The sequence below is a fragment of the Streptomyces sp. NPDC056373 genome, assembly GCF_042262425.1.
Taxonomy (GTDB): Bacteria; Actinomycetota; Actinomycetes; order Streptomycetales; family Streptomycetaceae; genus Streptomyces.
This window is the reverse complement of the sequence record NZ_JBHJPX010000011.1, coordinates 46,386-159,996: the sequence shown is the minus strand read 5'-3', so window position 1 is coordinate 159,996 and position 113,611 is coordinate 46,386. Positions and strand designations below refer to the sequence as shown.

Here is a 113,611-nt window from a genome sequence, read left to right as displayed (position 1 = left end):
GGGCTACACCCGCACGCCGCAGCGCACCGCGGCGCACGATGACGTGACCGTGATCGGCTGCCCGGCGCTGGAGAAGCTCGGCAGCGACGCAGCGGTCGGCGGCAGCCTTGACTTCCCGCACAAGGCGAAGGCGTCCTTCACCTATGCCGGCGGCAGCGACTCCGTCGTGACCGAGGAGCTGTACAGCGACAACGAGGACAAGCTCTCCCGGAGCGTGGACCGGATCTTCGAGGCCATGACCTCCTGCCCGACCTACCAGGTCCTCACCGGCAGTACACCCGTCACGGTCACGACTCAGAAGGCGCTCGTCGCCCGGCTGGGCGACGAGCAGTGGAGCCAGCTGCTGACCTTCGCCGCTGGCGGCCGCAGCAGCAGCGTCAAGCAGACGGCCGTCCGCACCGGGACGGTGGTCGTCGTGGTCTCCGGCAGCCCCGGCCTTGTCGATGCCCATGTGCACAAGGCGGTGGCCAAGGCCATGGTGGTTAGGTCTGCGGGGTGAATCGGCAGCCGCTTTAGACGTCGTCTCATTTGGGGTGCTGGGTATTCTGCACTGTGTGGTGATGGTCGAGCGCATGGTGCCGGACGAGTTGTGGGAGCTGTTCCAACGGGTGGTCCCACCTGCTCCATCGCGGCCGCAGGGCGGGGGCCGGCGTCGGTACGGTGATCGCGAGGTGCTGGCCGCGATCATCTTCGTGGCCACGACGGGCTGCACCTGGCGGCAGTTGCCGCCGGTCTTCGGCCCCTCGGGGCCGACCGCGGCACCGGCGCTTCACCGAGTGGAGTGCTGCCCGGGTCTGGGCGAAGCTGCATCGCCTCATCCTCGACGAACTGGGATCGCGCGGAAAGTTGGACTGGTCGCGCTGCGCGATCGACTCGGTGAACATGCGGGCCCTGAAAGGGGGGATCTGACAGGTCCGAATCCTGTGGATCGGGGCAAGAAGGGCTCGAAGATCCACTTGATCACCGAGCGGACTGGTTTACCCCTCTCCGTCGGGATCTCCGGCGCGAACCTGCACGACAGCCAGGCACTCGAGCCGCTCGTGCGCGGCATCCCGCCGATCCGCTCCCGCCGTGGCCCGCGCAGACGACGGCCCGCCAAGCTGCACGCCGACAAGGGCTACGACTACGATCACCTGCGCCGATGGCTACGTAAGCGTGGCATCCGGCACCGCATCGCCCGCAAGGGCATCGAGTCCTCCACCCGGCTGGGCCGGCATCGCTGGACGATCGAGCGCACGATGTCCTGGCTGGGCGGCTGCCGCCGTTTGCACCGACGCTACGAACGCAAGGCCGAGCACTTCCTGGCCTTCACCGCCATCGCCTGCAGCCTCATCTGCTACCGCAGACTCTCCAAATGAGACGACGTCTTAGTCCTGTCGCAACGGCGGCCCACTGGGTGGGCCGCCGTTTGCGTGCGTCCGGTCAGCTGTCTTCGTGCTCGGTGCGGTATTCGAGGCCGGTTCGTGCGGCGACGATCTTGACCAGGCGCTCGTATTCCGCGTAGTCCTCGTCGGTCATGGTGGCGTAGATGTTGCTGCATGAGCCGTCGGGGAGTTGGTCGACGTACTTCATGAAGAGGTCGACGAGGGCCTTCTGCATCGCGTGGGTTTCCTGCGCCCACTCGTTCTCAAGCCGTCGCTGCGCGTTCGCGGCGGTTATCTCTGCCGGGGTGGCGGTGCAGATCAGGTTGTGTTCGGCGGTGGTGAATGGGGTCCCATTGCGGCGATACAGGAGCGATTGGTCATCGGGGCGGGTGCTGTCCACTTCGGTGAGGAGGACGATGACATGGGGGCGGAGAGAGGGCTGGGGCATGAGCGGTTCCTTGTGTGGTGTCGTGTGATCGGTGTCAGTGAGGGGGGCGGCCGGGCGTAGGGTGATCAGCGCCGCCGCGTCTGGGGTTCCTGCAGGCGCGGAGCGGTGGCGTGCACGGCGGTGCGGTGCGCGTTGGCTGCCTGGGCGCGTGGGCCGGGTGCGCGTCGTTCGCCCAGGCGGCGGATGCGCCAGGTCAGTGCTCGTGCGGGGCTGTGGGCGTCGTCGAGCGTGCGCTGGTTGAGGGCCTGGTCGAGGACCGTGGTCGCGTTGTGGCCGGCTGCTTCCGCCTCGGCGAGCACGGCGGCCAGAGCGTCCCAGGCGGAGTCGGTCAGGATGCGTTCGGCGTGCTCGGGGACCGCCTGCTGCAGGTGGTGGGCGTAGCGGCGCTGGGTCTGCGGGCTGGGTGCCCGGCTGGCGAGACCGGTCAGGACCGGTTCGGTGATCTGCGCGTACGCGGCCTGCAGGTGGATGAGGGCCTGCTCGGCTGCCGCCTGCTGCTGGGCGTGCTGGCGGGTGCGGTGCCAGTGCATCGCGTAGGCGACCGCGGTGAGCGCGACGTCTTGCAGCATCGCCAGCCCGGCACCGTCCCCTTGCCGTGCTGGGTCCTTCCAGATCGCCTGGATACTGCGACGCAGGACCACGGCACTGGCATGGTCGGCGGCGATGCGGGAGCGGGTGGCGCGCTCGAAGGCGACGGCGGCTCGTTCGAGTTCGGCCCGCACTGCGGCCGGGGCGGTGAGCGGGAGCAGGTCGAGGGCTCCGCCGAGCGCGGCCAGTTGGCCCTGGGCCACTGCGTCGTTGCTGCGGGCCAGATGGTGGGGGATGCGTTCGGTGGCGGCGGTGGCCTGGTGCCAAGGGTTGCCCGGCCGGACGGCCACGGGCTCCGGGCTGGTGGTGGCGAGGCGTTGGCGGATCTTGGGCAGAGAGAGGTCGGGTGCGAGGGTGGAACCGGCGTAGAACACGGGCTCGCCCTTTTCGTTGGTGTCGCCGGGCAGGGCGAAGTTGCAGCCGAGTGCGTCGCCGGAGGGACCGAGCTTGAGGCGCACGGTCACACCCGTTGCCTCCAGCAGGGCGAAGAACTCGGCCTCGGTGGAGGCGGCGGCCATTGCGCGGCGGACGCGCAGGCGCAGGATCTCGCGGGAGGTGGCGTCCTGGCCCAGGCGCTTGGCCTTGAAGTGCTCCTTGCTGGTGGGGCGCTTGGCCGCGGTGCCGTCGCCCGGCTTCAACCGCCTCAGCCCGTAGTCGACTTCGATCCGGCGGGCTTCCCTCTGCACGGCGCGGATGTCGTAGTCGCGTCGGGGGCGCCGGCCGTCCTGGCGGACCAGAGTGGCGGCGATGTGGATGTGGTCGGCGGCATGGCGCACGGCCACCCATCGGCATGCTTCGGTGTCCCCGGCGAGGGCGATGCCGGCGGCGGCCACGATCCGGCGGGCGATCTCGGCCCACTGGGCGTCGGACAGGATGGGGTCCTCGGGCGCGGCGCGGACCGGGCAGTGCCAGACGGTCGTCCTGGGTGCCCGGCGGCCGAGCATGGCCACCGGCTGGTCGAGCTGGGTGTACAGCTGCTTCTCCACCTCCTTCGGATCGCGGTGCGGGCTGCGGCCCGGGTCGGGCGCGAAGTCGTTCCAGGACGCCACCAGATGAGGGTCGACGTGCTCATTGGCAGTGCCCTTGCCGAAGAGGTAGGCGATCAGGCGGCGGGTGCTGCCTTTACCGAGGATGATCTTCGGTATCACCGGTTCACCGCCCCTCGACGACCTGCGCGACGGCAGTGTCGACTGCGGCCACCGCGTCCTCGATGCGGGCCAAGAGGCGGCGGACGGTGTCGGGCTGGGGCCAGACGCCATCCTTGTTGAGGTGCCAGGTGAGCTGGTTGAGGTTGTTGCCAACGCCGCCGAGCTGCCCGTTGGCGGCCATCAGAGCCTTGACCATGGCACGGTAGTCGGCGACCGCCGCCGTGGGGTCCTCAGCGCGGGCAGCGGCCAGGGACGCCTCAGCGACGTAACCACCGATCGGCATACAGCTGATGTCGGCGGCTCGTTCGATCTCGGCGAACTCGCTGTCGCTGTAGCGGGGATGGACACGGCGATTACGCAGGCGAGGCTGACGCAGTCGGCGACGCGGAGCGGACGGCTGCACAGTGTGCGACGGCGACTGGGTCTCGCCCCCTGCCTCGGTTGGTCCCCCCGGGCCGGCCGCCTCCGGCGCCCCCGTGCCGGATGCCTCCGCTCCCATCGGGGCGAGGGCCGGGTAAGGACTCCTTACCCGACAACTTGCTGCGCGTGTAACGGGAGTGGTGACCATCTCCTCCTGGGAAGTGGGGAGTTCGTGGTGCGGGTCGTGCATTGAGCGGTTCTCCTCCGGTGCTGGGTGGAGCGGGTCAGTATTCCGGTCGCCTGACGGCGACACCCTGTGTGCGTGAAAATCGGTGTGTGGTCGTCCGGCCGACGTCGTTGCCTCTTGGCGCGTTCCGAGCCCGTGGGTCAGTAGGACGCTGGGGGTCCACCGACAGGCACCCGGATGTGTTGCTTCGAGCACGTGAATCAGAGTCTTCCGCCTGCCGGACCCCCGCCGGACGGTCGAGTGCTCGCGGCCGACGACCGGAGGGGGTGCCGACGGGATGGAAGTGATCCACGAACGGTGTGCGGGGATCGACATCAGCAAGGTCGACGTGAAGGTCTGCATCCGCGTGCCCAGCGAGACCGGCAAGCGGCGGCGCAGTGAGGTGCGGACGTTCTCCTCGGTGACCTCCGGGCTGCTGGCGATGCGGGACTGGCTGCTGTCCGAAGGCGTCACCGTGGTCGGTATGGAGGCCACCGGCGTGTACTGGAAGCCGGTGTTCTACCTGCTGGAGCACGACATGGAGTGCTGGCTGCTCAATGCCCGTCACATGAAGTCGGTGCCCGGTCGCAAGACCGACGTGAAGGACTCCGAGTGGATCGCCAAGCTGGTCGAGCACGGCCTGGGCCGACCCTCGTTCGTGCCGCCGGAGCCGATCCGGCAGCTGCGGGACGTCACCCGCTACCGCACCGAGGTCATCCGCGAACGCACCCGTGAGGCCCAGCGGCTGGAGAAGCTCCTGGAGGACACCGGGATCAAACTGTCCGCCACCGTCTCCAACATCCTGGGCGTCTCCGGCCGCGCGATGCTCGAAGCCCTGATCGCCGGACAACGGGACCCCGCGCGCTTGCCGATCTTGCCAAAGGCAGCATGCGACGCAAGACCGACGCCCTCGTCGAGGCACTGACCGGCAACTTCACCGCCCACCACGCGTTCTTGGCCAGGGCGATGCTGGACCGGATCGACGCCTGCACCGCCACCGAGACCCGCCTGAGCGAGCACATCGAGGTGATGCTGCGGCCCTTTCGCCGCCGGATCGAGCTCCTCGTGACGATCCCCGGCGTCGAAGCCCGCGCCGCACAGGTGATCCTCGCCGAGATCGGCGCCGATATCACCCGCTTCCCCACGGCGGCCGACCTGGCCTCGTGGGCCGGCGTCTGCCCCGGCAATTACCAGTCCGGCGGCCGGACCGGCAGCGGCACCACCCGGCACGGCGACCCCTGGCTGAAGGCCGCCCTCGGCCAGGCTGCCGTGTCCGCCTCGCGGACCAAGGACACCTACCTCGCCTCCCGCTACCGGCGCCTGGTCGCCCGCCGCGGCAAGAAACGCGCCCTGGTCGCGCTGGAACACTCCATCCTCATCGCCGTCTGGCACATGTTCACCCACGACGCGGAATACGCCGACCTCGGCGGCCAGTACTTCATCGAACGCACCGGCCGGGCCCGGCAGACCCGACGCCTGGTGAGCCAGCTCAACCAACTCGGCTACCAAGTGACCCTCCAAACAGAAGGCGCTGTCTGACCAGCGGCTACGGACACGGGACGGGGGATTTTCGAATCAGTGGGGCTGGCTGGCGCGAGCAGGCTTCAGCTCGGCCTTGACGGTGCGGACGACTTCTCCGGCGGTGTCGCTGGCGACCCTGTAGCCGTCCTCGCGCACGGCTTCCTCCAGCAGGTCGCGGGAGAGGCGTCCGGTTTCACGGAAGATGCGATGGGCGTACTCGGTGAGGAGACCGGGTGTCGCCCGCGGCTTGCGGCCCGGGCGATTCGGCTTCGCCCGCGCGGCCTCGTCCGGGTTGGCGTCCGTCGATTCCTCGCTCGATGTGCGGGCGGGCTGGTACGGGCGGGCTACGGGCTCCGGGCGGGCAGCCCGGTGGGCGGCGTCATCGCCCGTACCGGTCTCGGGCGGGCAGCCCGGATACTCTGCCCGCTTTGTCGCTGTGGCCCGCGGGCGGGTGGTCGTGGAGGTGCCCGTCGTGTCCGTGATGAGGGTGGGCCAACGCCGGGGCAGCGGAACGGAGGCCAGGGCGAGCGCCTGTTGGCGAGTGGCGATCTTGCGCAGCAGCAGCTGGTCCTGGCGCTCGTCGCGGTCGACGTCGGCCTGCTCCAGGGCCTGGTGCAGGCAGCGGGTGAGTCGTCGGCCGCGCCGGTTGGCGCGCTTCTCCGGCGTCATGGCCTCTGCACGGAGGATCAGGGTGACGGCCCGGTCGAGGGCGCGCTCGCGGATGATCCGGGCGGCATCCGCGCCCCGGTCGGCGACTCCCAGGCGGGCCAGCAGCCGCTCGCGCGCCTGCCGGGTGAGGACTGCGGTCAGGCTGCGGGAGTCGGCGTGCGGGCTGCGGTTGCGTAGTTCGATGCCCATGGCCAGGTGCCACAGCACCGCCGCCAGGACCGGGCCGACGAAGGCCCGCACGGTTCCGCCGACCAGCCCGGACTCAGCGAAGGCGGGCACGCTCTGCACGCCGGTGATCACCCAGGTGAGCGTGCCGGGCACCCCGGGCGCCTGCTTCGGACCGTTGAGGTTCATCCGGGCCATCAGAGCGGCGGCGAACAGAGCGAGCTCGGCGACGGCGAACATCGCTGCGCGCTCGATGGTGCCGCCCATGTCGAGGTAGTCGGCGGCGAACCTCCAGCTGGTGTCCGCGCTGTAGGCGGTACAGCCGATCGCCGCGACAGCCGCGACTGGGATGGCGGCGCTGCCACGTCGCTGCGCGGCACCGGGCTTCTGGGCGCGTCGACGCAGGAGCCATCCAATGAGCAGGACGCCGACGAGAACCAGGACGGAGCCGACCGCCGACGGAGTGGCCCAGTGAGGCAGGAGCGGCGTGAAGCCACCGCCGGCGCTTATCTGTGCGGTGTTGCCGAGGGTCATGCAGACGGTCTCCAGGGGGAGGAAGGCGAGGGAGTGAGAGGCGTACGCGGAGGTGCGTACGCGCGGGCCGAGAGCGGGTTCAGCCGACGGGGTGAGGTGGCGTGCGGAGGCGTAGTGGCGGGTGTGCTGCCTGCCCTCGGCTCCTCCGACGACGCCGTCGGCTCTGGTGGCCAGGCCGTTGGCGACGAGACGACCCAGACAGTTGTCGGAGTCCGTGCAGGTCCTGGCGTGCGATCAGCGCGTCCACGGCAGGGAGCCAGTGCGGGTCACGCCGCTTCTTGCCGAGCGCGCTCCGCCACGGCGAAGTCCACGCGGGTCGGGTGGGGCGTCGCCCGGGGCGCGTTACCCCGGGCGCGGCCGTCGAGACCGACGCGCCGGTTGCGGCAGGGCTCGCCTTGGGTGGCGTGGCACCACTGGCACGGAACGCTGAGGGCGTCGGGCTGTCCCGCGGCGACGGCCGCCTCACGTGCGGCGCGGGCCGGTCGGTAGGGGGCCAGCTCGGCACGGACTGCCGGCGGGATGCACGTTCCGATGGCGGCGAGGCGGGACTCGATGTCCGGGTGCGGGGCACCGCTGGTGATCTGCCGGTGTGTCGAGGGCTCGGCCCTTCCGGCGGCGACAGCGTGCCGCGTGCGGAGCAACTCGGCACGCCAGGACGCGGAGTCGTCCGGATCGGCGGACGGGGTGGGGTCGGTGTGTCGGTCGAGGCGGTCGCGCCGGTACGCGCGCCACTTGCGGGCGACGTCCACGGGCAGGATCGGGTACGGGGAGTCCAGGACGTGTGCTCGTACCGCCTCGCGGACGTCCCAGCCGTGTTCCGTCGCGAGCGGCACGTCGCCGAGCAGTTCGTGCCATTGGACGAGTTGGTCACGAACCTCGTTCGTGCCGGTGCGGATGGCTCGGGGGTCGAGGCGGCCGATGTAGGCGAGGACGGCGGCGACTTCGCGTCGTTGCAGGGTGGTCACTCCGTTTCGTTCGGTTCGTCGAGGGCGGCGAGCAGGGCGGCCATGTGCGCTTCGGCGCGGCTCATGCCGGTGGCTGGGGCAGGGGCGTTGCCACCGGGCAGGGCGCGCAGATGCGGGCGTTCGGGGGTCGGGGTGTGCTCGCGGGTAATCCATGCACGCCAGTCGGCAGCCCATGCGGAGGCGGTGCGGGGCGCCGATGCAGCCCGGTAGGTGCGCCACTTCTCGTCGGCGGCGTGGAAGGCGTGCTCGCCGAGTCGGTCGATGTGGCCGTGGTGTTGCAGCCAGGCCCCGGCGTCGTCGTCGATCTGCCAGTCGGCGGCGGAGATGAGCGGGGCAGAGCTGCTGCTGTTACTACCGTTCACCTTCGGTTCTCTTCTGTTCTGGGGGTCGGAATCCGCACCCGCAGAGGGTCTGAATCCGAACCCCCCAGGTGTCGGAATCCGAACCGGGGGATCAGATTCCGAACCCCCTTCGAAGGCGTCGACAGGGTCGAATTCCGGTCCCCCCGGGGTCGGAACCCGATCCCCCAGGAGGGTCAGATCCTGATCCCCCTCGGCGGCCTGTTCGGCGAGGAACCGGGCCGCGTCCGGCAGGTGGTAGTACGTCTCTCCGCGCGGCCCTTTGCGGCCAGCGAGCGGGACCAGCTCCCCGGCGGCGATCAGCTTGGCCAGGGCGTCACGCACTGCCGTACGGGAGGCGTTGGCGCGTTTCATGAGGGTGGGCACGGACGCGTACGCGATGCAGCGCCGGTCGGGGCACCGGTCGGCGATCAAGGCGAGGACCATGCGAGCGGTGCCCTTGCTGCGGCTGTGGTCCCACACCCATTCGCGGGCGTCAAGGCTCATCTGGAGGCGGCTCCTACGTCGAGGCTGAAGGCTGCGCGCGGGTCCGCTTCAGGCGGCGTGCAGGAAGGGGCGCGGCTCGGAGTGCCCGGCGCGGCTGCGGCTGTCAGCACCGCTGCGCGCAGGCGTATGCAAGGGGCACCTTGGCCCCCGCGATGGCGTGTCGGGGATTCGCGGCTCCGGAACCAGCGTCCCGGGCGCACGACCAACACAGCCACACCCACCAGGCACAAGTCCAGCACTACGCCGAGAAATCGAACAGCTCAGGGCGAACGCGTCCTGTACCGCATTCCCGGAACGGGAGAGCCGAATTCCAGGTTGCCGAAGCGGGCGTGATCAGGCCGCCTGGACATAGCTCGTGGCAGAGAGCAGGTCCGCGAGCCGAGCCGCGCTCCTCGGGCTGATCGTCGCGGTGAACCCATCGCACACGCGCCGGAGAGCGGCCTCCCTGGCCTCATCCGGCTTCTGGCGGTGGTCGGAGTCGTACTCGGGGGCGATGTCGCGGTCAGGCTGGATCTCGGTGAGCTGTGGCTGTCGTTGGGGCATAGACGTCCTTGGGGCATATCGGTCGGCGATCCACCTGCCGCGACGCGGAGCGAGCGGGCAGGCGGTGAGCGACGTCAATGATCCGGAGAATCCCCGGTTTTGCTAACCGGCGATCATCGGCTATGTTGCCTGGCCGCGCGCACGCTCGACACCCTTAGCCGGCCTCGATCCCTGGCACCAACTACGGCTCGCCCACTCGCACTTGGGCAGGACAGAGAAGCGGGCGGACACGGAACCAAGGCGGCGACGCTGCGCCTGAGGACGTCGTACGACCCACGCCCCTGCCTCCCCGCACCCCCGGCGGGACTTCGCGAGGACCGGACTGCCGACCCGCTACAGCGGGTTCTGCTCGATGCCGATCCGGTCCCAGTCCATGTACCGGCCGAACTTCTTCGGCTCGTCGATGACCACCCCGGAGAACAGGAACCGCAGCACCGCGTTGCGCCGCTCGTCCGTCATGTCCTCGGCATCCCAGGCGGCCCGCGCCCCCGCGCCCGTGAGGCCGTCGAGGAGCACCATCGGCCGGACGACAACCTTGCGCTGCGCCTTGGCGATCCGGTCGGTGATCTCCTTGCGCATCTTGCGGTACTCCGCCGTGGAGATCTCCTTCGCGGTCCACATCTGGTTCAGCTCGCCGAGTAGCCTCTGGTCGTCCTCCAGCTCCTCGGTCACGCTCTCGGAGAGGTTGCTGCTGGCGAGCCGACCATCCACCCGCAGCTTGCCGAGCAGTTCGACCGCGGCATCGACGACGAAGTCCTCCAGCGTCAGAGCCGTAATCGACCGGGTGCACTTCTTCTCGTCGTTCCGGCCCCGACGGTTGCACTGATAGACCGGGCCCGTGCCCTTGGCGGTGCCGGACATCAACGTCCCGCACCGCCCGCACATAACCAGGCCGCGCAGCAGGTAATACCGCTGCGCCGGCTTACTGAGCGCCTCCCGGTACACCGCCGACCGGTACTCGCGCCGCGTCCGCGCCTCCGCCCACACGCCAGCGTCGATGATCGCTGGCCAAGATCCAGGGCCGACCTCCTCGCCCTGATGCATCCGAATTCCGGCGACGTGTCGAGAGTCGAGCAGGGCACGGACAGTGCCGCTGGTCCACGCCTTGCCGCCGGCCGTACGGATGCCCCGACTGTGCAGGTCCTTCGCGATAGGCGCCGCCCCCTCCCCCTTCAGGTAGCGGTCGAACACCTCCCGGACGATCTCGGCCTCCTCCTCGACGATCATCATTCCGTCCTTGGTGTAGCCGAACCGCCGCACCCCACCCTGCGGCTTCCCCTCCCGCGCCCGGTCCTGCATCGCCGACTTCAGCCGCCGCGAGGTGTCATCCGACGACCGGCAGGCGTGCGCGACCTCGATGCGGAGGATGAAACGGTCGTCGGGGTCGGAGAGGTCCCGCCGGTTCGCCTCGCCGTGGAGCGTGATCGCGTGGTCGTCGGAGACCTGGAGCAGTTCCTCCAGGTCCCGGGGCTGCCTCATGAGCCGGTCGGGGTGATAGGCGATGATGTGCCGGAACCCACGATTCCGGGCGTCCTCCAGCAGACGGTCCCAGCCGGGCCGCTTCCGCTTACGGCTCCAGGCCGAGCGGCTGTTGTCCACGAAGACGTGGGCGGGATCGATGACGAACCCCCGACGCTCGGCGATCTCGCGGCAGATGCGCTCCTGGCGGTCGACGCCGGTCTGGTCGTCGTCGTCCGCCTGGGATATGCGGCAGTAGATCGCCGCCGGCTCACCGGGGACGGTGGTGCTGGTGTTGCCCCTGGTGGGCCTGTTGCGCGTCATGTGAATGAGTGTACGAACGAGGTGTCGGCTGGGTGACGGCGGCCCCGGAGCTGGTCACGGCGGTGCGCTCGGCGAAGCAGTACCTGACGTACGTCTCGGCCGGGCCCTTCCAGTACGCGATCGCCGAGGCGCTCTCGCTGCCCGAGTCGTACTTCGCGGGCTTCCGCAGCGACATGCTGGCCAAGCGGAACCTGCTGGCGGCGGGCCTGGAGGAGGCGGGGTTCCGGGTCTTCCGGCCCTCGGGCACCTACTTCGTCACCACCGACATCCGCCCCCTGGGCGAGACCGACGGCTTCTCCTTCTGCCGCGCCCTGCCGGAACGCGCGGGCGTGGTCGCCATCCCGAACGCCGTCTTCTACGACCACCGGGAGGCAGGCGCCCCCTTCGTGCGGTTCGCGTTCTGCAAACGCACCGAAGTACTGGCGGACGTGGCGGAACGACTCCGCAAGACATTCGCACACTGACCGCCACCTCGCGGGGCCGGTCGTCGCATTCCTCGTTGCCTGCCGTACCTCACCCGCCAGGGACTTGCGCCGGAGGCGCTCCGGTCTCGGCCGTCATCATGACGCTTGCCGCACCGCCCGCCTCCACGTCCCGGCAACGCATGACTGCGGCGCCCACAGCGGCAGCCATCCCAGCCACCGCCGATGCCAGGAGTGCTCAGGTGTCGTAGACGGTGGAGCGATGCCCGACGTGTACGACCCACACCACCAGCTCGCCGTTGTCGATCGTGTAGATCACGCGGTAGTCACCTACCCGTAGGCGGCGCCGGTCGGGCTGAGAGACGAGGGCCGTGGTGTTGAATCCAGTCGGGTCGCTCTCCAGCTCGGTCAGCTTGGCCAGAATGCGGAGGGCCATGTCGCGCGGGACCTTGCGGAGCTCGGCCTGAGCCTCGGGCCGGAAGACGGTGCGGTACTCACTCACTGCGCGCCAGCGTCTCCCTCATGATGTCCTCGATCGGGATGCCAGGTGCCGGGTTGCTCATGCGCTCGTCGATGATCCGGTTGATCTCGCGCTCTTCCCACTCCTGGTACTTGCGCAGCACCTCGATGGACACCACGGCGGCGACTTGCTTGCCGCGCCGGGTGATCACGGTAGGCACGTCGTCCCGGTCGGCTCGCTCCACGACCTCGGCCAGGTGTGCCCGGACATCGCGGATGGACTCTATGGGCATTGGCTGCGTCATGCGCCCAAGAGTACCGAGTGTTCCATGTGTACACAACGGCTCACTGTCGCTCGCGATCGCCGAGGCGCTCTCGCTGCCCGAGTCGTACTTCGCGGGCTTCCGCAGCGACATGCTGGACAAGCGGAACCTGCTCGCGGCGGGCCTGGAGGAGGCCGGGTTCCGGGTCTTCCGGCCCTCGGGCACGTACTTCGTCACCACCGACATCCGCCCCCTGGGCGAGACCGACGGCTTCGCCTTCTGCCGCGGCAGGCGCACCCGTCCGATGCGCGCCGCATGAGCGGATGACAGGTTCTTCAAAGGTTCTTCATCACCTCCGGCCTACGGTCACAACGCCCGCCGCGCCCGCGGTCGGGCGCGACAGGAGGCGGGAGAACCGATGAGGACGAACCGGGTGCTGATGGCCGTGGTGACGGCGTCGGTCATGGCGATCACCCTGGCCGGCTGCGGGGGCGAGGGCGACACCCCGAAGGTCCCGACCGCGGGCGGCGACAGGGCATCCGGCAACGCGTCCGGCAAGACGACGCCGAGTGGCGGCGACGACGTGGCCGCGTACGTGAACGCCCAGCGCGAGTGGGTGAAGTGTCTGCGGAAGAACGGGGTCGACGCCCCCGACCCGGACGCCAAGGGGCAGGTCGACTTCGGCGACAACGCGGCGCTGAAGAAGAACACGAAGTTCCTGGACGCCTCCGAGAAGTGCGCCTCGCTCAAGGCGGCCGTGCCCGAGGGCCTCGAGAACGCCAACCAGCCCGAGCTCACGCCCGAGCAGATCAAGGTCAAGCGCGACTACGCCGACTGCATGCAGAAGAACGGCGCCCCCGACTTTCCCGACCCCGGCCCCGACGGGACCGCGCAGGGCTCCGAGTGGAACCAGACGTCGGCGGGAGCCAAGCGCGCCACCCGTGTCTGCGCTCCGATCATCGGCGACCCGGCGGACCAGCCCGCGGGCAAGGGCTGACGATGGCGGAGACGGTTGTGCAGACCGATCACGAGCACGGGGCGGCTGCCGCGCCGCCGCCGCGCGGTCGGCGCGGTCGGCGAACGGTCCTGGTGGCCTCGGCGCTGGTCGTCGTGGCGGCGGTCGCCGTGGTCGGTGCGCTCGGCCTCGGCGGAGATGGTGCGCAGGAGGGCTCCTCCGCACCGCCCCGCTCGGGCTCCACCGTCCCGGTCACCCGGACCACACTGACCGAACGCACCACGGTGGACGGCCAGTTGGGCTACGGCACCGAGATACCGCTGCCCGTCAAGGCGACGGGCACCGTGACCTGGCTGCCCGCGGAGGGCGCGACCGTGAAGCGCGGCGGCACTCTGCTGCGCGTTGACGACCGGCCGGTGGTGCTGATGTACGGGACGCTGCCGATGTACCGGGAGCTGGGCCTGACCGCGGGCACCCGGCAGGACACCCCGCAGGGCACCCGGCAGGAGACCGGGGCCGAGGGGGACACCCGGGGCTCCGCTGGCCAGGGCCGCACGGACGAGACGTCCGCGGCTCCGGACCCCTCCGGATCGCCGACGCCGAGCGGCGCCGGAGCCAAAGCCGGAGCCGGGGCCGAAGCCGGAGCCGGGGCCGAAGCCGGAGCCGGGGCCGAAGCCGGGGCCGGGGCCGGGGCCCGGACCGGAGGGACGGCGGCGGGCACGCTGCGCGGGATGGACGTCCTGCAGTTCGAGAGCAATCTCGCCGCTCTCGGCTACACCGGATTCACCGTCGACGAGGAGTTCACCGACCTCACCGCCCGCGCGGTCAAGCGCTGGCAGCAATCCCTCGGACTTCCCCGGACCGGCACGGTCGGCATCGGGGACGTCGTCTACTCCACCGGCAAGGTACGGATCGGCCACGCGGGTGTCCGGCTCGGCTCACCGGCCACCGATGACGCCCTCAGGTACACCGGTACGTCCCGGAAGGTCGTAGTCAACGCCTCGGCGGCGGAGGACTCCTGGGCCGTACGGGGCGCCGCCGTCACCATCGGGCTGCCCGACGGGAAATCGGTGAAGGGCGAGGTCGCCTCGGTGGGGAAGAGCGCGACCACGCCCGAGGAGGGAGGCGGGGAAGGCGGCTCCGCGACACCGACGGTTCCGGTGACCATCACCGTCAAGGACCAGAAATCCGTCGGGCGGCTGGAGAGCGCGCCGGTCACCGTCGAGTACGTGGGGCGGGAACGGGCGGACGTCCTCACCGTCCCCGTCGCCGCGCTGGTCGCCCTGGCCGAGGGCGGCCACGGCCTGGAGACGGCGGACGGCCGGTTCGTCGCGGTGAAGACCGGGCTCTTCGCTGACGGCCGGGTGGAAGTGAGCGGAAGCGCGGTGCGCGAGGGCATGAACGTGAGGATCCCGGAGTGAGCGGAGCATCGGCGGTCGTGGAGTTCGACGCGGTCTCCAAGACGTACCCCGGTGGTGTGGCCGCAGTACGGGACGTGACCTTGCGCATCGGGCGCGGCGAACTCGTCGCGGTCGTCGGCCCGTCGGGCTCGGGCAAGTCCAGCATGCTGAACCTCATGGGCAGCCTGGACCGGCCCTCCGCCGGGCGGGTGCTGGTCGACGGCCACGACGTGGCGAAGCTGACGGACCGTGAGGTGTCGGCGCTGCGGGCCACCCGGATCGGCTTCGTCTTCCAGCAGTTCCATCTGGCCGTGGGGGTTGCGGTCCTGGACTCCGTGGCCGACGGGCTGCTGTACGCCGGAGTGCCGCTGCGCCGCCGCCGGGCCCGCGCGGCGGCGGCGCTGGAGCGGGTCGGCCTCAGCCACCGCGTCCACCACCTCCCGCACCAGTTGTCCGGCGGAGAGCGCCAGCGGGTGGCGGTGGCCCGGGCGGTGATCGGCGAACCGGCGGTCCTGCTGGCGGACGAGCCGACCGGCAACCTGGACTCCGCTTCCGGAGAGGCCGTCCTCGGCCTGCTGCGCGAGCTGAACGCCACCGGGACCACGGTCGTGATCATCACCCACGACCGGGAGATCGCGGCCGGACTGCCCCGCCGTATCGAGATGCGCGACGGCCGCGTGGTGGCGGACACCGCGACCGGTGCCGCGCCGAGCGAGGCGGTCCGATGACCGACGCCACGACGAACGGCCCGCCCATGGACGACGCCCCGCCGGCCCTGCCGTCCGGCTCCCGCGGGGGCGGCGGACGTGGCCGCGGACGAGCGGGCGACGACGCCGGTGGCACGGGTGACCGGCTGCGGGCCGCCCGCCTCGGCCCTCAGGACATCGTGCGGCTCGGCGGGACCGGGCTGCGGACCCGTCCCCTGCGGATCTTCCTCTCCGCGCTCGGGATCGCGATCGGCGTCGCCGCCATGATCGCGGTGGTCGGGATCTCCGGCTCCGGCCGGGCGGAGGTGGACCGCCGGCTCGACGCGCTCGGCACCAACCTGCTGCGGGTCGCCCCCGGCGACTCGCTCGACGGCACCGAGGCCGAACTGCCCCACGAGGCCGTCCCGATGATCGGCCGCATCCCTCCCGTGCAGCAGGTCGCCGCCACCGGCGCGACCGACGCGCACATCTACCGCAACGAGCGCATCGCCATCGGACGCACCGGCTCCCTGGAGGTCCTCGCGGCGGACCGGCACCTGCTGCCGGCCGTCGGCGGCCACGTCCGCCGGGGCCGCTGGCTGGATTCCGCGACCGAGCAGTACCCGGCGGTCGTGCTCGGTTCCACGGCCGCGCGCCGGCTCGACGTGTACACACCGGGGACCCGGGTCTGGCTCGGCAACCGCTGGTTCTCCCTCGTCGGCGTCCTCGATCCCGTACCGCTCGCGCCGGAGCTCGACAGCGCGGCGCTGGTCGGCTGGCCGGCGGCCCGGACGTACCTGCGCTTCGACGGCCATCCGTCGACGGTCTACGTCCGTGCCGAGGACAGCCAGGTCGCGGCGGTGCGGGCCGTGCTGCCGGCCACGGCGTACCCCGAGAAGCCGGGACAGGTGCAGATCTCCCGGCCTTCCGACGCGCTCGCCGCCCGCGAGGCCACCGAGTCGGCGCTCACCGGGCTGCTGCTCGGCCTCGGTGGCGTGGCGCTGCTCGTCGGTGGCGTCGGGGTCGGCAACACGATGGTCATCTCGGTTCTGGAGCGGCGCCCCGAGATCGGCCTGCGCCGGGCGCTGGGGGCGACCCGCGGCCAGATCCGGACCCAGTTCGTGACGGAGTCACTGCTGCTGTCGCTCATCGGCGGGCTCGGCGGGACGGTCCTGGGGACGGCGATCACGGCGGTCTACGCCCTCAGCCGCGACTGGCCGACGGTCGTCCCGGTGTGGGCGAGTGCGGCGGGGATCGGCTGCACCCTGGTCATCGGCATGATCGCCGGACTCTATCCGGCGGTACGGGCGAGCCGGCTGTCACCGACGGAGGCCCTGTCCGGATCCTGAGAGGCCCGTCCGTCGAACGAGTCGGGGACGGCCGTACGGGTCAGGGGCGGCCTCGGTGAGACCGCCCCTGACGCACCATCGGTCCTGCCTGCCCGGCACTCCCGCGGGAGGGCCGGTGAGGGTGCTAGAAGCCGCAGTAGACGAGGCTGCCGCCGTCGCTCAGCAGGTCGTCGCGGACCCAGCCGGACGTACCGGTGGTGTCGTTCCGGAGGTACGTCCAGGTCTCACTGGTGTTGCCGATGCGCGTGTAGCAGTGGTAGTCGAGGCGGTGGGTGTTGTAGGCGATGCCGTTGCTGACACAGTTGGTGCTGGATCCGCTTCTCTCGTTGGCGCCGTTGGCCGTCTTGTTCCAGGCGCTGCTGTCCATGTCGGAGGCGGTCCTGCCGCAGGACGCGGCCGCGGTGGCCGGGGTGGAGAGGGCGAGCGGGACGGCCATGGCCACCGCCGCAAGGGCCGGTACGACAGCTGCAATTCGACGCTTCACTTTGAACCCCCATGAATGCGTTCTCTGTCGGCACTGCTTCCCCGGGCCGTCGGACGAGGCCTGAGCGAAACAGCGACCACTGCACCAATCGGCGTGCAAGCGGCGTCAGTACGATCACAGTCAAAGAGACACTGAAGAAATTATTCCGCCCTCAACCGTCCAATTACTGCCCATGAGAGGCCGAAAATGCCGGAAGCGGAAATGCGCCATTCCACAGTTCTTTCGGCCGGAAGCGCCCCCTTGACGAGCATTCGAGTCCCGCCCGGCACATACGTCCCGGCAGCGGGGCGGGGTGGTACGCGATGAGCTTTCGGCTCCGGGTGCTCGGCCTGCTGATGCTGGTCGCGATGGCCGCCACCGCCGCCACCGGCTGGCTGACCCTGCGTCAGGCGAACCGCCAGGTCCAGGAGAGTGTCACCGCGGGCCGGCAGGAGGTCTCCCGGATCACCGGCGACCTCCGCGCGTACGGGTTCGCGCACAGCACCTGGGAAGGCCTCTCGCCGACGGTGCGGCGCCTGGCCCAGGACACCGGCCAGCGCATCCGGGTCGCCACCGAGAACGACGTCCTGCTCGCCGATTCCGACGCGCTCGAGGGCCGTGCCCCCCGCCCCGTGAGCAATCAGCCGCCCGTACTGGTCGACCCGCGTCCCGTCCTGCGGATCCCCGCGCGACAGCTGCCGCGGACCTCGATGAAGCTGACGGCGACCGCGATCACCCAGTACCGCGCCGAAGCGGTGTACGCGGCCTGTCTGACCCGGGCGGGGGCCGAGGTGACGGCTCGGCCGGACGACACCGGCATGCCCCGGGTCGGCACGGAGCGCCGGCCGGAACAGTGCGAGGAGCCGAAAGGCCGGCCGGACCCGCAGACTCCGCGGGACCTCGAGGTGATCCGGACCTGCGAGTCGGAGCAGCAGTTCACCACCTGCCTGCAGCGGGTGTTCAACGAGCGTGTGGGCTCCGCCGCCCCGCCACGCCTGGTGATCCGTCTCGGCGTCCGGGACGAGTCCCCGCCCACCCTGGCCGCGGCACCCACGGTGGCCGTCGCGGGCGGCGTCGCCCTCGCCGCCGTGCTCGGCGCCCTGCTCCTGAGCCGGGCGGTGCTGCGCCCGGTCCGTGCCATGACCCTGGCCGCCGGGGGGCTGGGCGAGGGAGACCTGGGGCGGCGGGTGCCCGTCTCCGGCCGGGACGAGATCGCCCAACTCGGCCGTGCCTTCAACCGGATGGCGGAGTCCATCCAGGCCGGCGAGGAACGCCAGCGCCGCCTCACCGGCGACATCGCCCACGAACTGCGCACCCCGCTGGCCAATCTGCGCGGCTATCTGGAGGCCCTGCGGGACGGGGTCGTCGAACCGACCCCGGAGCTGCTCGACTCCCTCCACGAGGAGGCACTGCTGCAGCAGCGCATCGTCGACGACCTGCAGGACCTCGCGCTGGCCGAGGCCGGTGCGCTCACCTACCACCGGGTGCGCATCGACCTGCGTGAGCTCCTCGAAGCCGCCGGCACGGCTCACCGGGCCCAGGCCGACGCGGCCGGTGTCGCGCTGCGGCTGGAGGCGCCGCGACCGGTGGACGTCCTCGCCGACGCCGACCGGCTGCGCCAGGTCGTCGGCAATCTGGTCGGCAACGCGCTCAGAGCCACGGCGCCGGGCGGCACGGTGACACTGGCCCTGGCCCGGCAGGGCGATCTCGCGTTCCTTCAGGTGCGGGACACCGGAAAGGGAATACCCGCCGAGGACCTGCCGCATCTCTTCGACCGCTTCTGGCGGGCGGACGCGGCACGGGGCCGCGCCACCGGAGGAAGTGGCCTGGGGCTGTCCATCGCCCGCCAGATCGTGACCGACCACCAGGGGACGATCGCCGTGGAGAGCACCGTCGGCGTCGGCACGGCCTTCACCGTCACGCTCGCCACGGCCGGGCCGCCGGCCGACGCCGGCTGATCGACCCGGTCAGGGCCCCGCATGCGCCCGGGTGGGCGCCTAGCCTTCCACCAGGCGGTATCCCCGGCCGTACACGGTCTCCAGGTGGCGTGGCCGGGCGGGGTCGTCCCCCAGCTTCCGGCGCAGGTTGCGCACATGGGCGTCCACCGTGCGCTCGAGTACGTCGCTGTCGAAGCCGAAGGCGCGCTCGATGATCAGGGCCCGCGTGAACACCCGCCCCGGCTCGCGGGCCAGAGCCTCCAGTATCGAGAACTCCTTGGAGGTCAGCGCCACCGGACGGCCTGCCACCCGGACCTCGAAGCGGGCGGTGTCCAGTTCGACCGCACCGACCCGCAGCACCTCGCTCCCGGCCGCGCCGCCTTTCCTGGAACGCCGCAGCAACGCCCTTACGCGCGCGGTGAGTTCACGGGGGCTGTACGGCTTGGTGAGGTAGTCGTCGGCCCCCAGGTCGAGGCCGAGGAGCATGTCCTCCTCGGTGCTGCGCGCCGTCAGCAGCAGGATCGGCACCTCGTGACCCTCGGCACGCAGGATGCGGCAGACGTCGAGTCCGTCGACGAGCGGCAGCATCACATCGAGGACGATGAGATCCGGCGCCGTCGAACGCGCCCGTTCCAGCGCTGCCCGGCCGTCGGCCACGACCTGCACGGTGTTGCCTTCCCGTTCCAGATAGATCCGGATGAGACGGGATTGTTTTTCGTCGTCTTCGGCGACCAGGATGCGCGCGCTCAATGATTCTCCTCGGCGAGGCCGTGCACGATTCCGGCACCGTTGATATCAACGCCCCTCCGGAATTCCCACCTCCGGAAAATCCCGGGCCGACCGCACTCGCTGCACAGTACCGCGAGCGGACGAACCTTCGGCGTGGGCGGCATTGGGGGTGTGATCACTTGATCGCCGGCGGCCGGGAGCGGCTCCTCCAGGTCTCTGGGCGGCCTCTTGAGCCGGGCCGGATGGAAGATGCCCCCGGTGGACCTGCCCGATACAGGTGTACGAACAGGGCGTCGGCTGGGTGACGGCGACCCCGGAGCTGGTCATGGCGGTGCAGGCGGCGAAGCAGTATCTGACGTACGTCTCGGCGGGCCCGTTCCAGTACGCGCCCGCCGAGGCGCTGCGACTGCAAACAGTTCCGGCACAGGGCGCCGCGCACGGATTGCCGCCCTCCGGGGCCTTCGCGCATCAGATGGCGCAGGCGCGTGTTCGCAGGGCCTCGGACTCCTCCACGGTGAGCCCTTGCCGTCCACGGCCGCTGCGTGGCGGCCTGCTGCTCCCGGTGCCACAGGGTCCGCGCTCGGGCCGCCTGCATGCGCTGCGCTGCGCGACGGCCATCCGGGTCGGCCGCCTGGCGCCTGTGCGCGGCCTCCTGGTTCTCCCGACGCTCACAGCCCAGGCAGCACGTCGCGCGGCGTTGCTTACAGCCCTCCAACTTGCGCAGGCGGAATGCGCCCAACGGCTTGGTCTCCCTGGCAGGGGGTGGCCGCCGAGCGGCTAGGTGGCGCATCCACCTGTGCGAACGATCAGGTTGAGCGCTTCCGCGTGGCGGCACGCGCCGCGGCAACAGCCGCATACGCAACGTCACTCGCGTGATGAGCCCGGGTCGAGATGGCATTACCGAGCGGGCACCAGCCGAATACCAGCGCGATGACGGAGGCCGCAGCTGCACTCGCTCCGCTGCTCCTCGCCAGTCCGCGTGCGAAAACGGTGTTGGTCCTGGCCGCGAGGAGGTGGCGAGGCGCATTCGACACCGCCGAGTCGGCCGCTGAGTGCGCCCAGTCGGCAAGGAGTTCCGCCAGGCAGGCAAGGGCGTAACCCACGCAGGCAACGAACCCTCCGCCGAGGAGGACGAGCCAGAATGTCTGGACGGCAAGGGAAGGCGTCGGGCCGTCGCCCGCAAGGGGCTCGCCCAGGATGATCCGACGCATGCCGTAAACAGCCACGTACGCGAGGAAGAGTGTGGCCAGAAATCGGACTCGGGGAGTTTCCTCCTCAATGTCGTCGTGTTCTGCGTCAGTCGGCCGCCGTGCGGATCCCGACCCTCCTGTCGGCTGCCCAACGCCGTGCCCGGAGCGGATGAAGACATTGCGCACCTGGTTGACCACATTGCCGATCAGATCCCGGCCGACGAAGGTGCCGGATCCTTCGTTGCGCTGCTCTGTAGTCGACGGCTCGTTCGGAGGCGTCGTACTCACTGAGTCGAACCGCCGTGATTGATCGTCAGGTCGCCTAGATGGTCCCGGCCGACAAAGACGCCACTCCCAGTATTGTGCTGGTGATAGATGACGGCGTTCGAGTCGGCAGCAGCGGCCTCGATGTCGGGCCGCGCATCAGGGTGCGCAACGAGGTGTGCCGCGATAAGGGCGGCCAGAGCCTCAATTCTCTCGGTCTCGGTACGCCCCGAAGCGCTTTCGGCGGCGGCAACTGCGGCGTCCTGTTCCTGAACGGTGCCACGACGAAACAGTGCGACGACCCGCGCACGGAGCGCCTGCGCGCCTCCGGTAACGCCTGCTGCCACGAGGGTGCCTGCAGCGCCACTCGCCACCGTCATGATCTCGGCCTCGTACATACGAACTCCCCCCGACCGTGCACCGGTTCCCATACCCGGAGAGAACCTACCTTTGGCGCTTACATTCCCGGAGCCGTTTGCCGCCGTCGCTGAGCGCGACGTCTGTCACAACGCGGCCCGTTTCAGAAAAGGAGCCCCATCCCGGGCGCTCCAGGGCAGGGGCTCCAGCACGGTGGGGCTTAGGAAGCGGACGCCTACTGCTCTGCGCGCGTGCGCCGCTTCTCCAACGCGGCATCCTTCCACGCCTCCCGGATCAGCTCGGCGTTCGTGAGATACCCGATGTCCGCCGTGGGCTCCGGCACCCGGGGTACCGGCCACACGTACACGGCTGCCCTGAGCCGCCACGCCCCGGACCACCGCACCGGGAGTCCTTCGCTCAGCGGGCGTCCGCCTCGGGCTACGGGCGCGGGAGCTCGTCGAGGTCGAGGGTGAAGGTGCGGCCGTCGGCCAGGGGGATGGGGAGCTTGCCCGTGCCGTACTTGTGCGTGTGTGCCGCGATGTAACCGGTGCCGGTCGGCTGGGTGTGGAGGACGACTTCCTGGGCGTATGGGTCGACCACCAGGTAGATCGGGATGCCGTAGCGGCCGTACTCGGCGGTGCAGTCGTCGTAGTCCTTGCGTGCGGAGGAGGTCGAGACGACCTCGGAGATCAGCAGGACGTCCTCGAAGCTGTAGCGCTTGCCTTCCTTGCGTGCGTCCTCTCGCATGATCGCGAGGTCGGGGGCGGAGTTCTCGTCGGCGGGGAAGTCGATGTAGACACCGGAGATGACCTTCGCGTGACGGCCGAGGGCGAGAGCAGAGTCGATCTGCATCGACCTGATGGTGCTCGAGTGCTCTTCGCTCTGCGGAGTCATGATCACCTTTCCGTCGGCTCCGAACAGGACCGTGTATCCCTTGGGGAACTCGGTGTGCACGATCGCGTCGACGCTCATGAACGGCTCCTTCCCGTGTGTGGTCAGGATACGGCGGACAGCGCCCTGTCCCGGGCCCGGCGGCACGGCTGTGGGCCTGTCCGGACAGGTCGCGGCGCGACCCGCGAATAGGTGCTATTCGGTGTCCTTCGGGTGTCGCGGGGAGGCGTACACAAGGATGACAGTCGAGGTGTCCGGGCTGACCAGGTAGCGGACCCTGCCGCCGCTGGTGATTTCGTACTCCCACTGCTCCAGCTCAGAACCCTTCCATTCCCTGGTGGCGTGTCTGCCTCGGAGCTGGTGCTGGCGGTTCCAGTTGGCCCGCGACAGCGGGTCTGCGCGAAGGGCTTCCAGGCAGCGATGCGCGTTCGGCAACGCCACCCGGCACAGCTCCTCCCAACCGGTCGCGGCCTCCGTCGTTCCGTGGACGACGTTCCAGCCGCTCAGCGGAGGGACGCTGACCCGATCGCCTTTTTTCGGGTTCACTCGTACACCTCGACCGGGCCGAGGTCGACGTCACCAAGCGGACGGAGCGCTTCCTTGAGCTGGTCAGGGTCGGCGTTGATGCGGGCGGTGGCCCGCCACGAGACGATCGCTCGGTGCACAGCCTCCCTGGCACCCAGTTCAGCGGCGTCGGACAGCGCTTCCAGAAGCTCGACGGTGAATTCCCGGACTTCCTCGGCATCCAGGTGGCGCACCCACGGGAACACCTCGGGCAGCGCGAGCAAAAGCGACTTGGCACCGTCGTCCTGTTTCAGGAGTGCAAGGAACAGCCGGGACGCCGTGGTCAGGTTTTCCTCGGCACGCTCTGCGTATATGGCCGTGGTCAACACCATGTCGGGTGCATCCCGGTGCGTGACACGCAGGCATCCCAGGGCGGCGGCCCTGGCGGCGACAGCCTTCGGGTTCCGCGACAGATCAGTGAACGTGACGGACTCCGATTCGAATGACGAGGGCGCAATACTCATACTCAGACCGTACTCTGATTGCGCTCTGATTTCCATCACGCGAGGTGGACAGCAGTACGCGATCGCCGAGGCGCCGGCGCTGTCCGAGTCGTAGTTCACGGCCTTCCGGGATGACATGCCGACCAAACGGAACCTGCTGGCGGCAGGCCTGAAGGAGGCCGACGAGAGCGACGGCTTCGCCTTCTGCACTCCCCCGCCGACGAGAACGCGACCCCCGACCTGGCGATCATGCGCGAGGACGCACGCAGGGAAGGCAAGCGCTACACCAGCGGTGTGACCCGAAGCTGCCTCGGACCTGGTCAAGGCGGTGCGCTGCCAGCCAAGGGCGGACAGCACACCCCCTCACCGGCTCAGCCGGCCGCACGCAGAGGCTCCTCGGTGAGGCGGTCCCGGCAGCGTCGGCAGTGTCCGGGCCCCTCGGCGCGGAAGGCACGCTCGCAGCCGTCGCAGGTCTGGAACGGCAGCACGACCGGGCGCCCTGCGTCCGGCGGAAGTGGCGCAGGGGGCGGCACCGGCAGCGGGGTTTCCCGGAGGCGGAAGGCCAGGACGCCTGCCGGGCGGGCCCGGAAGCGGTCGGGGAGCCGGACGGTCAGCAACTCGGTGATCTCCCGCGGCCCCACACCGGCCGCCAGCCACTCGGCGACGGCCGGTGCCAGTCGGGCCGCCTCGTGTGCGGAGAGGACGAGCCGGGGGTCGACCCGGCGCAGGGCGGTCAGTACGGCGAGGGCCTCGGGGGCCGCGTCGGCGAGTACGGGCGCCGCGCATCCGGGCTCCACAGGACCAGGCCCGAGCACCGCGCTTCCGGGCTCCTCACGATCTGGAACGAGCACCGCGTCCCCTCGGGGCTCCTCCCGGACGGCGGGCCGGGGTCGGCGCGGCTTCAGCAGCTGAGGCGGGTCCTGCGGGTCGTCGCCGGGCACGTCGTAGAAGTACGTCCGGGTGCGGACCTGGCCGGTGGGCATGCGCTCACGGCGGCGTTCCAGGTAGCCGGCCGCTTCGAGATCCCTGAGCGCTCGCGAGATGAGGATCTCGCCCTCGCGGAAGTGCCCGCACAGGGCGGCGATGGTCACGGGGGAGCCGTCGGGCAGGGAGGCGATGTACGCCGCGACGCCGATCGTGACCGCGCTGCCGCGCCGCTGGGCGAGGGCGTTGGAGATCACCGTGAAGTCGGCGGAGAGGCGGGTGCGGATGTGGATCACGCCGGAAGTCGGTGCTCCGGCGTCGGCGCGCATGCGCGCGTTAGACTGCGAGTCATCCATCGGGAAGCTGCTCTTCCTGATCGGTCAGGCCCTCGATCGGGATTGCCGTCCCGGCCGGGGGCCGTATCTGTTTGCGGTTGTCGCGGCGAACGTAACGGTCCGTTACCCGCCGCTGCAAGCCGGTCACTCGGACGGGTGACGCCGCCCTTCCGGCGTGGGGAGGGTGGGTGGGCGGGTAGTTCTTTCCCCCGGTTCTTTCAGGAGGTCAGCGGCCCGCCGGACCCTCGTGGGCAAGGGCCCAGTGAGCCCGGAAGGCGGACGGCGACCGGAACCCGGCTGCCTCAGGAACGGTCGCGCCCGGCCTTCAACTCGCCTATGAAAGCGGCCCAGGAGGCTGCTTCGAAGCACAGCGCCGGACCCTGCGGGGCCTTGCTGTCACGGACCGGGACGACGGCCCGGAACCCGTCGGCCACCTCCACGCAGTCGCCGGCCGACGCTCAGCACCGCACGGGCGTAGCCCTCGGTCTGCAGCAAGCCGGGCACCACATGAGCCGCGTACTCGCGGATGGCAACCGCCCGCTCCGAGTCTCTGGACGTCTCCTGCGCGGTCGCCCTCGTCGTCGGCGAACTCGCGGCGAACGCCGTACAGCACGGTCGGATCCCCGGCCGGGAGTTCGGTCTCCTGCTCGTCCTGCACCGGGCCGCGGGCATGCTGCGTGTGGAGGTCGCGGACGCCGCCTCCGCGAAGCGGCTGCCCACGGCCGCGCCCTCGTCTTCTCCCGATGGCGAGTCCGGCCGGGGGCTGCTCCTCGTGGACGCCCTGGCCGAGCGCTGGGGGTCGACGCCTCGCAGCCCGGTGGGCAAGACGGTATGGGCGGAGCTTCGTCTTGAGATCTGATCCGCCCACTCGGCGAGCGGGGGGCGGCGGCGCCCGAAAAAGGCGTACGGCGCGTGCAGCGCGTACCCGTTCGTACGCGCCGACGCGCCGCGAGGGCCCGGCGGGGCCTACTCGTCGTCCTCGGGCTTCTCCGCCTCGTTGATCTCCTCTTCGAGACCGAGCTGCTCGACGAGCCACTTGTCGAACTCGATCGCGGCGCGCACCCAGCTGACCGTCGAGGAGACGAAGTGCTCCAGGCTCACGCCCATGCCGATCAGCATCTGGGCCTCGCCGATCAGGCGGACCGTGCCGTCGTCGTGGGTGTGGCTGTAGACCTTGGGCCACAGGGTCCGGCGGTTCCAGTCGTCGATCGACTCCAGGATCTGCGGCTTGGCCTCGATCTCGTGGGGCCGGTCGTAGAACGTCCGCACGGAGAAGACCTGCTGGTCTCCCTCTCCCCGGAACATGAAGTAGGTGCGGAACTGCTCCCACGGCGCCGCGAGGTCTCCCTCGTCGTCGACGACGTACTTGAGCTCCATCTGGTCGAGGAGCTGCTTCACGAGGTCCTGATCCGGGACGACGGGGCCGGCCGGGCCGCCGGGCTGCGGCTCGGGCTGGCCCCCGAAGTTCGGAATCGAGGACGGGTCGATGGTCACCGTGAATTTCCCTTCGTACGGATTCCGCCATCCTCCCCCATGCGGGGAGGGGGGTGGCAAGCCCCGACGGACCCTGTCAGCCCTGGGCTGACACGATCCGGTCACTGCAACCTCCGAGTACCCCGAACCGTCCTCCTGAGCAGCCGACGGAGGGAGCGTGGTCGTGGTGGCAGCGGCGGAGCGGGGGCACACCAGGTGGGGGATCGTCCTGCCGTTTCTGGCCCTGCCGGTGGTGGTGCTCGGCGTGCTGATCATCGGCCTGTTCCTGTGGGCCTGGTCGGACGACGACGAGCCGCGCGGCGACGCCCGTACGGGCGCGGCGGCGACGGTCCCGTGCACCGAGGCCCTGGCCTTCGGCGCCGCCGAGCGCCCCGCGCACGCCCGCGCCCACGACTGCACCGTGCAGCGGGGCATCGACACCTCGTACTCGGCGGTGCTGCGGATGCCCCGTGAGGACGTCCGCGACTGGCTGCGCGAGACGTACCCGGACGCCCCGGAGCCCCGCACGGGCGGCGGCGCCTGCGGGGCGCTCTGCCTCGACGTGACCCACGAGAACGGCCTGCCCGGCACGGCGGAGGCGCATGTGGTGCAGGTGAGGGTGGAGCACGTGAACGCCGAGACGGCGCTGGTGCGCTTCTCGGCGTTCACGATGTGACCGGGGACGCTCCTACAGCGTCTTGCCGGTGGCCGGGCCGACCAGCAGCCCGTCCTCGAAGCGGTCCACCCGGACCGTGTCGCCGTCCTTGATCTCCCCGGAGAGGATCTCCTTGGCGAGCCGGTCGCCGATGGCGGACTGCACGAGCCGCCGCAGCGGCCGGGCACCGTACGCCGGGTCCATGCCCTCCTCGGCGAGCCAGGCCAGGGCCTCGGGCGTGATGTCCAGGGTGAGCCGCCGCTCGGCGAGCCGCTTGGCCAGGCGCTCCAGCTGGAGCTTCGCGATGCGCTCCAGCTCGGGCTTGGTCAGTGCGGCGAAGACGACCAGGTCGTCCAGGCGGTTGAGGAACTCCGGCTTGAAGGAGGTGCGGACCACCTCCAGCACCTGCTCCCGCTTCTCCTGCTCGCTGGTCACCGGGTCGACCAGGAACTGGCTGCCCAGGTTCGACGTCAGCACGAGGATGGTGTTGCGGAAGTCGACCGTGCGGCCCTGGCCGTCCGTCAGGCGCCCGTCGTCCAGCACCTGGAGCAGGATGTCGAAGACCTCCGGGTGGGCCTTCTCCACCTCGTCCAGCAGGACGACGGAGTACGGCCGCCTGCGCACGGCCTCGGTGAGCTGGCCGCCCTCCTCGTAGCCGACGTATCCGGGCGGGGCGCCGACCAGCCGGGCCACGCTGTGCTTCTCGCCGTACTCCGACATGTCGATGCGGACCATCGCCCGCTCGTCGTCGAAGAGGAAGTCGGCGAGCGCCTTGGCCAGTTCGGTCTTGCCGACGCCGGTCGGGCCCAGGAAGAGGAAGGAGCCGGTGGGGCGGTCGGGGTCGGCGATACCGGCGCGGGAGCGCCGCACGGCGTCGGACACCGCGCGCACGGCCTCGGTCTGGCCGATGAGCCGCTTGCCCAGCTCGTCCTCCATGCGCAGCAGCTTCTGCGTCTCGCCCTCCAGCAGACGCCCGGCCGGGATGCCGGTCCAGGAGGCGACGACGTCTGCGATGTCGTCGGAGCCGACCTCCTCCTTGACCATGGTGTCCTTCGCGACCTCCTCCTCAGCCTCGGAGGCGGCCTCCAACTCCTTCTCCAGGGCGGGGATCTCGCCGTAGAGCAGCTTGGAGGCGGTGTCGAAGTCGCCGTCGCGCTGGGCGCGTTCGGCCTGGCCGCGGACCTCGTCGAGGCGTTCCTTCAGTTCACCGACGCGGTTGAGGGACTGCTTCTCCTTCTCCCAGCGGGCGGTGAGGCCGCGCAGCTCCTCCTCCTTGTCGGCGAGGTCGCGGCGCAGCTTCTCCAGGCGCTCGCGGGAGGCGGCGTCGGTCTCCTTGCCGATCGCCAGCTCCTCCATCTTGAGCCGGTCCACGGCGCGCTGGAGTTCGTCGATCTCGACGGGCGAGGAGTCGATCTCCATGCGCAGCCGGGAGGCCGCCTCGTCGACGAGGTCGATGGCCTTGTCGGGCAGGAAGCGGGAGGTGATGTACCGGTCGGAGAGCGACGCGGCGGCGACGAGCGCGCTGTCGGCGATCTGCACCTTGTGGTGGGCCTCGTAGCGGCCCTTGAGACCGCGCAGGATCGCGATGGAGTCCTCGACGGTCGGCTCGGCGACCAGCACCTGCTGGAAGCGGCGCTCCAGGGCGGGGTCCTTCTCGATGCGCTCGCGGTACTCGTCGAGGGTCGTGGCGCCGACCATGCGCAGCTCGCCGCGGGCCAGCATGGGCTTCAGCATGTTCCCGGCGTCCATGGCGGAGTCGCCGCCCGCGCCGGCCCCGACGACCGTGTGCAGCTCGTCGATGAAGGTGATGATCTGCCCGTCGGAGTCCTTGATCTCGGCGAGGACGGTCTTCAGCCGCTCCTCGAACTCGCCCCGGTACTTCGCCCCGGCGACCATGGCGCCCAGGTCGAGCGCGACGAGCCGCTTGTCCTTCAGCGACTCGGGCACGTCGCCCTTGACGATCCGCTGGGCGAGGCCCTCGACGACGGCGGTCTTGCCGACGCCGGGCTCGCCGATCAGCACGGGGTTGTTCTTGGTCCGGCGGGACAGCACCTGCACGACGCGCCGGATCTCCTGGTCCCGCCCGATGACGGGGTCGAGCCTGCCCTCCCGCGCGGCGGCGGTGAAGTCGGTCCCGAACTTCTCCAGCGCCTTGTACTGCCCCTCGGGGTCGGCCGTGGTCACGCGTCGCTGCCCTCGTGTCTTCTGGAATGCGGCCTGGAGCTTCCTGGCGTCGGCCCCCTGCTCGGACAGCACCTCGCCGGCCGCGCCGCCCTTCGCGGCGAGGGCGATGAGGAGGTGCTCGGTGGAGAGGTACTCGTCGCCCAGGTCCTTGGCGCGGGCCTGCGCGTCGGCGACGACGGCCAGCATCTCGCGGTTGGGCTGGGGCGGCGCGACGGTCGACCCGGTCACGCTCGGCAGTGAGGCGAGCACGCGCTCGGCTCCGGAGCGCACGGCTGCCTGGTCGGCGTCGACCGCGGCGAGCAGGTCGGTGATGTTCTCGTTGTCCTGTCCCTGGAGCAGCGAAAGCAGCAGGTGGGCAGGGGTGAGGTCGGCGTGTCCCTCGGTCACGGCCCGGTTGCTGGCAGCGTTGATCGCGTCCCGGCTCCGGTTGGTCAGCTCGGCGTCCACGTTCGCGTTCTCCTCCTTGCACTGACCCGAACGGCTTGCACAAAGTTGAGTCTAGTGCACTCAAGGACGTTTCCGGGAGTCACGGGGGTCTAGGTTCCGGGGCATGGCGACCAAGTACTCCGTGGACCCGGGCGCTCCGGACCCGTCGTATCTCGACTTCTGGCGGGAGCGGCACCTGTGCACCCTGACGACTCCCCGGCCGGACGGCACTCCACATCTGGTACCCGTCGGGGTCACATACGATCCCGAGGCCCGTCTGGCTCGGGTGATCACCAACAGGACGAGCGCGAAGGTGCGGTACGTGCGGGCCGCCGGGGAGCAGGGGGCGGCGGTGGCCGTCTGCCAGCTGGAGGGCCGCCGGTGGGCGACGCTGGAGGGCCGGGCCTTCGTCCACGAGGAGCGGGACCGGGTCGCCGAGGCGGAGCGGCGCTACGCCGAGCGCTACGGCAGGACCCCGTCACCGAACCCGTCGCGCGTGGTGATCGAGATTCACCTGACGCGGGCGATGGGGCGAGGTTGACAGAAGTGAACATCCACACCGGTGATCGACTGGATCCGGCCACCGCCTGATCATGCCGATACCCGGATATATCCCCGAAAACTGCAGCGGCGTCACCGTGTTCAGGTCACGGTGACGCCGCTGCGGGGGGAAGCACCTGAGCGATCTGTTACGACGGGGGAATCGCGTCAGGCACTGCGGGGGGTGGCAGAGATGGTCCTCGGGGCGGGAGCGTCGGCCTCCACCTGCCGGTGGTCCCGCTGGTCCAGGTTCACAAAGATCATTCCGTACCGTACGGCACATCGCACTGGCTGCGGCGCCCCCCGAGGCCGCCGCAGACACCGGTACGCCCGTACGTCCTCGTCGTCGTCCCGCGTGACGACCACCGGCTCGCCGAACACGGTCACCATCAACGAGTCACCGCTGTGGGGGATGGCGGTGACCAGGTCGATGAAGTGCCAGCCGGAGCGGTAGGCGGTGGCCATTTCACGACGGAAGGAGCGGTCGTCGGGTGGAGTGGTCACGTCAGCTCCCGGCTCCGTCTGCAGTGGCCACCGCGGACCGGGCCGCCGCCGGCCACACACTGTCGGCCAGAACATGACTCTTGGCAGCCGCCGGCCAGACACTGTCCGCCCGGTCATCGCCGTTCGCGCCCGACAGGCCACTCACGGTTCCGAAGGCCACGACGGCAGAGAAGGCGGCGACAAGCCCCAAGCGAAGCATTCTGTTACGCATAGTCGGCTTCGTCCTCACTTGAAGGTCCCCTCTTCCCCCGTCGAATACGACGATGGCTCATTCGGGCACGTCATGGCCACAGAATCGATGCATCATGTTCCTGCATGTTCAGGACCCTGGGGGGTGGAGATTTGACAACGAATCGGACCAAGGTGACACATCCCCATGTGGTGACCGAGATGTGCGAGGAAGGTGGCCGACTTTACGCGAACGCCCTGCGTGCGGGACGCGTTCCGCGAGCGGACGTGGAAGCGGCTCCCTGCCTGATGGAGTTCGCCCTTCTCCACCCGGACCCCGACGACCCGGACTGGCTGCGCCCCATCCCCCCGTCCGTGGCACTCGCGCAGCGGCTCAATCCCATCGAGAACGAGATCACCGAGCGCAGGCGCGTGTCGATCGAACTGTCCGACACCTTCGCCCCTTTCATGGCGCTCAGCGCACAGACCACGACGTCCGGCGACTCCATCACCGTGCTGGAGGGCAGCGAGCGCATCAACGCGGCGCTCAACCTGGCCACGGCCCAGTGCCAGACCGAGATGCTCACGATCCAGCCGAGCGGTCACCGGCCCGAACGCAGCCTGATCCAGGGGCTGGAACGCGACCGGCCGCTGATCGAACGTGGTGTGCGCATACGGACGCTGTATCCCCACACGGCGCGGCACAACCCCGAAAGGCTGGCCTACGCGGGCCAGTTCTCCGACGGCAAGGTGGAACACCGGACCATCGACGGGCTGATGGAGCGGCTCATCATCTGCGACGAGACGGTCGCGTTCATCCCCACGCGCGATGACCAGAAGGTCGCACTGGAACTCCGTCATCCGGGTCTCGTCTGCTACCTGATCAAGGTGTTCGAATTCATGTGGGACCGAGCCGTCCCGCTGAGCGCGGGCGCCCCCTACGAAACCGCCCCCGACGGCATCACGGAGCTCCAGCACTCCATCGCCAAGCTTCTGGTCGAGGGCCATGTCGACGAGGCCATCGCCCGCCGCCTGGGCATGAACGTCCGCACCTGCCGGGCCCACATCGCCAAACTCGCGCACGCCCTGGGCAGCGGGAGCCGCGCCCAGCTCGGCTACCTCATCGCACAGTCCGGCATCCTGGAACGCGCGGGTGCGCCCCAGTGACCGCACCGCATCCGGAGCACGGCACGGAAGACCTGTGCTCCGCGGGCACGGACCTGTACGAGCGGGCGCTGCGCGAGGGGCGGTCACCGGCCGGGGAGGCCCGCTCGGCCCCTGCCTCGTCCGGCCGGGGATGAACATCCGTACCGCCCGCGTGCACATCGCCAAGCTCGCCGCGACGCAGGGCGGTCAGAGCAGGGCGCGGCTCGGGTTCCTCATCGGACGCTCGGGGATTCTTGACCAGGAACGCTGAGGGACGTGGTGGGGCGCTGCGGTCCGTCCAGACCCGCCTGGGCGATGCGCACGCCCAGTTGCGTACGGCTCGCCGCCCCCAGTGTCTCCGACAGCCGCGCGATGTGCGCCCGGCACGTCCGGACGCTTATGCCCAGCCGCTCCGCGATGACGGCGTCCTGGTGCCCCTCCGCCAGCAGCGCCGCGATCGACTGCTCCCGGTGGGAGATGCCCTCGATGCCGGTGTCGGGGAGCGGGGCCGTGAGGGGGATGGCGAGGCGCCACAGCCGTTCGAAGACCGTGACGAGGTACTCGACGATCGCCGGGTGCCGTAGCTCCAGGGCCATCGTGCGGTCGGAGTTGGCGGGGATGAACGCCACCGTCCGGTCGAAGAGGATCAGCCGGTCGATCACCTCGTCCAGCGTGCGGGCCTGCACCGCGTCGCCCATCAGCTCCAGGTAGTTCAGCAACCCCTGCCCGTGCCGGGCGACATGGGTGTACAGATCCCGCATCCGCACGCCCCGGCCGCGCAGCGCCAGCGCCCGGTGCAGCCCCTCGGAGAGCTCCGCCTCGCGGCGGATGCCGCCGGGCTGCACCGTGAGGACCTCGGCCGTGCACGCGTGGGTCGCCTCGTCCATCGCGGCCTGGATCCGGGCGAGTCCGTCCAGGACCCGGATCGCCGGGCCCTCCGCCGCCGACCCGGCCGGCCGCACCCGGTTGCCCAGCCCCGCGTACCACTCGACGGCCGCGACGGCCGAACCCACCCGCCGCCGGCTCGCGCTGACCTCGTCGTACATCCCGCGCAGCAGCCGGGTCATGACCTCCTGCGGGGAGGTCGGCACCAGCCAGTCCATGTCGTCGGGGTCCGGGTGCAGCAGGGCGAGTTCCAGCAGGCAGGGCACCGGTTCCGCGTCCCGGCGCGGCACCCGGCCGCGCCGTACGGCCCGGGAATACACGCGATCCCCGGCCTCGCACAGCCGGTCGGCACCATGGGGATGCTCATCCGCCCCGTGCCCGGCCATCGCCCATCCCACCCCCGGTTTCGCCGTCCTGCCGCAGCGCAACTATGCGCGGCCCGGACGTGCTCCGCAACACGGCTCCCCGCGCGGCGACCACCGGAAACCACCGCTGTGCGGCGGTATCTCCGGGCTCGGTTCGTCCGGTCGCGCACCCGGCCGCGACGGAGGGCCAGGGGTGGTGAACCCGCCTGGTGGGGCGGCTACTTCAGGCCGATCGCGCGGCACGCCGCCTTGTACTCGGCCGTGCAGATGTCCGACAGCTTGTAGATGTCGTCCGCCACCACCGTGTCCTTGATGTTCTCCTTGGTGAGCGCGACCACCGGCACGAGCTGCGCCGGGATGCCCTTGTCGGTGGGGCTGTCGACCTTGTCGCGGGTGAGGGCGGCGAACTGGATGTCCCGGCCCTGGACCTTGGCGACCGCCATCTCCGCGGCGTTCTCGGCCTCCTGCGGGTAGGACTTGTACACGCTCATGTACTGCTCACCGGTGATGATCCGCTGCACCGCCGGCAGCTCCGCGTCCTGCCCGGTGATCGGCGGCAGCTCGGTCACGCCCGCGGACTCCAGCGCCTTGACGATGCCGCCCGCCATGCCGTCGTTGGCGGAGTACACCGCCGCGATGTCGCCCTTGCCGATCTTCTCGATGGCGTCGGCCATGTTGGCCTGGGCGTTCTCCGGCTTCCAGTCCTTGGTGTCGAAGGACTGCGCGATCGTCACCTTGCCGTTCAGCTCGGACATCGCGCCCGCCTTGAACTGCTTGGCGTTCGGGTCGGTGGACGAGCCGTTCATCATGACGATCTTGTCGGAGAGGCTCGCCTTCTCGCCGATGGCCTCCAGCAGGGAGCGGCCCTGGACCTCGCCGACCAGCTCGTTGTCGAAGGAGATGTAGGCGTCGATCGGGCCCTCGGCCAGCCGGTCGTAGGCGATGACCGGAATGCCGGCCTCCTTGGCCTTCTCCACGCCGCTCGCGATGGCCTTGGCGTCGACGGCGTCCAGCAGGATCACATCGACCTTGTCGTCGATCATCTGCTGCAACTGACCCGCCTGCTTGTCCGCGCTCGCCTCGGCGTTGGCGTAGTCGACGCGGCCCTTGTCGTTCGTGAGCGACTCGACCTTCCGCTTGATGATGGGGTAGTCGAAGTTCTCGTAGCGCGTGTTCGCCTTCTCCGGCAGCAGCAGTCCCACGGTGATGTCGTTGCCCTTGGCCGGGCTCGCGTCGTCACTGCTCCCCGTCGCGTTGAGCACGCCGCAGCCGGCGAGCGTGACGGACATCGTGGCCGCGGCCACGGATATGGAGATACGACGACGCATGCGGGGGCTCACTTCGCGTGTGATTCGGACGTGGGCACAGCTTTGCGGCCCATGTGACTGAAAAGCCAACGCGGACGCGCCCCCCAGCGTCAAGCGGAACCACTTAACGAGATGACAACACCACGCTCCGCAAGCGTTGTGAAGACTCTGCGGAATCACCTTCAAGTGGCGTACACCACGCGGTCACCCACGGGAGGCCCCGCGAAACCAGGGTGAGACCCGCAAAGCACGCGAAAGGGGCCGGGAGTCGACTCCCGGCCCCTTCACCCGCGTACGCGCGTCAGTCGGACTGCTGCTGCCGCTTCGGCCGCCACACCACCAGCGCGCTGGTCTGCTGCACCTCCTGGTACGGCACCAGGTCGCGGCGGTACGACGCGTGCACCGCGGCCTCGCGCTGGCGCATCGCCGCCGCCGCGCCGTCGAGCGCGTCCTGCATCTCGGCCACCCTCGCCTGGAGCGCGGCGACCTGGTTCTCCAGTTCGATGATGCGCTTGATACCGGCCAGGTTGATGCCCTCGTCCTGCGACAACTGCTGGACGGTGCGCAGCAGCTCGATGTCACGGGCCGAGTAGCGCCGGCCCCGGCCGGCGGTGCGGTCCGGGGAGACCAGACCCAGCCGGTCGTACTGGCGCAGGGTCTGCGGGTGCAGGCCGGACAGCTGGGCCGCCACCGAGATGACGTAGACCGGGGTTTCCTCGGTCAGTTCATACGGATTGCGCCGACGACCGTCCATCTGACTCATGCTCCCTTCGCGGCCTGGAACAGATCCGCCCGCGGATCCTCACCCGCGGTCGCCTCTCGGTACGCCTCGAGTGCGTCACGAGCCTTCCCCGACAGGTCCTTCGGAACACTCACCTCCACGGTGACCAGGAGGTCGCCGCGGGTGCCGTCCTTGCGGACCGCGCCCTTGCCCCGGGCGCGCATGGTACGCCCGTTGGGCGTGCCCGGCGGCAGCTTCAGGGTGACGGGCGGGCCGCCCAGGGTGGGCACCCGCACCTCGCCGCCGAGGGCCGCCTCGGCGAAGGTCACCGGGACGGTGACCGTGAGGTTGTCCTCCTTGCGGCCGAACACCGGGTGGGAGTCGACGTGCACGACCACGTAGAGGTCGCCCGCCGGCCCGCCGCGCTCGCCCGGCGCTCCCTTGCCGCGCAGCCGGATCCGCTGGCCGTCGCTGACGCCCGCGGGGATGCGCACCTGCATGGTCCGCGAGGACTTGGCCCGGCCGCTGCCCTTGCAGACCTCGCAGGCGTTCTCCGCGATCAGGCCGCGGCCCTTGCAGTCCGGGCAGGGGTCGGTCAGGGAGAAGCCGCCGCCGCTGCCCCGGGCGACCTGCCCGGTGCCGACGCAGGTCGGGCACACGCGCGGCGTGCCGTTCTTGTCGCCGGTGCCCGAACAGGCCTTGCAGGGAGACTGCGACGACATCCGCAGCGGGACGGTCGCGCCCTCGATCGCCTCGGTGAAGCTGAGCGTGACCTCGGACTCGATGTCCTGGCCGCGCCGGGGGTGCGTACGCGTCCCCGGACCGCCCGCGCCGCCGCGGTTGAACAGGCCCCCGAAAACGTCACCGAGCCCGCCGCCGAAGCCGCCGGCCCCCTGGCCGCCGCCCTGGGCGCCGCCTCCGAAGAGGTCGCCCAGGTCGAAGTTGAAGGAGCCGCCCGCGCCGCCCGGCCCCGGGCGGAAGCCACCGCCCGCGAAGAGGGCGCGCGCGTCGTCGTACTCCTTGCGCTTCTTGGGGTCGCCGAGGATGTCGTTGGCCTCGGAGATCTCCTTGAAGCGCTCCTCCGCCTTGACGTTGCCGGTGTTGGCGTCCGGGTGGTTCTCGCGGGCGAGCTTCCGGTACGCCTTCTTGATCTCGGCCTCGGTGGCGTCCTTGGGGACGCCGAGGACCTTGTAGTAGTCCTTCTCGATGAAGTCCTTGGTGCTCATCCTCGACGCCCCTCCTTCCCTTCGTCTGTGACGTCAGCCCTCGTCCGGGCCACCGCTCTCCTTGTCGTCGGCGTCGGCGGACTCGTCCGCCTTGACCGTCTGCGCCCCCGGCTGGGGTTCGGCCACGGCCACCCGCGCGGGGCGGATGGTGCGCTCGCCGATCCGGTACCCGGGCTGCAGGATCGCCACGCACGTCGTCTCGGTGACGTCCGGTGCGTAACTGTGCATCAGGGCTTCGTGGATCGTCGGGTCGAAGGGCTCGCCCTCCTTGCCGAACTGCTGCAGGCCCATCTTCGCCGCGGTGCTCTCCAGCGACTCGGCGACGGACTTGAAGCCGCCGACCAGTTCGCCGTGTTCGCGCGCGCGGCCGATGTCGTCGAGCACGGGCAGGAGCTCGGTCAGGAGGTTCGCGATGGCGATCTCCTTGACCGCGATCCGGTCGCGCTCGACCCGGCGGCGGTAGTTCTGGAACTCGGCCTGGAGGCGCTGGAGGTCCGCCGTGCGCTCGGTGAGCGCCGTGCGGGCCTGGTCCAGCTGGGCCACCAGAGCCACGTCCTGGCCCGTGTCCCCGGCCGGGGCCGCCCCTTCCTCCGCGGAGGGGGAGGCGGCCTTCGGCTCGGCGTCTTCGGAGGTGGCGCCGGAAGGGACGTCGGGCTGCTGCTCGTCGAAGCCCGGGGTCTCCTCCGTCACGCGGCACCGTCCTTCCGGTCCTCGTCGACGATCTCGGCGTCGACGACGTCGTCGTCAGCGGCCTTGGCGCCACCGGCGGCGGCACCCGCGTCACCGGCGGGACCACCGGCGGCCTGGGCCGCACCCGCGTCCGCGTACATGGCCTGGCCGAGCTTCTGCGAGACGGCCGCGACCTTCTCGGTGGCGGTGCGGATCTCGGCGGAGTCCTCGCCCTTGAGCTTCTCCTTCAGCTCGGCGACGGCCTCCTCGACCTCGGTCTTGATCTCGCCCGGGACCTTGTCCTCGTTGTCCTTGAGGAACTTCTCGGTCTGGTAGACGAGCTGCTCGCCCTGGTTGCGGGACTCGGCGGCCTCGCGGCGCTTGTGGTCCTCCTCCGCGTACTGCTCGGCCTCCTGGCGCATGCGGTCGACCTCGTCCTTCGGCAGCGAGGAGCCGCCGGTGACGGTCATCTTCTGCTCCTTGCCCGTGCCCAGGTCCTTCGCGGTCACGTGCATGATGCCGTTGGCGTCGATGTCGAAGGAGACCTCGATCTGCGGGACGCCGCGGGGCGCCGGCGGCAGACCGGTCAGCTCGAACATCCCGAGCTTCTTGTTGTACGCCGCGATCTCGCGCTCGCCCTGGTAGACCTGGATCTGCACGGACGGCTGGTTGTCCTCGGCCGTGGTGAAGATCTCGGACCGCTTGGTCGGGATCGTGGTGTTGCGCTCGATGAGCTTGGTCATGATGCCGCCCTTGGTCTCGATGCCGAGGGACAGCGGGGTGACGTCGAGGAGCAGGACGTCCTTGACCTCGCCCTTGAGGACACCGGCCTGCAGGGCGGCGCCGATGGCGACGACCTCGTCCGGGTTGACGCCCTTGTTGGCGTCCTTGCCGCCGGTCAGCTCCTTGACGAGCTCGGCGACGGCGGGCATACGGGTGGAGCCGCCGACCAGGACGACGTGGTCGATCTCGCTGATGGAGATGCCGGCGTCCTTGATGACGTTGTGGAACGGCGTCTTGCAGCGCTCCAGGAGGTCCGCGGTCAGCTGCTGGAACTGGGCGCGGGTGAGCTTCTCGTCGAGGTGCAGGGGGCCCTCGGCGGAGGCGGTGATGTAGGGCAGGTTGATCGAGGTCTCGGTGGACGAGGACAGCTCGATCTTCGCCTTCTCGGCGGCCTCGCGCAGACGCTGCAGGGCCATCTTGTCCTTGCCCAGGTCCACGCCGTGGCCGGACTGGAACTGCTGGACCAGGTAGTCGACGATGCGCTGGTCCCAGTCGTCACCACCGAGGTGGTTGTCGCCGTTGGTGGCCTTCACCTCGACGACGCCGTCGCCGATCTCCAGCAGCGAGACGTCGAACGTACCGCCACCGAGGTCGAAGACCAGGATGGTCTGGTCGTCCTTGTCGAGGCCGTACGCCAGGGCGGCCGCGGTGGGCTCGTTGACGATGCGCAGCACGTTCAGACCGGCGATCTCGCCGGCCTCCTTCGTGGCCTGACGCTCGGAGTCGTTGAAGTAGGCCGGGACGGTGATGACCGCGTCGGTCACCTTCTCGCCCAGGTAGGACTCGGCGTCACGCTTGAGCTTCTGGAGCACGAAGGCGCTGATCTGCTGCGGGTTGAAGGGCTTCCCGTCCAGCTCGATCTTCCAGTCCGTGCCCATGTGACGCTTCACGGAGCGGATGGTCCGGTCCACGTTCGTGACCGCCTGGCGCTTGGCCACCTCTCCGACGAGCACTTCACCGTTCTTGGCGAAGGCGACGACGGACGGCGTGGTCCTGGCGCCCTCGGCGTTGGTGATGACGGTGGGCTCGCCGCCCTCCAGAACGCTGACGACGGAGTTAGTCGTGCCCAGGTCGATGCCGACCGCACGTGCCATGGTTGATTCCTCCAGCTGACTTGAGTGGAACGGACTCAAGTGTGCACGACGGCCCCCGACCGGTCAACAGACGTGAGTCGGGCAGACTCAACTCTTATCCGTTCCTTACACGCAACGGCGCTCTGACCTGCGTCGATACACTCCGTCGAGGGCTGTGCACCGGTACACGCGAGAGGGTGAACACCACCACGAGCGCCCCTCCCGCCACCCACCACAGGGCGCTCGCCCCGATCCAGGCGGCATGCGCGAGTACCCCGACGAGCATCCCGGACAACGCCGCGATTCCCAGCAGCAGACTCGCCCCCGGCGCGGTCAGCCCGAGCCGCCGCAGCCGGTGCGCCAGATGGTCGGGCCCGCTGCGCGTGACACCGCGCCCGCCCAGCCGCCGCGACGCCAGCACGAGGACGACGTCGGCGGCCACCACCGCGGTCAGCGCGAACAGGACACCCGCGCTCTGCCCCAGCCCGAACCCGGCCCGGGCGTACACGGTCCCCACGGCGATCACGAACCCCGCGGCCATGGACCCGCAGCCGCCCAGCGCCACCCGCGCGGGGTGCCAGTTGTGGAGGAGGAAGCCGGTCAGCGCGGCGGCCAGCACGCTCATCAGCCCCGCGATCCCGTCCATCACCTCGACGGCCGCGCAGGCCGCCGCCCCGAAGGCGCCGACGACCCCGACCGTACCCGCCAGGCCGTCGGCGTGATCCAGCCCCCGGAACCCGAACACCACCGCCACCACCCAGACGACGGCCAGCAGCCCGGTCCCGATCCCCGTCTCCCCGTACGGCACGACACACGCGGCCGCCACGGTCGTTCCGGCGGCCAGTACCCGCCGCCGCAGCCGCCACACGTCTCCGGCGAGCCCGAGCAGGGCGACGGCCCCCGCGGCGAAGAGCACTCCCCGCGTCCCGTCGGCGGAAGGAGCGACCCCCAGCCACTCCCCGCCTCCCACGACCAGCCCGGTGACGAGCACGACGGCGAGGCCCCCGGACAGCGGTACGTCGCGCTGCCGGCGCCGCTCGACCAGCCGCAGCCGCAGCGCGGGGGCCCGCAGGGCGGCGGCGAGCACGGCGGTGAGGACGAGGGCGGTTGCGGCGGCGGTGATCCCGTAGAGCACGGATATAAGTTAGGCGGGACTATGACATTTCGGTATGAATAACACGACGGGATGCATGACGAGATTCGCGACGGGACCCCCGAGGGGCGGCGGGGGACGGCGAGAGAAGGCGAACGGCACGCACGACGGAACGCGGCCTGATCCGGTCCACTCCTGAGGCAACCCTCAGCGATTCAGATCACTGCCCACCCGGCTACAGTGCGGCGGAGGATGAGGGTAGTCTCAGACGGACTGCATAAGTTACCGCTTAGTAATTTCGGGGAACCCTGCAAAACGACAGGTCACCCGACGAAACCCCTCGCAGGCCCGAGGAGCCCCCATGCAACTCGCCGCGATCATCGTGTCGCTGGTTCTGACCGTGGTCGGCGTCGCGCTGCTCGCACGCGCGATCGGCCAGTTCGTCCGGTACTTCAAGCTGGGCCAGCCGGTCCCGGCCGGCACCCGGACCGACAACCCCTACCAGCGCAGCGTGACCCTGGTGAAGGAGTTCCTCGGGCACACGCGCATGAACCGGTGGGGCATCGTCGGTGTCGCCCACTGGTTCGTCGCCGTCGGCTTCCTGACGCTCCCGCCGACCCTCGCCCAGGCCTTCGGCCAGCTCTTCCAGGCCGACTGGGTGCTGCCGGTCATCGGTGACTTCCTGCCGTTCGAGCTGTACATCGAGTTCATCGGCGTGATGACGATCCTGGGCATCGCCGTGCTCATCGCGATCCGCCTGCTGAACCTGCCGAGCCGCCCGGGCCGCAAGTCCCGCTTCGCCGGTTCCAAGGCCGGCCAGGCGTACTTCGTCGAGTACGTCATCCTCACCATCGGCCTGGCGATCTACGTGCTGCGGGGCCTGGAGGGCGCGCTCCACCACGTCGACCACTACGAGGCGTCGTACTTCGCGTCGTACCCGCTGGTACTCGCGTTCAAGGGACTGAGCGTCACGGCGCTGCAGAACCTCGTCTACTTCGTCGCGATGATCAAGATCGGCACCTCGTTCGTCTGGATGATCGTGGTGTCGCTCAACACCAACATGGGTGTGGCCTGGCACCGCTTCCTCGCCTTCCCGAACATCTGGTTCAAGCGCGAGTCGAGCGGCGGCACGGCCCTCGGCGCGCTCCAGCCGATGACCTCGGGCGGCAAGCCGATCGACTTCACCGACCCGGGCGACGACGACGTCTTCGGCGTCTCCCAGGTCGAGCAGTACTCGTGGAAGGGCCTGCTGGACTTCTCCACCTGCACCGAGTGCGGCCGCTGCCAGTCGCAGTGCCCCGCCTGGAACACGGGCAAGCCCCTCTCCCCCAAGCTGCTGATCATGTCGCTCCGGGACCACGCGCACGCCAAGGCGCCGTACCTGCTGGCCGGTGGCGGCAAGACGATGGAGGGCGAGGAGAAGGCGTCCGAGGAGGCCCTGAAGGACGTCCCCGCCGCGGCTCTCGCGGAGGCCGAGCGCCCGCTGGTCGGCACGGCCGAGGAGAACGGCGTCATCGACCCGGACGTCCTGTGGTCCTGCACCACCTGCGGCGCCTGCGTCGAGCAGTGCCCGGTGGACATCGAGCACGTCGACCACATCGTCGACATGCGCCGCTACCAGGTGATGATCGAGTCGTCGTTCCCGTCGGAGGCGGGCACGATGCTCAAGAACCTGGAGAAGAAGGGCAACCCCTGGGGCCTGGCGAAGAAGCAGCGCCTGGAGTGGCTCAAGGAGGTCGACTTCGAGGTCCCGGTCGTCGGCAAGGACATCGAGGACCTGTCCGAGGTCGAGTACCTGTACTGGGTCGGCTGCGCGGGCGCCCTGGAGGACCGCGCCAAGAAGACCACGAAGGCCTTCGCCGAACTGCTCCACATCGCGGGCGTCAAGTTCGCGATCATGGGCGGCGACGAGAAGTGCACCGGTGACTCCGCCCGGCGTCTCGGCAACGAGCCCCTGTTCCAGGAGCTCGGCATGGAGAACGTCATGGCGCTGAACATGGCGTTCGGCGAGGAGATGGACGACGAGGGCAAGGTCGTCGCCGAGTCGGCGAAGCCCAAGTCCGCCAAGAAGATCGTCGCCACCTGCCCGCACTGCCTCAACACGCTCGGCAACGAGTACCCGCAGCTCGGCGGCGACTACGAGGTCATCCACCACACCCAGCTGCTCCAGCACCTCGTCGACGAGGGCGAGCTGATCCCGGTCACCCCGGTCGAGGGCATCATCACCTACCACGACCCGTGCTACCTGGGCCGTCACAACAAGATCTACACGCCGCCGCGCGAGATCATCGCCGCCGTCCCCGGCATCCGCAACGAGGAGATGCACCGCCACAAGGAGCGCGGCTTCTGCTGCGGCGCGGGTGGTGCGCGGATGTGGATGGAAGAGCGCATCGGCAAGCGCATCAACAACGAGCGCGTCGACGAGGCCCTCTCGGTCAACCCCGACATCGTCTCGACGGCCTGCCCCTTCTGCCTGGTCATGCTCACGGACTCCGTCAACGGCAAGAAGAACGACGGCAAGGCCAAGGAGTCCATCCAGGTGGTGGACGTGGCCCAGCTGCTGCTGGACTCGGTGAAGACGCCGGTCCCGGCGGAGGACGAGGGCGACGACTCGAACGACGACGGCGAGCCGCCGGCCGGCACGTCCGACTCCACGAGCGCGCCGGAGCCGGAGCCTGTGAAGTAGCCGCTCCCAGCTGGTCGTTCCGACCTCTTCGAAGCCCCCTGCCCGATGATCGGGTGGGGGGCTTCGGCGTTCCCTGCGGTCCGGCGGGGAGGACGGCGAGGCGACGAGTCCGGAAGACTGCGGTGCCTCGCCGCGCTCAGCGGGACATCCAGCGGTCCACCTCTCGCGCCCGGGTGTCCAACGCGGTGGGGACGGCCGCTGACGCGGTTCGCGGATCGCCGGGAACCTGCACGTCGGAGTGGACCCCACCGGCCATGTGTCCGAGCCCCGCAGGCGGCATCTCCACGTCGATCCCGGCGCGCCGCGCAAGCGCGAGTGCCGTCGCCACGAACCCCTCGGAGAGCGCGAGGATCACGGAGTGTCCCGTCCGGCAGTGCCAGGCGACCAGGCCGCGTGCGAACTCCGCGTACACGGCCAGATCGACCTCGAGTGTGTCCGGGTCGCCCGGGTGCTTGTGGCCGATTCCCGACGGCAGCCCGAGCTCCGCCTCGAAGACCTCGACCTGCCGTACGAAGAGGCGGCCGGCGCCGTTCGAGGGGTTCCACAGCGTCTCGTCCCCGATGTCGAAGTACATGCTCATCGTCGATCCCCCTGCTCGGCTGCCCTGGCACAGGGTAGGAGATCAGGCGGGGGGCGGGGCGGTCCGCCGCCGCAGCGGTACGGGTGGCACGGGCAGCCGCAGCGGGGCTGGAGCAGGATGCCGAGGGCGAAGGGGAGGGGCAGGTCGCGGGTCTGACGGCAGTGGGTGTGGAGGTCCTGGTAGCCGGGGCGGGTGGCGAGGGTGCATTCGGGGGACACCTGCTCCTGGTCGGCGGGCCTCACGGGGAGGGCAACTCCGATCCTGGTCGGCGGGCCTCACGGGGAGGGCAACTCCGAGGGCCCGTCGCCGTGTGCCTGCCCCCGGCTTTCGGCAACGCGCAGGATGTCCCGCAGCGCCTCGGTGAGACGCTCCGCGAGAAAGCGGAGTTGCGTCTCGGTGGCGTCGGGGAGCAGGTCCTCGGCATGGGCCAGGAGTCGGGCACCCATGTCGAGCTGGGTCGCTTCGGCGAGATCGGCCAGACGGGACAGACGTCCTGCGCCGTCGGTGATCAGAAAGCAGGACTTGGCCTCGGGACCGGTCCAGGGCAGCAGGCGAAGCGTGCGACGCGGGCCGGTGCTCATCAGGCCGCCTCAACACCGGCGGAGAGATGCAGGTCCGCTCCAGGACCGCAGAGTTGACGCCCTCGCTGCTCATGGGCAACGAGGTAGGGCCGCACGGCCACGGTGGAGGGGCCGTCGATCACCGCATTCGTGCAGTAGGGGCTGCGATGGGAGGGGAGGGAGGGGAGCCGCGGAGACGGAACAACCGCTGCGGCGGAGGGATCACATGACGCACGCTGGTGCGCCCGGCGGGGCTGACACGAGAAGCCCGCCCAGGCGAGGAGACGGCGAAGGAGCTCAACCATGGACTCACCTTAATGCTTTTCGCGAAAGCCAGCAAGGTAATAGAGCGTGCGTCAGCAACCCTTGGCCACCTGGTCGCTTACCGTGTAAAGCGGCAAGGTCGTCGCGAGCGTCCGTTCCGGGAGGACACTTTGAGTGCGAGCAGGTGGATCAGCACGTCGATGCCGTACCTGACGCCCCGGGAGCAAGGGCAGGGTGACGCCTGGACCGCGGACGCGGCAGCCCAGGGCAGGCGTGGCTCGCAGCGCATCACCCATGCCGGAGAGGTGCCCGCTCCGGCTGAGGTCGCGCGACCGCTCGGAATCAGGGACGGAGAGCCGGTCGTTGTGCGACGCCGCCTGATCCTCTTGGACGACGAGCCGAACGAACTGACCGACACCTACTACCCCATCGCCATCGCCCGAGGTACCCCTCTTGCCGGAACGGCGAAGATCCGGGGCGGAGCCGTCACTCTGCTCGCCGAGTTGGGACATGTCGGCGCCCTGGTGAGGGAGGACGTCACGGCCGGCCTGCCGGATGAAGACGAGCAAGAGGCCCTGCGGCTCACCGGGACGGATCCCGTCCTGCGCTTGACCAGACTCACCCTGAACCGCGACGACCAGCCGATTCAGGTGGACCGTATGGTGATGCCCGCCCAGCGTCAGCAGTTGCGTTACGAGATCAGAATCGGATGACCGTGCCCAAGGCAGAACCGGAAGCCCACGACCGCCGCTCACTGCACGAACGGATCGCGGCCGACCTGCGCGACGACATCATGACCGGCAACCTGCCGCCGGGCGCGAACCTGCCCTCCACGGCCCAGCTGAGAACCCGCTTCGACGCATCGAACGCTACGGTCCAGAAAGCGCTCCTTCTCCTGAAGGACGAGCGCCTGGTGGTGGGTCGGGCCGGTGCGGCGGTGACGGTACGCGAGCACAGGCAGCGGACGATACGCCCCGCCACGTCCCTCACACCGGCACCCTCCGGCGAGCCCTACCCCTGGCTGTCCGAGGCGGCTCATCACGGCAGGGACGCCCGCATCACACTGCTCGACGTGACGGAGACCAGCGCACCCGCGGACATTCGCGCCGCCCTCGGTCTTCGGGACGATGACACGGCCGTACTCCGCAGCCAGCTGCTGCTGATCGACGACGAACCGGCGGAACTCGTGCAGTCCTACTACCCTTCGGACATCGCCCGGGATACGCCGCTGGCGGACCGGCACCGCATCAAGGGCGGCACCGCAAGCCTGCTTCGAGAACTGGGCCACACGCCCCATCACTGTGTGGACCGGGTCTCGGCCCGAGTCCCCACACAGGAACAGTTCGAGGCACTGCGCCTGCCCGGCAGCCTGCCTGTCCTGTGCACCCTCCGGGTGGTCCATGCCGCCGACGGACGCCCGATCGAAGCGACCTCGATGGTGAAGGCAGGACATCTCTACGAGTTGCAGTACGAGTTCGCGGCTGAGTGACACCCCCGGCTCGCAGATGGGCCTGTCAGTGGCAGGCCTCAGCGTGCCCGCTGCGGTCCGGCACCCGTCGTCCAGGAGCCACGATGCCTGGCGGGATCCGAAGTCATCGCAGGTTCTGGTGCGGGCCCTCCAGAGAGCCACTGCGGCTGCCAGGGCGCAGGCTCCGCCGAGCCACAGGACGCCCTGGAGGGACAGCGTGTCGACGATGAAGCCGCCGGCCAGCGCACCGAGACCCTGACCACCACGAGAACAGAGAGGTCATGCACGTACCCGACGAGGCCCGACCGGCCTGGCGGAGCTGCCGCGTGGTTGGCAAGATCCCGGTATGCAGTTCGACGATCCCGGCAGCCTCGACGACGTGTGCACGCAGCGGCTCGGCGAGAAGGCCGGCCGGCAGTTCGCCGCGCTTGCGCGCCGAGGGTTCCGGCTGATCGCAGCGACGGACGAGGCCGGGGCGACGGGTCAGTGCCGGCTCGGCGGCCCCGCTCTGCTCCAACCCGGGACGGCCTGGCCCGAACTGAGCGGCGTACCGCTGTCCCTGCACGCCGTTCTGGACACGGACGCCTTCGCCCCCTGGCTGGGCGCCCAACTGCCCGTGCGGCCGGGCCTGCTGAACTTCTTCTACCTGGACCCGGACCTGCCGTACGAGGAGTACCGCAAGCTGGACGTGTACCAGCCCGGGGTGTGGCGCGTCATTCCGGCCGACCCGGCACGGGCGGTCTCCGTCACCGCCCCCCGGCCCGCGCTGAGTTACCCGGCGACGCCCGTCCACGCGGTGGAGGTGACCATGCTCCCGGACTGCTGGGACGTCGAGGACGACGACCTGGAGTTCGACCGGGACGAGCACTGGGCGGTGTCCTCGCTGATCCTCACCGAGCTGGCGGATCTCGACGGCAACACCGCCGGCAGCCACTGCGCCTTCGGCTGGCCCGACACCTCGCACACGCTGCCGGTGTCGTCCAGGGACGACGACGGCACGGCGGCCGTCCATCTGCTCCAGCTCGCCGAGGACACCGACCTGGACTGGGGCTGGGGCGACGCCGGGACGCTGTACTTCACCATCCCGGCCGAGGCACTCGCCGCCGGCGACTTCGACCGGGCGGTGGCCCAGCTCATCTGCGGCTGACACGACGCACAGCGGGATCAAGGGCCGTGCCACCTGGGCTGACCGCGGGTAACCGGCAGCCGTCCGCGAGCCGGGTGGGAGCCGGGCGATGCGGGGGTACGGGGGGCGCACTCGGGGGCGCACGATATTCGCGAATGCACTTGCCGAACCCCCTCCGCAGGGCCAGCCTCGCCTCGAAATGTGAAGATCACAAACCTGCGCCAAGGTTGCCTGCAGGCAATTGACTGAGCGTCACACCTCAACAGCAGTTTCTCGTCGCGCACTTCACTCGTATCGAAACAGTAAAGAGGGTTCCGTTCAGCGAATTTTTGTTGAACTATGAAAGTCCACAAATGAGGGGGGTTTGTGAAGATCGCCGGTTGCGCTTTGCGCACGGTCGGGCAAGGGGGCCCGGCAGTCCGGTGACGCGGCGGCGGTGCCGTTCCCACGCCGCTTCTCACGCAACACCACGCCACGGCCGCCTGCTTCAGGAACAGACGGCCGTACTTCAGGGGTGAGGAATCCACCATGCACGTATGTGTGCTGGGGCAGGGCTATGTCGGCCTGCCCCTTGCCGTGAGGGCCGCCGAGGCCGGGCACACCGTCACCGGCTACGAGCCCGACCGGGCGCGTTGCGCGGCACTGGCCGCCGGGTCGTCGTACGTCGAGGACATCGGCGACGACCGGCTCCGGGCGGTGCTCGACTCGGACGCCTACTACGCGACCTCCGACCCGCAGGACCTCAAGGGGTTCGACGTCGCCGTCATCACCGTGCCCACGCCGCTCACCGACCGTGCCCCGGACCTGAGTTGTGTCCGGGCCGCCGGCCGTGCGCTCGCCGGGTGGATCGAGCCGGGCGCCACCGTCGTACTCGAGTCGACGACCCATCCCGGCACCACGCGTGACGTCCTCATCCCGCTGCTGGAGGAGGGCTCCGGCCTCGTCGCGGGGAAGGACTTCCACGTCGGGTTCAGCCCCGAGCGCATCGATCCCGGCAACCCCGACTGGCGTCTGGAGAACACGCCGAAGATCGTCGCCGGGCTGACCGAGGGCTGCCTGGAGCGCGTGAAGGCCTTCTACGACACCGTCACCGACGTCGCGGTGCCCGCCTCGGGGCTGGAAGAGGCCGAGCTGGCCAAGGTGTTCGAGAACACCTACCGGCACGTCAACATCGCGCTGGTCAACGAGCTGTCGCGGATGGCGCACACGCTCGGCGTCGACGTCTGGCACACGCTGGAACTGGCCGCGACCAAGCCCTTCGGGTTCACCAAGTTCCTGCCCGGGCCCGGCGTCGGTGGGCACTGCCTGCCCATCGACCCGGTCTACCTCAGCCACCACGTCAAGGCCCGGCACGGGCAGACCTTCCGGCTCATCGAGCTGGCCCAGGACATCAACGAGAGCCAGCCGGACTACGTCGTTCGCCGCCTCCAGGACGCCCTCAGCCGGCGGTTCCGGCGGAGCGTCCACGGGGCGCGGATCCTCGCCCTCGGGGCGGCCTACAAGCCGGGCACGTCGGACGCCCGTCAGTCCCCGGCCGTCGAAGTCACCGAGCGGCTGCGGCAGATGGGGGCGGACGTCACCGTCGTGGACCCCTATCTGCCCGACGGCGGCAGCCGGACCATCCCCTTCGCGGCGGAAGCGGAAGACGTGGGCACGGGCACGTGCGTCGCCGACTTCGACGCGGTCGTCCTGCTCACCCCGCACGGCGAGTTCGATCTGGAACGGCTCGCGGCGGAGGCCGCCTTCGTACTCGACACTCGCGGCGTCATGACCGCCGCACCCCACATCGAACGGCTCTAGCGAGCCACGGAAAGGAAGAGGCACGACATGTACGGACAGAACGGTGTGGGCGCCGCGATCGGGACCGCCACGGGCGGAGCGGCGCTGGCCGCGACCGGCGGAACGGCGCTCGGGTGGATCGTGCTGGCGGCGATGCTCCTCGTGATCGGCGGAGTCGCGGTCTTCCGCATGGCGACCCGCGGCAAGCGAGTGACCGCTTGAGCACGTCGCAGAACCGTGCGCCGCGGGTGAGGCTCACCGTGGTGACCGCTGTGGTGGTGGCAGCCCTGGCCGCCGCCACCGTGGTGGTGCACATCCAGTCCAAGAGCCCGATTCTGACCTTCTACTGGTGGCTGGGCATGGCGGTGATCGTGCTCTGCCTGGTGTCGTTCCTGAAGGGCCGGTCATTCACCCACCTCCCGGTCGCTCCCGGCCGGACGGTGGCGATCATCCCGGCGTTCGAGGAGCCCACGGAGAACCTGCACCGCACCGTGCGGTCGCTGCTGGCGCAGACCCACCCCGTCGACGAGATCCACGTCATCGACGACGGCTCGCGGCAGCACCCGGTCGAGCCCTTCGACCACCCCCGGGTCTTCTGGCACCGGCAGGAGAACAAGGGCAAGCGCGGGGCGCAGGTCACCGTGCTGCGGCACCTCCAGGAGCAGGGCAAGCACTTCGACTTCGTCCTCACCATAGACTCCGACGGCGAGCCCTTCCCGGACGCGCTGGAGCAGCAGTTGCGGGCCATGAGCAACCCGCGGATCCAGGCCACCACCGGCATGATCTACATCCGCAACTTCGAGGAGACCTGGGTCTCCCGGGCGGCGGACATCGACATCGGCACCTCGTGCGTGATGATGCGTTCCTCGCGCTCCATGCTCGGGGCCCTGGAGACCACCTCGGGGGCCCTGGCCCTCTACCGCGCCGAGCTGCTCTACGACCACCTCGACGCCTACGAGGTGGAGTGCGGCACGGGCGACGACCGCTGGCTGGCGCTCAGGGCGCTCATGCGCGGTGAGGTCGTGGCCGTCAACGAGGCCGGGGTCGTCACCGACATGCCGACCACTCTGGCCAAGACCTACCGGCAGCGGCTGCGATGGGCCCGCTCGTGGTGGTGGATGCTGCCGTTCGTGTACGCGCGGCTGTCGCTGAAGCAGCTCATCTCGCCGACGTTCGGGCTGCTCCAGCTCGTCATCACCCCGGTGATACTGGCCTGGATCGTCGTCATGACGCTCCTGACGCTGGGCGGCCGGTACCACAATCCAGGCATCGCCCTGGTGTATCTCGCCGTGTACCTGGTGGTGCGCTTCGGCCAGTCCGGCCTCTACGTCCTGATGCGCCCGGACATGACCGCCCGCCAGCGCTGGCACTCCTGGCTCGTCGGCACTCCGGCGGCCGTGTTCATGAACATCGTGCTGCTGTGCCCGACCCGCTACTGGGCCCTGTTCAAGCTGCGTGACAACGCGTGGCAGTCGCGGGGCCTGACGGCGAAGACGGCGCTGCCCAAGCCCGGATCGGCGGAGGCGGGTGGAACGGCTGGGCTCGCCGTGTAGCAGCACTGGTTGAGTTTTGAAGGTTCCATCGGTGCTGCGCCTGGGATCAGATGGTTATCGGGGCGTGACATCCGCACATTTCCTGGACATAGAGGCCGGAACCGTGGCTTCCATCACAGCCCACCCGATCTCGGTCTGCTTCTGTTGATCTCGACCACACACGCACGCGCTTCTCTCCCGCCTTGCCAGGGCGGGCAGTTGCGCGTGCGCGCAACACCCATGAGAAACACACGGGGACAGATGTTCACCAGAACGACCGACCGGACCCTCTTCACGAGCGGCACCGCCATGCTCGTGTCCGCCCTGACCGCGGGCGCGATCTTCACCGCGAGCACCGGTGCGCACGCGGCGGAGGCCGCCCCTCGCACCACCGCTCCGGCCTCCGCCGACATCACCGCTCCGGTCGCCGCCGACTACACCGCTCCGGTCGCCGCCGCCGGCCTCAAGGCTCCCGCCGCCGGCCTCACCGCTCCGGCCTCCGCCGTCGCCGACGACGACGCCGACGACGCCCAGTGGGAAGCCCTGCTCAACTCCATGCTGTCCGTACCCGAGGACGTGCTGGCACAGGGTGACGAGGCGACCGCCGCCTACCTCAAGCAGCAGCAGAACCGGAAGCCGGGGCAGCCACTGGTCGGCTTCGGCTGGCCCAGTTTCGGCTGCATGGGCGCCGTCGCGGTCGCCATCGGCACCAACCTCCTGCCCGCCGCCAAGATGGTGAAGATCGTGAAGGTGGCGAAGCGCGTCGGGGTCAAGCGGATCGTGAGCGCGATCAAGGCCATCCGCAAGGGCAGGGGACACACGCTCGCCAACGACCTCCAGTGGGTCGGCGCCCAGCTCCTGGGACTCGAAGGCGTCAAGGCAGCCTGCCACTAACACCGATCGGAGGCATCGACATGCCGGCAGCGAACGTCGTCTTCGCCTGCGAAACCCTGCTGGTCGTCACGGGCATCATCTGGATGCTCACGGTCGTCCGCACCCGGGCGAGGGTCGCCGGGGCCGATCGTCCCCGCCTCGGCCTCATCCAGCCGACCGGCGAACTGCTCACCGCCGCGGCGCTCAGCCTCGGCGCGGGATGGGCCGTCACCCGCCACGAGGTGCCCAACCTGCTCGTGCTCGCCGTTCTCGGGATCGTCCTCCCGGCCATGGCCGGCATGGCCCTGGCGCTGATCATCCGCCAGGAGGAGTCGCCGCTGCGCAGCGCACGCGGCTGGCCGGTGCTGCTCGTGCCCGTCATCGGGGGCGCGACCGCCGGTCTGGCACCTCACCTGTTCTGAGCACAGGACACCCCTTCCTGAACAGGGAACAGCCGTGTCCGGCGGGTCGCCGTCCCGCCGGACACGGCCGTCCGACAGGTCTCGGGGGCGGATCCCCTCCGGCGAGGCCGTCCCCGGCCCCGGACGCCCCCGGCCCCGGACGCCCCCGGCTCAACCCGGAAATTAACCGAACTCACGTACAACCCTTACGTGCCTCCGCAGGTCTCTTGATCGCCGACCGGCCGTGAACCTCCGGACAACTCCCGGCGAACACGGACAACCGGCCCTCCATCGACTGTGGATGTCCGCCAGGCATCCCCCGCATGCAGACCTCCGGAGCACCGCCTTGCGCAAGCGCACCCTCCTGCTGGCCGCCGCCCTCACCACCGGCCTCCTCTCCGCCACCCCGGCCACCGCCGCCCCCTCCGGACTCGCCGGGGACTTCAACGGCGACGGATACCGGGACATCGCGGTCGGCGCCGCGTGCACCACCGTCGGCTCGGCCTCCTGCGCCGGCGCCGTCGTCGTGCTGTACGGCTCGGCGTCCGGCGTGTCGGCCACCCGCAAGGCCGTCATCACCCAGAACTCCACGGGAGTGCCCGGCACCGCCGAGTCCGGCGACCTGTTCGGCGCCTCCCTGGCCACCGGCGACCTGGACCGCGACGGCTACTCCGACCTCGTGGTCGGCGCCACCGGCGAGAGCGTGGGTGACCGGGACGCCGTCGGCTCCGGCACGGTCCTGTGGGGCAGCAAGTCCGGGCCGGCCGGCGGCAAGGGCCTGCCGCAGCCGTCGACGCTCTCCGAGTACGGCAGCTTCTCCCGGGGCATCGCCACCGGCGACTTCGACGGTGACGGCGACACGGACGTCACGCTCACCGGCCAGAGCCACACCCGTATCTACAACGGCCCCTTCACCCGCACCGGCGGCCCGCTGAACAACCTCCGCGTCGGTGAGCTCGGCACCACGTCCGAGGTGATCGCGGGTGACCTCACCGGCGACGGAGCGGCCGAGCGCGTCTACCCCTTCACCGTCGACGGCGACTCCGGCGGCGAGATCCTCTACTTCCGCTGGAACGGCACGACGCACAAGATGGCCGAGCTGCCGAACGCCGACGGCACCCAGGGCGCGATCGGCGACATCGACGGCGACGGCTACGGCGACCTCGTCCTCGGCGACTCCGGGGACCCGTACGAACTCAAGCCCGGCGGCCACGTGGGCGGCCGGATCACCGTCTGGTACGGCGGCCCGAACGGCCCCGACCCGGCGCAGCAGCCGGCCGTCGTCCACCAGGACACGGAGGGCGTGCCCGGCGCGGGCGAGCCGGACGACGGTTTCGGCACGTCCGTGAGCACCGGCGACATCAACGGCGACGGGTACGCGGACGTCGCGGTCGCCGCCCCGGGTGAGGACCTCGGCTCGGCGAAGGACGCCGGCTCGGTGACCCTGCTGTTCGGCTCCGCGTCCGGCCTGAAGACCAGCGGCGCGAAGTCGTACACCCAGGACACCGCCGGGGTGCCCGGTTCCGCCGAGTCCTGGGACCGGTTCGGTTCCGCCGTCGACCTGACCGACGTGACCAAGGACGGCAAGGCGGACCTGTCCGTCGGCGTCGACGGCGAGAACTCCACGGGCGGCCTGTGGTTCCTGCGCGGCTCCGCCTCCGGCCTGACCACCAGCGGCGCGCAGGGCATCACCACCACCGCCGTCGCCCTCAAGACCGGCCTCTACTTCGGTTCGGCCATCGCCCAGTGACGCCCCGTCGACCCACCCGTGAGGCCCGTACGCCCATGCGCACCCGTACCGCTTCCACCGTCCTCGCCGCGGCCCTGACGCCGCTCGCGTTCGCCCTGTCCGTCCCGGCCGCGCACGCCGCGCCGGCCGCCGCGCCCTACGACTTCAACGGCGACGGCCGCGCCGACCTCGCGATCGGCGCGCCGGGCGCCACGGTCGCCGGGCAGGCGCGGGCGGGTGCCGTGTCGGTGGTCTACGGCGGCGCGAGCGGCCCGAAGACCTCCACCCGGACCCTGCTGACGCAGAACACGGCCGGGATGCCGGGCACCGCCGAGGCCGACGACGCCTTCGGTTCCGCCCTCGCCTCCGCCGACCTGAACACCGACGGCTACGCCGACCTGCTGGTCGGCACGCCCGGCGAGGACGGCAGCGACAGCAACGACGGCACGGTCACCGTCGTCTGGGGCTCGGCGTCCGGCCTGTCCGGCGCCCGTTCGCTGTTCAGCTTCTTCAGCACCGACTACGACCGCTACGGCCAGGCCCTGGCCACGGGCGACTTCGACAACGACGGGGACGTGGACGTCGCGGTCGGCTCCACCGGCCCGATCACTCTCTCCCTCGTGGACGGCCCGATCACCAAGTCCAGCGGCTCCAACGGCGGTTCGGGCTCGCGCAACGACCGGTGGGCGTCCACGAGCGGCGTCACCCGGCTCTCCTCCGGCGACGTCACCGGGGACGGCCACCCCCGCGTGGTCCTGCACGGCCGCGCCGCGCACGACGGCGCCGCCACGACCGCCCTGGCCGACATGGAGATCGACAACTACAACGACTGGCTGCAGAAGCTGCCCGCCGGGTTCGTCTCCGCCGTCGGCGACATCGACGGCGACGGCCACGACGACATCGCCGTGGGCAACGACCGGGAGGTGGCCGCCGACCCGGGCGGCGCCCTCGGCGGCAAGGTGACCGTCGTCTACGGCGGTCCCGAGGGGCCTGCCCCGGACCGCGCCCCGCTCGTCCTCACCCAGGACACCGCCGGTGTGCCCGGGGCCGCCGAGAAGGGCGACCGGTTCGGCGGCGACGTCTCCCTCGGCGACGTCAACGGCGACGGGTACGCCGACCTGGCGATCGGCACCCCGGGCGAGAACAGCTCGGCCGGCGCCGTCACCGTGCTGTTCGGCTCGGCGTCCGGCCTGACCACCAAGGGCGCCGCTTCGTACAGCCAGAACACGGCCGGTGTGCCCGGCGCCTCCGAGAAGGGCGACCGGTTCGGCGAGCGCGTCACGCTCACCGACCACACCGGCGACCGCCGCGCCGACCTGTCCGTCTCCGCACCGGGCGAGAACACCGGCGACGGCGCCGTCTGGTCCCTGCGCTCCACGGCGACCGGCCCGGCCGCCTCCGGCTCGACGAGCTTCGGCCCGGGCACGACGGGCATCTCCACGGCCGGCACGCCCGGCTACGGCACGGCGCTCAACTCCTGACCGGCCCCACAGCCCCACCTTCCGGCCGGACGGCCGACGCCCGGCCACGCCCCACCGGAGCGTCGGCCCGAAGGCCACCGACGGTCACCGGCGACGACGGCGACCTCACGACCGAACATCCGACGACCCGACGACCCGACGACCCGACGACCCGACGACCCGACGGGGATCTTGATGCGCAAGCGCACCCTGCTCCTGGCCACGGCCCTGGCCACCGGCCTGCTCACGGCCCTGCCCACGACGGCGGCCACCGCCGCACCCGCCACCGGCCCGACCGCCGACTTCAACGGCGACGGTTACGGCGACATCGCCTTCGCCACCCCGTACGCCAAGGTCGACGGCAAGAGCATGGCCGGTTACGTCGCCGTCGCCTACGGCGGCGACACCGGACTCGACCCGGCGAAGCACACCGTCGTCAGCCAGAACTCCGACGGGGTGCCCGGCGACGCCGGCGCCGATGACACCTTCGGCCACGCGCTCGCCACGGCCGACCTGAACGGCGACGGCTACACCGACCTCGCGGTCGGCGCTCCCGGCGACCGCGACGGCACCGACACCGACGGCGGCACCGTCACCGTCCTGTGGGGCTCGGCGAACGGCCTGCACAGCGGCACGACGGTCAAGGACCCGGCCGCCTCCGCCCACAACAACTGGGGCAACCTGCTGACCGCGGGCGACTTCGACGGCGACGGCAAGGCGGACCTGGCCGTCGGCGCCGACACCGACGACGTCTACGTCGTCCGCGGCCCTTTCACCACCACCGGCACCACGGGCGCCACCCAGAAGATCTCCACCCCCGAGCCGGCGTGGATCGTCGACGCCCTGGGCGCGGGCGACACCGACGCCGACGGCAGGTCGGACCTGGTCCTCACCTACCGGGTCTTCACCAGCGGGGAGGAGGCGAGCAGCTGGTCCAAGGGCGTCGCCTACCTCGGCTCCCCCACCGGCCCGGACACCTCGGCCCCCCGCGCCCTGAACGGCGGCACCACCCTCGCCTTCGGCGACATCGACGGCGACGGCTACGACGAGATCGCCCTCGGCAACGTGTTCGGCAAGGGGAGCGACCACACCGGCAGTCTCGGCGGCAAGGTCGTCGTCATCCGCGGCTCCGAGGGCGGCCCCGTCAACGGCGACGCGCCCATGGCCCAGCTCACCCAGGACTCCGAGGGCGTCCCCGGCGCCGACGAGGCGAACGACGGCTTCGGCGGCGCCGTGTCCATAGGCGACACCAACGGCGACGGCTACGGCGACCTCGCCATCGGCGTCCCCTTCGAGGACCTCGGCACCACCGAGGACGCCGGCGCCGTGATCCTCATGAACGGCTCGGCCTCCGGTCTCGCGCGCACCGGCGCCCGCACCGTCACCCAGAACACCGCCGGTGTCCCCGGCACGGCCGAGGCCATCGACTACTTCGGCTCCGACGCCCTGCTGAGGGACGTCAGCAAGGACGGCCACGCCGAGTTCACCGTCACCGCCGGCTTCGAGGACGAGGGCATCGGCGCGATCACGGCCCTGCGCGGCTCGGCCACCGGCCCCGTCACCGACGGCGCCCGCACCTTCGGCCCCGGCAGCCTCGGCCGGACCCGCGCCTACGGCGCCTTCGGCACCGGCCTCACCGGCTGACGGAAAAACAGGAGACCCCTATGCGCAGATCCACCACGACCGCCCTGGTCGCCGCCCTGCTGGCGACCGGCATCACGCCCGTGCTCCTCGCCGGTCCCGCCACCGCGGCACCGGCCAAGCACTACGACGACTTCAACGGCGACGGCCGCCGCGACCTCGCCTACGGCGGCTACGACGACGTCGACCGCGAGGGTGGCACGATCACCGTCGTGTACGGCACCGCCACCGGCCTCGACACCGCCCACCCGAAGTACCTCCACCAGGACAGCGCGGGCGTGCCGGGCTCCGGCGAGGAGGACGACCAGTTCGGCGCGTCCCTCGCGAGCGCCGACCTGAACAAGGACGGCTACGCGGACCTCGTCGTCGGCAACCCCACCGAGCACGTGGGCAGTGACGAATACCGCGGCACCGTCACCGTCCTGTGGGGCTCGAAGTCCGGCCTGTCCGGTGGCACCAGCATCGCCCCCGTCGGCGGTGCGGTGGGTCACTTCGGCCGCGACCTGGCCACCGGCGACTTCACCGGCGACGGCTCCCCCGACCTGGCCGTGATCGGCGGCGAGGAGGCGTGGCTGTACCGCGGCCCCTTCACCAAGTCGGGCACCACCGGCAGGGTCAGCAAGATCGACAAGAGCTCCGGCGGCTGGTACTCCACCGCCCTCGGAGCCGGAAAGGTCGACGGGGACGGCAGGACGGACCTGGTGGTGATCGGCACGGAGATCGACGACAGCCGGATCCGCGAGCGCGCCTGGTACCTGAAGGGCACCTCCTCCGGCCTCGCCTCGGGCGCCTCCAAGACCCTCAGCGACCGGCAGGAGGGCCTCTACCCGAGCCCCGTGATCGGCGACTTCGACAAGAACGGCTACGGCGACATCGCCCTCGGCGTGCCCGACAAGGACAACGGCAAGGGCGCGGTCACCGTCTGGCGCGGCACGTCGTCGGGCCCGGGCACGTCGGTCACCCTCACCCAGGCGACCTCCGGCGTCTCCGGCAGCCCCGAGGCCGACGACAACTTCGGTTACGCGATCTCGGCCGCCGACACCAACGGCGACGGCTACGCGGACCTCGCGGTCGGCGTCCCGCACGAGGACGTCGCGGGCGACCGGGACCAGGGCGGCGTCCACGTCTTCCGCGGCGGCTCCGGCGGCCTCAGCGGCGCGCGTTCCTCGTGGATCGCCCAGACGGTGCTCGGCCCCGCCGACTCCGGCGCCGCCTTCGGCTACACCCTCCGCCTGCGCGACCTGACCGGCGACGGCAAGGCCGACCTGGCCATCGGCGCGGCGAGCGGCGCGCTGCTCATGCGCGGCACGAGCACGGTCCCGACGAAGACCGGCGCGATCCCCCTGCCGGAACTGGGCGGCACGCTTCCCGACTGAGGCCGTGTGCCAAGGACCCGGGGCGAGGCCCGTACGGCCGAACCCTGACGCCCCACGGACACCCAAAGCCCCTTCCCCTTAAGGGATGTCACAGCTCGGCCGCAAAGCCGGGCCCGCAAGCCCGGGCCCGGCACGCGACCGCCGGGGACCAGGTACGTTCGAAGACGTGGCTGGATTCAGGATCGGACGCGGCCGGAACAACGGCGCTCCTCAGACGCGACCGCACAACCCTCCGTACGGGCAGCAGACGCCGCAGGGACCGTCGTACGGCTCCCCGCCGGCGCCGCAGCCGTACCCGCAGCAGCAGCCGTACGGCAACGGCGGCGGCCCCACGTGGCCGCAGCCGAACGCCGCACACGGCGGCGGCTACGGCGGGCAGGGCGAGCCGGAGTACTTCGGCGACGGCGCGTACCCGCCCGGCCCACAGGGTCCGGCCGACCCGTACGCCGCGAACAACCCGGGCCACACCCAGGCCTTCTCGGTCGGCGACGACCCCTACACCCAGGGCGACACCTACCGTGCCGGCTCGGCGGCCCCGGCGCCCGGCCCGGTCGGCCCGCGCCTGCACTGGAAGGCCCTGCTCCGGGGGATCGTCCTCGCCCCCAACCAGACGTTCCTCCAGATGCGGGACTACTCGATGTGGGGCCCGGCCCTCGTCGTCACGTTCCTCTACGGCCTGCTCGCCGTCTTCGGCTTCGACGGCGCCCGCGCGGATGCGATAAACGCCACACTGTCGAACGCGGTGCCGATCGTCCTGACGACGGCCGTGGCGATGGTGCTCAGCGCGTTCGTCCTGGGCGTGGTCACTCACACGCTGGCCCGCCAGCTCGGCGGCGACGGCGCCTGGCAGCCCACGGTCGGCCTGTCCATGCTGATCATGTCCCTCACGGACGCGCCCCGCCTGGTCTTCGCGATGTTCGCGGGCGGCGACGCGACGTTCGTCCAGCTGCTGGGCTGGGCCACCTGGGTCGCGGGCGGCGCCCTGCTGACCCTCATGGTCGGCCGCTCCCACGACCTGCCCTGGCCGAAGGCGCTGGGCGCGTCGGCCATCCAGCTGATCGCCCTGCTGTCGATCGTGAAGCTGGGCACGGTCTGATTCTCCGCGCACACGAGAGAGGGGCTCCCTGGGGAGCCCCTCTCTCGTGTCCGGTCCCGCTGGTCAGGCGTCGAGAACCTGCCCGGCGCGCCGCACCAGGGGTTCCTCGACGGACCACGGGAAGTTGATCCACTGATCGGTCCGCTTCCAGACGTACTCGCACCTCACGAGCGACTGGGACTTCTCGTAGATCACGGCGCTGCGCACCTCGGCGACGGTGTCGAGGCAGAAGTCGCGGACCAGCTTGAGCGTCTTGCCGGTGTCGGCGACGTCGTCGGTGATCAGGACCTTCTTCTCGGAGAAGTCGATCACGTTCGGGACGGGGGCGAGCATGACGGGCATCTCGAGGGTCGTCCCCACCCCTGTGTAGAACTCCACGTTCACGAGGTGGATGTTCTTGCAGTCGAGGGCGTAGGCGAGCCCACCGGCCACGAAGACGCCGCCGCGGGCGATGCTGAGGACTATGTCGGGCTCGTAGCCGTCGTCGGCGATGGCCTGCGCGAGCTCGCGCACGGCGACGCCGAACCTCTCGTAGGTCAGGTTCTCGCGCACGTCACTCATGCCTGCGTCGCTCACGTTCTGGTCGCTCACACCTGGGTCCGGTGGAAGTTGAGGAAGGACCGGGAGGCGGTCGGCCCGCGCTGCCCCTGGTACCGGGATCCGTACCGCTCGCTGCCGTAGGGGAAGTCGGCGGGGGAGCTCAGCTTGAACATGCACAGCTGGCCGATCTTCATGCCCGGCCAGAGCTTGATGGGCAGGGTGGCGAGGTTGGACAGCTCCAGGGTCACGTGCCCGCTGAAGCCGGGGTCGATGAAACCGGCCGTCGAGTGCGTGACCAGCCCCAGCCGCCCCAGCGAGCTCTTGCCCTCAAGCCGGGAGGCGAGATCGTCGGGCAGCGTGATGACCTCGTACGTGCTGGCGAGGACGAACTCACCGGGGTGCAGGATGAACGGTTCGTCCCCCTCCGGCTCCACGAGCCGGGTCAGATCGGCCTGCTCGATGGCGGGGTCGATGTGCGGGTACCGGTGATTCTCGAACACCCGGAAGTAGCGGTCCAGCCGCACATCGATGCTCGACGGCTGCACCATCGCGTCGTCATACGGATCGATCCGCACCCGTCCGGCGTCGATCTCGGCCCGGATGTCCTTGTCTGAGAGAAGCACGCCCCGAGGATACGCAAGGCGCGCGGAGCGACCACAACCGGACGTCTCCGCGCGCCTTGTGCCTGTTGCTGTCTGCTGTGTCCGTCACCTGCTGCCACGGCTGTATGCCGCAGGTGCTGCCACCGCTACCGCTTCTGATAGCTGACGGGCACCACGCTCCGGAGCCGCGCACATCGCGGGCACCGAAGCAGCCGGCCGGGGCCGAGCCGCTCGGCCTGCTGCATCGGGAACGAAGCGGTGCTGAACACGTGCCCATCGGCACAACGGACGACGGTGCGCTCCATCAAGTCCAAGAGTCCCTTCCCCAAGAGCCGCGTCTGGCTGTTGCTGCCTGACGACAAAAGCCACAGTACGGGATCAAAGGGACGGCCTCACAGGCGGCACTCCGGTCCCGCCCGGGCCCCCTGACGCCCCTCCACCGTACGCCCCAACTCCGTTCCCCCGCAGCCGCATCCCATCCCTGAAACGCCCTCAGGCCTCGCGGCGAAAACACCGGAGGCCTGGCATGAGGTAGAGTGAGCGAGCATTCGGCACCGACTCCGTCGGCGTCTTACGCGGGTGTAGTTTAATGGTAGAACATCAGCTTCCCAAGCTGAGAGCGCGAGTTCGATTCTCGTCACCCGCTCTTCTTGAAGCCCCAGGTCAGCGGCCTGGGGCTTGTTTTTTGGGGGAGCCGTTGCCGCGTTTTACGGTTACTCCTGCACCCGAGATTGGGCACGCAGAGGGCACGCGCGCCTTGAGAGGGCGCCTCAATCACGTCACAGTGTGGCGCTGACCTGCCCTTTCACGTAGTTGAGCCGGAGGTGAGCCCTCAGCCCGCTGTTCCCGGGCAAGGGCGACAACCGTCCTGCACGTGCTGTGTCGTGGGCGGGGCACAGGCCCCTTGTGGGAGTGGGCACTTGACCGCCGAGGGTCCTGCGTCAGAGCGGGAGGTCGTCGGGGAGTACCCGGAACGCCTTGTGGCGGCCCAGCGGGCGCACCGCCCGGAAGTCTCGTCGGTCCAGGGTGAGGATCGCGTCCGTGTCGTAGTCGGCGGCTAGCGCCACGTTCACCGCGTCGGCGAGGTCGAGGTCCAGTGCGCGGTAACGGACACGGACGGACTGGGCTGCGCCCAGGTGGTCTTCCGTGATCTCCGGCAGCACGACACGCCCGCGGCTCATCCAGCGCCGCAGGTCGTCGACCGCGCTGAGGGCAGCCTCCCTGCCCAGCTCACGCGTCGCCACGTGATCCAGTTCGGCCAGCAGGAGCGGAGACATGACCAGCAGGCCCGCCGCCATGATCGCCTCGTTCGCCGCCGCGCACTCCGGATGAGCCGAGTCCAGGGCTGCCAGAAGGCCGGACGTATCGGCGATGACAATGATCACGCGGTTGATCCGGAACCCGAGCCGCTCTCACGCCGGACGGCATCGGCGACCGTGTCGCGGACCTCCGACTTGGGCAGCGTCCGCCCCGGCCCCTCGAAGGTGCGTGAGAACAGCGGCTCGTCCCAGACCCGGTTCGCCATGGCCGCGAGGTGGATGCCCTGGCGGATGATCTCGGCCTCGCTTATACCCCGGCGCTTGGCGGCATCCTTGATGATCGCCAGGTCCTCGGGATCCGCGTAGACGTTTGTGCGCTTCATGGACATGTACCAAGAGTAGTCCATGTACCGGTTTGATGTATCCGGCACACCTCTCCATGTCGTGTTGCTGAGGACCAGCCGAACTGGCCTCACACGCCCCTTTCGGGTGTCAGACTGTTCCTGGGGAGAGGGGTATGTCATGGGGTTCGGCTTCCGTGTCGGTGTGCCCGGGATGAGTGTGCGGGTGTCCACTCGTGGAGTGCGCACCTCGATCGGGCCACGTGCGGCGAGGCTCAGCGTGGGCAGCGGCGGCGCCAGGATGTCGACCGGACTCGGCCCCTTCTACGCGTCGAGTTCCCTCGGCGGCAATCGACGGGGCACCAGTACGCGGCGTACGACACGATCTCGTACGGTCGCCCCGTCAGCCGCGCAACTGGATCGGGCGCGCCGTCAGGCAGAGCGGGCTCAGCAGGAGGCAGAGCGCGATGCCGCCATCGCTCAGTTGCGGGATCTGAGGCGCCAGATGACCAGCGTTCATCTGGAGTCCTTCCCCGCGGCGCATCCGCCCGTCATCCCGGACGCCCCCCAACTGAGCCTGTCCTGGGCGCTCGCCGAAGCCCGGACGTTCCATCTTCAGGGCGTGGGGCGGCTGGCACTCGCGGAGAGGGCTGCGGCCAGGCAACGGGCGGAACAGGACGCGCCCGCCTACCTGGCCGCCGAGACAGCGCGACTGCTGGAGATCCGCCATCAGTTGACGAACGAGGCCGAACACTGGTGGCAAGCCCTGCTCGCCAATGACGAGGCCACCGTCTGCGAAGCGGTGAACACCGCCTTCTCGGACAACCCGGCCGCCGGCTGTGCCGTAGGCGTGGACGGCTCGGTGCTGTCCGTCGTTGTGCGGCAACAGGACCTCGACTCCATCCCCGGTCAGACGCCTGGGCTCACGCCCGGCGGACGCCCGACGCTGAAGAACCTCACCAAGCGGGACCGCGTCCTGTGGTGGCTGACGTCCATGGGTTCCAACATCGTCGCCACGCTGAAGGAGGGCTTCGCCACCGCACCCGGCATCACAGCCATCGACCTCGCCGTGCTGACCCGCCTGCCCGACACCCAGCGCCTCGGCTTCGTGGCCTACGGCCGCTGGACGCGCCAGGCGATCGAGTCCATGCCCTGGCGGGAACCTGCGGACGCCCTGCGCTTCCAGGACATCGGGCAGGACGTAGCCTGCTCCGTCACCACCACCGCATCGGGCAATCTGTCCAGCTCGATCAAGCCGCTCGAGACCAGCCGCGTGCCCGGCCTCCAGGACCTGCTCGACCATGCTGAGGACGAACCCGGCGCCGGCGAACCGTCACTCGCCGACCTTGACGTCACCCTCGGCGCGGGCACCCCGCCCGACGGGGCCCCACTCACCGATCCCTATCGGATCAAGCCGTTCGTCGAATGGAAGCAACACAGGGCGGCAGGACCGCCTCCTGCCCCCGCCACACCGCCCGTGCTGCCCACCTCGCTCATCCCCGGCCAGACCCTCGTCCTGCCCGAGGACGCCTGGCAGGGGCTGGGCGTCGCCTTCAGCTTCGCCGGCGCGGACGCGGACCTCACCCTCTTCCTGACCGGGGAGGACGGCCGAGTGGCGGCTGACGAGGACTTCGTCTTCTACAACCAGCCCTTCTCTGCTGACGGTGCCGCACGGCTTCTGGGCAAGCAGCAGGAGGGTCTGTACTCCGTCGAACGCGCCACCATTCACCTGGCTGCCCTGCCCGACCGAGTGCGCCGCGTCGCCATCGCCATCAACATGGACGTCGACACGGGCCTGAACTGCGGCGCTCTCACCCACGCCGCCTTGCACATGGACTGCGTGACCGGGGCCGCATGGGCATTCCAGCCCTCCGCAAACCCGGAGATCCGAGCCATGGTCGTCGCCGAGTTGTACCGACACACCCTCGACGGCGTACCCGCGTGGAAGCTACGGGCCCTCGGTCAGGGATGGGCGGACGGCCTCGACGGCCTCGCCCGCGCCTACGGAGTCGCCGTCGAGTGACAGCCGGAAGCCGACCCTCTACGCATCCGCAACCACACATGTCCTGGGCACGAGACGCCTGGACGCGGAATCCTCCCAAGTTCCGTCGCCCCGTCCCCAGACCTTGCTCCGGAGCCGTGCCCATAATGTGCCCGCGGGAAGGAAAACCACGGTCAACAGCGGTGTGAACCGACACTTACGATCTCGCCGCGGAAACGGCATCTGCACAGGTCAGAGCCCTATAGCACGAACCCCCAGGTCAGAGATCCGGGGGTTGTTTGTTGTCTAGATCGGTGGGCGGGTCGCAAACCACATCGGCACCATGAAGACCGAAACCCCAGGTCAGCGGCCTGGGGTTTGCTTTTTTCCACTGGCTTTCCGGCGCTTTCATCGCAGGGTGCGCTCGAAGATGGGGCACGTGGAGGGCACAAACGCTGGTTGGAACAATGGCGGGGCTGCTTCCATCGCGGCGCACACCGCTGACCTGCGGTTTCGCATCACGCAATGCAAGATCGCGTAGAGAGAGCCCTCAGCCTGCCGTTCCCCGACGAACGCTGCCAGTCGGTGCGCCCGCGCAGGGTGCCGGTACCCGGCGCGAAGGTCACCCCGGCACGGACTTCACCAAGGAGGCCGCGGCCTTCATGCCGGCCTCGTTCGGGTGGTCGCCCGGTGTTCCGGATGAGCCGAGTCCAGGGCTGCCGGAAGGCCGGACGTATCGGCGATGAAAATGATCACGCGGCGGATCCGGACCCCGTGCCGGTCTCACGCCGGACGGCCTCGGTGACCGTGTCCCGGACCTCCGACTGGGACAGCGTGCGCCCCGGCCCCTCGTAGGTGCGCGAGAACAGCGGCTCGTCCCAGACCCGGTTCGTCATCCCGGGTGAGCTGCCGCGCGCGTACCCCACGTGGCGGCCGATGATGGGAACACGGCCGAACACGCGGAGCTGGTCATGACGGGTTGGCGGGTCCGGGACTACTCCCCGGACGATCTCGAGGGAGTCCTCCGTGTCGACATGGAGAGCGGCACGACCGAAGAACGGGCCCTCTTCCCTCTCTCGGACGCCGTGGCGGCCCTCCAGGCCCGCCACCCCGCTGTGGTGGCCACGGCGAACGACGTGGTCATCGGCGCCGCGGTGAGCAGCGTGGAGGGGGACCGATCGTGGATCTTGCGCATCTGCACGGCACCTGCCTGGCGGCACCAGGGGCTGGGCAGCGCCCTGATCACGGCCCTTGAGCAACGGCTTTTCACCGACGGTGTCCGCGCGGTCCACGCCGCCCTGCCCGAGGGGGAGACCGGTGCAACAGCGCTGCGTAACTGCGAGTTCAGCGCCCGATCGGGCCTGGTCCTCTTCGAGAAGCGCAGACCGGTGCCCTTGCAGGCGGCCGACATGCTCTCCTCGCTCGGAGCGGAGCTGCCGCCCGGCGGACTGTGGCAGAAGGTCGCGGGCATGCAGAACGAGAAGCAGCTCATCGAGCGCCGTCTGGTCCTGCCGCTGGCCCATCCCGGACTGGCCGCGGAGCACGGTGTGGAACTGCCGCGAGCGGTGATGCTGTTCGGTCCGCCCGGGACCGGCAAGAGCACCTTCGCGCACGCGATCGCCAGCCGCCTGGGATGGCCCTTCCTCGAGCTGTTCCCCGCGCGTCTGGCCGCCGAGTACGGCCTGGCGAGCGGGCTGAGCCGGCGCTTCGACGAGATATCACGGCTCGACCACGTCCTGGTGTTCATCGACGAGGTCGAGGAGGTCGCCGGCGCACGCAGCGGCGCGGACGCGACCGCGGTCGGCGTCGTCAACGAGCTGCTCAAGGCGATCGTCCGGTTCCGCAGGCAGGACGGGCGGCTGCTCGTATGCGCCACGAACAACGTGACCACGCTCGACTCCGCGTTCCTGCGGCACGGCCGCTTCGACTACGTACTGCCGATCGGCCCTCCCGACCACCGCGCCAGGACCGCGCTGTGGGAGAGCTACCTGACACGAGCGGGCGCGAGGGCCGACAGCGAGGCGCTCGCGTCCGCCAGCGAGGGTTTCACACCGGCCGACATCGCCCACGTGGCACGAACCGTCTCCCAGGCTGGATTCGAGCGCACTTTCGACACCGGTACCCGTGTCCTCCCCTCCACGCACGACTACCTGGACACGATCCGCAACACGCAGCCCACGGTCAGCGCCACCGTGGCCCAGGAGTTCGCCGAGCAGATGGAGCAGTACGCCCGCCTCTAGCGTCCCCGCCCGGGAAGCACGGCCTTCCCGGCGCCGCCGAATTCTGCTGAGAGCGCGGGTTCGATTCTCGTCACCCGCTCCATGTGCCCCCGGTCAGAGGCCCAGGGGTTCTTTGCTGCCCAGACCAGTGCGCGACCCGCGCACCACCACCGCACCATAGGGACCTGGCAGGCTGCGGGTGGACTCCTCCTTGTGGTGCTTCGCACGCCGGGCGATCGGCCCCAGGTCCCGGTGGTCACGGGATTCTGACCCCACGTCGATCAGCCGCCCCGCAGAACGTCGCCGGCCTGCTGCAGCCTGCCCGACGCGATACGCCTGGCCGCCACAGGCTGTCGCGGTGTGAGACCCGCCCCGCAGGGAACCCGCACCCGGACAAGGGCCTGAGCTTCCGCCGGCCGACTGGGCAGACGTCGTCCTCCACGGCGCTGTGCGCCTCCCGCAGGGCGGAAGCGCAACCCTCCGTGCGGCCCGGTCTCTGCAGCTCCCGAAGCGGCGCCGAGCCATCCGCCCCTTCGGAGAGAGTGTCACCGCCATGGCCGCAAGTACCACGCTCAACCCGCCGTCCTCGGCGATGCCCGGCAGTGACTTCGCCCGGCTGTCGAGGAAGATCGCCGATGCCGGCCTGATGGGCCGCCGTCCCGGCTACTACGCACTGCGAGTCACGGTGGTTGCCGGGCTCTACGTCGGCGGGTGGGCCGCCGTCGCGCTCATCGGTGACAGCTGGTGGACCCTGACCGTCGCCGCCTTCCTCGCCGTCGTCTTCGGTCAGGTCGCCCTGCTCGCCCATGACGCGGCCCACCGTCAGGTGTTCCGCCGGCGCCGGGCCAGCGAGGTGTCGGGACGGATCGCCGGTGCCGGTATCGGGATGGGCTACGGGTGGTGGCAGGACAAGCACACCCGCCACCACGCCAACCCCAACCACGAGGACCTCGACCCCGACCTCGACCCCGACCTGCTGGTCTGGTCCCAGGATCAGGCCCGGGCCGCCACCGGGCTGCCGCGTCTGATCGGCCGCCGGCAGGCGTTCCTCTTCTTCCCGCTCCTGACCCTGGAGGGCTTCAACCTGCACGTGTCGAGCGTGCGGGCGCTGGCCAATCGCTCGCTCAAGCACCGAGCACTCGACGGCGTCCTGCTGTTCGCGCACTTCGCGGTCTATCCGACCGTCCTGTTCTGGTTGCTGCCCCTCGGCATGGCGATCGCCTTCCTCGCCGTCCACCAGTGCCTCTTCGGTGTCTACCTCGGCTCCCTCTTCGCTCCCAACCACAAGGGCATGCCGATCCTGAAGGGCGAGGACCGCCCGGACTTCCTGCGCCGCCAGGTACTCACCTCGCGCAACGTGCGCGGCGGCCGCCTCACAGACATCGCGCTGGGCGGGCTGAACCACCAGATCGAGCACCACCTGTTCCCCAGCATGCCCAGCCCCAACCTGCGCAAGGCCCGGCCCATCGTCAGGCGCCACTGCGAGGACCTGGGCGTGGACTACGTGGAGACCGGGCTGGTCACCTCCTACCGGCTGGCCCTCGTCAGCCTCCATCAGGCGGGAGCACCACTCCGGAGGCCCCGGACTCCCGCGTAGGAACGGGCGTCCGGCGCTGCCCGCGGGAGTCCGGCGCTGTCCGCGGGCGTCCGGCGGAGGCGGTGACGGCACCGCACGACGCCGCGGAGGCCCGGACGCCGATCGGCGGCTCACCGGTCAGCGCAGCCGGCCTCCCCTGGTCCGTCGCCGGTCATCGCGAATGCGGTCCTGGCGGTCCCGGCGGCGGATGAAGTCGCCCGGTTCGAGATCACCGTCCATGAGCCGCCCGATGACGAGACCGACGATGCCCAGCCCCAGCACCAGCAGGAAGGCCCAGAAGTCACCGAAGTACGCGGCGAACCCCAGCGCCATTCCCGCGATCAAGCCCACCACGCCCCTGCTCATCACGTGCTCCTCTCGACGCACCGAGCTTCACGAGGTCCGTCTGATCCGGTCCCCTGCTCCGGTCCCGGCCGCACCCCGGTCCCGGCCGGACCCCGGCCCCGGCCGCACTCCGGTCCGGCCCTGCTCCGATCCGGCCCTGCTCCGGTCCGGCCGTCCCTACTCCTCCCGCCTCAGCGCTCTCCGGATGAGCAAGAAGGCCGCAACAGCGACCAGGGCGATCCCGATGAGGATCAGCACTGCCCCGAGGAAGATCAGGACCGTCCCGACCAGGATCAACATCGACCCGATCAGGATCAATATCGTCCCAATGACGAGAAGGAACACCGCGAGGACGGTCATGACTGCCTCCTGCCCCTACTCGACTCTGGCTCTCGGTCGTCCGCTTTGTAAATAATTCCGGGTGAAAATGGTGCAATGGGGACTGCGGTGGCGGGAGGTCCCTCTTCTGCCCAAGCTTTGTGTGGCGAGGGCGCTCGGGACGACATGCCGCCCATGGCGCGATCGGCTCGCCATCGCCCCGGGACGAAGGGAAGCGAGCAGCGATGACGGACGGTGGGCGGCGGCCGCACAGGGTCGGGGTGGACCGGTCGGAGGGGTTCGGCGAACGACTGCTGGGTGTGCTGCTGGACCGGGCCCACGAGATGCCGCCGGACTTGATCGCCCCACTCGTCGCGGAGGAGGTGGCCAGGGTCGGGGGGCGGGAGGTCTCCATCCTTTTGCAGGACTACGAACAGGTGCTGTTGGTGCCGCTGCCGGGCCGGAGGCTGAAGGTCGGCGGCCCCGAGCCGGTCGAGGAGTCCCCCGCCGGCGAGGCGTTCCTGAGCCGCAGAACGGTGGAGGTGCCGCAGGACGACAGCGTGCGGATGTACCTGCCACTGCTGGACGGCAGCGACCAGATCGGGGTCATGGCCGTCACTCTGGACGACGTCGACGACGACGACCGGCGGCTGCTACGGAGACTCGCCGGTCTGGTCGCGGACATGATCGTCACCAAGGACGCCTACACCGACCAGTTCTTCCAGGCCCGCCGCAGCGCTCCGATGAGCGTGGCCGCGGAGATCCAGTGGTCGTTGCTGCCCCCGCTGTCCATGACCGTTCCTCAGGTCGAGGTGGCCGGCATCCTGGAGCCCGCCTACGACGTGGCCGGCGACAGCTTCGACTACGCCCTCAACGGCGGCATCCTTCACGTGGCCATGCTCGACGCGATGGGCCACGGGCTGGACGCGGCGACCATGGCGACGGTGGCCGTCGGCGCCTACCGCCACACGCGACGGGCCCACACCGATCTGTGGGGGGCGCGGGTGGAGGGCCGTTTTACGAGCCCGCGGCGGCGGGCATCGTGGTGGACCGCCGTCCGGGGATGCGCCACGAACCGGACGGAAGGTCCGCGTCCGACACGCATCGTGTCCTTGAGGATTGGCTGCCCCGGCCTGCGGACACCGGGCGCGGGTGGGCCCCGGCCTGTCGTGTGCGCGGCTGCGGCCGGGGTCCCGGATTGCCCGCGGACACCGGGCGCGGGTAGGCCCCGGCCTGTCGTGTGCGCGGCTGCGGCCGGGGTCCCGGATTGCGGGTCGTGCTGTCGGTGCCGGTCAGTTCCTCCCGGCGGATGACGGGCCGGGCGAGCTTGCCGGAAGGGTGGGGCTCGCTCCTTCACGGGCACGGGGGCGCAGTCGCCCGCGTGCGCCGGGCAGGGGGCGGCCGAGGCGGCGGGTGCCGCTCGTCGTCGCCCCGCCGCGGGCCCTTCGCCGGGCCGACGGAGCCGGTCCCGCCACAGGCATCCCGGTACGGCCGTAATGGACGCCGGCCATGCGGTCGCCGTGCTGCGAGTTCAGCAGGCGGATGAGGCACGACCCGGCCACGATGAGTCCCACGATCACGGCCACGGTCAAGAAGGTCTCCACCGTCCTCACCGTCCCCTCGGTTGCTGCCACACCGTGCCGGTCGCGGCCGGCACCCGTGGAGGTGCGGCCGAGTCCCGGGACCCGTGCCCTCCTTCGGAGTCCCAGACCGCTTCCACGGCCCGGTCGGCGTCGCGCAGCGTCCGCAGGCGCGCCGCCTCCTCCATCAACCGGCTCGCGCTCGACCTACCGCGCGGGTCGCTCGCGGCGGCCATCAGCCAGGCGGCCGAGTCGGGAGCCGTCTGCGGCGGGACGACCAAGAGGTTCCAGCGGCCCACGTGGTAGGAGAGCAACAGCAGTTCATGCGGGTCCTGCTGGTCCCGGAACCAGCCCACGTGCACCACGCGCCCGGCGACGGGCACCTTGCGTGGGATGACCGGCCACTGGGTGGGATTCACCGTGACCCGGGTGATCCGCCCCCACAGCGGTTCCAGTACGGCGGTCAGGGACGGGAGTTCCGCCTCGAGATCGCGGGAGCGGGGCCACCAGGCGCCGTCCAGCAGAGCCGGCGCGGAGCCGATGGGAACGAGCGACAGACGCGGAGAGAGCGAGGAGAGCCGGTCATCGGCTTCGGTCGTCGGCGGGTGGGAAATGGTCGCCATCATGACGCGAACCCTGCCCCGGGCCGACCAGGTCGGCCCGGAATATTGAATCGCCGAAAACGACACGAGCCTGGAAGCCGGTGTTCGAAATATCCTCGGTAAATCCAGCGTACTCCTCCGACAGGCCCGGCGGACCGTGCGGACAACGGACGAAAGCTCCCCCTGCGTTTTCCCCGGAACCCGTCGTCCCTGAGGCAACGATTCCGGGCGAGTTGCGGACAGATTCGATCCGACGCGGCCGGAGGCGGTCCGGGCTGTCACCCTCTGGCCCCGGGCCGCGTAGGCGCAGGTCAGGACTGCTGCACCTGCCCAGGTGCCGGCACTTCCCAAGCTGGGAGGGCGAGTTCGATTCTCGTCACCCGCTCAGGCCGAAGCCGCTTTCACGGAGGGGAGTTGTTCCGGCAGTCCGAGCCCGTGCCGCAGCAGGGTGGTCGCAGGGTCTCGCGCCGGGGGAACGAGACGGCCAGTCGCCGAGCTGCCCGGCCGACGAAGTCCACCGGCAGCAGGTCGGTGGTCAGCTCCGTGCCGAGTCGGGGGAATATCGATCCACTGGTGTGTCGGTCCCCCGACGCGCCCGCCGGCTTCGGCGAGGGTTTCCCTGACGGAGGGGTGACATGGTGAAGGGTGCGGGAGACGACGGGAGCCTGCCTGCGGCCGAGCCGGGTTTCTGGCAGCGGGTCGTCGGTCAACTGGGCGCGGCCCTGGTCGTGGTGGATCCCGCCGGACGGATCCTCGCGGTCAATCCGGCGGCCGAGCGGCTGCTCGGCCGCACCGCCCCGGCGATGCGCGGGGAGGACGCACACGACCTGCTGCACCGGGATGCGCACGGCGGCAGGATCCCCCGGGAGCAGTGCCCGCTGCTGCGGGCCGTGGCCGAGAGGTCCGAGGCACGCGAGGAGGGCGACATCTGCCTGCGCGGTGACGGTCGCCTGATCGCGATCTCCTGGTCCGCTTCTCCCGTGACGGACGACGGCGCCTTCGTCGGCATGGCCGTGCTGTTCACCGACACCACCGGCGAGCGCAGCGCGCGTCGGGAGCGTGCGGCCTACACACGTGCTCTGGAAAACCTCACCGAGCGGCTGACGCTGGTCGCGGAGATCACCGACGTACTCGGCCAGACCCTGGAGACCGATGAGGCCCTCGTCCGGCTGGGCCGTCTGCTGGTTCCCCGCCTCGCCGACTGGGCGGCGGTGGATCTCCGGGTCGCTTCCGGGGAGGTCCACCGGATGGCGGTGACCGGTCCCGCGGGGCGGGAGGCCGGACTGGAGGGCGGGCGCCAGCGTCTCACCGGGGCGGGGGAGGGAGATCACTCACCGCTCGTCCAGGTGCTCAACGGCGCTGATCCCGTACTGCAGCAGGAGGCGGCTCCGGCCGCACCGCCCGCCTCTCCCCTGGCCGCCGTCCACGACGACTTCCTGCGGACGGTGGGCTCGACGTCGGCCATCACGGTGCCGCTCGGCCCCCGAGAGCAGATCACCGGCGCCCTGACGGTGGTGCGCACGGACCCGGAGCACCCCTTCGACAGCGACGACCTGGACGTCGTGAGCGACATCGGCCGTCGGGTCGGCCTGGTCATCGACAACGCACGGCGGTTCGGCCGCCAGCGCGCCGTCGCCGAGGCCATGCAGCGCAACCTGCTCGCCCCACTGCCGCAGCCCGGCCGCCTGCGGCTGGCCGCCCGCTACCAGCCCGCTCCGGCCGGCTCCCAGGTCGGTGGCGACTGGTACGACGCGTTCGAGCGGAAGGACGGCACGCTCGCGCTGGTCATCGGCGACGTCGTGGGTCACGACCTGACCGCGGCGGCCGGAATGGCGCAACTGCACGGCATCCTGCGCTCGCTGGCCTGGGACCACAGCGGCCCGCCCGGTGCCGTCGTCGACCGCCTCGACGACGCCATGCCCGCCATCACCACCGTCCCCATGGCCACCCTCGTCCTCGCCCTGCTCGAAGGCGACCCGCACACCGGTCCGTGGACGCTACGGTGGACCAGCGCGGGGCACCCGCCGCCTCTGCTGCTGACCCGGGACGGACAGGCGCATTACCTCGAAGCGGGACAGGGAGTCGTCCTCGGTGTCCCTCCGGGCACCGGCGGCAGCAGGCCGAGCGCCGCGCGGTCCCTTCCGCCGGGTTCCACTCTCCTGCTCTACACCGACGGCCTGATCGAGATCCCCGGCAGCGACCTGGACACCGGCCTCGGCCGTCTGCGCCGCCACGCCCTCGCGCTCGCCCATGAACCGCTGGGCACGCTGTGCGACCAGCTGCCCGCCCGCATGCCGCCCGGCAGCACCGACGACGTGGCCCTCCTCGCCCTGCGTCTGCCGTCGCTTTGAAGGCGGTGACCGCGGTGAGGCGGGACCCGGGGCTCAGGTGTCGAGGACCAGGACGCGGAACGGGCCGAGCGGGGCCGTCCGAGGTGTGTCGCCTTCGATGTACCGCCATCCCCAGGACCGCAGCGCCTCGACGGTCCTGTGGTCGGAGCGCTTCACCAGCGTGACGGCGAGGGCGGCACCGTGGTCGGTGAGCAGCCGTTTCTGCAGGCGCCGGGCGAGGTTCCAGGCACGGTCCTGGTTCTGCCTGCGTACCCGGGAGGGAACGTGGATCCCGGAGATCACGAAGAGGCGTCCGGAGGCGGCAAGCCGGAGCAGCCACCCCGGAAGGTATCCGTCGAAGCCCTCCCACCAGGGGCCGTCGCCGCGTACGGGGAAGCCGTAGGCGCATCCGGTCAGCGCGGTGGTCTCCGCGATCAGCAGCTCGAATCCGGGTCGCCGTGCGTCGGCCGCGAGCCGCCGCAGGAAGGCGCTGCGGGCCTGGTTCCACGCCCAGGGGCCGCCGCCGGACGTCTCCGCGTACAGATCGCCCAGTTCCTGCAGATGGTCCTCGATCTGACGCCGGGTCAGCGCACGGAGGCGTTGGCCTTCCCGGGGCGAGGAGCCCCGTTCCGGCCTCGGGCCGGGCTTCCGCGTCGCGGGCGGGTGCGAACCGCCGGGACGCCAGAGGAGTTCTGTGGTCGTCGGCGCAGCCGGCACGTTCACGGTCATGAGGCAAGCCCTGCTTCGGGCAGGGACGGACCCGGCCCGGCGTCGTGGGTCGCCGAGAGCGGCACCGGTGTCGGTGTCGGCGCGCGACGCCCTCGGTGTCTTCAACCGTACTCCCGCCGCCGCGCCCCCTTCGGAACCGACGGTGGACGAGAACGCCGAGGCGGGTACGGCGGTGCCGTACCGTCCGCTTCCCGACGGCCGGGAGCCTACGGGAGTACGGTTGAAGACACCGAGGGCATGTCGCACACCGGCTTCCGCGCTGGTCTCGTCCTCGGCGAGACACTTCGCCGGAAGCCTCGCGCAGCGCAGGAGCTTCCGGAGACAGGTCAGCACGATGGCCCCGGCGCTCGATTCCCTCCCCGCCGCCGACGCGTGGCCGGTGCCCGACCCGCGCAGGGCCGTACTGCGGCTCTTCACCGCCGGCACCACGGGCACGAACGGCACCACCGGCACCCACGCACCACCACCCGCCCGAGGGGCGGCGGACCCGCTTCTCCCCGGCTCTTCTCGCGTTCGACCGACCGTCAGGTCGTGACCGCCATGGCCACCGACCTCGGCATCGCCGCGCTCCTCGTGCTCATCGCCGCCGGAGCGTATGTGACGGCTCGGCTGGGTGCACGACGTGCGCCGGCCCGGTCGGACCGGCTCGCCGCCCGCCGGGCCTGACCTGAACCCACCGCTCCACAACCCGTCGAAGGAAACGCCATGATCACCACAGTGCCACCGGCACCGCCCGCACCTCCCGCACCGCCCGTCCGCCCTCTCCTGCGCCTGCGACTCGCGCCCCACAGCGCGCTGCCACGTCGCCTCGACGGGGTGTGGTGGCCCCGTTCGTACGACCTCCTGGTGGAGCTTCCGCAGCTGCTCGCCGCGCTGCCGCGCGCCTGGGGACACATCGCAGGCGTCACGGTGAACGGAGCTGCCTGGTCCGCGGCACCTGGCCGGATGCTCGTCGCCAACCAGGTCGTACGACTGCGGAAGGCGGTCGCGGCGCACGCCCCGGACACCGTCGTCCTGCTCGCTCCCGGCCACGGCCGCTGGGACCTGCTGGTCGTGCCGCCCGACACCACCGAGGAGGCCGCCGAACCGATCATGACCGCCGCGCTCGGCGACCGCGCCTGACCCACCAGGAGTGGCGTGGCCGCGAGGAGGCCCCGAACAAGCAGGTGAGCATCATGCCCGATCCCGATTCCCCGCCTGCGGCAGGTTTGCTGGCGGACGGTGCACACGAATCCATGCGTCCCGGAACGGCGCTTCTGCGGCTCACCACCACTCACGAACGCCGGAGCATCCTCGACGGCGCGTGGTGGCCCCGTTCAAGGAGTCTCGCCTCCGAACTGCCCGGCCTGATCAGCGCACTGACCGAGCGCCTCGGGCCGATCACACGGATCGGCCTGGACGCCGCGGCCTGGGACGAACCACCGACGCGGGTGACCGTCGACGACCGTGTGGTGCACATCGACGTCTTCTCCGTGGGTGACGAAACCGCGCTCGTGACCCGAGGGGACCAGGACCACTTCTCCCTGCTCGTGGTCCCACCTGACACGCCCCCCGAGGCGGCGCGAGCCGCGATGACCGAAGCGGTCCGATCCCACAACCTCAAGCAGGCCCAGCAGATCCTGATCGACACCGGCCTTTGACTCAGCCCGGATGCACACCCGGTGAACCGGCGGTGGTGGGCGCTGCGGGCCGGGCCGGTGTGGCGGGTCCGGTCGCCGCTCAGCGCGAGAAGCCATGGCCCGGGCCGGGGAGCATCACAGCGCCTGGCAGGCGGCGAGTACACCCCTGGGCTGGGGCTGGGGCCCGGCAGGCGCGTCTGTCCCGGGTCAGCCGCGCTCCCGCTCCTCCCTGGCGGCGCGCAGACCGAGAACGACGACGCGAAGCCCGTATTCGAAGCCGGCTTCGCCGTCCATGCCGAGCAGGTCGCTCGATGCCCGGGCGGTCAGGGGGAAGCGTTCGGCATCGATCATCGCGGCCAGCCGCTCGGGGGCGTAGGGGTTGTCCTCGCCGTACGCCGCGCTGGTGTGGGCCTGCTCCTCGATGGTGTGGCCGATGGTGTAGTGCAGGACCGCCGGGAAGCCGCGTGCCGCCTCGCCGAGGGTGAAGCCGGCGTCCAGCAGGGTTCGCAGGTTCAGCTCCACCGCGCGGTGCACGGCCTCGTGGTTCACGTAGGTGCCGGCGAGGACACGTGCTCCGTCCCGGTGACTCAGCATCGCCTGACGCAGTCGGCGGGCCCAGTCGGCGAGCCAGTCCTCCCAGGAGGAGTCGTCGCGGGGCGGCTCCAGCCTCTCGGCCGCCTCGACGTACACCAGGGTGGCCATGGCGTCGAGCAGCTCCTGCTTGTTCTTGATGTGCCAGTAGAGGGTCGGGGCACGCACGCCGAGGTCCTGGGCGATGAGGCGCATGGTGAGCCCGTCGAGACCGACGTCGTCGAGCAGTCGCAACGCCGTCCGGGCGATCACCTCGGAGTTGATCTTCATTCCGCTCCGTCCTTCCTGGGCGCTTGACACCCTAACACCGTTAGAGGCACTCTCTAACGGTGTTAGATTCCCTAACGCCGTTAGATGCGGCGGGCGGGAGCCGAACCGGAGCAGGGGGAAATGCGGATGACCGACACAAAGACGGACGCGGACGTGGTGATCGCGGGTGCCGGACCGACGGGCCTGATGCTCGCCTGCGAGCTACGGCTGGCGGGGGTCGACGTGGTGGTGGCCGACCGGCTCGCCGCGCGGACCGGTGAGTCGCGGGCCGGCGGAATGCACGCCCGGACCATGGAAGTGCTGGACCAGCGGGGCGTCCTGGACCGCTTCCTGGCGGCCGGCACACCGCGCCCGATAGGGCACTTCTCGGGGCTGCGACTGGACTTCGACCACTTCGAGACCAGGCATCCCCGGTCGCTGGTGCTCCTGCAGTCCCACATCGAGCGACTGCTGGAGGAGTGGGCCACCGAGCTCGGTGTACGGGTGCGCTGGTCGTCCGAGGTGACCGGCATCCGACAGCACGACTCCCATGTCGAGGTCGAGGTAGGCGGACCGGAGGTCTCCCGTTCGACCCTGCGCGCCCGCTACCTCGTGGGCTGCGACGGCGGGCGCAGCCCGGTGCGCAAGCTCGCCGGCATCGGCTTCCCCGGAACCCCGGCGACGGTGACCGCGCTGCTCGGCGATGTCGAACTCGCCGATCCGCCCGCCGAATCGCTCTTCATGCAGCGGCGAGAGGGCGGTGACTTCTCGGTGTTCGCCTTCGAGCCGGGCTGGTACCGGGTGATCACCACGGAGTACGACCGTGTCGCCGGCCAGAGGGAACCGGTGACGTTCGAGGAACTGCGGGAGTCACTGCTGAGGATCGCGGGCACCGACTTCGGTATGCACAGCCCCCGTTGGGTCTCCCGGTTCGGCGACGCGGCCCGGCAGGCCGAGCGGTACCGGGAAGGCCGGGTGCTGCTGGCGGGCGACGCGGCGCACATCCACTTCCCGGCAGGTGGTCAGGGACTGAATCTGGGGGTCCAGGACGCGGTCAACCTCGGTTGGAAACTCGCCTCGGTCGTGCACGGCCGGACGCCGGAGATCCTGCTGGACAGCTACCACGCCGAGCGGTATCCCGTCGCGGAACGGGTGCTGCACAACACCCGGGCACAAGCGGCGCTGACGCGTCCGGGCCCGCAGACCGACGCGCTGCGCGACGTACTGCGTTCGCTCATCGAATACGACGACGTCAACCGGCACCTGGGCGGCATGATCACCGCGCTGGACCTCCGCTACCCCATGAGCGACGACCACCCGCTGACCGGTCGCCGGATCCCCGACGTCGATCTGAAGACCGGTGACGGCCGGCGTCGCGTCTTCGAACTGCTGCGCACCGCGCGCCCCGTACTGCTCGACCTCCGCGGTGACACCGCACTGGCCGCCACGGCCGAGAGCTGGGCCGATCGCGTCGACCTCGTCGAGGCCCGGTCCACGGCCGACCACTGGCCCGTCTGGCCTGACGAGGAGACCCCCGCCCCCGCCGCGCTCCTCATCCGCCCCGACGGCCACGTCGCCTGGACCGCACACGCCGGCACCACCCCCGGCCTCGCCGCCCTCCGGACCGCCCTCACCACCTGGTTCGGCCCGGCCACGACCGGCTGAACGGGGGCAAGAGGCTTGCTGCGGGACATCGGGCGATGCGACACCGGTCGCCGCAGCACGGCGGACGTCGTCGACCGCCCGCCGGGGCCGTACCGGCAGGTCTTGCAGAGATCACCGCCATGCCCCATCACATGGAGCTACCCGCCCTGGGGGCCACAGTCGCCGGCGAGGTCATCCGGCACGCAGATCGCAACCGCCAGGTGAAGGGGCGGCTCGATGAGTGGCCCCTGCCGAACTCATCCCCTCCGGGCACCACCAGCTGCACCACGACCGCACCAGATCCAACGGGGAACGACGGGCACAGCCTCGGCTCAGGCCTTCTCCGCACTCACGCGTGGATGCCCGGCGGTGAGCAGCCCGATGTCTTCCACATCGGGCTGGAAGTCAACCTCGTCATCATCCGCACCCCGAGCATGCCCTGGAAAATGCCATAGCGAGCGGCACGTGCACCACGAGGCTCTGACCGTGTTCGGGCCCGCCGACCGACGCGGTGCTGTTCCACCGGTCGGCGGGGCAGACCCGGCCGGTCGGCGGGGGTGTCACCGAAACCTGCCGGATGGTCCGCCTCCTGGCGGCACCGAAAGATCTTCCGTATGACACAGACACAGCCGCCCCGGGAGACACCTGCTCCGCAGGAGAACGCGCTTCCACGGTCCCGAACTTCGCCCGAGTCCGCCGGGCAGGCCCCCGGCCGTCCCTCGATGGGGCGCCTCGTCGGGGTGGACCTGGCACGCGCGCTGGCGGTGTTCGGCATGTACGTCGTGCACATCGGGCCCCCGCTGTCCGCCACACACGGCATCGGCAGCTGGGTCCGGTACTTGGCGGACGGCCACTCGTCGGTGCTGTTCGCCACCCTCGCCGGCTTCTCGCTGATGCTGATCGCGGGCCGCTTCGAGCCGAAGACCGGACCGGCCGGCCGGCAGGCGAAGGCCCGGATCGCGATCCGCGCCGTGATCCTGCTGGCACTGGGCACCGTGATGGCGATGGAGTACGGGGGCGTGATCATCCTCGGCTTCTACGGCGTCTACTTCCTCCTCGCCCTGCCCCTGGTGCGACTGGGCGCGGGGACTCTCGCCATGATCGCGGCGGGGCTCGCCCTCGTCATGCCGCAGCTGGCGTTCGTCCTGACCACGGGGCTGAGCGAATCCGTCCAGCAGAGCATCAACGCCTACGATCCGCTCCGCCACCTCAGCGAGGTGGGAGTGCTCGATCTGCTGCTCACCGGTTTCTACCCGGCGCTCACGTGGATGCCGTTCGTGATCGCCGGCATGGCGCTGGGTCGCATGGACCTGTCGGCGGCTGCCGTCCAGCGGCGCCTGGCGGCGCTCGGTGCCGGCCTCGTCGTGGGGGCTTACGGCTCGTCCCTGCTGCTGGCGGGCAGGAACGCGTTGCGGAGCACGGCCGAGGACATGCCGTCGTCCGGTGGCTCAGGAGCGGCGTCCATGGGCAGTGGGTCCATGGGCAACGGGTCCGGCCCCCGGCTGTCGTACTCGGATCTGCTGGCCGCCGGGCCGCACAGCGGCACCACCTTCGACATCATCGGCAGCGTGGGCGTCGCGATCCTCGTGATCGTGGGCGCGACGGTGCTGATGGACCGCCTGCCGCGACTGCGCCGCCTGGCCAAGCCTGTCATCGCCGTGGGCACCATGTCCCTGACCGCCTACGTCGGCCATTTCGTCGCGCAGTCCGTGCTGTCCACGCCCGCCGGGACAGGGACCCAGCAGTCCTGGGTACCGCTGCTCATGTACGTCCTCGGGGCGATCGTGTTCGCCACCCTCTGGTCCCGCTTCTTCCGCCGCGGCCCTCTGGAGCATCTGCTCAACACCGCCACCAAGCCCGCCAAGTACGTCCGGTGAGGTCCGGTCGGGGTGGTTCGGCTTTCTGCCCCGTCCCGGCCTGAACGGTCTGCCGAAGCCCGCAAGGAGATCTCCCTTGCGGGCTTCGGCTGTGGTTCTCGGCCGACCGGCGTCGGGGACATGCGCAGACGTACGTACTCCCCGAAGTCCTCGTGGGCTGCGAACCGTTGGCCGGTGTGCGGGGCGCCCTCCTTCTTGGTCCTGACCTCGGACAGAGCCGGGGCGCGTTCGGCCTGGCGCTGCAGGTCCGGCTCTTCGGGGGCTTCAGTGGGAGTTCTCGGGCTGGTGGTGTGGGGGGCGTTTGCGTACAGCGCGCCAGCGTGACCGGGTCTGCTCGACGATGCTGTCCCACTGGCGGCGGATTTCGTCCTGGGACGGGCGCCGGCCTTGACGGATCCGGACGAGTTCGTCTCGCACCTCCCGTCCCAGGGCCGCGGACACCACGAGGACGAGCATGGCGCCGAAGAGAAGCGAGGCCATCCCGAAGACCGCGCCGGCCGCGCCGTAGCGCGAGGCGTAGGAATTGAACAGGCGTGGCAGGTAGACGGTCGCGACCACCGAATAGGCCGCGGCCAGGACGGCCGCGCAGACCGCGAACGGGAGCAGGACCGCCCCGGCGAGCCGCTTCGCGGACAGGATCCGGCCGCTCCAGGTGAGGAAGGCCGCGGTCACCGGAACCTCGCACACCGCAGCCGCCAGGCCCAGGCGTCCGCCGCTCAGAGTCGCGTAGAGCCACCCGATCACCGCGGTGTAGAAACTGAGCGCGCAGATCCACCACAGGCCGTTGCGCGTGTTGCGTACACCGAGCGGCTTCAGTTCCCAGGTCTGCTCGAACAGCCGCTGCATGGTCCGGGAGAAGCTCAGCACCGAGATCGCCAGGAACACCGTCCCGAAGACACCGGCACCGACATTCGTGGCCTCTTGGGAGAACACCGCCCGGACGGCTTCAGCACCTCCACCGGCGAGCCCGTAGCGGTTGATGATCCGGTCTGCGGCCTCTGTGCCGAAGACGGCACCGCTCAGCACCACGAGCGGGATCAGTGCGGTCAGCGCACCGGAGGCCAGAGCCATCGAGCGGTCGAAGCCCGCGATCTTCTGGAACCGGTTGATGACGCGCAGCACGAACGTAGGACGCAGCCAGAACGTCAGCGTTCTGTTGAGCCGCTCACGGTTGATTCCCGCTGTCCTGTCCTTCGCTGATCAGGGGTCATATGTGGCGAAGTGAGCCTAAGGGAGGTTCGCACCCGAAGCCGTGGGCGACACAGGAAGGGCACATGGACCACCCTCAGGAGTTGGGGGCGGACACGTGGCGGGCCAGTTCGGTGGCCAGGCGTCGCATGACCGTGCGGTTGGCGCGCCGCATCGTGGCCCGTACGACAGGGGCCAGCAGCCGGTCGGCGAGCGGGGCGCGTACCCACGTGTACGTGAACGAGACGCGGGCCCCGCCGGTGGGCAGCGGTTCGATGACGTAGCTGCCGCGGCCCTGCCGCCGGCCGGCCTCGCTGACGTTGCGTTCGACGATGCGCCGAGGGGCCTCGGACTCGACGACGTCGATGGTGACGTCGGTCTGCGTGCCGCCCAGCGCGGCGGTGACCGTGACGCACGATCCGACGCCCCTGGCGGGGCCGGTGTAGCGCCAGTTGGTCAGGTAGTGGTCGGTGAACCGCTCGTGGTTCGCCATGACGTCGAGGAAGCCGTAGACCTGCTCGGGCGTGTGAGGTACGTCGATCGACACGGTGAGGGGCTTCATGTACCACACGGTACATGCGGCATGTACCGATTGGTACAGTCGTGACGTGGCGACGAGGGACGACTCGCATTCCCAGGGCGAGACCGGGCAGGGCGCGCTCGCGGACCGGCGCGCACGACTGGTGGACGCGGCGGTCGACCACGTCGCGGAACACGGCATCGCGGATCTGAGTCTGCGCGGACTGGGGGCAGCGATCGGCGTCAGCCACCGCATGCTGATCCACTACTTCGGTTCCAAGGAACAGTTGCTCGTCGAGATCGTCCGGACCTCGGAGCGGCGCCAGCGCGATGTGCTGTCCCGGCTCCGCCTGGAGCCCGGTCTCGTGCCCGCCGAGGTCGCGCGGCTGCTGTGGCGGCAGCTGACGGACCCCCGGCTGGCCGGGCAGGAGCGGCTGTTCTTCGAGATCTGCGGGCACGCGCTGCGCGGCCGCCCCGAGGCCGTCCCCGTCCTCGAAGGGCTGGTGACGGACTGGCTGGAGCCGCTCGTGGCCGCTGAGCTCGGCGCGGGGGCGGAGCCCGCCACGGCCCGCAACCGGGCCAGGCTGGGCCTCGCCACCGTCCGCGGCCTGCTTCTCGACCTGCTCGCCACCGGCGACCGCGCCGGCGTCGACTCGGCGATGGAGGAGTTCCTCCGGCTGTACTACGGCCCGGAGTGACGCGTCACCGGCCGGGCACAGTGCCGGTGCCGTGCGCGGGTCGTGTGGTGCTCGATCTCGTCGGCCAGGCGGTCGTCCGGCAACTCGGGCAGGTGAGCAGGCGCAGGTGCTCCGCCCGCCACGGAAACCCGCGCGGCGGGCGGTCGCCTGTCCGGGGGCGGGGCGTCCGGCCCCCGCACGGGGCGTGGTCACCGGCGTCGGGCCCAGCGGGGCCGGGCGCCCGGTCGGTTCAGTGGACGCTGTCCAGCTTGGCCCGCTGCTCCGGGGTCAGGTCGAGGTCCACCGCGCCGAGGCTCTCCTCCAGCTGCGCCACGGACGAGGCACCCACCAGCGGCAGAACCGGGATGTCGCCGCCCATCAGCCAGGACAGCACCACCTGGTTGACGGTCGCGCCGGTCTCGGTGGCCACCTCGCGGATCGCCTTCAGCCGGGGCTGGGTGCCCGCGTGGTCGAAGCCGGGGCCGAGCGGCTTGTCGTCGCGGACGTACGCACCGGAGATCAGGGGGGAGTACGCGACCTGGGTGAGCGACGGGTTGGCGCGGAGGTAGCTGAGGAGGTCGCCGCTGACCAGGCCCTGGTTGCCGTCGGGGGAACGCATGCTCGGGATGTCGGTGCGCTGGCGCAGGTAGCTGTGGTGGTGCTGGAGCACCTCGTAGCCGGGGACACCGGAGGCGGCGGCCAGGGCGCGGGCCCGCTCGATGCGCCAGGACCAGTGGTTGCTCGCACCGAGCAGACCGGCCACTCCGTCGGCGACCACCTCGGCGAAGCCCTGGACGGTCTCCTCCAGGGGGGTCCGCTCGTCCATGATGTGCGCGTACAGCAGGTGGATCTTCTCGATGCCGAGGTACTCCCTGCTGCGCTCCGCCGACTCGCGGATGACCTTCGCGGACAGGCCCTCCACGTCGAGGCTGAAGGTCTGGGTGGGCTGGTTGGGGCGGGCGCCCAGCTTCGTGGCGATGGTGATCTCGTCGCCGATGCCGCGGCTGCGCAGCCAGCGGCCGACGAGCTGCTCGCTCTCGCCGCCCTGTGTGCCGTGCACCCAGAACGCGTAGTTGTTCGAGGTGTCGATGAACGTGCCGCCCGCCTCGACGAACCGGTCGAGGATCGCGAAGGAGGTCGCCTCGTCGACGGTGGTGCCGAAGGTCATGGCGCCGAGGCTCAGAACGCTGACCTCGCGACGGGTGTCGGGCGAGCTGCCGATGACGCGGTACTTCATGGTGGACCTTTCAGTGGTGGGAGGTGACCGAGCCGGTTCCGGCGGAGGCCGCGGCACGGACCGGCAGGCCCGCGAGCAACTCCGCCACGACGGCGTCGATGTGGGGGAGGAGGTAGAAGTGGCCGCCGGCGTACACGCGCAGGCGGAACGGGCCGGTGCTGTGGTTCCGCCAGGCCAGCGCCTGCGGCTCGTCGACCCGCGGGTCGGCGTCGCCGATCAGGGCGGTGACGGGGCACCGCAGCGGGTCCGCGCCGCGGAACCGGTACGTCTCGGTGGCCACGTAGTCGCTGCGGACGGAGGGCAGGATCGCGGCGAGCAGCTCCGGGTTGTCGAGCATCCCCTGGTCGGTGCCGCCGAGCAGCTTGATGTCGGCGATCAGCTGGTCGTCGCTGGCGAGGTGCACCGATCCGGGAGCGGGTATCGACGGGGCGCGGCGGCCGGAGACGGTGAGAGCGGCGGGCGGGAAGCCCGCGTCCCGCAGCCGGCAGGCCACCTCGAAGGCGAGGGATGCGCCCATGCTGTGTCCGAAGACGCTGAACGGCCGCGCCGGCGCGAGGTGTTGCAGCAGCTCCTCGGTGATCAGGTCGGCCATCTCGTGCAGGGACTCCACGCACGGGTCGGCGAACCGCTCCTGCCGGCCGGGGTACTGGACCACCAGCACATCGGCGTGCGCGGCCAGCCGGGCCGAGAACGGGAAGAAGTACGAGGCGCTGCCACCGGCGTGCGGGAAGCACAGCAGGAGCGGGGAGCCGGCCGGCGCGGCGTGGAAGCGGCGCAGCCACGGGCTGCCGGTGGGCGGTACGGCGTTCGGGTGCGGCCGTGTCATCCGGTGCTCCTGGCACGCCCGTTGCCACCGCGGGCCCGGCGGGCCGTGATGGGGATGTGCTTGTAGCCGGAGACGAAGTTGGAGCGGAGCCGCTCGGGAGGCCCGGCCGGCCGGAAGTCCTCGAAGCGGGTGAACAGCTCGTGGAACAGGGTCTTCAGGCTGACGCGGGCGACGCTGTGCCCGATGCAGTAGTGCGGCCCGATACCGAAGGCCAGGTGCTTGTTGGGCCTGCGGCGGATGTCGAACTCCTGGCCGCGTGCGAAGACGGTCTCGTCGCGGTTGGCGGAGCCGAGCCAGATGACGACGGCGTCCCCGGCGCTGATCCTGGTGTTGCGGATCTCCACGTCGCGGGTGGCGTACCGCAGGAAGTGGTTGACGGGCGAGGCCCAGCGCAGGGCTTCGTTCAGGGCCGTGTCGTCGGCCTCCGGGTGGGCCGCCCAGTCCTGCAGCACTCCCGACTCGATGAACTCGGCCATGACGAAGTTCGGCGGGTGGGGGGTGGTGACGTTCGCGCCGAGCAGGAGGCTGTAGCAGTTGGCGACGATCTCCTCGGACGCCATGTGCCGGCCTTCGAACTCCGTGGAGATGAGCACGCTCAGCAGGTCGTCCCCGAGGTTGTCGCGCCGGAACCGGACCAGGTCCTGGAAGTACGCGAACAGGTCGCGGTGGGCGGCCTTCAGGGTGACGTCCCGGCCGCCCGGGTCCTGGTACTCGGGGTCGTCGGCGGCGATGCACACCGTGGTCAGCCTGCTGAGCCAGGCCCAGTCGGAGGTCGGCAGGCCCATCATGGTGCCGGTGACCGACATCGGCATGGCCAGCATGGTCTGCGCGAAGTCGAACGTGCCGCCGTCGCCGAGCGGTTCGATGAGCGGGACCACCAGGTCGCGGATCATCTCGCGCTGCCGGTCGACCGACTTGATGGCCAGGGCCTTCTTGAGGCGTCCCTGCATCTCGGTGTGGCGGGGCGGGTCGGTGGCCGCGAGCTGCTTGCCGCCGGCCGGGTCGTCCGTGCCCAGCAGGTCGAGCATGGTGCCGCGTTCGGAGGTGAAGGTGGCGGTGTCCCGCAGCACCCGGTCGGCGTCCTCGAAGCGCACGATGTTCCAGAACCAGCGCTCGTCGTCGACCTGGTGACGGGTCAGCGTGTCCATCGCGCGCATCCGTCGCCAGACGGGGTGCGGGTCGCCGTCGCTGTAGAGAGCCGGATCCACGAGGTCCACGCCGTCGGCGGGTCCGGCGACGGCCGCGTGCATGGGGCAGCCCGGCGGCGGGGCGAGTGAGGGTCCGGCAGGGGCGGGTGTGGCATGGACGGTCAAGGCCCGTCTTCCTTTCACCGTGATGGGCAGGAAGGCGCCGTGCCGTGTGCCACGCCGCACCCCTCTCCTCGCGGCTCCGGACCGTCGCGCGCCGAGGAACGGCACGGCGTACGGCAGCGGGCGGGAACCTGAGCAGACGGGGTGGGCGGGCTGCACGGCCAGAACGGGACACGGCTCCGGGAAGTACTGCCGGAGCTCGTCCCTCACAGCGCGACGGGGAACCAGCCGGTCTGCGCGGTGGGACGGCCGTTGGACGGCCGGGCCTGGAAGTTGCTTGCGGCACAACGTACATGACACCGGCGGGAAGGTGAAGCCCGCATCTATTTCCCGGTGCCGTCAGTCCGGCACGGAATCCAGGAAGCCGCTCTTGCCTATGAGGTAGGCCAGTTGGGCCCGGCTGCGGCTGCCGAACAGCTCGGCGGCCCAGCGCATGTGGTTGGAGACGCTGCGCGGGCTCATACCGAGACGGCTCGCTATCGCCTCGTCCGTGTGGCCGTTGACCATGTGCCGCAGGATCGTGCGCCGTACCTCGTCGGTGAGGAGCGGAGGGAGCCGGCTGCTGGGAAACTTCCGCAACGGCTGGGCCCGCTGCCAGGCGTGGTCGAAGAGTCCGACCAGGTAGCGCACCACCCCGGGATGTTCGACCGCGAGTGCCGTGTCACGGCGTTCCGAGCCGGGGTCGGGGATGAACGCGATCTTCCGGTCGCAGACGATCAGCCGGTCGAACACCTCGTCCAGGGTGCGCACTTCGCCGCCCGCCTGCGAGATGCGCTCGGCGTAGGTGAGCGTGGGCTGGTGGGTACGGATCGTGTGCTGGTAGATCGTGCGCTGCACGACCCCGCGGCCGATCGCCTCCAGATCGCTCTCCAGCGCCTTGTCGAGCAGCTCCTGAGGGCGGCCGCCGCCGGGCTGGGCGGTCAGCAGCTCCTGCTGACAGGCGTGCACGGCCGCCGAGAGGGTGGCGCTGATCGCCTCGTGGCCCCGCACCGCACGGATCAGGTGCGACTCGCCCTTGCCGTAGCTCTCCAGGTAGACGTCCTGGGCCCGGTTGACCGAGGCGCGCAGCGTCGCGAGAGCGGTCCTCTTCTCCTCGATGACGTTTTCGAGGTGGTCCAGCCGGTCACCGGCCGCCAGACGTGGCGGGATGGCGGCCAGGCTGCCGTCGGGCAACCGCTGGACGAGGCCCAGGTCCAGCAGACATGAAGGGCACTCGGTGGCGGGGGGCCGGCCGCGAAGGGCGTCCGAGTAGTACCGGAGCCCCTCGTCGCAGAGGACCGCATCCCGATCCTCTGCCTCATTGTCCGTAGTTGTGCACACTTTTCCCCCTGCTGGTTTCAGCAATGCGGGATCATCCTGCTCGATCCTCGATGACCTTGCACGTCGATGCGTGCATGCTTCCGACGGGGAACCACCACAGATCTGCCGCACAACCGCCACAGCCCTGGACACCGGAGGAGCCCGAACCGGGTTCTGCGCCGCAGCTGTCCGGGTCTTTCGCAGAAGCAAAACAATGGGGGACAGATGAACAGGAACGTTCTCAGACACCTTCTCGGCACGCTCGCCCTCGTGGGCGCGGCCTTCGCCGGCGTCACCGCCGCCCACGCCCCGGCCGGCCAGGCCGTTGTGGCCGACTCCCAGTGGGGGCCCACCCCCACCCCCGAGATCGGCGAGGACGACTCGCAGTGGGGCTGACGCCGGGCCTGCCCCGCCCGGCGGACCGGCACTGATCCCGGCGCACGCCGACCGGGCCGCCCCGCCCTGAAAACGGAGCGGCGATCCACGCGGCGGCTCCCGTACGCCGTATGTCACCCCTCTTTCCCACAGATTTCGGAGGTCGCTTCGTGCTGCCCGAAACGCCGAACGGTGCGTCACCCGACGGCCACACCTGGTATCCGGCCACCCGGGTCCAGCAAGGTATGTGGGTCCTGGACCGCGACGCGCTGCTGCGGCCCACCCAACTGGTACCCACCGTTGCGGAGTTCACGGGTCCGGTCGACCACGAGGTGCTGGTCTCGTCCGTCCGGAAGGCCCTCGCACGGCACCCCTCGCTGCGGGCCCGCTTCCGGCTCGACATCAAACGCCGCCGCGTCGAGTACCACACCGACGGGCCGCCCGCCGAGCCCGCACTGCGCGACGCCGCCGCCGAGGGATGGACCGAGGACGACGTCGACGACCGCGTACGGACCCTGAGCGGCGCGCCCTTCGACCTGGGCCGGGACGCGCCCGCTCGCGCCGAGATCATCCGCCTCGGCCCGGAGCGCACCCTCCTCGTCCTCAACGTGCACCACATCGTCTTCGACGGGGTCTCGCGCGGCATGCTCCTCGACGAGATCCGCTCCCTCTACCGCGCCGGACTCGACGGCGTGGAGCCCGAACCGGGCGACCCGCCGCACCCGGCGACGGTCGTCGCGGAACGCACCCCCGAGGAGATCGAGGAGCAGGTCGCCGACGTCGTCGGCCGGCTCCGCGGCGCACCCCCCGAGGTCCGGCTGCCGTTCGCCCGCACGGCGTGCGAGGGCGAGGAGTCCCTGCTCGGCGCCACCCTGGCGACGGTTCTCGACGAGGAGACCACCGAGAAGGCGATGGCGGTGGCCGCGCAGGAGGGGTGCACCCCCTTCATGGTCGGGGTCGCGCTGCTCGCCGGCACCCTCGCCCGCACCGGGCCGCAGCGTGACTTCCTCATCGCCTTCGCCTGGCCCGGACGGGACGACCCCGCCACCGCGGACGTGATCGGGATGTTCATGACCACGGTCGTGCTGCGCGTCACCGTCGGCCCGGGTGACACCTGGCGCGACCTGCTCGGCGGGGTGCGCGTCAGCGGCATGGAGGCGTTCGTCGACAGCGACGTCCCCCTCGATGCCGTCTCCGCCGCCCTCAACCCCGACCGCAACGCCCTGTGGCCGCCACTGTCGCCGGTCCTCGTCAACCTCGACGAGGCGCCGCGGTCCCTGGAGCTCACCCCGGACGTCACGGGCCGGCTCCGCCCGCTCGACCCGATGTTCGTCAAGTACGACCTGGCGATGTTCGTCCGGCTGGAGGACACGGCGGGGGGACGGCGACTCGCCCTCTCGCTGGACTACCCCGTCAACGTCTTCGGCCACACCGACGTCTCGCGTTTCCTTCACGATCTGCGGCGCAGCGCCGCGGGCCTGGCCACATTCCCGGAGAAACCCGTGCTCGAAGAGTCCGTACGCCCCACCGCCGCCCCCGCCGACCTGGACGACCCGACGGCCCGCCTGGAACTCGTCCGCTCCGTGTGGAACGAGGTCCTGGGCACCGACGAGTTCGCCGACGACGTCAGCTTCTTCGAGTCCGGCGGCGATTCCCTGCTTCTCGTGCTCCTCGTGGAGCGGCTCGGCCAGGTCTCGGGCCGAGAGGTCCGGACCATGGACCTGTTCCGCTCCCCCACCGTCAGCGGCCAGGCCGAACTCATCGCCGGCGCCGCCGCATCGGCCACCGGGCCCACGGGTGGCAACCGATGACGGCCGGTGCGCTGGCCGCGGAGGTCATGGAGATACCGGACGGCCCGGACGCGTTCGGCGACGCGAGTTTCATCGCGCTCGGCGGCGACTCACTGCGTGCCATGCGCCTGGCCGGAGCGCTCCAGGAGCGCCTGGGGCTGCGCGTCCCGATCATGGAGTTGCTCGGCGACGCCCCGCTCACCGAGGTCCTGGCCGCCGCCACCCCCGTGGCCACGGCGGCCGGGGCGGCACCGGCGGCCCCGGCCGGCCTCGACGCCGAGCAGGCGCTCACCCCCGCCCAGCGCGGTATGTGGCTGATCGAGAAGGTGGCCGGGGGCTCCCCGTACAACCTGGTGTTCCGGTGCTTCGGCCGGGGCGGCCGGCTCGACCCCGGCCTCCTCGCCAAGGCCCTCGCGGCCACCGCAGCACGCCACGAGGGACTGCGGGTCGTCTTCCGCGAGACCGGCGACGACGTGGTCCAGGAGGTCCTCCCCGTCCACGCACCGGAGGTCGTCGAGTACGTCCACGACGATCCGACCGAGACCTTCGAGAACCACGTCCGGCGCCGCGGCGCCGAACTGGGCCGCGAGCCCTTCGACCTGGCCGCCGCTCCCGCCTACCGGTTCGCCCACTTCGTCCCGGCCGACCCTTCCGACGAGCGCTCCGCCCTGGTGCTGACCGCGCACCACATGGTTCTGGACGGCTTCGCCGTGGGCTACCTGCTGCGCGAGGTGTTCGACAGCTACGCCGAGTCGAAGGCCGCGTGCGAACGCGATGCCCGGAGCCTCGGCAGCCCGCTCTCCGCCCTGCGCCGGCACCAGGAGGAGGCCCGCGCCCGAGGCGTCTGGGACGAGCAGACCGAGTTCTGGAAGCAGCACCTCGCCGGGGTCCCCAGCGTCCTCGAACTCCCCGCCGACCGGCAGCGTCCCACCCTCCAGGACGGTGCCGGCGACCGCCTCGGCCTCGACCTCGGCCCGGCCACCACCGACCAGGTCGCCCGCGTGGCGCAGGCCCTCGGCATCACCCCGTACTCCCTGCTCCTGGGCGCCTTCGGCCTCTGCCTGGCCCGTCGCACCGGCAACCGGCGGCTCCTGGTCGGCGTCCCGCTGCTCGGCCGCGGCAGCTCCGAGCTGCGCCGGCTCGTCGCCGTCACGGGCAATCTCGTACCCCTGCTGATCGACGTGGACGACGACCTGGACGTCGCCGCGTTCCTTCGGGGGGTGCACCGCAACCTCGGTGCCGCCATCGACGCGGGCGATCTGCCGTTCGAGGAGATCGTCGCCCGTCTCGGCATCGAGCGAAGCCTCGGCTGCCACCCGCTCGTCCAGGTCTGCTTCGGCATGCACGACCAGCTGGTGCCGAGCGAGCTCAGCGCCGGACCGGTCCGGATCCAGGTCGAGGAAGGGCACGGCGGCGGCTCGCAGTTCGACCTGACCATGCTGATCGGCCGGGCGGACCCGTCGTTCGCCGGCCACCTCGAGTACGCGACGGGTGTGTGGCACGAGGCCGAGGCCCAGTCGTTCGTCTCCGACTTCCTCGCGACCGTCGAGCGGATCAGCGCCGCCCCCGAGGCCCGCCTCGAGGACGTCCGCGGCATCTCCGCCGAGGGACAGCAGCTGCTCGACGAGATCAACGAGACCGGCCGGGACTTCCCCCGGACGTCCCTCGACGCGCTGTTCCGCGAGACGGCGGCGCGTCACCCCGACACCGTCGCGGTCCGCGACGCGCATCACTCCCTCACCTACGGCGAACTCGCCGCTGCCGCCGCCGAGCAGGCCCGCCTGCTGATCGCCGCCGGGGTCGAGCCGGGCGACCGGGTGCTCGTGGGTGTGGAGCGGTCGGTGGCCGAGACCGTCGCCGTGCTCGGTGTGCAGTGGGCGTCGGCCGCTTACGTGGGGATCGACCCGGCGCAGCCGGACAGCCACCTCGCGCGGATCGTGGAGCGGGCCCGGCCCAGCGCCGCGCTGACGGGTCCCGTCGGCTCACCGGCCGCGCGCCGGTTCGCGGAGCTCGGCGCCCCGGCCGTGCCGGTCTGGGAACCCGGCTGGCGGCCCGCCGACCCGGGCACGGTGCCCACACCGCCCGAGGACCCGGCCCGTCTCGCGTACGTCGCCTTCACCTCCGGCTCGACCGGCCGTCCCAAGGGCGTCGGCGTCCCGCACCGCGCGGTGATCCGCCTGGTCCACGAGGCGGGTTACGTGCGGCTCGGCGAGGGCGAGCGGATGCTGCGGCTGTCCCCGCTGTCCTTCGACGCGTCCACCCTCGAACTGTGGGGCGCGCTGCTGACCGGCGCGACCCTGGAGGTCCACCCGGCCGGCCTTGCGTCGCCGACCGAGCTGGGCGCCTTCCTGCGCGAGCGGGGGGTCACCGTGGCATGGCTGACCGCCGGGCTCTTCCGGCTCGTCGAGGAGTTCGCCTCGGACTCGCTCGGCAGCCTGCGCCAGCTCCTCACCGGCGGGGACGTGGTGCCGCACGAGCACACCGCGCGGGTCCTGGCCCGGCACCCCGGCCTGGTCGTCACCAACGGCTACGGACCCACCGAGAACACCACCTTCACCACCACCCACTCGGTGGCACGCGCGGAGGACGTGGACGGGCCGCTGCCCATCGGCCGCCCCGTCCCCGGCACCCGCGTGTACGTGCTGGACGGGCGCCGCCGGCTGCTTCCGCCCGGTGCCGTGGGTGAGCTGTACACCGGCGGTGAGGGCCTCGCCGACGGCTACCTGGGCGACGAGCAGGAGACGGCCCGCGTGTTCGGGCACCTGTCACCGGACGTGGCCGAGCGGCTGTACCGCACGGGCGACCTGGTGCGGATCGACAGCCGGGGCCGGGTGCGCTTCCTCGGCCGCGCCGACGACCAGGTCAAGCTGCGCGGGTACCGGATCGAGCTGAGTGCGATCAGCGACGTCCTCGCCGAGCATCCCGGGGTGCAGGACGCCGTGGTCGTCGTCAGCGAGGGCGACAGCGCGGAGAAGCGGCTCGTCGCCGCCGTCGTCCCGGCGCCGGGTGCGGCCGTCGGCTCGGTGGCCTTGCGCGAGCTGCTCACCGAGCGGCTGCCGTCCTACATGGTCCCGGCGCTGTGGGCCGTGGTGGACCGGCTGCCCGTCACCGCCAACGGCAAGGTGGACCGGCGCGCACTGGCCGCGCTCGCGGGTCCGGCGAAGCAGACCCCGGCCGTGGCCGTCACGGCGGAGCCGGAGTCCGTGGCCGGGACCTCGGCCGTGGCCGGAACGGTGGCGGAGACGGCTGCCGAGACCGGAACGGTGGCGGAAACGGCTGCCGGGACCGGCACCGAGGCGCCGGCCGGTATCGGTCTGGAAGGCATCGCCGCGCTGTTCGCCGCCGTCATCGAGGCGCCGGAGCCGGTCGCGGGCATCACCGAGGACACCGACTTCTTCGTGATCGGCGGCAACTCCCTCGGCGCGGTCCGCCTCATGCGCCAGGTCAAGCAGGAGCTCGGGGTGTCCGTCCGGCTGCGGGACTTCCTGCTGTCCCCCACGCCCGCCGGGCTGCGCGCACTCGTAGCGAAGGCCGCCCTCTGATGGCCCGTACCGCGGCGCCGGTCCCGCCGCTGTCCCTCGCGGACGGCGTGCGGGCACCGGAGTGGGACGAAGGACTGGAGTGCTGGGTCGTGGCGGATCCCCGCCTGGCCCGGCAGGTCCTCAACCACCCCGGCTTCGCCTCGGGGACCTTCGAGCGCTCCTTCCAGCTGTACATGGCGGACGCCACCCGCGCCGAGTACCGCGAGCTCACCGAGTTCCTGCGGCTCTGGTTCGTCCAGGCCGACGCCCCCGAGCACACGGCGCTGCGGCGCCCCGTCCAGCGGATGCTGTCCGCCTCGTACGTACGGTCCCTCACGCCCCGCGTGGAGGAGATCACGCAGGAGTGCCTGACCCGGCTCGCGGCCACACGTCCCTGCGACGTGATGCCGGCCGTGGCCGAGGGCATCTCCGGCGAGGTGATGGCGCACGTGGTCGGCGTCGACGTGGCGCCGCCGGTGCTGCACGAGTGGTCGCGGACCCTGTCGCTGTTCATCGGTGCCATGTACCGCCGCGACCACGCCCGGGCGGCACAACGGGTCATGGTGGAGATGACCGGGGCGCTCGCCGGGGCGCGCGCCCTGGCGGACTTCCCCACCGACACGCCCGAGGACCGGGCGCGCACCAACGCGACCTGGGCGATGTGCCTCTTCGGCGGCCTGGAGACCACCGCCTCGCTGCTCGGCTCCACCGTGCTCACGGCGCTCGGCGACCGGGAGCTGTGGGAGGCGGTACGGGCGGACCGGCCCGGCGTGGTCGAGAACCTGGTGGAGTCCGTGCTGGTGAGCCGGCCGCCGCTGCGGCACCTGGGACGGGTCGTCGCCCACGACCAGGAGATCGCCGGAGCCCGGCTGCGCGCGGGCGACCTGGTCCTGGTGAGCCTCACCGGGCAGGGCCCCCTCGACGAGGCCACGCCCGACGCGGTGTGCCCGGTCACGGGCGCGTCCGCCGCGGAGCCGGCCGGCGCCGAGGGCACCGACCGCAATCTCGTCTTCGGCTACGGGCCGCACTACTGCGTCGGCGCGCCGCTGGCCCGGCTGGAGGCCGCGGTCCTGCTGCGGAGCCTCGCGCGGCGGTTCCCGAACGCCCGGCTGTCCGACGAGGCCGCCGTGTGGGGCCCCAACCTCAGCTACGTCGGTCTCGACCACCTCTACGTCGACCTGGGCGGAGAAGCCTGACATGTCCCTTGCTGCCGTGTCCTCCTCCCCCTCCGATGAGCACGCCGTCGCCGTCGTCGGCATGGCCTGCCGGCTGCCCGGCGCGCCCGGCGTCCGGGCGTTCCGGTCGCTGATCCGGGCGGGCCGGGACGGCATCAGCCGCCCCACCCGTGAGGAGCTGCACCGGCGCGGGGTGGACCCCGCCTACGTGGGCCGGGAGAACTTCGTACCGGCCATGGGTGTCATCGAGGACTCCCGCCGCTTCGACTGGTCCTTCTTCCGGTACAGCCGGGCGGAGGCCGCGGCGACGGACCCCCAGCAGCGGGTCTTCCTGGAGTGCGCGGCCGCGGCCGTCGACGACGCGGGCATCGACCCCGCCCGGTTCCCCGGACGGGTCGGCGTGTACGCCGGTGCCGACCGCTCGGGGCCCGGCCGGGACGATGCCGCGCTGGGTGAACTGGCCCGGTACATCGGGCGGGAGAAGGACTTCGTCGCCACCCGGGTGGCGTACAAACTGGGACTGCGCGGGCCCGCGATCACCGTGCAGACGGCCTGTTCGACGTCCCTGACGGCCGTGCATCTGGCGGTGCGGGCGCTGCGCGGGGGCGAGTGCGACGCCGCTCTCGCCGGCGGGGTCACTGTGATGCCGCACGGCGAGTGGGGCTACCTCTTCGAACCGGGCGGGATCCTCGCGCCGGACGGGTACTGCCGCCCGTTCGACGCCCGGTCCGCCGGGACCGTGCCCAGCGAGGGCGTCGGTGTCGTCGTGCTCAAGCGGCTCGCCGACGCCGTGCGCGACGGCGACAGGATCGCCGCCGTCATCGCCGGAACGGCCGTCAACAACGACGGCTCGGACAAGATGGCGTACACCGCGCCCTCCGCGGCCGGGCAGAGCGAGGTGATCCGGGACGCCCTGGCGGACGCCGGGATCCCCGCCGCGGCCGTGGGCCATGTGGAAGCGCACGGGACCGCCACCCGGCTCGGCGACCCCATCGAAGTGCAGGCCCTGACGGAGGTGTTCGGGCCGGCCCGCGCGGAGACCGGCCGGTGTGTGCTCGGCGCCGTGAAGGGCAACATCGGTCACACCGGCGCGGCCGCGGGTGTCACGGGTCTGATCAAGACGGCTCTCATGCTGGAGCACCGGGAGATCGTCCCGACGGCGCACTACACGACTGCCAACCCGCTGCTGGAACTGGACGGTTCGCCGTTCCGGGTGGCCACCGGGCTCGAGCCGTGGGCGCCGTGCGAGGGCCGGGCGGAGCGGGTCGGCGCGGTCAGCTCGTTCGGCGTCGGCGGCACCAACGCGCACGTCGTCCTCACCGAGGCACCCGCCGTCCGCCGGCCCGCGCGAACGGCCCGCCCGCAGGTGCTGCCGCTGACGGGACACACACCGGCGGCGCTCGCCCGGCTCGGCTCGGCACTCGAAGAACGTTTCCGTGACGGCGTGGACGGCCCCGATCCGGCCGCGGCCGCCCGGACCCTGGCCGGGCGCCGCCGCCACCGGCACCGGCAGGCCGTGGTCGTCCGCGACGCCGAACACGCCGCGGAGGCGCTGAGCGCCGCGCAGGGCGCGGCCGAACGGCTCGGCTCCCCCGGGCGGCTGGGCAAGGTCGCCTTCCTCTTCCCCGGCCAGGGTGTCCTCAAGGAGGCGGCGGGTGAGGCCGCGCACCGGCTGCTACCGGAGTTCCGGGCCGCGTTCGAGGAGATCCGCAAGACCGCGGCCGACGACTGCGGCGTGGACCTGGGGCCGGTGATCACCCCGGGCGAGACGCCCGAGGGCACGGCCGACTGGTTCGCCGACACCGTCCACCAGCAGCTCGGCCTGTTCGCCCTCGGCTACTCCTTCGGCCGTCAGCTCGCGGCGTGGGGGGTCACCCCGCACGCCATGCTCGGCAACAGCATCGGCGAGTACACCGCCGCGGCCCTCGCCGACGTGTGGTCGCTGCCCGAGGCGGTCGGCCTCGTCCATGCCCGGGCCCGCGCGATGCGCGACGCCGCCCCCGGCCGCATGGTCGTCGTCCACGCCTCGCCCGGGGACGTCGAAGCCCTGCTGCCCGAGGACTGCGGTGTCACCGTCGCGGTACGCGGCAACGGGTCCGCCGTTCTCGCCGGCGGCGAGGCGGAGATGGACCTCCTGCTCGCGGGGGACGCCCTCCAGGGGCTGCGCGTCACCCCGGTCCACACCCGGCGTGCCTTCCACACGCCGGCCATGAACCCGGCAGCCGAGGCGGTGCGGGACCATCTGTCGTCGATGCCCGCCCGCCCGTCCCGGCTGCCGTACATCAGCAACACCACCGGCCAGTGGGCCGATCCGCAGGCCGCGGTCAGCCCGGAGCGGTGGGCGGCGCATCTGCGCGAGCCGGTCCGCCTGGACGCCTGTACGGCCACGCTGCTCGGCTCGGGCTGCACCACCTATCTGGAGCTGGGACCCGGCGGGTCGATGACCGGCTCACTGCGGGCCGCGCCCGGCTGGGACCCGGCCCACCGGACCGTCCGGTTCGCCCCCGGCCGGCCGGACGGCCAGGAGGCCGGGCTCCTCGACGCGATCGGCGCCCTGTGGGAACTGGGCGTGGACCGCGCCCTGGACACCGTCCTGGACAGCCGGCACGGCGATCCCGGTGAGCGGCCGCCGCGCTGCTCGCTGCCCGCGCACCCGTTCCTGGGCGAGGACCCGGATCCGGAACCGGCGGCGCCGCGAGGGGAACGGGTACCGGCCGCCGAACGGCCCGACGCGGCCGTCACCCCGGCCCGTCGCAACACGGCCGTCACCCCGGCCCGTCGCAACACGGCCGTCACCCCGGCCCGTCGCGACAAGGCGGTGTCCCCGGGCTCCCCTGGCTCCCCTGGCTCCCCTGGCTCCCCTGGCTCCCCTGCGGAGCGTTCCGTGCGGTCGCTCCTGGAAGCGGCGTGGTGCCGGACCCTCGGCGTCACCACCGCCGCCGACCCGGACGACTTCTTCGGCCTCGGAGGCGAGTCGCTGCTCGCCCTCGCACTCACCGCCGCCGTCCGCGAGCGGGTGGGAGTGGAGGTGTCCGTCACCGACTTCATGCTGAAGGCGACCTTCGGCGGACTCGTCGAGCTGGTGGAGCACGGCCTGGGCGACCGGCCCGGCCCGTCCTCACCCCTGCCGGGCGTGGCCACGCTGCGGGAGGGCTCCGGGCGGCCCTTCTTCCTCGTCGCGGACGCCCTCGGCAACGCCCTGCCCTACCGGGCCCTGGCCGCGCGGCTGGTACTCGAGGGCGACCGGCCGGTCCTGGCCCTGGAGCAGTCGGCCCACGACGAACGGGAGGGGCGCCGCTCGGTCGGGTCCCTCGCCGCCACGCACATGCGCAACCTGCTGCGGGCCCAGCCCACCGGCCCGTTCACCCTCGGCGGATGGTCCTTCGGCGCGGTGGTCGCGCACGAGACCGCCCGGCTGCTCGCGCTGCGTGGGCACGAGGTCGACCTGCTGGTCTCGCTGGACGGCTACGTCCCCGACACCCATCCGCTGCCGGTCGCCGCGGCCCCCCGCTTCATACTCGGCGGGCTGAAGGCCGGTCTGGACACGCTGCTCGGCGTCGGACCCCTGGCCGGGGTGCACCGCCGCAGTCCCGAGGCGCGCCGGCGGTTCCTCGCGGGCCAGGCCTCCGTACTGGCCCACACACCGCGCCGGGTGGACTGTCCGGCCGTCCTGTTCAAGGCGGAGACGGACCCCGCGGCGGCCGGCCGGCTCGCCCGCCGCCTCGCGCGCCTCTACCCGGCAGGACTGCGGGTGACGGCGGTGGGCGGCGACCACTGGTCGATGTTGAGACCGCCGTACGTCGACGACCTGGCCGCACGCATCGGCGAGGCACTCCGCCCGGACACCCGGTCCGGGCCACCGCACAAGGAGAGGAACGACTCTTGACCGTCTCGCAGACACCTCCCGGCACCGAGTCCGAGGACCCGGCGCCGCAGGACGCCGACGCCGCCGGGGGCACCGACAAGCCCGAGGACGCCGAGAAGCCGCTGCTGCGCAATCGCGACTTCCAGGCCCTGTGGACCAGTGAGGCGTTCGCCGCGCTCGCGAAGGAGACGGCGGAGGTCGCCTACCCGCTGCTCATCCTCACCACCACGGGTTCGGCCTTCTACGCCGGAGCCGTCGGCTCGGCCCAGCTCATCACCACCAGCCTGTTGTCCATCCCCGGCGGCACCCTCGCCGACCGGATGGACCGACGGCTGCTGATGATCATCTGCAACCTGGTCCGGGTCGCTCTGCTCGGCCTGTTCAGCGTGTTGATCTTCGCCGGCCAGACCCAGCCCGCCCTCGTGTTCGCCATCGCCGTCGGCTCGGCCGCCTGCCTCGGCATCTCCAACCCGACGGGGCTCGCAGCCATCAAGCAGCTCGTCCCGGCGTCCCAGCTCACCCAGGCCACGGCCCAGAACCAGATCCGCTACTTCGCCGCCACCATGGGAGGCCCGCCCGCCGGCGGCTTCCTGTTCGGCGTGGCCCGCGCGTTCCCGTTCCTGAGCTCGGCGATCGGCTTCCTCGTCTCGACCGTGCTGCTGCTGTTCATCCGCAAGCCGATGAAGGTGGAGCAGTTCACCCCGGGCGAGAAGCGCAACACGGCCGAGGGCTTCCGCATCCTCGCCCGGCAGCCGGTCCTGCGCCTGCTGATCGTCTGGATCATGGGTTCGAACATGGCGTTCACCCACTCCGGCGTGTTCCTCGCCCTGATCGCCACCGCCGAAAGCCGGGGCGCCTCCTCCGGGTTCACCGGCGTCCTGCTGTCCATCGCGGGCATCGGCGGCCTGGCCGGCTCGCTGATCGCGGGACCCGTCATCAAGAAGGTCGCGCCGGCGAAGCTCTTCCTGGCCGCCGCCTGGATCGGCCCCGTCGCCGCCGTCCTCCTGGCCAACGTCTCCGGGCTCGTCCCGCTCGGCATCATCGTCGCCTGCGTGTTCCTGCGCGGCCCGATCACCAGCGCGCTGTTCCTCGCCTACCTCGCCGCGATGGTCCCCGACAAGGCGCAGGGCCGGGTGCTCGGCGCGGTGATGTTCATGTCGATGATCGCGGCCCCGGCCGGCGTGTTCATCATCGGCACCGTCTTCGACCAGGCCGGTCCGGTCTGGGTGTTCACCATCATGGCCGTCATCTCCGGCCTCGCCGCCCTGCCCACCCTCAGCCCGCGCATCCGCGGGATCGCGCCCCCCGAGGCGTACACGGACACCGCCGTCACCGGCGCGCCCGCCGAGGGCGGCCGCTCCCAGGAGGCTCCCGCAGCCCCGCACAAGGAAGGGGAATCCTGATGACCACCGAGCTGCCCCGCACCGAGGAACAGCTTCCCCCCGAGTTCTTCACCGCCCCCGAGGGCAACGACCTGCACACCGCCAACGCCAAGCTGCGCGCGAGTGGTTGCCCGGTCCACGCCATCAACTACCCGGTGGGCGGGGAGGGCTACGTCGTCGCCGACTACTCGACCGTGCTCAAGGCGTTCAGCGACCCGCGGCTGTCCAAGCGGGTCGACAACGCCCCCGCGTGGTTCCGCGACCTCGTCAAGGACTCCAGCCCGGTCCTGGTGCGCAACATGCTGACCGCCGACCCGCCGGAGCACACCCGGCTGCGCAAGCTCGTCAGCCGCGCCTTCGTCCCGCGCCGGATGGAGCTGCTGCGCCCGCGCGTCCAGGAGATCACCGACGAGCTCATCGACGCCTTTCCCGAGCAGGGCGAGGTGAACCTGATGGAGTTCGCGTTCTCGCTGCCGATGCGGGTCATCTGCGAGTTCCTCGGCGTGCCCGTGGCGGACCGGCCACAGCTGCACACCTGGGGGAACTGGCTCAGCGGCGCACCGTATCCCGACGCGGAGTCCAACGAGAAGCTCAAGGACGCCAGCGAGAACATCGAGCGCTACCTTCTCGACCTGCTGGCCGACCGTCGCGCGAACCTCGGTGACGACCTGGTCAGCATCCTGGTGCGGGCCGCCGACGAGGAGGACCGCTTCACCAACGACGAGCTGGTCTCCACCCTGGTCCTGCTGATCATCGCGGGCCACAAGACCACCGCCAACCTCATAGGCAGCGGCACTCACGCGCTGCTCACCCACCCCGACCAGCTCGAACTCCTGCGCTCCCGCCCGGAGCTGGCCGATTCCGCCGTCGAGGAGTTCCTGCGCTTCGAGTCCCCCGTCTACCGGGGCACCCTGCGCGTCGCCGCCGAGGACATGGAGCTGGGTGGCTGCCCCATTCCCAAGGAGAGCTTCGTCCACCTGCTGATGGGCTCCGCCAACCGGGACCCCGAGGCCTTCGAGAAGCCGGACGAGCTCGACATCACGCGCACCGCCAACCGGCACCTCGCGTTCGGCCAGGGCCCGCACTTCTGCGTCGGCGCCCCGCTCTCCCGGGTCGAGGGGAACATCGCCTTCACCACCCTGCTGCGCCGGCTGCCGGGCCTGCGCCTCGCCGTCCCGGCCGACGAGGTCGACTGGCTCTTCGACAACTCGACCAGCCGCGGCCTGGCGAAGCTGCCCGTCACCTACGACGCCCGCCTCGCGGCCGGCACCCGCCCGGCCGCCGACACCTCCCAGGACCGCTGACATGGCCGACCGCATCTCGCTCGTGTGCCTGCCCTTCGCCGGCGCGGGTGCCTCCTTCTACCGTCCGTGGCAGCGGCTCGCCGAGCCGCACGGCTTCGACGTCCTGCCGCTCCAGCTCCCGGGGCGGGAGCGGCTCATCGACGAGGAGCCGTACCGGGACGCGAGCACCGCCGCCGACGGGCTCCTCACCGACCTGCTCGCCACGCTCGACGGCGGCCCGCGCCCGCACCGCGTAGCCCTGTTCGGCCACAGCCTGGGCGCCGTCCTCGCCTACGAGCTGACACGCCGCCTCGTCGCCACACCCGAGGTGCGGGTCGTGCGGCTGTTCGCCAGCGGCTCGCCGCATCCCGCGGAGCCGCGGGCCCGCCGGGCCACCGGACTCGACGACGACGCGTTCCTTCAGCGCGTCAACGAGTTCGCCGGCTACACCGACGAGGCTCTCCAGGACCCCGAGATGCGTGAGCTGATCCTGCCCACGCTCCGCGCGGACGTGGAGATGCACGAGTCGTACCGGCCGGCGGACGACCGGGCTCTGCCGGTGCCCGTCACCGGTCTGCGCGGTGCCGACGACACCCTCGTCAGCCGCGCGGAGGCCGAGGCGTGGGCCCGCACCACCGTCGCGGGTTTCCGCGCCGTGGAGCTGCCCGGTGGCCACATGTACCTGGCCGAGTCGGCACCGGAGCTGCTCCGGACCGTCGCCGAGGAGCTGAACCGGGCAGCGGAGGAACAGTGCGTCTGACCGGGAAGACCGTGCTGGTCACGGGCGCCGCCCGCGGCCTGGGCCGGGCCATCGCGCTCGCCTGCGCCGACGAGGGGGCCGGCCTCGCGCTGCTGGACGTGTGCGACGACCTGGCCGGGGTGCCCTATCCACTGGGCACCAGGGGGCAGTTGGAGCACACGGCGACGCTGTGCCGCAAGGCCGGCGCCGCGGTGCTCACCACGGCCTGCGACGTACGCGACCTGGCCTCCGTGGAGTCGGCCGTGGCCCTCGCCGAGGACCGCTTCGGCCGCATCGACGCCGTCGTCAACAACGCGGGTATCGCGGCCCCCTCGGGCAAGCCGGTGCACGACATCGCCGAGGACGAGTGGGCGCTGATGATCGACGTCGACCTGACGGGGGCGTGGCGGGTGATGCGCACGGTCGCCCGCGCGATGAGCGCCCGCCGCTCCGGTTCCGTCGTCAACGTCTCCTCGACGGCCGGTCTCGTCGGCTACCGGCACTTCGCCGGGTACGTCGCCGCCAAGCACGGCCTGATCGGCCTGACCAAGGCGGCCGCCCTCGACTACGCGCCCACCAAGGTACGGGTCAACGCCGTCTGCCCCGGATCGGTGCGGGACGACGCGACCGCCGAGGGCCGGATGCTCGCCGAGATCGCCCGCGCCCTGGACGTGCAGGTGGGCGAGCACGAGCAGACGTTCACCGAGGCGCAGCCGATGAACGCGCTGATCGAGCCGGAGGACGTCGCCGCCGCGGTGGTCTATCTGGTCTCGGACGACTCCCGGCAGGTGACCGGCTCGGTCCTGACCGTGGACGGCGGGTTCACCGCGCGCTGACGGGTGGGCCGAGAGCGCTGACGCGTGGTGAGAGTTGTGAGAGAGGAAGGACGCCCCATGGTGGGGGAGCACGTGGTGGGGGAGCGCACTGTGGGTGCACATATGGCGGGTGGACACATGGCGAAGGGTCATATGGCGAGTGGTCATACGGCCGGGGAGCCCCTGGCGGGGGAACGGTGCCATGCCGTGCGGGTCCGGCTGAGCGGCCCGGTGGCCGTGGAGGAGCTGACCGCCCGGCTCGCCGCGGTGGGGCCCTGGCGGCTGTGGGTGGAGGAGACGGCGGCGGGGTCCGGCGAACCGGTGGCACGGCGGCTGGCGGCCACGGAACTGAACCGGCCGACGCAGTCGGTCCGTTGTGTGCTGCTGCGCCATCGGGACGACGTCGCCGACCTGGTGGTCGTCGCGCACCGCGCGGTGCTCGGCCGGGAGGGGCTCGACCGGCTGGTCGACGTGCTGGTCTCCGGGGCGGCGGGGCCGCTGCCGGTGCCGTCCGCAGCGCCCGTCACACCGCCCGCCGCGGCTCCCGCGCCCGACTGGGGCGGCGGCCGCCGCGGCGACACCTCGTGGGGCACCCGGGCACTCGACCTGACCGGCTCCCCCACCGCCACCGGCCTCCTCGCCTCGCTCGCCCTCACCCTCCACCGCTACGCGGGCCACGGGGCGAGCGGTGAGGTCCATGTGGCCACCGACCGACGCGGTGCCCTGCGGATCGAGGTCCCCGCCGACGCCCCGGCCTCGGCCCTCCGGCCGACACAACCGCTGCCGACCGACGGCACGCTGCCGACCGACAGCTCGGCGCGACCCGACGGCACAGTGCCGACCGACGGCTCGGCGCGACCCGACGGCACAGTGCCGACCGACAGCTCGGCGCAGTCCGACACCCAGGAGCCGACCGACAGCTCGGCGCAGTCCGACACCCAGGAGCCGACCGGCGGCCCGGTGCAGTCCGACACCCAGGAGCCGACCGGCGGCCCGGTGCCGACCGAGAACCCGGCGCGGCCCGGCACCCCGGCGCGGACCGGCACCCCGGTGCTCGCCGGTCTCGTCGAATCGGCCGCCGGCGAACCGCCGTTCCGTGCCGGTGCTCCGGCGGAGTATCTGCCGTGCCTCGCACCGCCCTTCCCCCTCACGCTGGCCCTGCTGCCGCAGCCCGCCGGGGGGATGCGGCTGTGGGCCTCGTACCGGCGCAGCCACTTCTCGGCCGGGATCGTCGAGACCTTCCTGCGGCACCTGGCGCATGTCCTCGGACAGTTCACGCACGCGGCACCGGACACGCTCGTCGACGACATCGAGCTCCTCGACGCGGCCGAGCGCGAGCGGGTCGCGCTGCTCGGGCGGCCGGCCGGCACACCGCCCGGCGCGCCGGAGCGGATCACCGACGCTCTCGCACGGGTCACGGCCGCGACCCCGGACGCCCCGGCGGTCGGCGACGGCGCCTCCGTCCTCACCTACCGCGAGCTCGACGAACAGGCCGGACAGCTGGCACGCGGTCTGGTCGCACGGGGGATCGCGCCCGGCGACCGGGTCGGGATCTGCCTGGAGCGGACCACCGAACTCGTGGTGACCATGCTCGCGGTCCTCAAGGCGGGTGCGGCGTACGTGCCCACGGACCCCGCCTATCCCGCCGACCGGCTCGCCCACACCGCGCGGGACGCCGGCCTGGACCTGGTGGTGACCCGGCTGGCGGAGTACCCGGCCGGCGCCGGCACCCCCGTCACCCCCGACGAGCTGACCGCGGCGGCCGGGCAGCCCGGCGAACTCCCCACGGGCGGCTCCCCGGACGACCCCGCCTACGTCATCTACACGTCGGGCTCCACCGGCCGCCCCAAGGGCGTCGTCGTACCGCACCGCAACGTCGTCGCGCTCGTCGACGCCACCCGCGGGGACTACGGCCTCGGCCCGGACGACGTCTGGAGCCTCTTCCACTCCGGCGCGTTCGACTTCTCCGTCTGGGAGACGTGGGGCTGCCTGCTCACCGGCGGACGGCTCGTGGTCGTGCCCTACCTCGTCTCCCGCGAGCCCGGGGAGTTCCGGGACCTGCTGGTCCGGGAGCGGGTCACCGTCCTGAGCCAGACGCCCTCCGCCTTCTCCCAGCTCCTGGAGACCGACCATGCGCCGCTCGTGGTGCGGCTGGTCGTCTTCGGTGGCGAGCCGCTCGACGCCCGCATGCTGCTGCGCTGGTTCGACCGGCATCCGGAGGACGAGTGCCGCATGGTCAACATGTTCGGCATCACCGAGACGACCGTGCACGTCACCGCGCAGACGCTGACCCGGGAACTGGCCCTGGCCGGCTCGAAGTCCGTCGGCCCCGCGCTGCCCGGCTGGCACCTGTACGTCACGGACGCGCGGGGCCGGCTCGTCCCGCCCGGTGTCACCGGTGAGATCCGCGTCGGCGGCGCGGGCGTCGCCCTCGGCTACCTCGGGCAGAGCGACCTCACGGCCGCCCGCTTCAGCCCCGACCCGTACGCGCAGGGCCGCCAGTACCACAGCGGCGACCTGGGGCGGCTGCGGCCGGACGGCACCCTCGAACACCTCGGGCGCATCGACAGCCAGGTCAAGATCCGCGGTTTCCGGATCGAACTCGACGAGATCCGTTCGGTGCTCCTGGAGGACCCCGAGGTGCACGCGGCGGCCGTGGTGGTCCGCCGGGACGACCCGGCCGACCCCGCCACCGCCCGTCTCGACGCGTACGTCGTCCCGGCGGACCTGGACACGGCCGGGGTCCGCAAGCGGGCCGCGACCGTCCTGCCCGCGTACATGCTCCCGGCGACCGTCACGGCGCTCGACGCCCTGCCGCTGACCACGAACGGCAAGCTCGACGCGCAGCGGCTGCCCGAACCGGTCCGGGCCGCCACCGCGGCGCCGGCGCCCGAGGGGACGGAAGGGGCGACGGCGGCCCTGCTGGAGATCTGGTCCGAGATCCTCGGCATCCCGGTGGGGATCGACGACGACTTCTTCGAACTCGGGGGCAACTCCCTGCTCGCCGTGCGGATCAGCGCCGCACTGCGCGGCCGGGGGTTGCCCGCCGTACCGTTGCGCGACCTGTTCCGCACGCCCACCATCCGGGCACTGACCGGGGCGGGCCGCCAGGCGTGAGGCGCTCCGAGGCGACCGGCGGTCGCGCGGGGTCCGGCCCTCAGTCCGCCCCGGGGTCATCGGGAGGACCGGCGGCGCGGGCAGCGGACCGCAGCTCCTCCAGCAGACCGCGCAGAGCGGGCTGTTCGAGGGCCGTCTCCCGTACGGCTGCCGAGATCACCCGGAACGGTTCGGGGCCCCGGACCGGGCGTACGACGACGCCGGGGTGCCGGGTGCGCAGTCCCAGCATCGGCATCAGGCCGACGCCGAGACCTGCGGCGACGAAGCCCTGAGCGGTGGCGTAATCCTCGCTCTGGATGACGAAGCCGGGGCTGAATCCGGCCGCCGCGCAGGAGTCGATCACCGGTTCCAGACACGGCCCGGGCGGCTCGCTGCCGACCCACTGCTCACCGGACAGCTCGTTCAGGTCGATGATCTCCTGGTCGGCCAGCGGGTGACCGAGGGGCAGTACGGCGGCGTACGGGTCGTCGAGAAGGTGGACGAACCGGAAGCCGTCGCCCACGCGGTCGGACGCCTGGACGACCACGGCCAGGTCGGCCCGGCCCCGCGCCACCTCCTGGAGCGGGTCCTCCGGGTCGGTGAGCCGGAGGTCGACCCGGACGCCGGGGTGCTCGGCGCGCAGACGGGCCAGCGCGGGGGCCACCAACGTGGACCCGGACGTGGCGAAGTAACGGACCGACAGGCGGCCGGTGCGCCCGGCGCGGAGGTCGGCGAGGGCGGTCTCGGCCTGGGCGACCGCCGCGCTGATCAGGGCCGCGTGCTCGGTGAGCAGCAGACCGGCGGCCGTGGGCCGCACACTGCGGCCGACCCGCTCGAACAGCGCCGTACCGGCCTGTTTCTCCAGCACCGCGATCTGCTGGCTGACGGCGGACGGCGTGTACCCCAGGTGGGCCGCGGCGGCGGTGACCGTGCCACTGGTGACCACCGCACGCAGGACCTGCAGTCGCCTCACATCAAGCATGTAGCTCAGCTTAACAGGATAGGAAGAATCATTCGCTTGTCCTGAATAGACGGGTGAGGCACCTTCAAAGGAGCGGAACAAGAGGACGGTTCGACGCAGCGGGTCCGAGGGGCCGGCGGTCGAACGGGCCGCCGGGCCGGATGGAGGAACGCATCGTGAGCAGCCGTGAACGAAGTCCGCGGGGCGCAGTGCGGGTGGTCGTGCTCGCCCTGCTGTGGGGCTCCACCTTCCTGTGGATCGAGCTCGCCCTGCGCGGACTCTCCCCACTCCAGGTCACGTTCGTCCGCTGCGCCCTCGGCGCGCTCGTCCTCACCGTCGCCTGCTACGCGTCGGGCCGACGTCTGCCGCGGGGTCTCGCCGTGTGGCGCCACATCGTCGTCGCGGCCTTCTTCTGCAACGCACTCCCGTTCGCGCTGTTCAGCCTCGGCCAGCAGACCGTCGACTCGGGTCTGGCCGGAGTCCTCAACGCCACGACCCCGCTCTGGTCGATCGCCCTCGGCCTCGCCCTCGGCTCTGAACGCGGGCTCCGCCCGGTCCGCCTCGCGGGCCTTGTGCTGGGCTTCGCCGGCGTGACGCTCATCTTCGCCCCCTGGCAGACAACCGGGGCCACCGGCTGGGGCGCCCTTGCCATCCTCGGCGCGGCGGCCAGCTACGCCGTCGCGTTCACGTACATGGGCCGCACGCTGGTCGGCAAGGGCACTCCCACCATCTCCCTCTCCGCCGCCCAGCTCGTCGCCGCGAGCGGACTGACCGCCCTCGCCGTGCCGGTCGGTGGCCTCGACTCGGTCGACGCGGGCCCGACGGTCGTGATCGCGGCCGTCGCCCTCGGTGTCCTGTGCACCGCGATCACGTTCCACCTCACCTACCGGATCATCAATGACGAGGGAGCCACCAACGCGGCCGTGGTCGGCTACCTCCTGCCGGTGGTCTCCGTCCTCCTCGGCGCGGTCTTCCTGGGCGAGAGCCTGAGCATCCGGGTCGTGCTGGGCATGGCCGTCGTCCTCGCGGGCGTCGGGATGACGCGGCGGGCGGGCCCGAAGACCGCTGCCGCGGCTCCGGCCGACCGGGGCGGACCACGGCCTGAGCCGCCCCGAGCCCGGCGTACGGCGGCACCGACCCCTCGATAGATCCGAGCTATTTCCAGAGATCAAGTCGGGATCGCGCCCCACAACTGCTCCGATTTTGACCTTTCGACTTACTGAACAGGGAAGTTGACGAGTTTCCGTCTCACCCCTGGACGCCTCGGTTGCGCAGCATCTATAAATTCATCCGATGTAGCCGACCGGCGAACCAGGAGCCGCACCATGTCCTCCGCACCCCTGAGCAGACGTTCCCTGATCAAGGCCGCCGCGCTCGCCGGAGGCGTCGTGGCCTTCGGGCTGCCGCAGGCCCTGCTGCCTGCCACCGCCCAGGCCTACTCCGTCCCCTCCAAGATGGACTGGTGGTACCAGGCCCGGTTCGGGATGTTCATCCACTTCGGGTCGTACTCCTACCTCGGCCACGGTGAATGGGCGTTCTCCAGCGAGAGCTGGAACAAGGCCGACTACCAGACCCAGGTGTCCGCGCACTTCAACCCCACCGCGTTCGACGCGGCGGCCATCGCCCGACTGGCGGCGGACGCCGGCATGAAGTACCTGGTGATCACCGCCAAGCACCACGAGGGCTTCGCCATGTGGGACTCCGGCGTCCCCGGCTTCACGGACACCACCGGCACCAAGCCGTACAACCTGCACGACTACGCAGGCGTCCAGGGCGATCTGCTGGCGGCGCTCAAGACCGAGTGCGAGGCGCGGGGCGTCAAGTTCGGGCTCTACTACTCGATCCTGGACTGGAACCACCCCTCCCAGACCATCCGTGGCGGCGGTCTCACGGCCATGGCCTCGACGGCCGCCCGCACGGGCTACATCGCGGACATGAAGGCTCAGCTGCAGGAGCTGCTGGACCGCTACGACCCGGCGCTGCTGTGGTTCGACGGCGACTGGTTCGGCGAACCCGCGAACCCCACCCTCCAGGACTGGTGGCTCAAGTCCGACGGCGTCGACCTCTACAACTGGCTGATCGCCCGCAAGCCCGGGCTCGTCGTCAACGAACGGGTCAAGCGGGATCTCGGTCTGGGCGACTACACGGTCACGGAGTTCGGTGTCCCCGACGCGCCGCTGGACCGCCAGTGGGAGCGGTGCGACACCATGAACGGCGCCTGGGGTTACAACGCGGGCCGGGAGAACTCCTACCTGCCCGTCAAGGACTTCGTCCAGGAACTCGTCACCTGCGTCTCGCGGGACGGCAACTTCCTGCTGAACATCGGGCCCAAGGGCGACGGCTCGGTCACCGCCGGATCCGTGACCGTCCTGCGCGGCCTGGCGTCGTGGATGGCGACGTACGGCGACAGCGTGCACGGAGCCACGGCGAGCCCCTTCGCCACCGACCCCTCCTGGGGAAGGGCCACCAAGAAGGACGGAAAGCTGTTCGCCCACGTCTTCACCTGGCCCACGGGCGGAGTGCTGCAGATCCCGGCGCTCACCAACACGATCAGCCGCGTCTACCTGATGAACGACCCCTCCGCCTCGCTCACTTACACCGTCGGCGGCGGCCAGATCAGTGTCACCGTGCCGGCCGCCGCCCCGGACGCCGGTGACTCCGTGGTCTGCGTCGAGGTCAGCGGCGTCCCGAAGGCCGCCGGCGGAGCCCGGGTGACGGTGTTCCAGGACGTGGGCTACTCCTCGGCGAGCGCCGTCCTGAAGCTGGGCGGCTACACCTCCTCCCAGCTGTCGGCCGCGGGGGTGGGTCCCGCGACCATCTCCTCGCTGAGGGTGCCCCAGGGGTACCGGGTGACGGGCTACTCCGGCGACAACTTCACCGGCACGGCCTGGACGTTCACCGCGGACAACCCCGACCTGCGGGTGACCGGCAACAACGACGCCATCGCCTCGCTGAAGGTCACGTTCGATCCGGCCACGTACTTCCGGCTGATCAACGTCACGGACGGCCTGGCCCTGGACAGCGGCGGCAACGTCGCCGGCGGCTCGAACCTCAAGCAGTGGACGCCGGTCGGCAGCACCAACCTCCAGTGGCAGGCCGTCGATCTCGGCACCGGCTACTACAGGCTGGTCAACCGCACCAACGGCATGGTCGCCGACGGCTGGGGCTCGACCGGCGACGGGGATCCGGCCCGTCAAGCGGCCTGGAACGGCAGCACCGACCAGCAGTGGCAGATCACCGACCGCGGCGACGGCCGGTACTCGATCGCCAACCGCACCACCGGACTGGTCCTCGACGGCGGCGGGCAGGTCCCCTCCGGCTCCGTGACCAAGCAGTGGACCTGGGTGAACAGCACCAACCTGCTGTGGACCTTCCAGCCCGTCTCCTGACCACCGAGGCGGGCCCGTCGGCCCCGCGCGGTCATCCCGCTACGGCGTCCCTCCGCGCGGTGTCCGCTTCCGGGGCCTCGCGGGTGTCCGGCGCCTCGGCGGGGCTCGGGACGGAGACGGACGGACGGGTCGCCCACAGCCTGGTGACCCGTACGTAGCCGTAGATCACCGAGCTCATCGCGAGGACGAGGGCGGGACCGGACACCTCCGGAAGGGCGGCCATCTCCGTCGGCAGGTAGCGGTACGACACCAGGAGGGCGGCGAAGACCGCTGTGCCGTAGGCGACCAGCCGGATGCCCGGCCGGTCCCAGCCGCGTTCCTGTGCGCGCAGGGCCGCCTCGATCGTCAGGGCGAACACCACGCCGGCGACCAGATCCACGCCGTAGTGGTAGCCGAATCCCAGCGTCGCGGCGAGCGTGACGACCATCCAGAACGTGCCCGCGAACCGCAGCAGCCGCGGGGCCCGGCGGGTGTGGACGAAGATCGCGACGGCCCATGCCGTGTGCAGGCTGGGCATGCAGTTGCGGGGGGTGATGCCGTCGTACGTCATCGGGACCGGGGTGCTGACCGGCAGCGACGTGTGCGGCCACAGGTTGGCCGTCGCCCACTCCACGCCGCCGGTGCCGGAGGCGCCCGGGCCGTAGGCGAAGACCGGTCCGACCACCGGGAAGAGCATGTAGATGCCCGGCCCGAGGAGGCCGATCACCAGGAAGGTGCGCACCAGGTGATGGCGCGGGAAGCGGCGCTCGGCCGTCACGTCGCGCAGCTGGTAGAGGGCGACGACGACGGCGGCCACCGCGAGCTGGCCGTAGACCAGCTGGAGAAGATGGGTGCTGAACGGGGCGGTGGCCTCGACGAGACGGCCCGCCGCCCAGGACGGGTTGCCCAGCGCGTGGTCGGCCGTCGCCACGTACTGGTCGAGCACCGTCGGGCGGGTCTTCGCCGTGATGAACAGCCAGGCGTCACCGGTCTTGCGGGCGGCCACCAGCAACAGGCCCAGCCCGACGCCCTTCAGCAGCAGGACGCGTTCGCCGCCGGTGCGGCGCGTGACGGCGAAGACCGCGAATCCCAGCATCACCCACAGCGCACCGGTGCCCAGGGAGTGGCCCTCGACCGTCTCGGCGCCGGCCGCCCGGCGCACCACCAGCAGCACGGCGTCGATACCGAGCGCGGCACCGGCCGCGATGAACCGCTGCCGCCAGGTGAGCACCACCATCATCAGCGCCAGACCGCCGTACAGCGGACCCGGCTTGGGGGCGAAGACGAGGGCCCTCACCTGGGTGGTGAGAGGGCCGGGCTCGCCGTAGCGGCGGGAGGCGATCTCCAGCACGACGAGGAACGCGAGAGCCACCAGGGCTGCCGCGCCCCACAGCACCGCGCGCCGGTGGCGCCACGCACCCCACGACGTCACGCCGCTTGTCCGCGAAAGAACCCGCGATGCCCTGGCTGTCAATCTTCTGGCCGATTCATCCGAATGGCTGGGTAGATGGAGAGCGATGGGGAGACCACCGCGAGTTCGAACATGCTAGCGGAGTCCGGCGGACCGGCCGCGCCGCCGCCCTGCCGCATCGGCCGGAACGGCACCCTCCCCCGGCGGCTCCTCGGCCACGGCCACGAGCACCGGGCCCCGTTCGGACGAAAGCGCCGTGGGAGCCGGTGCGGGGGGGGCGTGGGTCGTTCAGCTGAAGGGGACGGCGTCGACCGGGGAGGTGTGCCAGTTGGTGACGACCGGCTTGTCGACCGTGATGGTGCCGACCTTCAGGGAGACCGGGTCGGCGTCGTCGGCACCGACGGCGACGATGATGCTGTCCAGTTCCTTGCCGCCGTCGCTGTTGGTGCTCTTGGGGTTGACCCCGGCGTAGGCGGTGGTGTTCCCGCTCAGCGTGATCTGCTCGCCCACGGCCTGCTCCGCGGGACCCGCCTCGGTGCCGTCGGAACCGAACGCCACGGTCGGCAGCGCGGCGGGCAGGATGCAGGTGATCCCCGGCTTCGCCTTGGCGGAGATCAGGATGTAGCCGCCGCCCTGGGTCTTGGACGTGGTGTTCCAGGAGATGTCGTTGGCGCCGCAGACCTGCCCGACCGGCTCCCGCTTGCCGTTGCCGGTGTCGGCGCCGGAGCCGGCCCCGTCCTCGGTACCGCCGGTCGCGCCGGAGCCCTTGCCGGCCGCGCCGGAGCCCTTGCCGCTGCCCGCGGCCGAGGAGCCGGACGGGGGGGCCGCGTCACCGGACGCGGCCGGGGAAGCCTGCGACGCGCCGGTGTCCGCGGCCTCGTCCGTGTCCTGGCACGCGGTCATCAGCAGGGCTCCGCTCACCAGTGCTACGGAGACGAGGAAGGCCTTGCGACGGTTGCCGGACATGAAATCCCCTTGATTTTCGGCTGGTTGAGGCCGTGGTCGGTTCGGCCTCTCGGTGTTTCTTGATCACTATGAGGGCACCGGGAGCCGAAGGGATCCCGCCGTCGCGGTTCCCGCACAACGCTGTCACCGATCGGTGACATGTCCACGTAGTTGCGGCCGACGCGTCCTGGAGGGAGATGTGACCTTTGTCGCCGGGGCGGTGTTCGGGTACGCCCACCGGGACGGGACCCACCGACGGCCCCGACAGTGGCGCATCTTCCATCGGAGGAGGTCACAGGGCCCGTGCGCAAAGGTGCGACAGGAAGGTCCGTGCCCCTGGAGGGCAATATCTGTGCTCGCAAAATGAGAAATAGAAGCGGGGTCCACCGAATATTCCGCGATCGCCCGCCGGGCCGGAATTATCGAACGACATGGAGCGGAACGCACCGTGCTACTGTCGATCTCAGTTGCAGGTGTGGTTGCCGGAAGGTTCATTTCCTACGGGGTAATCATCACGGCGACACGGAATTCACACGAGGTGAATTCCTGAAACCGCCTCCGAAGGAGAAAACAATGGCTACCGGTACCGTGAAGTGGTTCAACTCCGAAAAGGGCTTCGGCTTCATCGAGCAGGACGGCGGCGGCGCCGACGTCTTCGCCCACTACTCGAACATCGCCACCCAGGGCTTCCGCGAGCTGCTCGAAGGCCAGAAGGTGTCGTTCGACATCGCGCAGGGCCAGAAGGGCCCGACGGCCGAGAACATCGTGCCCGCCTGACACCGGCGCTCGCGCATACTTCGCAGCCGGGGCCCGCACCTGAAGGGGTGCGGGCCCCGGCTCGCCATTTTCCCGCCGGCCCCACCCGGCCACATCGACTTCGGCTCGTCTCGAGATTCTCTGCGCCGCTCCTCTGCTGCGGATTTCCTTGCTACGCGCCCGTCAAGGAAGGTCCCGCATGAAGCGTGCCCACACATCCCGTACCCGTGACCGTTTCCCGAGGAGTGACGGCGACCGCCGCTCCGGTAACGCGCGCCGCCCCAGGAACCACGGCCCCCGCAGGGCCCCCCAGGGCGAGTTCGCCCCGCCGGAGACGATCACTCCCCCGCTGCCGGCCGTCGAGTCGTTCGCCGATCTCGACCTGCCCGCACGGCTGTTGGCCACCCTCGGCCGCGAGGGCGTGACCGCGCCCTTCCCGATCCAGGCGGCGACCCTGCCGAACTCCGTGGCCGGCCGGGACGTCCTGGGCCGCGGCCGCACCGGCTCCGGCAAGACGCTCGCCTTCGGCCTCGCCGTACTGGCCCGGACGGCCGGGCGGCGCGCCGAGCCGCGGCAGCCGCTCGCCCTCGTCCTGGTGCCGACCCGCGAGCTGGCCCAGCAGGTCACCGACGCCCTCACCCCGTACGCCCGTGCCGTGAGCCTGCGGCTCGCCACCGTCGTCGGCGGGATGTCCCTCGGCAGGCAGGCCAGTGCCCTGCGCGGCGGGGCCGAGGTGGTCGTCGCCACGCCCGGCCGGCTCAAGGACCTCATCGACCGGGGCGACTGCCGGCTGGACCAGGTCGACATCACCGTCCTCGACGAGGCCGACCAGATGGCCGACATGGGCTTCATGCCGCAGGTGACCGCCCTGCTCGACCAGGTGCGCCCCGGCGGGCAGCGGATGCTGTTCTCGGCCACCCTGGACCGCAACGTCGACCGGCTGGTCCGCACCTACCTGCACGACCCGGTCGTCCACTCCGTCGACCCCTCCGCGGGCGCCGTCACCACCATGGAGCACCACCTGCTCCATGTGCACGACGCCGACAAGCACCGCACGACCACCGAGATCGCGGCGCGCGACGGCCGGGTGATCATGTTCCTCGACACCAAGCACGCGGTGGACCGGCTGACCACGCACCTGCTGAGCAGCGGTGTCCGTGCCGCGGCCCTGCACGGCGGCAAGTCCCAGCCGCAGCGGACCCGGACCCTCGCCCAGTTCAAGAGTGGGGACGTGACGGTCCTGGTGGCGACGAACGTCGCGGCCCGCGGCATCCACGTCGACAACCTCGACCTGGTCGTCAACGTGGACCCGCCCAGTGACCACAAGGACTACCTGCACCGCGGCGGCCGTACGGCCCGGGCCGGGGAGTCCGGCAGCGTGGTCACCCTGGTGACCCCGGGCCAGCGGCGCGGCATGAGCCGGCTGATGTCGTCGGCGGGCATCACCCCGCAGATCGCCCAGGTGCGGTCCGGCGAGGCGGAGCTGAGCCGCATCACGGGCGCCCAGGCCCCTTCCGGGGTCCCGGTCGTCATCCCCGCGCCGCGCGCGGAACGCCCCCGCGGCGCGTCCGCGGCGTCCCGGGGCCGCCGGGGACGCCGCCCCGCCGGGCAGGGCCGCCCCGCCGGTGAGGCGGCACGCCCCAGGGGGCAGCGGCGGGCCGGTTCCGGCTCGACCGCCTAGAGCCCTGCGCCCACACTCCCCCCTCTCGGCAGGAGACACCCATGACCCCGGTTCTGACGCAGCACTCCTCCATGACCCACGTTCCTCGGATCAGTGACGACATGACCGTCGAGGTGGCGCTGTCCCTCATGGCCGGTGCGCAGGTCGATCACCTCGTCCTCTGCGACGGGGACGACCAGAGCACGGGCCTGGTCACGCTGGCCCGTCTCACCCTTCAACGGAACGCCTCCACCTACACGGACCAGGTAAGGCTGAGGGACCTCCCGGAGAGGTGAGCCACAGGCGGGTCACCGCCACCCGAGGACCCGGTGGGGGCCGGGCCGCGCGCGGCGGCCGGGGCCCCCCCCCCACTGGCCGCGCCCACGGGCGCCACGGCAAGGCGGCACCCCCCCAACACCCAAAAAAGTCTATG

At 71.1% G+C, this 113,611-nt stretch carries 101 protein-coding genes, 1 tRNA gene and 9 pseudogenes (1 of these 111 running past the window's edge); 58 read left to right on the top strand and 53 right to left on the bottom strand.

Going from position 1 to position 113,611, the window contains the following annotated elements; genetic code table 11:
* Together ACFCXS_RS24240 and ACFCXS_RS24235 are read left to right on the top strand one after the other, a co-directional pair.
* Positions 1–499: the 3' portion of a hypothetical protein gene (locus tag ACFCXS_RS24240; RefSeq protein ID WP_376645420.1), read on the top strand. The gene continues 209 nt to the left of window position 1, outside the view; the window shows 499 of its 708 coding nt (coding positions 210–708); its start codon lies beyond the left edge, outside the window; its stop codon occupies positions 497–499.
* A 61-nt stretch (positions 500–560) separates the two neighbouring features.
* Positions 561–1,358, top strand: a pseudogene (locus ACFCXS_RS24235) (IS5 family transposase).
* Positions 1,359–1,422: 64 nt separating this feature from the next.
* Here ACFCXS_RS24235 and ACFCXS_RS24230 read toward each other — a convergent pair.
* The 3 genes from ACFCXS_RS24230 to ACFCXS_RS24220 all read right to left on the bottom strand — a co-directional run bounded on the left by ACFCXS_RS24230 (position 1,423) and on the right by ACFCXS_RS24220 (position 4,047).
* On the bottom strand, positions 1,423–1,812 hold the full coding sequence (locus tag ACFCXS_RS24230; RefSeq protein WP_376645419.1) for a hypothetical protein: 390 nt from the start codon (positions 1,810–1,812) through the stop codon (positions 1,423–1,425).
* A gap of 65 nt (positions 1,813–1,877) precedes the next feature.
* Positions 1,878–3,548, bottom strand: coding sequence for a mobilization protein (locus ACFCXS_RS24225; RefSeq protein WP_376645418.1), 1,671 nt, complete (start codon positions 3,546–3,548; stop codon positions 1,878–1,880).
* Between the two features lie 4 nt (positions 3,549–3,552).
* The gene (locus ACFCXS_RS24220) at positions 3,553–4,047 is read right to left on the bottom strand and encodes a plasmid mobilization relaxosome protein MobC (protein WP_376645417.1); all 495 of its coding nucleotides are present in this window, start codon (positions 4,045–4,047) and stop codon (positions 3,553–3,555) included.
* 385 nt (positions 4,048–4,432) lie between these two features.
* On the opposite strand from ACFCXS_RS24220, the pseudogene ACFCXS_RS24215 reads away from it, so the two are divergent.
* Positions 4,433–5,673, top strand: a pseudogene (locus tag ACFCXS_RS24215) (IS110 family transposase).
* Positions 5,674–5,709: 36 nt separating this feature from the next.
* Here the strand turns inward: ACFCXS_RS24215 and ACFCXS_RS24210 are convergent.
* From ACFCXS_RS24210 to ACFCXS_RS24190, 5 genes are all read right to left on the bottom strand, one after another.
* Entirely contained in the window at positions 5,710–7,023 is a 1,314-nt protein-coding gene (locus ACFCXS_RS24210; protein WP_376645416.1) for a hypothetical protein, read from the bottom strand.
* 266 nt (positions 7,024–7,289) lie between these two features.
* Entirely contained in the window at positions 7,290–7,979 is a 690-nt protein-coding gene (locus ACFCXS_RS24205) for a hypothetical protein (protein ID WP_376645580.1), read from the bottom strand.
* 5 nt (positions 7,980–7,984) lie between these two features.
* Positions 7,985–8,833, bottom strand: a complete 849-nt coding sequence (locus ACFCXS_RS24200; protein WP_376645415.1) for a helix-turn-helix domain-containing protein — start codon at positions 8,831–8,833, stop codon at positions 7,985–7,987.
* Positions 8,834–9,166: 333 nt separating this feature from the next.
* On the bottom strand, positions 9,167–9,376 hold the full coding sequence (locus ACFCXS_RS24195) for a hypothetical protein (protein ID WP_376645414.1): 210 nt from the start codon (positions 9,374–9,376) through the stop codon (positions 9,167–9,169).
* 333 nt (positions 9,377–9,709) lie between these two features.
* Positions 9,710–11,158, bottom strand: a complete 1,449-nt coding sequence (locus tag ACFCXS_RS24190; RefSeq protein WP_376645413.1) for a recombinase family protein — start codon at positions 11,156–11,158, stop codon at positions 9,710–9,712.
* Between the two features lie 23 nt (positions 11,159–11,181).
* Between ACFCXS_RS24190 and ACFCXS_RS24185 the strand changes: the two are divergent.
* Positions 11,182–11,622: pseudogene (locus ACFCXS_RS24185) on the top strand (aminotransferase class I/II-fold pyridoxal phosphate-dependent enzyme); the annotation flags it as partial.
* Positions 11,623–11,818: 196 nt separating this feature from the next.
* Here the strand turns inward: ACFCXS_RS24185 and ACFCXS_RS24180 are convergent.
* Both ACFCXS_RS24180 and ACFCXS_RS24175 read right to left on the bottom strand, forming a co-directional pair.
* Positions 11,819–12,082, bottom strand: coding sequence for a type II toxin-antitoxin system RelE/ParE family toxin (locus ACFCXS_RS24180; RefSeq protein WP_376645412.1), 264 nt, complete (start codon positions 12,080–12,082; stop codon positions 11,819–11,821).
* Entirely contained in the window at positions 12,075–12,344 is a 270-nt protein-coding gene (locus tag ACFCXS_RS24175) for a type II toxin-antitoxin system Phd/YefM family antitoxin (protein ID WP_247486646.1), read from the bottom strand. Before ACFCXS_RS24175 ends, ACFCXS_RS24180 begins: the two co-directional genes overlap by 8 nt.
* A gap of 52 nt (positions 12,345–12,396) precedes the next feature.
* On the opposite strand from ACFCXS_RS24175, the pseudogene ACFCXS_RS24170 reads away from it, so the two are divergent.
* The 5 genes and pseudogenes from ACFCXS_RS24170 to ACFCXS_RS24150 all read left to right on the top strand — a co-directional run.
* Positions 12,397–12,588, top strand: a pseudogene (locus ACFCXS_RS24170) (aminotransferase); the annotation flags it as partial.
* 132 nt (positions 12,589–12,720) lie between these two features.
* On the top strand, positions 12,721–13,299 hold the full coding sequence (locus ACFCXS_RS24165; protein WP_376645411.1) for a hypothetical protein: 579 nt from the start codon (positions 12,721–12,723) through the stop codon (positions 13,297–13,299).
* A 2-nt stretch (positions 13,300–13,301) separates the two neighbouring features.
* Entirely contained in the window at positions 13,302–14,678 is a 1,377-nt protein-coding gene (locus tag ACFCXS_RS24160; RefSeq protein ID WP_376645410.1) for a peptidoglycan-binding protein, read from the top strand.
* Positions 14,675–15,385, top strand: a complete 711-nt coding sequence (locus ACFCXS_RS24155; RefSeq protein WP_376645409.1) for an ABC transporter ATP-binding protein — start codon at positions 14,675–14,677, stop codon at positions 15,383–15,385. The genes ACFCXS_RS24160 and ACFCXS_RS24155 overlap by 4 nt, the downstream gene beginning before the upstream one ends.
* Positions 15,382–16,692, top strand: coding sequence for an ABC transporter permease (locus tag ACFCXS_RS24150; RefSeq protein WP_376645408.1), 1,311 nt, complete (start codon positions 15,382–15,384; stop codon positions 16,690–16,692). Before ACFCXS_RS24155 ends, ACFCXS_RS24150 begins: the two co-directional genes overlap by 4 nt.
* A 124-nt stretch (positions 16,693–16,816) precedes the next feature.
* Here the strand turns inward: ACFCXS_RS24150 and ACFCXS_RS24145 are convergent, their stop codons facing one another.
* The gene (locus tag ACFCXS_RS24145; protein ID WP_376645407.1) at positions 16,817–17,176 is read right to left on the bottom strand and encodes an SH3 domain-containing protein; all 360 of its coding nucleotides are present in this window, start codon (positions 17,174–17,176) and stop codon (positions 16,817–16,819) included.
* Positions 17,177–17,478: 302 nt separating this feature from the next.
* Here ACFCXS_RS24145 and ACFCXS_RS24140 point away from each other — a divergent pair, with 302 nt between their 5' ends.
* Positions 17,479–19,113: a sensor histidine kinase gene (locus ACFCXS_RS24140; protein ID WP_376645406.1), complete on the top strand. Its 1,635-nt coding sequence runs from the start codon at positions 17,479–17,481 to the stop codon at positions 19,111–19,113.
* A 39-nt stretch (positions 19,114–19,152) separates the two neighbouring features.
* Here the strand turns inward: ACFCXS_RS24140 and ACFCXS_RS24135 are convergent, their stop codons facing one another.
* Positions 19,153–19,842, bottom strand: coding sequence for a response regulator transcription factor (locus ACFCXS_RS24135; RefSeq protein WP_376645405.1), 690 nt, complete (start codon positions 19,840–19,842; stop codon positions 19,153–19,155).
* Positions 19,843–20,113: 271 nt separating this feature from the next.
* Between ACFCXS_RS24135 and ACFCXS_RS24130 the strand changes: the two are divergent.
* Positions 20,114–20,230 (top strand): annotated as a pseudogene (locus ACFCXS_RS24130) (aminotransferase); the annotation flags it as partial.
* A gap of 397 nt (positions 20,231–20,627) precedes the next feature.
* Here the strand turns inward: ACFCXS_RS24130 and ACFCXS_RS24125 are convergent.
* From ACFCXS_RS24125 to ACFCXS_RS24090, 8 genes and pseudogenes are all read right to left on the bottom strand, one after another.
* Positions 20,628–21,299, bottom strand: a complete 672-nt coding sequence (locus ACFCXS_RS24125) for a hypothetical protein (protein WP_376645404.1) — start codon at positions 21,297–21,299, stop codon at positions 20,628–20,630.
* Positions 21,296–21,673, bottom strand: coding sequence for a hypothetical protein (locus ACFCXS_RS24120; RefSeq protein WP_376645403.1), 378 nt, complete (start codon positions 21,671–21,673; stop codon positions 21,296–21,298). Before ACFCXS_RS24120 ends, ACFCXS_RS24125 begins: the two co-directional genes overlap by 4 nt.
* A gap of 397 nt (positions 21,674–22,070) precedes the next feature.
* A complete protein-coding gene (locus ACFCXS_RS24115; protein ID WP_376645402.1) occupies positions 22,071–22,604 on the bottom strand; it encodes a Uma2 family endonuclease in 534 nt (177 codons plus the stop codon).
* A 114-nt stretch (positions 22,605–22,718) separates the two neighbouring features.
* The gene (locus tag ACFCXS_RS24110) at positions 22,719–23,069 is read right to left on the bottom strand and encodes a hypothetical protein (RefSeq protein WP_376645401.1); all 351 of its coding nucleotides are present in this window, start codon (positions 23,067–23,069) and stop codon (positions 22,719–22,721) included.
* Positions 23,066–23,551: a prevent-host-death family protein gene (locus ACFCXS_RS24105; RefSeq protein ID WP_376645400.1), complete on the bottom strand. Its 486-nt coding sequence runs from the start codon at positions 23,549–23,551 to the stop codon at positions 23,066–23,068. The genes ACFCXS_RS24110 and ACFCXS_RS24105 overlap by 4 nt, the downstream gene beginning before the upstream one ends.
* A 350-nt stretch (positions 23,552–23,901) precedes the next feature.
* Positions 23,902–24,810, bottom strand: a complete 909-nt coding sequence (locus ACFCXS_RS24100; protein WP_376645399.1) for a hypothetical protein — start codon at positions 24,808–24,810, stop codon at positions 23,902–23,904.
* A 281-nt stretch (positions 24,811–25,091) separates the two neighbouring features.
* On the bottom strand, positions 25,092–25,223 hold the full coding sequence (locus tag ACFCXS_RS24095) for a DUF397 domain-containing protein (RefSeq protein WP_376645398.1): 132 nt from the start codon (positions 25,221–25,223) through the stop codon (positions 25,092–25,094).
* A 7-nt stretch (positions 25,224–25,230) separates the two neighbouring features.
* A pseudogene (locus ACFCXS_RS24090) lies at positions 25,231–25,335 on the bottom strand (Scr1 family TA system antitoxin-like transcriptional regulator); the annotation flags it as partial.
* 7 nt (positions 25,336–25,342) lie between these two features.
* Between ACFCXS_RS24090 and ACFCXS_RS24085 the strand changes: the two are divergent.
* Positions 25,343–25,648, top strand: a pseudogene (locus ACFCXS_RS24085) (ATP-binding protein); the annotation flags it as partial.
* A gap of 107 nt (positions 25,649–25,755) precedes the next feature.
* Here ACFCXS_RS24085 and ACFCXS_RS24080 read toward each other — a convergent pair.
* Positions 25,756–26,283: a YbjN domain-containing protein gene (locus ACFCXS_RS24080; RefSeq protein WP_053670429.1), complete on the bottom strand. Its 528-nt coding sequence runs from the start codon at positions 26,281–26,283 to the stop codon at positions 25,756–25,758.
* 163 nt (positions 26,284–26,446) lie between these two features.
* Between ACFCXS_RS24080 and ACFCXS_RS24075 the strand changes: the two genes are divergently transcribed.
* Positions 26,447–26,938 carry a hypothetical protein gene (locus ACFCXS_RS24075; protein WP_376645397.1) on the top strand — a complete coding sequence of 164 codons (492 nt, stop codon included), beginning with the start codon at positions 26,447–26,449 and terminating at the stop codon, positions 26,936–26,938.
* A 12-nt stretch (positions 26,939–26,950) separates the two neighbouring features.
* Here the strand turns inward: ACFCXS_RS24075 and clpB are convergent, their stop codons facing one another.
* Positions 26,951–29,548, bottom strand: coding sequence for an ATP-dependent chaperone ClpB (gene clpB, locus ACFCXS_RS24070; RefSeq protein ID WP_376645396.1), 2,598 nt, complete (start codon positions 29,546–29,548; stop codon positions 26,951–26,953).
* A gap of 103 nt (positions 29,549–29,651) precedes the next feature.
* Between clpB and ACFCXS_RS24065 the strand changes: the two genes are divergently transcribed.
* Positions 29,652–30,068, top strand: a complete 417-nt coding sequence (locus tag ACFCXS_RS24065; protein WP_376645395.1) for a pyridoxamine 5'-phosphate oxidase family protein — start codon at positions 29,652–29,654, stop codon at positions 30,066–30,068.
* A 167-nt stretch (positions 30,069–30,235) separates the two neighbouring features.
* Here ACFCXS_RS24065 and ACFCXS_RS24060 read toward each other — a convergent pair whose 3' ends face one another.
* On the bottom strand, positions 30,236–30,532 hold the full coding sequence (locus tag ACFCXS_RS24060) for a (2Fe-2S)-binding protein (protein WP_078955969.1): 297 nt from the start codon (positions 30,530–30,532) through the stop codon (positions 30,236–30,238).
* Positions 30,533–30,886: 354 nt separating this feature from the next.
* Between ACFCXS_RS24060 and ACFCXS_RS24055 the strand changes: the two genes are divergently transcribed.
* From ACFCXS_RS24055 to ACFCXS_RS24045, 3 genes and pseudogenes are all read left to right on the top strand, one after another.
* Positions 30,887–31,906 carry a helix-turn-helix transcriptional regulator gene (locus ACFCXS_RS24055; RefSeq protein WP_376645394.1) on the top strand — a complete coding sequence of 340 codons (1,020 nt, stop codon included), beginning with the start codon at positions 30,887–30,889 and terminating at the stop codon, positions 31,904–31,906.
* Complete coding sequence (locus ACFCXS_RS24050) at positions 31,903–32,040, top strand: hypothetical protein (protein WP_376645393.1); 138 nt, start codon at positions 31,903–31,905, stop codon at positions 32,038–32,040. Before ACFCXS_RS24055 ends, ACFCXS_RS24050 begins: the two co-directional genes overlap by 4 nt.
* Positions 32,040–32,156, top strand: a pseudogene (locus ACFCXS_RS24045) (helix-turn-helix transcriptional regulator); the annotation flags it as partial. The gene ACFCXS_RS24050 and the pseudogene ACFCXS_RS24045, both read left to right, overlap by 1 nt.
* Here the strand turns inward: ACFCXS_RS24045 and ACFCXS_RS24040 are convergent.
* From ACFCXS_RS24040 to ACFCXS_RS24010, 7 genes are all read right to left on the bottom strand, one after another.
* Positions 32,119–33,156 (bottom strand): LuxR C-terminal-related transcriptional regulator, encoded by a 1,038-nt coding sequence (locus ACFCXS_RS24040; protein ID WP_376645392.1) that lies wholly within the window; start codon positions 33,154–33,156, stop codon positions 32,119–32,121. The pseudogene ACFCXS_RS24045 and the gene ACFCXS_RS24040 sit on opposite strands and share 38 nt — an antisense overlap.
* Before the next feature lie 197 nt (positions 33,157–33,353).
* The gene (locus ACFCXS_RS24035) at positions 33,354–34,463 is read right to left on the bottom strand and encodes a sugar ABC transporter substrate-binding protein (RefSeq protein WP_376645391.1); all 1,110 of its coding nucleotides are present in this window, start codon (positions 34,461–34,463) and stop codon (positions 33,354–33,356) included.
* 280 nt (positions 34,464–34,743) lie between these two features.
* Positions 34,744–35,196, bottom strand: coding sequence for a heat shock protein transcriptional repressor HspR (locus ACFCXS_RS24030; protein ID WP_033310108.1), 453 nt, complete (start codon positions 35,194–35,196; stop codon positions 34,744–34,746).
* Between the two features lie 5 nt (positions 35,197–35,201).
* On the bottom strand, positions 35,202–36,389 hold the full coding sequence (gene dnaJ / locus ACFCXS_RS24025; protein WP_376645390.1) for a molecular chaperone DnaJ: 1,188 nt from the start codon (positions 36,387–36,389) through the stop codon (positions 35,202–35,204).
* Between the two features lie 33 nt (positions 36,390–36,422).
* The gene (gene grpE / locus ACFCXS_RS24020; RefSeq protein WP_184560720.1) at positions 36,423–37,079 is read right to left on the bottom strand and encodes a nucleotide exchange factor GrpE; all 657 of its coding nucleotides are present in this window, start codon (positions 37,077–37,079) and stop codon (positions 36,423–36,425) included.
* Positions 37,076–38,935, bottom strand: coding sequence for a molecular chaperone DnaK (dnaK, locus tag ACFCXS_RS24015; protein WP_362244142.1), 1,860 nt, complete (start codon positions 38,933–38,935; stop codon positions 37,076–37,078). The genes grpE and dnaK overlap by 4 nt, the downstream gene beginning before the upstream one ends.
* Before the next feature lie 94 nt (positions 38,936–39,029).
* Positions 39,030–40,049, bottom strand: coding sequence for an undecaprenyl/decaprenyl-phosphate alpha-N-acetylglucosaminyl 1-phosphate transferase (locus ACFCXS_RS24010; protein WP_376645389.1), 1,020 nt, complete (start codon positions 40,047–40,049; stop codon positions 39,030–39,032).
* A 319-nt stretch (positions 40,050–40,368) separates the two neighbouring features.
* Between ACFCXS_RS24010 and ACFCXS_RS24005 the strand changes: the two genes are divergently transcribed.
* Positions 40,369–42,693, top strand: coding sequence for a (Fe-S)-binding protein (locus ACFCXS_RS24005; RefSeq protein ID WP_376645388.1), 2,325 nt, complete (start codon positions 40,369–40,371; stop codon positions 42,691–42,693).
* Positions 42,694–42,829: 136 nt separating this feature from the next.
* On the opposite strand, the gene ACFCXS_RS24000 is transcribed toward ACFCXS_RS24005, so the two are convergent.
* A complete protein-coding gene (locus ACFCXS_RS24000) occupies positions 42,830–43,273 on the bottom strand; it encodes a DUF6086 family protein (RefSeq protein ID WP_376645387.1) in 444 nt (147 codons plus the stop codon).
* A 275-nt stretch (positions 43,274–43,548) separates the two neighbouring features.
* Positions 43,549–43,854 (bottom strand): hypothetical protein, encoded by a 306-nt coding sequence (locus ACFCXS_RS23995; RefSeq protein ID WP_376645386.1) that lies wholly within the window; start codon positions 43,852–43,854, stop codon positions 43,549–43,551.
* 443 nt (positions 43,855–44,297) lie between these two features.
* On the opposite strand from ACFCXS_RS23995, the gene ACFCXS_RS23990 reads away from it, so the two are divergent.
* The 13 genes from ACFCXS_RS23990 (at position 44,298) to ACFCXS_RS23930 (ending at position 58,578) form a co-directional block, all read left to right on the top strand.
* Positions 44,298–44,810: a GntR family transcriptional regulator gene (locus tag ACFCXS_RS23990; RefSeq protein ID WP_376645385.1), complete on the top strand. Its 513-nt coding sequence runs from the start codon at positions 44,298–44,300 to the stop codon at positions 44,808–44,810.
* The gene (locus tag ACFCXS_RS23985) at positions 44,807–45,586 is read left to right on the top strand and encodes a GntR family transcriptional regulator (protein ID WP_376645384.1); all 780 of its coding nucleotides are present in this window, start codon (positions 44,807–44,809) and stop codon (positions 45,584–45,586) included. The genes ACFCXS_RS23990 and ACFCXS_RS23985 overlap by 4 nt, the downstream gene beginning before the upstream one ends.
* A gap of 325 nt (positions 45,587–45,911) precedes the next feature.
* On the top strand, positions 45,912–46,712 hold the full coding sequence (locus ACFCXS_RS23980; protein ID WP_376645383.1) for a DUF1963 domain-containing protein: 801 nt from the start codon (positions 45,912–45,914) through the stop codon (positions 46,710–46,712).
* Between the two features lie 507 nt (positions 46,713–47,219).
* The gene (locus ACFCXS_RS23975; protein WP_376645382.1) at positions 47,220–48,491 is read left to right on the top strand and encodes a nucleotide sugar dehydrogenase; all 1,272 of its coding nucleotides are present in this window, start codon (positions 47,220–47,222) and stop codon (positions 48,489–48,491) included.
* A gap of 27 nt (positions 48,492–48,518) precedes the next feature.
* A complete protein-coding gene (locus ACFCXS_RS23970) occupies positions 48,519–48,692 on the top strand; it encodes a hypothetical protein (RefSeq protein ID WP_356002406.1) in 174 nt (57 codons plus the stop codon).
* 41 nt (positions 48,693–48,733) lie between these two features.
* Positions 48,734–50,023 carry a glycosyltransferase gene (locus tag ACFCXS_RS23965; protein ID WP_376645381.1) on the top strand — a complete coding sequence of 430 codons (1,290 nt, stop codon included), beginning with the start codon at positions 48,734–48,736 and terminating at the stop codon, positions 50,021–50,023.
* A gap of 240 nt (positions 50,024–50,263) precedes the next feature.
* Positions 50,264–50,896, top strand: coding sequence for a hypothetical protein (locus ACFCXS_RS23960; RefSeq protein ID WP_376645380.1), 633 nt, complete (start codon positions 50,264–50,266; stop codon positions 50,894–50,896).
* A gap of 20 nt (positions 50,897–50,916) precedes the next feature.
* Complete coding sequence (locus ACFCXS_RS23955) at positions 50,917–51,297, top strand: hypothetical protein (protein WP_376645379.1); 381 nt, start codon at positions 50,917–50,919, stop codon at positions 51,295–51,297.
* A gap of 325 nt (positions 51,298–51,622) precedes the next feature.
* On the top strand, positions 51,623–53,026 hold the full coding sequence (locus tag ACFCXS_RS23950; protein WP_376645378.1) for an FG-GAP-like repeat-containing protein: 1,404 nt from the start codon (positions 51,623–51,625) through the stop codon (positions 53,024–53,026).
* 35 nt (positions 53,027–53,061) lie between these two features.
* Positions 53,062–54,486 (top strand): hypothetical protein, encoded by a 1,425-nt coding sequence (locus ACFCXS_RS23945; RefSeq protein ID WP_376645377.1) that lies wholly within the window; start codon positions 53,062–53,064, stop codon positions 54,484–54,486.
* A gap of 174 nt (positions 54,487–54,660) precedes the next feature.
* A complete protein-coding gene (locus ACFCXS_RS23940) occupies positions 54,661–56,109 on the top strand; it encodes an FG-GAP repeat protein (RefSeq protein ID WP_376645376.1) in 1,449 nt (482 codons plus the stop codon).
* 20 nt (positions 56,110–56,129) lie between these two features.
* The gene (locus ACFCXS_RS23935; RefSeq protein WP_376645375.1) at positions 56,130–57,482 is read left to right on the top strand and encodes an FG-GAP and VCBS repeat-containing protein; all 1,353 of its coding nucleotides are present in this window, start codon (positions 56,130–56,132) and stop codon (positions 57,480–57,482) included.
* Between the two features lie 85 nt (positions 57,483–57,567).
* The gene (locus ACFCXS_RS23930) at positions 57,568–58,578 is read left to right on the top strand and encodes a Yip1 family protein (RefSeq protein ID WP_376645374.1); all 1,011 of its coding nucleotides are present in this window, start codon (positions 57,568–57,570) and stop codon (positions 58,576–58,578) included.
* Positions 58,579–58,641: 63 nt separating this feature from the next.
* Here ACFCXS_RS23930 and ACFCXS_RS23925 read toward each other — a convergent pair whose 3' ends face one another.
* Together ACFCXS_RS23925 and dcd are read right to left on the bottom strand one after the other, a co-directional pair.
* Entirely contained in the window at positions 58,642–59,139 is a 498-nt protein-coding gene (locus ACFCXS_RS23925; protein ID WP_376645373.1) for a phosphoribosyltransferase, read from the bottom strand.
* Positions 59,140–59,165: 26 nt separating this feature from the next.
* Positions 59,166–59,741: a dCTP deaminase gene (dcd, locus tag ACFCXS_RS23920; protein ID WP_053670409.1), complete on the bottom strand. Its 576-nt coding sequence runs from the start codon at positions 59,739–59,741 to the stop codon at positions 59,166–59,168.
* A gap of 554 nt (positions 59,742–60,295) precedes the next feature.
* Here dcd and ACFCXS_RS23915 point away from each other — a divergent pair.
* Positions 60,296–60,366: transfer RNA gene (locus tag ACFCXS_RS23915), tRNA-Gly, on the top strand.
* Between the two features lie 133 nt (positions 60,367–60,499).
* Here the strand turns inward: ACFCXS_RS23915 and ACFCXS_RS23910 are convergent.
* Genes ACFCXS_RS23910 through ACFCXS_RS23900 form a run of 3 tightly spaced genes read right to left on the bottom strand, consistent with a single transcriptional unit; the run spans position 60,500 to position 61,368 of the window.
* Complete coding sequence (locus tag ACFCXS_RS23910; protein ID WP_376645372.1) at positions 60,500–60,640, bottom strand: phage DNA packaging protein J; 141 nt, start codon at positions 60,638–60,640, stop codon at positions 60,500–60,502.
* Between the two features lie 21 nt (positions 60,641–60,661).
* Positions 60,662–61,105 carry a PIN domain-containing protein gene (locus tag ACFCXS_RS23905; protein ID WP_256909125.1) on the bottom strand — a complete coding sequence of 148 codons (444 nt, stop codon included), beginning with the start codon at positions 61,103–61,105 and terminating at the stop codon, positions 60,662–60,664.
* Positions 61,102–61,368, bottom strand: a complete 267-nt coding sequence (locus tag ACFCXS_RS23900; RefSeq protein WP_376645371.1) for a CopG family transcriptional regulator — start codon at positions 61,366–61,368, stop codon at positions 61,102–61,104. The genes ACFCXS_RS23905 and ACFCXS_RS23900 overlap by 4 nt, the downstream gene beginning before the upstream one ends.
* 457 nt (positions 61,369–61,825) lie before the next feature.
* Here ACFCXS_RS23900 and ACFCXS_RS23895 point away from each other — a divergent pair, with 457 nt between their 5' ends.
* A complete protein-coding gene (locus tag ACFCXS_RS23895; RefSeq protein ID WP_376645370.1) occupies positions 61,826–63,343 on the top strand; it encodes a TerD family protein in 1,518 nt (505 codons plus the stop codon).
* 642 nt (positions 63,344–63,985) lie between these two features.
* On the opposite strand, the pseudogene ACFCXS_RS23890 reads toward ACFCXS_RS23895, so the two are convergent.
* Positions 63,986–64,057, bottom strand: a pseudogene (locus ACFCXS_RS23890) (VapC toxin family PIN domain ribonuclease); the annotation flags it as partial.
* Positions 64,054–64,242, bottom strand: coding sequence for a hypothetical protein (locus ACFCXS_RS23885; protein ID WP_376645579.1), 189 nt, complete (start codon positions 64,240–64,242; stop codon positions 64,054–64,056). The gene ACFCXS_RS23885 and the pseudogene ACFCXS_RS23890, both read right to left, overlap by 4 nt.
* Positions 64,243–64,272: 30 nt before the next feature.
* Here ACFCXS_RS23885 and ACFCXS_RS23880 point away from each other — a divergent pair, with 30 nt between their 5' ends.
* Together ACFCXS_RS23880 and ACFCXS_RS23875 are read left to right on the top strand one after the other, a co-directional pair.
* Entirely contained in the window at positions 64,273–65,541 is a 1,269-nt protein-coding gene (locus tag ACFCXS_RS23880) for an ATP-binding protein (RefSeq protein WP_376645369.1), read from the top strand.
* Positions 65,542–66,073: 532 nt separating this feature from the next.
* Positions 66,074–67,117 carry a fatty acid desaturase family protein gene (locus tag ACFCXS_RS23875; RefSeq protein ID WP_376645368.1) on the top strand — a complete coding sequence of 348 codons (1,044 nt, stop codon included), beginning with the start codon at positions 66,074–66,076 and terminating at the stop codon, positions 67,115–67,117.
* Positions 67,118–67,234: 117 nt separating this feature from the next.
* Here ACFCXS_RS23875 and ACFCXS_RS23870 read toward each other — a convergent pair whose 3' ends face one another.
* Together ACFCXS_RS23870 and ACFCXS_RS23865 are read right to left on the bottom strand one after the other, a co-directional pair.
* Positions 67,235–67,462: a hypothetical protein gene (locus tag ACFCXS_RS23870; protein WP_376645367.1), complete on the bottom strand. Its 228-nt coding sequence runs from the start codon at positions 67,460–67,462 to the stop codon at positions 67,235–67,237.
* 156 nt (positions 67,463–67,618) lie between these two features.
* Positions 67,619–67,801, bottom strand: coding sequence for a hypothetical protein (locus tag ACFCXS_RS23865; RefSeq protein WP_376645366.1), 183 nt, complete (start codon positions 67,799–67,801; stop codon positions 67,619–67,621).
* Between the two features lie 203 nt (positions 67,802–68,004).
* Here ACFCXS_RS23865 and ACFCXS_RS23860 point away from each other — a divergent pair, with 203 nt between their 5' ends.
* Positions 68,005–69,072 carry a PP2C family protein-serine/threonine phosphatase gene (locus tag ACFCXS_RS23860; RefSeq protein WP_376645365.1) on the top strand — a complete coding sequence of 356 codons (1,068 nt, stop codon included), beginning with the start codon at positions 68,005–68,007 and terminating at the stop codon, positions 69,070–69,072.
* Between the two features lie 296 nt (positions 69,073–69,368).
* Here ACFCXS_RS23860 and ACFCXS_RS23855 read toward each other — a convergent pair whose 3' ends face one another.
* Positions 69,369–69,965: a DUF5994 family protein gene (locus ACFCXS_RS23855; protein WP_376645364.1), complete on the bottom strand. Its 597-nt coding sequence runs from the start codon at positions 69,963–69,965 to the stop codon at positions 69,369–69,371.
* Positions 69,966–70,576: 611 nt separating this feature from the next.
* On the opposite strand from ACFCXS_RS23855, the gene ACFCXS_RS23850 reads away from it, so the two are divergent.
* On the top strand, positions 70,577–72,292 hold the full coding sequence (locus tag ACFCXS_RS23850; RefSeq protein WP_376645363.1) for a SpoIIE family protein phosphatase: 1,716 nt from the start codon (positions 70,577–70,579) through the stop codon (positions 72,290–72,292).
* Positions 72,293–72,325: 33 nt separating this feature from the next.
* Here ACFCXS_RS23850 and ACFCXS_RS23845 read toward each other — a convergent pair whose 3' ends face one another.
* Positions 72,326–73,000, bottom strand: coding sequence for a hypothetical protein (locus tag ACFCXS_RS23845; protein ID WP_376645362.1), 675 nt, complete (start codon positions 72,998–73,000; stop codon positions 72,326–72,328).
* A 531-nt stretch (positions 73,001–73,531) separates the two neighbouring features.
* Here ACFCXS_RS23845 and ACFCXS_RS23840 point away from each other — a divergent pair.
* From ACFCXS_RS23840 to ACFCXS_RS23830, 3 genes are read left to right on the top strand one after another with little or no spacing between them, the layout of a single operon-like run.
* Positions 73,532–73,666 carry a hypothetical protein gene (locus ACFCXS_RS23840; protein ID WP_376645361.1) on the top strand — a complete coding sequence of 45 codons (135 nt, stop codon included), beginning with the start codon at positions 73,532–73,534 and terminating at the stop codon, positions 73,664–73,666.
* 39 nt (positions 73,667–73,705) lie between these two features.
* Positions 73,706–74,122 (top strand): DUF5994 family protein, encoded by a 417-nt coding sequence (locus ACFCXS_RS23835; RefSeq protein WP_376645360.1) that lies wholly within the window; start codon positions 73,706–73,708, stop codon positions 74,120–74,122.
* A gap of 53 nt (positions 74,123–74,175) precedes the next feature.
* Entirely contained in the window at positions 74,176–74,640 is a 465-nt protein-coding gene (locus ACFCXS_RS23830; RefSeq protein ID WP_376645359.1) for a DUF5994 family protein, read from the top strand.
* A gap of 186 nt (positions 74,641–74,826) precedes the next feature.
* On the opposite strand, the gene ACFCXS_RS23825 is transcribed toward ACFCXS_RS23830, so the two are convergent.
* Positions 74,827–75,480 (bottom strand): TetR/AcrR family transcriptional regulator C-terminal domain-containing protein, encoded by a 654-nt coding sequence (locus ACFCXS_RS23825; protein ID WP_376645358.1) that lies wholly within the window; start codon positions 75,478–75,480, stop codon positions 74,827–74,829.
* Positions 75,481–75,606: 126 nt separating this feature from the next.
* On the opposite strand from ACFCXS_RS23825, the gene ACFCXS_RS23820 reads away from it, so the two are divergent.
* Positions 75,607–77,124 (top strand): FAD-dependent monooxygenase, encoded by a 1,518-nt coding sequence (locus ACFCXS_RS23820; protein WP_376645357.1) that lies wholly within the window; start codon positions 75,607–75,609, stop codon positions 77,122–77,124.
* Between the two features lie 593 nt (positions 77,125–77,717).
* A complete protein-coding gene (locus ACFCXS_RS23815; RefSeq protein ID WP_376645356.1) occupies positions 77,718–78,980 on the top strand; it encodes a DUF418 domain-containing protein in 1,263 nt (420 codons plus the stop codon).
* A gap of 264 nt (positions 78,981–79,244) precedes the next feature.
* Here the strand turns inward: ACFCXS_RS23815 and ACFCXS_RS23810 are convergent, their stop codons facing one another.
* Both ACFCXS_RS23810 and ACFCXS_RS23805 read right to left on the bottom strand, forming a co-directional pair.
* Positions 79,245–80,102, bottom strand: coding sequence for a hypothetical protein (locus ACFCXS_RS23810; protein ID WP_376645355.1), 858 nt, complete (start codon positions 80,100–80,102; stop codon positions 79,245–79,247).
* Between the two features lie 163 nt (positions 80,103–80,265).
* Positions 80,266–80,730, bottom strand: coding sequence for an SRPBCC family protein (locus ACFCXS_RS23805; protein ID WP_376645354.1), 465 nt, complete (start codon positions 80,728–80,730; stop codon positions 80,266–80,268).
* A 46-nt stretch (positions 80,731–80,776) separates the two neighbouring features.
* Between ACFCXS_RS23805 and ACFCXS_RS23800 the strand changes: the two genes are divergently transcribed.
* Positions 80,777–81,385 (top strand): TetR/AcrR family transcriptional regulator, encoded by a 609-nt coding sequence (locus tag ACFCXS_RS23800; RefSeq protein ID WP_376645353.1) that lies wholly within the window; start codon positions 80,777–80,779, stop codon positions 81,383–81,385.
* A gap of 229 nt (positions 81,386–81,614) precedes the next feature.
* Here the strand turns inward: ACFCXS_RS23800 and ACFCXS_RS23795 are convergent, their stop codons facing one another.
* The 4 genes from ACFCXS_RS23795 to ACFCXS_RS23780 all read right to left on the bottom strand — a co-directional run bounded on the left by ACFCXS_RS23795 (position 81,615) and on the right by ACFCXS_RS23780 (position 85,910).
* Positions 81,615–82,601: an aldo/keto reductase gene (locus ACFCXS_RS23795; RefSeq protein ID WP_376645352.1), complete on the bottom strand. Its 987-nt coding sequence runs from the start codon at positions 82,599–82,601 to the stop codon at positions 81,615–81,617.
* A 10-nt stretch (positions 82,602–82,611) separates the two neighbouring features.
* A complete protein-coding gene (locus ACFCXS_RS23790; protein WP_376645351.1) occupies positions 82,612–83,427 on the bottom strand; it encodes a thioesterase II family protein in 816 nt (271 codons plus the stop codon).
* Entirely contained in the window at positions 83,424–84,740 is a 1,317-nt protein-coding gene (locus ACFCXS_RS23785; RefSeq protein ID WP_376645350.1) for a cytochrome P450, read from the bottom strand. Before ACFCXS_RS23785 ends, ACFCXS_RS23790 begins: the two co-directional genes overlap by 4 nt.
* Before the next feature lie 336 nt (positions 84,741–85,076).
* Positions 85,077–85,910, bottom strand: a complete 834-nt coding sequence (locus tag ACFCXS_RS23780; RefSeq protein ID WP_376645349.1) for a LuxR C-terminal-related transcriptional regulator — start codon at positions 85,908–85,910, stop codon at positions 85,077–85,079.
* 351 nt (positions 85,911–86,261) lie between these two features.
* Between ACFCXS_RS23780 and ACFCXS_RS23775 the strand changes: the two genes are divergently transcribed.
* The 10 genes from ACFCXS_RS23775 (at position 86,262) to ACFCXS_RS23730 (ending at position 104,098) form a co-directional block, all read left to right on the top strand.
* Positions 86,262–86,432: a hypothetical protein gene (locus tag ACFCXS_RS23775; protein ID WP_376645348.1), complete on the top strand. Its 171-nt coding sequence runs from the start codon at positions 86,262–86,264 to the stop codon at positions 86,430–86,432.
* Between the two features lie 149 nt (positions 86,433–86,581).
* On the top strand, positions 86,582–88,222 hold the full coding sequence (locus ACFCXS_RS23770) for a condensation domain-containing protein (RefSeq protein WP_376645347.1): 1,641 nt from the start codon (positions 86,582–86,584) through the stop codon (positions 88,220–88,222).
* Positions 88,219–91,743 (top strand): amino acid adenylation domain-containing protein, encoded by a 3,525-nt coding sequence (locus ACFCXS_RS23765; RefSeq protein WP_376645346.1) that lies wholly within the window; start codon positions 88,219–88,221, stop codon positions 91,741–91,743. The genes ACFCXS_RS23770 and ACFCXS_RS23765 overlap by 4 nt, the downstream gene beginning before the upstream one ends.
* Positions 91,743–92,918, top strand: a complete 1,176-nt coding sequence (locus tag ACFCXS_RS23760) for a cytochrome P450 (RefSeq protein ID WP_376645345.1) — start codon at positions 91,743–91,745, stop codon at positions 92,916–92,918. The genes ACFCXS_RS23765 and ACFCXS_RS23760 overlap by 1 nt, the downstream gene beginning before the upstream one ends.
* 1 nt (position 92,919) lies before the next feature.
* A complete protein-coding gene (locus tag ACFCXS_RS23755) occupies positions 92,920–96,783 on the top strand; it encodes a type I polyketide synthase (protein WP_376645344.1) in 3,864 nt (1,287 codons plus the stop codon).
* A complete protein-coding gene (locus ACFCXS_RS23750; RefSeq protein ID WP_376645343.1) occupies positions 96,780–98,165 on the top strand; it encodes an MFS transporter in 1,386 nt (461 codons plus the stop codon). Before ACFCXS_RS23755 ends, ACFCXS_RS23750 begins: the two co-directional genes overlap by 4 nt.
* Complete coding sequence (locus tag ACFCXS_RS23745) at positions 98,165–99,448, top strand: cytochrome P450 (RefSeq protein WP_376645342.1); 1,284 nt, start codon at positions 98,165–98,167, stop codon at positions 99,446–99,448. Before ACFCXS_RS23750 ends, ACFCXS_RS23745 begins: the two co-directional genes overlap by 1 nt.
* A gap of 1 nt (position 99,449) precedes the next feature.
* The gene (locus ACFCXS_RS23740) at positions 99,450–100,187 is read left to right on the top strand and encodes a thioesterase II family protein (protein WP_376645341.1); all 738 of its coding nucleotides are present in this window, start codon (positions 99,450–99,452) and stop codon (positions 100,185–100,187) included.
* On the top strand, positions 100,178–101,002 hold the full coding sequence (locus tag ACFCXS_RS23735; protein ID WP_376645340.1) for an SDR family oxidoreductase: 825 nt from the start codon (positions 100,178–100,180) through the stop codon (positions 101,000–101,002). The genes ACFCXS_RS23740 and ACFCXS_RS23735 overlap by 10 nt, the downstream gene beginning before the upstream one ends.
* A gap of 117 nt (positions 101,003–101,119) precedes the next feature.
* Positions 101,120–104,098 (top strand): amino acid adenylation domain-containing protein, encoded by a 2,979-nt coding sequence (locus ACFCXS_RS23730; protein WP_376645339.1) that lies wholly within the window; start codon positions 101,120–101,122, stop codon positions 104,096–104,098.
* Positions 104,099–104,138: 40 nt separating this feature from the next.
* Here the strand turns inward: ACFCXS_RS23730 and ACFCXS_RS23725 are convergent, their stop codons facing one another.
* The gene (locus tag ACFCXS_RS23725) at positions 104,139–105,059 is read right to left on the bottom strand and encodes a LysR family transcriptional regulator (protein WP_376645338.1); all 921 of its coding nucleotides are present in this window, start codon (positions 105,057–105,059) and stop codon (positions 104,139–104,141) included.
* Positions 105,060–105,214: 155 nt separating this feature from the next.
* On the opposite strand from ACFCXS_RS23725, the gene ACFCXS_RS23720 reads away from it, so the two are divergent.
* Together ACFCXS_RS23720 and ACFCXS_RS23715 are read left to right on the top strand one after the other, a co-directional pair.
* Entirely contained in the window at positions 105,215–106,186 is a 972-nt protein-coding gene (locus ACFCXS_RS23720) for a DMT family transporter (RefSeq protein WP_376645337.1), read from the top strand.
* A gap of 177 nt (positions 106,187–106,363) precedes the next feature.
* Positions 106,364–108,427, top strand: a complete 2,064-nt coding sequence (locus ACFCXS_RS23715) for an alpha-L-fucosidase (protein ID WP_376645336.1) — start codon at positions 106,364–106,366, stop codon at positions 108,425–108,427.
* A 31-nt stretch (positions 108,428–108,458) separates the two neighbouring features.
* Here the strand turns inward: ACFCXS_RS23715 and ACFCXS_RS23710 are convergent, their stop codons facing one another.
* Together ACFCXS_RS23710 and ACFCXS_RS23705 are read right to left on the bottom strand one after the other, a co-directional pair.
* Positions 108,459–109,838, bottom strand: a complete 1,380-nt coding sequence (locus tag ACFCXS_RS23710; RefSeq protein WP_376645335.1) for a DUF5933 domain-containing protein — start codon at positions 109,836–109,838, stop codon at positions 108,459–108,461.
* Positions 109,839–110,105: 267 nt separating this feature from the next.
* Positions 110,106–110,783, bottom strand: a complete 678-nt coding sequence (locus ACFCXS_RS23705; RefSeq protein WP_376645334.1) for a DUF4232 domain-containing protein — start codon at positions 110,781–110,783, stop codon at positions 110,106–110,108.
* Positions 110,784–111,335: 552 nt separating this feature from the next.
* Between ACFCXS_RS23705 and ACFCXS_RS23700 the strand changes: the two genes are divergently transcribed.
* From ACFCXS_RS23700 to ACFCXS_RS23690, 3 genes are all read left to right on the top strand, one after another.
* Positions 111,336–111,539, top strand: coding sequence for a cold-shock protein (locus tag ACFCXS_RS23700; RefSeq protein WP_184848139.1), 204 nt, complete (start codon positions 111,336–111,338; stop codon positions 111,537–111,539).
* 178 nt (positions 111,540–111,717) lie between these two features.
* Complete coding sequence (locus ACFCXS_RS23695; protein ID WP_376645333.1) at positions 111,718–113,199, top strand: DEAD/DEAH box helicase; 1,482 nt, start codon at positions 111,718–111,720, stop codon at positions 113,197–113,199.
* Between the two features lie 41 nt (positions 113,200–113,240).
* Complete coding sequence (locus tag ACFCXS_RS23690; protein WP_376645332.1) at positions 113,241–113,474, top strand: CBS domain-containing protein; 234 nt, start codon at positions 113,241–113,243, stop codon at positions 113,472–113,474.
* The last annotated feature ends 137 nt before the right edge of the window (positions 113,475–113,611 follow it).

Bases quoted from the DNA above. Each gene is read 5' to 3' on its own strand.
- ACFCXS_RS23820 (WP_376645357.1), top strand. From the start codon at position 75,607: ATGACCGACACAAAGACGGACGCGGACGTGGTGATCGCGGGTGCCGGA.
- ACFCXS_RS24040 (WP_376645392.1), bottom strand. From the start codon at position 33,156: ATGGCCGGGCACGGGGCGGATGAGCATCCCCATGGTGCCGACCGGCTG.
- ACFCXS_RS23700 (WP_184848139.1), top strand. From the start codon at position 111,336: ATGGCTACCGGTACCGTGAAGTGGTTCAACTCCGAAAAGGGCTTCGGC.
- ACFCXS_RS23815 (WP_376645356.1), top strand. From the start codon at position 77,718: ATGACACAGACACAGCCGCCCCGGGAGACACCTGCTCCGCAGGAGAAC.
- ACFCXS_RS23895 (WP_376645370.1), top strand. From the start codon at position 61,826: ATGACCAGCGTTCATCTGGAGTCCTTCCCCGCGGCGCATCCGCCCGTC.
- ACFCXS_RS23875 (WP_376645368.1), top strand. From the start codon at position 66,074: ATGGCCGCAAGTACCACGCTCAACCCGCCGTCCTCGGCGATGCCCGGC.
- ACFCXS_RS23690 (WP_376645332.1), top strand. From the start codon at position 113,241: ATGACCCCGGTTCTGACGCAGCACTCCTCCATGACCCACGTTCCTCGG.
- ACFCXS_RS23945 (WP_376645377.1), top strand. From the start codon at position 53,062: ATGCGCACCCGTACCGCTTCCACCGTCCTCGCCGCGGCCCTGACGCCG.
- ACFCXS_RS24230 (WP_376645419.1), bottom strand. From the start codon at position 1,812: ATGCCCCAGCCCTCTCTCCGCCCCCATGTCATCGTCCTCCTCACCGAA.
- ACFCXS_RS23795 (WP_376645352.1), bottom strand. From the start codon at position 82,601: ATGAAGTACCGCGTCATCGGCAGCTCGCCCGACACCCGTCGCGAGGTC.
- ACFCXS_RS23790 (WP_376645351.1), bottom strand. From the start codon at position 83,427: ATGACACGGCCGCACCCGAACGCCGTACCGCCCACCGGCAGCCCGTGG.
- dnaJ (WP_376645390.1), bottom strand. From the start codon at position 36,389: ATGAGCACCAAGGACTTCATCGAGAAGGACTACTACAAGGTCCTCGGC.
- ACFCXS_RS24065 (WP_376645395.1), top strand. From the start codon at position 29,652: ATGGCGACCAAGTACTCCGTGGACCCGGGCGCTCCGGACCCGTCGTAT.
- ACFCXS_RS23845 (WP_376645362.1), bottom strand. From the start codon at position 73,000: ATGACCGTGAACGTGCCGGCTGCGCCGACGACCACAGAACTCCTCTGG.
- ACFCXS_RS24000 (WP_376645387.1), bottom strand. From the start codon at position 43,273: ATGAGCATGTACTTCGACATCGGGGACGAGACGCTGTGGAACCCCTCG.
- ACFCXS_RS24035 (WP_376645391.1), bottom strand. From the start codon at position 34,463: ATGCGTCGTCGTATCTCCATATCCGTGGCCGCGGCCACGATGTCCGTC.
- ACFCXS_RS23935 (WP_376645375.1), top strand. From the start codon at position 56,130: ATGCGCAGATCCACCACGACCGCCCTGGTCGCCGCCCTGCTGGCGACC.
- ACFCXS_RS23930 (WP_376645374.1), top strand. From the start codon at position 57,568: ATGTCACAGCTCGGCCGCAAAGCCGGGCCCGCAAGCCCGGGCCCGGCA.
- ACFCXS_RS24165 (WP_376645411.1), top strand. From the start codon at position 12,721: ATGAGGACGAACCGGGTGCTGATGGCCGTGGTGACGGCGTCGGTCATG.
- ACFCXS_RS23995 (WP_376645386.1), bottom strand. From the start codon at position 43,854: ATGAGCACCGGCCCGCGTCGCACGCTTCGCCTGCTGCCCTGGACCGGT.
- ACFCXS_RS24175 (WP_247486646.1), bottom strand. From the start codon at position 12,344: ATGACGCAGCCAATGCCCATAGAGTCCATCCGCGATGTCCGGGCACAC.
- ACFCXS_RS24190 (WP_376645413.1), bottom strand. From the start codon at position 11,158: ATGACGCGCAACAGGCCCACCAGGGGCAACACCAGCACCACCGTCCCC.
- ACFCXS_RS23805 (WP_376645354.1), bottom strand. From the start codon at position 80,730: ATGAAGCCCCTCACCGTGTCGATCGACGTACCTCACACGCCCGAGCAG.
- ACFCXS_RS23990 (WP_376645385.1), top strand. From the start codon at position 44,298: ATGCCGTACCTGACGCCCCGGGAGCAAGGGCAGGGTGACGCCTGGACC.
- ACFCXS_RS23850 (WP_376645363.1), top strand. From the start codon at position 70,577: ATGGTGAAGGGTGCGGGAGACGACGGGAGCCTGCCTGCGGCCGAGCCG.
- ACFCXS_RS24200 (WP_376645415.1), bottom strand. From the start codon at position 8,833: ATGAGCCTTGACGCCCGCGAATGGGTGTGGGACCACAGCCGCAGCAAG.
- ACFCXS_RS23725 (WP_376645338.1), bottom strand. From the start codon at position 105,059: ATGCTTGATGTGAGGCGACTGCAGGTCCTGCGTGCGGTGGTCACCAGT.
- ACFCXS_RS23825 (WP_376645358.1), bottom strand. From the start codon at position 75,480: ATGAAGATCAACTCCGAGGTGATCGCCCGGACGGCGTTGCGACTGCTC.
- ACFCXS_RS24115 (WP_376645402.1), bottom strand. From the start codon at position 22,604: ATGAGCGTCGACGCGATCGTGCACACCGAGTTCCCCAAGGGATACACG.
- ACFCXS_RS23980 (WP_376645383.1), top strand. From the start codon at position 45,912: ATGCAGTTCGACGATCCCGGCAGCCTCGACGACGTGTGCACGCAGCGG.
- ACFCXS_RS24060 (WP_078955969.1), bottom strand. From the start codon at position 30,532: ATGGCCACCGCCTACCGCTCCGGCTGGCACTTCATCGACCTGGTCACC.
- ACFCXS_RS24210 (WP_376645416.1), bottom strand. From the start codon at position 7,023: ATGACCCTCGGCAACACCGCACAGATAAGCGCCGGCGGTGGCTTCACG.
- ACFCXS_RS24195 (WP_376645414.1), bottom strand. From the start codon at position 9,376: ATGCCCCAACGACAGCCACAGCTCACCGAGATCCAGCCTGACCGCGAC.
- ACFCXS_RS23730 (WP_376645339.1), top strand. From the start codon at position 101,120: ATGGCGAAGGGTCATATGGCGAGTGGTCATACGGCCGGGGAGCCCCTG.
- ACFCXS_RS24100 (WP_376645399.1), bottom strand. From the start codon at position 24,810: ATGGATGACTCGCAGTCTAACGCGCGCATGCGCGCCGACGCCGGAGCA.
- ACFCXS_RS23715 (WP_376645336.1), top strand. From the start codon at position 106,364: ATGTCCTCCGCACCCCTGAGCAGACGTTCCCTGATCAAGGCCGCCGCG.
- dnaK (WP_362244142.1), bottom strand. From the start codon at position 38,935: ATGGCACGTGCGGTCGGCATCGACCTGGGCACGACTAACTCCGTCGTC.
- ACFCXS_RS23740 (WP_376645341.1), top strand. From the start codon at position 99,450: ATGGCCGACCGCATCTCGCTCGTGTGCCTGCCCTTCGCCGGCGCGGGT.
- ACFCXS_RS24005 (WP_376645388.1), top strand. From the start codon at position 40,369: ATGCAACTCGCCGCGATCATCGTGTCGCTGGTTCTGACCGTGGTCGGC.
- ACFCXS_RS23870 (WP_376645367.1), bottom strand. From the start codon at position 67,462: ATGAGCAGGGGCGTGGTGGGCTTGATCGCGGGAATGGCGCTGGGGTTC.
- ACFCXS_RS23940 (WP_376645376.1), top strand. From the start codon at position 54,661: ATGCGCAAGCGCACCCTGCTCCTGGCCACGGCCCTGGCCACCGGCCTG.
- ACFCXS_RS23760 (WP_376645345.1), top strand. From the start codon at position 91,743: ATGGCCCGTACCGCGGCGCCGGTCCCGCCGCTGTCCCTCGCGGACGGC.
- ACFCXS_RS23745 (WP_376645342.1), top strand. From the start codon at position 98,165: ATGACCACCGAGCTGCCCCGCACCGAGGAACAGCTTCCCCCCGAGTTC.
- ACFCXS_RS23775 (WP_376645348.1), top strand. From the start codon at position 86,262: ATGAACAGGAACGTTCTCAGACACCTTCTCGGCACGCTCGCCCTCGTG.
- ACFCXS_RS24120 (WP_376645403.1), bottom strand. From the start codon at position 21,673: ATGTACGAGGCCGAGATCATGACGGTGGCGAGTGGCGCTGCAGGCACC.
- ACFCXS_RS23880 (WP_376645369.1), top strand. From the start codon at position 64,273: ATGACGGGTTGGCGGGTCCGGGACTACTCCCCGGACGATCTCGAGGGA.
- ACFCXS_RS23970 (WP_356002406.1), top strand. From the start codon at position 48,519: ATGTACGGACAGAACGGTGTGGGCGCCGCGATCGGGACCGCCACGGGC.
- ACFCXS_RS23860 (WP_376645365.1), top strand. From the start codon at position 68,005: ATGACGGACGGTGGGCGGCGGCCGCACAGGGTCGGGGTGGACCGGTCG.
- ACFCXS_RS23830 (WP_376645359.1), top strand. From the start codon at position 74,176: ATGCCCGATCCCGATTCCCCGCCTGCGGCAGGTTTGCTGGCGGACGGT.
- ACFCXS_RS23955 (WP_376645379.1), top strand. From the start codon at position 50,917: ATGCCGGCAGCGAACGTCGTCTTCGCCTGCGAAACCCTGCTGGTCGTC.
- ACFCXS_RS24150 (WP_376645408.1), top strand. From the start codon at position 15,382: ATGACCGACGCCACGACGAACGGCCCGCCCATGGACGACGCCCCGCCG.
- ACFCXS_RS24160 (WP_376645410.1), top strand. From the start codon at position 13,302: ATGGCGGAGACGGTTGTGCAGACCGATCACGAGCACGGGGCGGCTGCC.
- ACFCXS_RS23925 (WP_376645373.1), bottom strand. From the start codon at position 59,139: ATGAGTGACGTGCGCGAGAACCTGACCTACGAGAGGTTCGGCGTCGCC.
- ACFCXS_RS23765 (WP_376645346.1), top strand. From the start codon at position 88,219: ATGACGGCCGGTGCGCTGGCCGCGGAGGTCATGGAGATACCGGACGGC.
- ACFCXS_RS23900 (WP_376645371.1), bottom strand. From the start codon at position 61,368: ATGTCCATGAAGCGCACAAACGTCTACGCGGATCCCGAGGACCTGGCG.
- ACFCXS_RS24220 (WP_376645417.1), bottom strand. From the start codon at position 4,047: ATGGGAGCGGAGGCATCCGGCACGGGGGCGCCGGAGGCGGCCGGCCCG.
- ACFCXS_RS23835 (WP_376645360.1), top strand. From the start codon at position 73,706: ATGATCACCACAGTGCCACCGGCACCGCCCGCACCTCCCGCACCGCCC.
- ACFCXS_RS24055 (WP_376645394.1), top strand. From the start codon at position 30,887: ATGTTCAGGACCCTGGGGGGTGGAGATTTGACAACGAATCGGACCAAG.
- ACFCXS_RS23865 (WP_376645366.1), bottom strand. From the start codon at position 67,801: ATGACCGTCCTCGCGGTGTTCCTTCTCGTCATTGGGACGATATTGATC.
- ACFCXS_RS24105 (WP_376645400.1), bottom strand. From the start codon at position 23,551: ATGAGTATTGCGCCCTCGTCATTCGAATCGGAGTCCGTCACGTTCACT.
- ACFCXS_RS23975 (WP_376645382.1), top strand. From the start codon at position 47,220: ATGCACGTATGTGTGCTGGGGCAGGGCTATGTCGGCCTGCCCCTTGCC.
- ACFCXS_RS23985 (WP_376645384.1), top strand. From the start codon at position 44,807: ATGACCGTGCCCAAGGCAGAACCGGAAGCCCACGACCGCCGCTCACTG.
- ACFCXS_RS24140 (WP_376645406.1), top strand. From the start codon at position 17,479: ATGAGCTTTCGGCTCCGGGTGCTCGGCCTGCTGATGCTGGTCGCGATG.
- ACFCXS_RS23695 (WP_376645333.1), top strand. From the start codon at position 111,718: ATGAAGCGTGCCCACACATCCCGTACCCGTGACCGTTTCCCGAGGAGT.
- ACFCXS_RS23705 (WP_376645334.1), bottom strand. From the start codon at position 110,783: ATGTCCGGCAACCGTCGCAAGGCCTTCCTCGTCTCCGTAGCACTGGTG.
- ACFCXS_RS23855 (WP_376645364.1), bottom strand. From the start codon at position 69,965: ATGATGGCGACCATTTCCCACCCGCCGACGACCGAAGCCGATGACCGG.
- ACFCXS_RS24030 (WP_033310108.1), bottom strand. From the start codon at position 35,196: ATGGACGGTCGTCGGCGCAATCCGTATGAACTGACCGAGGAAACCCCG.
- ACFCXS_RS23960 (WP_376645380.1), top strand. From the start codon at position 50,264: ATGTTCACCAGAACGACCGACCGGACCCTCTTCACGAGCGGCACCGCC.
- ACFCXS_RS23755 (WP_376645344.1), top strand. From the start codon at position 92,920: ATGTCCCTTGCTGCCGTGTCCTCCTCCCCCTCCGATGAGCACGCCGTC.